Origin of the sequence: Pseudofrankia sp. EUN1h (genome assembly GCF_001854645.1) — a bacterium.
GTDB classification, from domain to species: Bacteria; Actinomycetota; Actinomycetes; order Frankiales; family Frankiaceae; genus Pseudofrankia; species Pseudofrankia saprophytica.
This window is the reverse complement of sequence record NZ_MBLN01000054.1, coordinates 115,343-230,685: the sequence shown is the minus strand read 5'-3', so window position 1 is coordinate 230,685 and position 115,343 is coordinate 115,343. Positions and strand designations below refer to the sequence as shown.

At 72.5% G+C, this 115,343-nt stretch carries 101 protein-coding genes and 2 pseudogenes (1 of these 103 cut by a window edge); 41 read left to right on the top strand and 62 right to left on the bottom strand.

What is annotated here, in order from left to right; all coding sequences use genetic code 11:
• The 11 genes from BCD49_RS19015 to BCD49_RS18965 all read right to left on the bottom strand — a co-directional run.
• Positions 1-1,046 carry the 5' portion of an LLM class flavin-dependent oxidoreductase gene (locus BCD49_RS19015; RefSeq protein WP_071041737.1) on the bottom strand. The gene continues 46 nt to the left of window position 1, outside the view, so 1,046 of the gene's 1,092 nt are visible here — the first part of the coding sequence; the start codon lies at positions 1,044-1,046; its stop codon lies off the left edge, out of view.
• A complete protein-coding gene (locus BCD49_RS19010; protein ID WP_007510631.1) occupies positions 1,043-2,926 on the bottom strand; it encodes an ABC transporter ATP-binding protein in 1,884 nt (627 codons plus the stop codon). The genes BCD49_RS19015 and BCD49_RS19010 overlap by 4 nt, the downstream gene beginning before the upstream one ends.
• Positions 2,904-4,736 carry an ABC transporter ATP-binding protein gene (locus BCD49_RS19005; RefSeq protein ID WP_007510629.1) on the bottom strand — a complete coding sequence of 611 codons (1,833 nt, stop codon included), beginning with the start codon at positions 4,734-4,736 and terminating at the stop codon, positions 2,904-2,906. Before BCD49_RS19005 ends, BCD49_RS19010 begins: the two co-directional genes overlap by 23 nt.
• Positions 4,726-6,501 carry a dipeptide ABC transporter ATP-binding protein gene (locus BCD49_RS19000; RefSeq protein WP_083401552.1) on the bottom strand — a complete coding sequence of 592 codons (1,776 nt, stop codon included), beginning with the start codon at positions 6,499-6,501 and terminating at the stop codon, positions 4,726-4,728. The genes BCD49_RS19005 and BCD49_RS19000 overlap by 11 nt, the downstream gene beginning before the upstream one ends.
• Entirely contained in the window at positions 6,498-7,475 is a 978-nt protein-coding gene (locus BCD49_RS18995; protein WP_083401551.1) for an ABC transporter permease, read from the bottom strand. Before BCD49_RS18995 ends, BCD49_RS19000 begins: the two co-directional genes overlap by 4 nt.
• Entirely contained in the window at positions 7,472-8,461 is a 990-nt protein-coding gene (locus tag BCD49_RS18990) for an ABC transporter permease (RefSeq protein ID WP_007510623.1), read from the bottom strand. Before BCD49_RS18990 ends, BCD49_RS18995 begins: the two co-directional genes overlap by 4 nt.
• A gap of 139 nt (positions 8,462-8,600) precedes the next feature.
• A complete protein-coding gene (locus tag BCD49_RS18985) occupies positions 8,601-10,286 on the bottom strand; it encodes an ABC transporter substrate-binding protein (RefSeq protein ID WP_071041736.1) in 1,686 nt (561 codons plus the stop codon).
• Between the two features lie 162 nt (positions 10,287-10,448).
• Complete coding sequence (locus BCD49_RS18980; protein ID WP_007510620.1) at positions 10,449-11,669, bottom strand: acyl-CoA dehydrogenase family protein; 1,221 nt, start codon at positions 11,667-11,669, stop codon at positions 10,449-10,451.
• Positions 11,666-12,874, bottom strand: a complete 1,209-nt coding sequence (locus BCD49_RS18975) for an LLM class flavin-dependent oxidoreductase (protein WP_007510618.1) — start codon at positions 12,872-12,874, stop codon at positions 11,666-11,668. Before BCD49_RS18975 ends, BCD49_RS18980 begins: the two co-directional genes overlap by 4 nt.
• Before the next feature lie 104 nt (positions 12,875-12,978).
• Positions 12,979-13,752 (bottom strand): alpha/beta hydrolase, encoded by a 774-nt coding sequence (locus tag BCD49_RS18970; RefSeq protein ID WP_007510617.1) that lies wholly within the window; start codon positions 13,750-13,752, stop codon positions 12,979-12,981.
• Positions 13,753-14,376: 624 nt separating this feature from the next.
• Positions 14,377-15,735, bottom strand: a complete 1,359-nt coding sequence (locus BCD49_RS18965; protein ID WP_071041735.1) for an FAD-binding oxidoreductase — start codon at positions 15,733-15,735, stop codon at positions 14,377-14,379.
• A gap of 92 nt (positions 15,736-15,827) precedes the next feature.
• Here BCD49_RS18965 and BCD49_RS18960 point away from each other — a divergent pair, with 92 nt between their 5' ends.
• Positions 15,828-16,673, top strand: a complete 846-nt coding sequence (locus BCD49_RS18960) for a LysR family transcriptional regulator (protein ID WP_007510613.1) — start codon at positions 15,828-15,830, stop codon at positions 16,671-16,673.
• Here BCD49_RS18960 and BCD49_RS18955 read toward each other — a convergent pair.
• Genes BCD49_RS18955 through BCD49_RS18945 form a run of 3 tightly spaced genes read right to left on the bottom strand, consistent with a single transcriptional unit; the run spans position 16,670 to position 18,250 of the window.
• On the bottom strand, positions 16,670-17,296 hold the full coding sequence (locus tag BCD49_RS18955; RefSeq protein WP_007510611.1) for a maleylpyruvate isomerase family mycothiol-dependent enzyme: 627 nt from the start codon (positions 17,294-17,296) through the stop codon (positions 16,670-16,672). The genes BCD49_RS18960 and BCD49_RS18955 overlap by 4 nt on opposite strands.
• Before the next feature lie 56 nt (positions 17,297-17,352).
• A complete protein-coding gene (locus tag BCD49_RS18950; RefSeq protein WP_071041734.1) occupies positions 17,353-17,784 on the bottom strand; it encodes a VOC family protein in 432 nt (143 codons plus the stop codon).
• Positions 17,785-17,833: 49 nt separating this feature from the next.
• A complete protein-coding gene (locus tag BCD49_RS18945) occupies positions 17,834-18,250 on the bottom strand; it encodes a helix-turn-helix transcriptional regulator (protein ID WP_027141300.1) in 417 nt (138 codons plus the stop codon).
• A 113-nt stretch (positions 18,251-18,363) separates the two neighbouring features.
• Between BCD49_RS18945 and BCD49_RS18940 the strand changes: the two genes are divergently transcribed.
• Entirely contained in the window at positions 18,364-19,296 is a 933-nt protein-coding gene (locus tag BCD49_RS18940; protein WP_007510605.1) for a carotenoid biosynthesis protein, read from the top strand.
• Here BCD49_RS18940 and BCD49_RS18935 read toward each other — a convergent pair.
• The 3 genes from BCD49_RS18935 to BCD49_RS18925 all read right to left on the bottom strand — a co-directional run bounded on the left by BCD49_RS18935 (position 19,283) and on the right by BCD49_RS18925 (position 22,948).
• Complete coding sequence (locus BCD49_RS18935) at positions 19,283-21,016, bottom strand: cytochrome c biogenesis protein CcdA (protein WP_027141302.1); 1,734 nt, start codon at positions 21,014-21,016, stop codon at positions 19,283-19,285. The genes BCD49_RS18940 and BCD49_RS18935 overlap by 14 nt on opposite strands.
• Positions 21,017-21,186: 170 nt before the next feature.
• Positions 21,187-21,813, bottom strand: a complete 627-nt coding sequence (locus BCD49_RS18930; RefSeq protein ID WP_071041733.1) for a nucleoside deaminase — start codon at positions 21,811-21,813, stop codon at positions 21,187-21,189.
• 52 nt (positions 21,814-21,865) lie between these two features.
• The gene (locus BCD49_RS18925) at positions 21,866-22,948 is read right to left on the bottom strand and encodes an aromatic ring-hydroxylating oxygenase subunit alpha (protein ID WP_007510600.1); all 1,083 of its coding nucleotides are present in this window, start codon (positions 22,946-22,948) and stop codon (positions 21,866-21,868) included.
• A 511-nt stretch (positions 22,949-23,459) separates the two neighbouring features.
• Here BCD49_RS18925 and BCD49_RS43620 point away from each other — a divergent pair.
• The 3 genes from BCD49_RS43620 (at position 23,460) to BCD49_RS18910 (ending at position 26,717) form a co-directional block, all read left to right on the top strand.
• Complete coding sequence (locus BCD49_RS43620) at positions 23,460-24,791, top strand: serine/threonine-protein kinase (protein ID WP_335341697.1); 1,332 nt, start codon at positions 23,460-23,462, stop codon at positions 24,789-24,791.
• A 163-nt stretch (positions 24,792-24,954) separates the two neighbouring features.
• The gene (locus tag BCD49_RS18915; protein ID WP_007510596.1) at positions 24,955-25,917 is read left to right on the top strand and encodes a daunorubicin resistance protein DrrA family ABC transporter ATP-binding protein; all 963 of its coding nucleotides are present in this window, start codon (positions 24,955-24,957) and stop codon (positions 25,915-25,917) included.
• Entirely contained in the window at positions 25,914-26,717 is an 804-nt protein-coding gene (locus BCD49_RS18910) for an ABC transporter permease (RefSeq protein WP_007510595.1), read from the top strand. Before BCD49_RS18915 ends, BCD49_RS18910 begins: the two co-directional genes overlap by 4 nt.
• Here the strand turns inward: BCD49_RS18910 and BCD49_RS18905 are convergent.
• Entirely contained in the window at positions 26,672-29,992 is a 3,321-nt protein-coding gene (locus BCD49_RS18905) for an ATP-binding protein (protein WP_007510593.1), read from the bottom strand. The genes BCD49_RS18910 and BCD49_RS18905 overlap by 46 nt on opposite strands.
• Positions 29,993-30,219: 227 nt before the next feature.
• Here BCD49_RS18905 and BCD49_RS18900 point away from each other — a divergent pair, with 227 nt between their 5' ends.
• The 8 genes and pseudogenes from BCD49_RS18900 (at position 30,220) to BCD49_RS46415 (ending at position 35,762) form a co-directional block, all read left to right on the top strand.
• Positions 30,220-30,762: a hypothetical protein gene (locus tag BCD49_RS18900; protein ID WP_007510591.1), complete on the top strand. Its 543-nt coding sequence runs from the start codon at positions 30,220-30,222 to the stop codon at positions 30,760-30,762.
• 123 nt (positions 30,763-30,885) lie between these two features.
• Positions 30,886-31,269: pseudogene (locus BCD49_RS18895) on the top strand (diaminopimelate decarboxylase family protein); the annotation flags it as partial.
• A gap of 156 nt (positions 31,270-31,425) precedes the next feature.
• A complete protein-coding gene (locus BCD49_RS18890) occupies positions 31,426-31,881 on the top strand; it encodes a nitroreductase/quinone reductase family protein (protein ID WP_007510588.1) in 456 nt (151 codons plus the stop codon).
• 160 nt (positions 31,882-32,041) lie between these two features.
• Complete coding sequence (locus BCD49_RS18885) at positions 32,042-32,245, top strand: hypothetical protein (protein ID WP_007510586.1); 204 nt, start codon at positions 32,042-32,044, stop codon at positions 32,243-32,245.
• Between the two features lie 321 nt (positions 32,246-32,566).
• A complete protein-coding gene (locus BCD49_RS43165; RefSeq protein WP_131803508.1) occupies positions 32,567-32,788 on the top strand; it encodes a hypothetical protein in 222 nt (73 codons plus the stop codon).
• Positions 32,789-32,909: 121 nt separating this feature from the next.
• A complete protein-coding gene (locus tag BCD49_RS18875) occupies positions 32,910-33,467 on the top strand; it encodes a SigE family RNA polymerase sigma factor (protein ID WP_007510582.1) in 558 nt (185 codons plus the stop codon).
• Positions 33,464-34,672 (top strand): hypothetical protein, encoded by a 1,209-nt coding sequence (locus BCD49_RS18870; protein WP_007510580.1) that lies wholly within the window; start codon positions 33,464-33,466, stop codon positions 34,670-34,672. Before BCD49_RS18875 ends, BCD49_RS18870 begins: the two co-directional genes overlap by 4 nt.
• A gap of 155 nt (positions 34,673-34,827) precedes the next feature.
• Positions 34,828-35,762, top strand: a pseudogene (locus BCD49_RS46415) (DUF72 domain-containing protein).
• A 51-nt stretch (positions 35,763-35,813) separates the two neighbouring features.
• On the opposite strand, the gene BCD49_RS18860 reads toward BCD49_RS46415, so the two are convergent.
• From BCD49_RS18860 to BCD49_RS18850, 3 genes are all read right to left on the bottom strand, one after another.
• Complete coding sequence (locus BCD49_RS18860) at positions 35,814-36,815, bottom strand: ABC transporter substrate-binding protein (RefSeq protein WP_083401549.1); 1,002 nt, start codon at positions 36,813-36,815, stop codon at positions 35,814-35,816.
• A 31-nt stretch (positions 36,816-36,846) separates the two neighbouring features.
• Positions 36,847-37,269: a PPOX class F420-dependent oxidoreductase gene (locus tag BCD49_RS18855; RefSeq protein WP_007510574.1), complete on the bottom strand. Its 423-nt coding sequence runs from the start codon at positions 37,267-37,269 to the stop codon at positions 36,847-36,849.
• 111 nt (positions 37,270-37,380) lie between these two features.
• Positions 37,381-38,322: an SDR family NAD(P)-dependent oxidoreductase gene (locus BCD49_RS18850; RefSeq protein WP_007510572.1), complete on the bottom strand. Its 942-nt coding sequence runs from the start codon at positions 38,320-38,322 to the stop codon at positions 37,381-37,383.
• 112 nt (positions 38,323-38,434) lie between these two features.
• On the opposite strand from BCD49_RS18850, the gene BCD49_RS18845 reads away from it, so the two are divergent.
• From BCD49_RS18845 to BCD49_RS18835, 3 genes are all read left to right on the top strand, one after another.
• Positions 38,435-39,001: a TetR/AcrR family transcriptional regulator gene (locus BCD49_RS18845; protein ID WP_007510571.1), complete on the top strand. Its 567-nt coding sequence runs from the start codon at positions 38,435-38,437 to the stop codon at positions 38,999-39,001.
• A gap of 102 nt (positions 39,002-39,103) precedes the next feature.
• On the top strand, positions 39,104-39,658 hold the full coding sequence (locus BCD49_RS18840) for an NUDIX hydrolase (protein ID WP_007510569.1): 555 nt from the start codon (positions 39,104-39,106) through the stop codon (positions 39,656-39,658).
• Positions 39,659-39,969: 311 nt separating this feature from the next.
• On the top strand, positions 39,970-40,965 hold the full coding sequence (locus BCD49_RS18835; protein ID WP_007510567.1) for a magnesium and cobalt transport protein CorA: 996 nt from the start codon (positions 39,970-39,972) through the stop codon (positions 40,963-40,965).
• Between the two features lie 67 nt (positions 40,966-41,032).
• Here BCD49_RS18835 and BCD49_RS18830 read toward each other — a convergent pair whose 3' ends face one another.
• The 4 genes from BCD49_RS18830 to BCD49_RS18815 all read right to left on the bottom strand — a co-directional run bounded on the left by BCD49_RS18830 (position 41,033) and on the right by BCD49_RS18815 (position 47,411).
• Entirely contained in the window at positions 41,033-42,463 is a 1,431-nt protein-coding gene (locus tag BCD49_RS18830; RefSeq protein ID WP_007510566.1) for an NAD-dependent epimerase/dehydratase family protein, read from the bottom strand.
• 37 nt (positions 42,464-42,500) lie between these two features.
• Entirely contained in the window at positions 42,501-44,126 is a 1,626-nt protein-coding gene (locus BCD49_RS45885) for a GGDEF domain-containing protein (RefSeq protein ID WP_269799876.1), read from the bottom strand.
• A gap of 206 nt (positions 44,127-44,332) precedes the next feature.
• A complete protein-coding gene (locus BCD49_RS18820) occupies positions 44,333-45,607 on the bottom strand; it encodes a cytochrome P450 (protein ID WP_007510563.1) in 1,275 nt (424 codons plus the stop codon).
• A gap of 37 nt (positions 45,608-45,644) precedes the next feature.
• Positions 45,645-47,411 (bottom strand): FAD-dependent oxidoreductase, encoded by a 1,767-nt coding sequence (locus BCD49_RS18815; protein WP_083401548.1) that lies wholly within the window; start codon positions 47,409-47,411, stop codon positions 45,645-45,647.
• A gap of 664 nt (positions 47,412-48,075) precedes the next feature.
• Here BCD49_RS18815 and BCD49_RS18810 point away from each other — a divergent pair.
• The 3 genes from BCD49_RS18810 to BCD49_RS18800 all read left to right on the top strand — a co-directional run bounded on the left by BCD49_RS18810 (position 48,076) and on the right by BCD49_RS18800 (position 54,407).
• A complete protein-coding gene (locus BCD49_RS18810; protein WP_232794385.1) occupies positions 48,076-52,092 on the top strand; it encodes a diguanylate cyclase domain-containing protein in 4,017 nt (1,338 codons plus the stop codon).
• A 203-nt stretch (positions 52,093-52,295) separates the two neighbouring features.
• Complete coding sequence (locus BCD49_RS18805; RefSeq protein WP_106410598.1) at positions 52,296-53,180, top strand: SAM-dependent methyltransferase; 885 nt, start codon at positions 52,296-52,298, stop codon at positions 53,178-53,180.
• Between the two features lie 123 nt (positions 53,181-53,303).
• The gene (locus BCD49_RS18800; protein WP_071041750.1) at positions 53,304-54,407 is read left to right on the top strand and encodes an NAD-dependent epimerase/dehydratase family protein; all 1,104 of its coding nucleotides are present in this window, start codon (positions 53,304-53,306) and stop codon (positions 54,405-54,407) included.
• Positions 54,408-54,537: 130 nt separating this feature from the next.
• Here BCD49_RS18800 and BCD49_RS18795 read toward each other — a convergent pair whose 3' ends face one another.
• Positions 54,538-56,157 (bottom strand): SulP family inorganic anion transporter, encoded by a 1,620-nt coding sequence (locus BCD49_RS18795; RefSeq protein WP_007510552.1) that lies wholly within the window; start codon positions 56,155-56,157, stop codon positions 54,538-54,540.
• Positions 56,158-56,344: 187 nt separating this feature from the next.
• Between BCD49_RS18795 and BCD49_RS18790 the strand changes: the two genes are divergently transcribed.
• Complete coding sequence (locus BCD49_RS18790; protein WP_007510550.1) at positions 56,345-57,460, top strand: sulfite oxidase; 1,116 nt, start codon at positions 56,345-56,347, stop codon at positions 57,458-57,460.
• 27 nt (positions 57,461-57,487) lie between these two features.
• Here the strand turns inward: BCD49_RS18790 and BCD49_RS18785 are convergent, their stop codons facing one another.
• On the bottom strand, positions 57,488-59,872 hold the full coding sequence (locus BCD49_RS18785) for a WD40 repeat domain-containing serine/threonine protein kinase (protein ID WP_083401547.1): 2,385 nt from the start codon (positions 59,870-59,872) through the stop codon (positions 57,488-57,490).
• A 205-nt stretch (positions 59,873-60,077) separates the two neighbouring features.
• Positions 60,078-62,504 carry a WD40 repeat domain-containing serine/threonine protein kinase gene (locus tag BCD49_RS18780; protein ID WP_071041732.1) on the bottom strand — a complete coding sequence of 809 codons (2,427 nt, stop codon included), beginning with the start codon at positions 62,502-62,504 and terminating at the stop codon, positions 60,078-60,080.
• 380 nt (positions 62,505-62,884) lie between these two features.
• Here BCD49_RS18780 and BCD49_RS18775 point away from each other — a divergent pair, with 380 nt between their 5' ends.
• The gene (locus tag BCD49_RS18775) at positions 62,885-63,442 is read left to right on the top strand and encodes a CAP domain-containing protein (RefSeq protein WP_232794386.1); all 558 of its coding nucleotides are present in this window, start codon (positions 62,885-62,887) and stop codon (positions 63,440-63,442) included.
• A 142-nt stretch (positions 63,443-63,584) separates the two neighbouring features.
• On the opposite strand, the gene sigJ is transcribed toward BCD49_RS18775, so the two are convergent.
• Positions 63,585-64,475: an RNA polymerase sigma factor SigJ gene (gene sigJ, locus BCD49_RS18770; protein ID WP_007510542.1), complete on the bottom strand. Its 891-nt coding sequence runs from the start codon at positions 64,473-64,475 to the stop codon at positions 63,585-63,587.
• A 71-nt stretch (positions 64,476-64,546) separates the two neighbouring features.
• Here sigJ and BCD49_RS18765 point away from each other — a divergent pair, with 71 nt between their 5' ends.
• Complete coding sequence (locus BCD49_RS18765; protein ID WP_007510541.1) at positions 64,547-65,215, top strand: NAD(P)-dependent oxidoreductase; 669 nt, start codon at positions 64,547-64,549, stop codon at positions 65,213-65,215.
• Positions 65,216-65,336: 121 nt separating this feature from the next.
• On the opposite strand, the gene BCD49_RS18760 is transcribed toward BCD49_RS18765, so the two are convergent.
• Both BCD49_RS18760 and BCD49_RS18755 read right to left on the bottom strand, forming a co-directional pair.
• Positions 65,337-66,758 carry a serine/threonine-protein kinase gene (locus tag BCD49_RS18760; RefSeq protein ID WP_241832355.1) on the bottom strand — a complete coding sequence of 474 codons (1,422 nt, stop codon included), beginning with the start codon at positions 66,756-66,758 and terminating at the stop codon, positions 65,337-65,339.
• 170 nt (positions 66,759-66,928) lie between these two features.
• A complete protein-coding gene (locus tag BCD49_RS18755; protein ID WP_007510537.1) occupies positions 66,929-67,903 on the bottom strand; it encodes an alpha/beta fold hydrolase in 975 nt (324 codons plus the stop codon).
• 123 nt (positions 67,904-68,026) lie between these two features.
• Here BCD49_RS18755 and BCD49_RS18750 point away from each other — a divergent pair, with 123 nt between their 5' ends.
• The gene (locus BCD49_RS18750) at positions 68,027-68,596 is read left to right on the top strand and encodes a TetR/AcrR family transcriptional regulator (RefSeq protein WP_007510535.1); all 570 of its coding nucleotides are present in this window, start codon (positions 68,027-68,029) and stop codon (positions 68,594-68,596) included.
• Positions 68,597-68,727: 131 nt separating this feature from the next.
• Here the strand turns inward: BCD49_RS18750 and BCD49_RS18745 are convergent, their stop codons facing one another.
• The 9 genes from BCD49_RS18745 to BCD49_RS18710 all read right to left on the bottom strand — a co-directional run bounded on the left by BCD49_RS18745 (position 68,728) and on the right by BCD49_RS18710 (position 75,914).
• A complete protein-coding gene (locus tag BCD49_RS18745; protein ID WP_007510533.1) occupies positions 68,728-69,579 on the bottom strand; it encodes a siderophore-interacting protein in 852 nt (283 codons plus the stop codon).
• A 191-nt stretch (positions 69,580-69,770) separates the two neighbouring features.
• Entirely contained in the window at positions 69,771-70,376 is a 606-nt protein-coding gene (locus BCD49_RS18740) for a DUF4232 domain-containing protein (RefSeq protein WP_241832354.1), read from the bottom strand.
• A gap of 108 nt (positions 70,377-70,484) precedes the next feature.
• Positions 70,485-70,961 carry a phosphoribosyltransferase gene (locus BCD49_RS18735; protein WP_007510529.1) on the bottom strand — a complete coding sequence of 159 codons (477 nt, stop codon included), beginning with the start codon at positions 70,959-70,961 and terminating at the stop codon, positions 70,485-70,487.
• 65 nt (positions 70,962-71,026) lie between these two features.
• Positions 71,027-72,091, bottom strand: coding sequence for an LLM class flavin-dependent oxidoreductase (locus tag BCD49_RS18730; RefSeq protein ID WP_051467447.1), 1,065 nt, complete (start codon positions 72,089-72,091; stop codon positions 71,027-71,029).
• A 69-nt stretch (positions 72,092-72,160) separates the two neighbouring features.
• Complete coding sequence (locus BCD49_RS45880; protein ID WP_007510527.1) at positions 72,161-72,292, bottom strand: hypothetical protein; 132 nt, start codon at positions 72,290-72,292, stop codon at positions 72,161-72,163.
• A 17-nt stretch (positions 72,293-72,309) separates the two neighbouring features.
• Positions 72,310-73,263: an ABC transporter ATP-binding protein gene (locus tag BCD49_RS18725; RefSeq protein ID WP_007510526.1), complete on the bottom strand. Its 954-nt coding sequence runs from the start codon at positions 73,261-73,263 to the stop codon at positions 72,310-72,312.
• A 40-nt stretch (positions 73,264-73,303) separates the two neighbouring features.
• Positions 73,304-74,125, bottom strand: coding sequence for an ABC transporter permease (locus BCD49_RS18720; protein ID WP_007510525.1), 822 nt, complete (start codon positions 74,123-74,125; stop codon positions 73,304-73,306).
• Positions 74,126-74,164: 39 nt separating this feature from the next.
• Positions 74,165-74,968, bottom strand: coding sequence for an ABC transporter permease (locus BCD49_RS18715; RefSeq protein WP_007510524.1), 804 nt, complete (start codon positions 74,966-74,968; stop codon positions 74,165-74,167).
• 82 nt (positions 74,969-75,050) lie between these two features.
• Positions 75,051-75,914, bottom strand: coding sequence for a helix-turn-helix domain-containing protein (locus BCD49_RS18710; RefSeq protein WP_007510523.1), 864 nt, complete (start codon positions 75,912-75,914; stop codon positions 75,051-75,053).
• A 467-nt stretch (positions 75,915-76,381) separates the two neighbouring features.
• On the opposite strand from BCD49_RS18710, the gene BCD49_RS18705 reads away from it, so the two are divergent.
• Positions 76,382-77,179, top strand: a complete 798-nt coding sequence (locus BCD49_RS18705) for an SAM-dependent methyltransferase (RefSeq protein WP_007510522.1) — start codon at positions 76,382-76,384, stop codon at positions 77,177-77,179.
• 44 nt (positions 77,180-77,223) lie between these two features.
• Here the strand turns inward: BCD49_RS18705 and BCD49_RS18700 are convergent, their stop codons facing one another.
• Complete coding sequence (locus BCD49_RS18700; protein WP_241832353.1) at positions 77,224-78,504, bottom strand: nucleotide disphospho-sugar-binding domain-containing protein; 1,281 nt, start codon at positions 78,502-78,504, stop codon at positions 77,224-77,226.
• Positions 78,505-78,767: 263 nt separating this feature from the next.
• On the opposite strand from BCD49_RS18700, the gene BCD49_RS18695 reads away from it, so the two are divergent.
• Positions 78,768-79,952, top strand: a complete 1,185-nt coding sequence (locus BCD49_RS18695; RefSeq protein WP_007510518.1) for a glycoside hydrolase family protein — start codon at positions 78,768-78,770, stop codon at positions 79,950-79,952.
• A 107-nt stretch (positions 79,953-80,059) separates the two neighbouring features.
• Entirely contained in the window at positions 80,060-80,590 is a 531-nt protein-coding gene (locus BCD49_RS18690) for a pyridoxamine 5'-phosphate oxidase family protein (protein WP_007510516.1), read from the top strand.
• A gap of 37 nt (positions 80,591-80,627) precedes the next feature.
• Here the strand turns inward: BCD49_RS18690 and BCD49_RS18685 are convergent, their stop codons facing one another.
• From BCD49_RS18685 to BCD49_RS18675, 3 genes are all read right to left on the bottom strand, one after another.
• Positions 80,628-80,927 (bottom strand): diguanylate cyclase domain-containing protein, encoded by a 300-nt coding sequence (locus tag BCD49_RS18685; RefSeq protein WP_131803505.1) that lies wholly within the window; start codon positions 80,925-80,927, stop codon positions 80,628-80,630.
• Between the two features lie 340 nt (positions 80,928-81,267).
• Positions 81,268-81,996, bottom strand: coding sequence for a TIGR03085 family metal-binding protein (locus BCD49_RS18680; protein ID WP_007510512.1), 729 nt, complete (start codon positions 81,994-81,996; stop codon positions 81,268-81,270).
• Positions 81,986-82,402 carry an organic hydroperoxide resistance protein gene (locus tag BCD49_RS18675; RefSeq protein ID WP_007510511.1) on the bottom strand — a complete coding sequence of 139 codons (417 nt, stop codon included), beginning with the start codon at positions 82,400-82,402 and terminating at the stop codon, positions 81,986-81,988. The genes BCD49_RS18680 and BCD49_RS18675 overlap by 11 nt, the downstream gene beginning before the upstream one ends.
• A gap of 86 nt (positions 82,403-82,488) precedes the next feature.
• Here BCD49_RS18675 and BCD49_RS18670 point away from each other — a divergent pair, with 86 nt between their 5' ends.
• Both BCD49_RS18670 and BCD49_RS18665 read left to right on the top strand, forming a co-directional pair.
• On the top strand, positions 82,489-82,935 hold the full coding sequence (locus BCD49_RS18670; protein WP_007510509.1) for a MarR family winged helix-turn-helix transcriptional regulator: 447 nt from the start codon (positions 82,489-82,491) through the stop codon (positions 82,933-82,935).
• A gap of 152 nt (positions 82,936-83,087) precedes the next feature.
• A complete protein-coding gene (locus BCD49_RS18665; RefSeq protein WP_007510508.1) occupies positions 83,088-83,309 on the top strand; it encodes a DUF4287 domain-containing protein in 222 nt (73 codons plus the stop codon).
• Between the two features lie 22 nt (positions 83,310-83,331).
• Here the strand turns inward: BCD49_RS18665 and BCD49_RS18660 are convergent, their stop codons facing one another.
• From BCD49_RS18660 to BCD49_RS18635, 6 genes are all read right to left on the bottom strand, one after another.
• The gene (locus BCD49_RS18660) at positions 83,332-84,582 is read right to left on the bottom strand and encodes an NAD(P)H-binding protein (RefSeq protein ID WP_007510506.1); all 1,251 of its coding nucleotides are present in this window, start codon (positions 84,580-84,582) and stop codon (positions 83,332-83,334) included.
• A 57-nt stretch (positions 84,583-84,639) separates the two neighbouring features.
• Positions 84,640-85,044, bottom strand: a complete 405-nt coding sequence (locus BCD49_RS18655; protein WP_007510504.1) for an SRPBCC family protein — start codon at positions 85,042-85,044, stop codon at positions 84,640-84,642.
• 75 nt (positions 85,045-85,119) lie between these two features.
• A complete protein-coding gene (locus BCD49_RS18650) occupies positions 85,120-85,977 on the bottom strand; it encodes a class I SAM-dependent methyltransferase (protein ID WP_007510502.1) in 858 nt (285 codons plus the stop codon).
• Between the two features lie 38 nt (positions 85,978-86,015).
• The gene (locus BCD49_RS18645) at positions 86,016-86,360 is read right to left on the bottom strand and encodes a hypothetical protein (protein ID WP_007510501.1); all 345 of its coding nucleotides are present in this window, start codon (positions 86,358-86,360) and stop codon (positions 86,016-86,018) included.
• A 1-nt stretch (position 86,361) separates the two neighbouring features.
• Complete coding sequence (locus BCD49_RS18640) at positions 86,362-86,541, bottom strand: ribbon-helix-helix protein, CopG family (RefSeq protein ID WP_007510499.1); 180 nt, start codon at positions 86,539-86,541, stop codon at positions 86,362-86,364.
• A 69-nt stretch (positions 86,542-86,610) separates the two neighbouring features.
• Positions 86,611-86,946, bottom strand: a complete 336-nt coding sequence (locus BCD49_RS18635) for an ArsR/SmtB family transcription factor (RefSeq protein ID WP_007510498.1) — start codon at positions 86,944-86,946, stop codon at positions 86,611-86,613.
• Positions 86,947-87,035: 89 nt separating this feature from the next.
• Between BCD49_RS18635 and BCD49_RS18630 the strand changes: the two genes are divergently transcribed.
• The 3 genes from BCD49_RS18630 to BCD49_RS18620 all read left to right on the top strand — a co-directional run bounded on the left by BCD49_RS18630 (position 87,036) and on the right by BCD49_RS18620 (position 90,270).
• Entirely contained in the window at positions 87,036-88,301 is a 1,266-nt protein-coding gene (locus tag BCD49_RS18630; protein ID WP_007510497.1) for an MFS transporter, read from the top strand.
• Between the two features lie 128 nt (positions 88,302-88,429).
• A complete protein-coding gene (locus tag BCD49_RS18625) occupies positions 88,430-89,455 on the top strand; it encodes an ATP-binding cassette domain-containing protein (RefSeq protein ID WP_071041731.1) in 1,026 nt (341 codons plus the stop codon).
• Positions 89,452-90,270 carry an ABC transporter permease gene (locus BCD49_RS18620; RefSeq protein WP_007510494.1) on the top strand — a complete coding sequence of 273 codons (819 nt, stop codon included), beginning with the start codon at positions 89,452-89,454 and terminating at the stop codon, positions 90,268-90,270. Before BCD49_RS18625 ends, BCD49_RS18620 begins: the two co-directional genes overlap by 4 nt.
• Before the next feature lie 84 nt (positions 90,271-90,354).
• Here BCD49_RS18620 and BCD49_RS18615 read toward each other — a convergent pair whose 3' ends face one another.
• The 5 genes from BCD49_RS18615 to BCD49_RS18595 all read right to left on the bottom strand — a co-directional run bounded on the left by BCD49_RS18615 (position 90,355) and on the right by BCD49_RS18595 (position 97,039).
• Positions 90,355-93,522 (bottom strand): AfsR/SARP family transcriptional regulator, encoded by a 3,168-nt coding sequence (locus BCD49_RS18615; RefSeq protein ID WP_071041730.1) that lies wholly within the window; start codon positions 93,520-93,522, stop codon positions 90,355-90,357.
• 350 nt (positions 93,523-93,872) lie between these two features.
• Positions 93,873-94,400: an NUDIX domain-containing protein gene (locus BCD49_RS18610; protein WP_035931166.1), complete on the bottom strand. Its 528-nt coding sequence runs from the start codon at positions 94,398-94,400 to the stop codon at positions 93,873-93,875.
• Between the two features lie 65 nt (positions 94,401-94,465).
• On the bottom strand, positions 94,466-95,791 hold the full coding sequence (locus BCD49_RS18605; RefSeq protein WP_007510491.1) for a glycosyltransferase: 1,326 nt from the start codon (positions 95,789-95,791) through the stop codon (positions 94,466-94,468).
• Positions 95,792-95,800: 9 nt separating this feature from the next.
• Complete coding sequence (locus tag BCD49_RS18600; RefSeq protein ID WP_007510490.1) at positions 95,801-96,601, bottom strand: alpha/beta fold hydrolase; 801 nt, start codon at positions 96,599-96,601, stop codon at positions 95,801-95,803.
• A 54-nt stretch (positions 96,602-96,655) separates the two neighbouring features.
• Positions 96,656-97,039 (bottom strand): VOC family protein, encoded by a 384-nt coding sequence (locus BCD49_RS18595; protein WP_007510488.1) that lies wholly within the window; start codon positions 97,037-97,039, stop codon positions 96,656-96,658.
• 91 nt (positions 97,040-97,130) lie between these two features.
• Here BCD49_RS18595 and BCD49_RS18590 point away from each other — a divergent pair, with 91 nt between their 5' ends.
• A complete protein-coding gene (locus BCD49_RS18590; RefSeq protein ID WP_035931168.1) occupies positions 97,131-97,760 on the top strand; it encodes a TetR/AcrR family transcriptional regulator in 630 nt (209 codons plus the stop codon).
• A gap of 46 nt (positions 97,761-97,806) precedes the next feature.
• On the opposite strand, the gene BCD49_RS18585 is transcribed toward BCD49_RS18590, so the two are convergent.
• Entirely contained in the window at positions 97,807-99,093 is a 1,287-nt protein-coding gene (locus BCD49_RS18585; protein WP_007510484.1) for a nucleotide disphospho-sugar-binding domain-containing protein, read from the bottom strand.
• On the bottom strand, positions 99,090-99,665 hold the full coding sequence (locus BCD49_RS18580; protein ID WP_007510482.1) for a TetR/AcrR family transcriptional regulator: 576 nt from the start codon (positions 99,663-99,665) through the stop codon (positions 99,090-99,092). Before BCD49_RS18580 ends, BCD49_RS18585 begins: the two co-directional genes overlap by 4 nt.
• A gap of 227 nt (positions 99,666-99,892) precedes the next feature.
• Here BCD49_RS18580 and BCD49_RS18575 point away from each other — a divergent pair, with 227 nt between their 5' ends.
• The 4 genes from BCD49_RS18575 to BCD49_RS18560 all read left to right on the top strand — a co-directional run bounded on the left by BCD49_RS18575 (position 99,893) and on the right by BCD49_RS18560 (position 103,747).
• Entirely contained in the window at positions 99,893-100,657 is a 765-nt protein-coding gene (locus BCD49_RS18575; protein ID WP_198939448.1) for an SDR family NAD(P)-dependent oxidoreductase, read from the top strand.
• Positions 100,658-100,801: 144 nt separating this feature from the next.
• Positions 100,802-102,331 (top strand): phytoene desaturase family protein, encoded by a 1,530-nt coding sequence (locus BCD49_RS18570; protein ID WP_027141307.1) that lies wholly within the window; start codon positions 100,802-100,804, stop codon positions 102,329-102,331.
• Positions 102,328-103,149 (top strand): fatty acid desaturase family protein, encoded by an 822-nt coding sequence (locus BCD49_RS40775; RefSeq protein ID WP_007510477.1) that lies wholly within the window; start codon positions 102,328-102,330, stop codon positions 103,147-103,149. Before BCD49_RS18570 ends, BCD49_RS40775 begins: the two co-directional genes overlap by 4 nt.
• Positions 103,142-103,747, top strand: coding sequence for a TetR/AcrR family transcriptional regulator (locus tag BCD49_RS18560; protein WP_007510476.1), 606 nt, complete (start codon positions 103,142-103,144; stop codon positions 103,745-103,747). Before BCD49_RS40775 ends, BCD49_RS18560 begins: the two co-directional genes overlap by 8 nt.
• A gap of 57 nt (positions 103,748-103,804) precedes the next feature.
• Here the strand turns inward: BCD49_RS18560 and BCD49_RS18555 are convergent, their stop codons facing one another.
• On the bottom strand, positions 103,805-106,030 hold the full coding sequence (locus tag BCD49_RS18555; RefSeq protein WP_007510474.1) for a tetratricopeptide repeat protein: 2,226 nt from the start codon (positions 106,028-106,030) through the stop codon (positions 103,805-103,807).
• Between the two features lie 240 nt (positions 106,031-106,270).
• Positions 106,271-106,885, bottom strand: coding sequence for a TetR/AcrR family transcriptional regulator (locus BCD49_RS18550; protein ID WP_071041728.1), 615 nt, complete (start codon positions 106,883-106,885; stop codon positions 106,271-106,273).
• Positions 106,886-106,974: 89 nt separating this feature from the next.
• Between BCD49_RS18550 and BCD49_RS18545 the strand changes: the two genes are divergently transcribed.
• The 5 genes from BCD49_RS18545 (at position 106,975) to BCD49_RS18525 (ending at position 111,993) form a co-directional block, all read left to right on the top strand.
• Positions 106,975-108,468 carry a DHA2 family efflux MFS transporter permease subunit gene (locus BCD49_RS18545; protein WP_007510471.1) on the top strand — a complete coding sequence of 498 codons (1,494 nt, stop codon included), beginning with the start codon at positions 106,975-106,977 and terminating at the stop codon, positions 108,466-108,468.
• Between the two features lie 232 nt (positions 108,469-108,700).
• Entirely contained in the window at positions 108,701-109,360 is a 660-nt protein-coding gene (locus BCD49_RS18540; protein ID WP_035931171.1) for a class I SAM-dependent methyltransferase, read from the top strand.
• 171 nt (positions 109,361-109,531) lie between these two features.
• Positions 109,532-110,167, top strand: coding sequence for a TetR/AcrR family transcriptional regulator (locus BCD49_RS18535; RefSeq protein ID WP_007510467.1), 636 nt, complete (start codon positions 109,532-109,534; stop codon positions 110,165-110,167).
• A gap of 143 nt (positions 110,168-110,310) precedes the next feature.
• Positions 110,311-111,096 (top strand): SDR family NAD(P)-dependent oxidoreductase, encoded by a 786-nt coding sequence (locus BCD49_RS18530; protein ID WP_007510465.1) that lies wholly within the window; start codon positions 110,311-110,313, stop codon positions 111,094-111,096.
• A gap of 72 nt (positions 111,097-111,168) precedes the next feature.
• A complete protein-coding gene (locus tag BCD49_RS18525) occupies positions 111,169-111,993 on the top strand; it encodes an isocitrate lyase/PEP mutase family protein (RefSeq protein WP_007510464.1) in 825 nt (274 codons plus the stop codon).
• Between the two features lie 151 nt (positions 111,994-112,144).
• Here BCD49_RS18525 and BCD49_RS18520 read toward each other — a convergent pair whose 3' ends face one another.
• The 3 genes from BCD49_RS18520 to BCD49_RS18510 are packed head-to-tail and all read right to left on the bottom strand — an operon-like array spanning position 112,145 to position 115,066.
• On the bottom strand, positions 112,145-113,323 hold the full coding sequence (locus tag BCD49_RS18520) for a thiolase C-terminal domain-containing protein (RefSeq protein WP_007510462.1): 1,179 nt from the start codon (positions 113,321-113,323) through the stop codon (positions 112,145-112,147).
• The gene (locus BCD49_RS18515) at positions 113,320-113,811 is read right to left on the bottom strand and encodes a Zn-ribbon domain-containing OB-fold protein (RefSeq protein ID WP_007510460.1); all 492 of its coding nucleotides are present in this window, start codon (positions 113,809-113,811) and stop codon (positions 113,320-113,322) included. Before BCD49_RS18515 ends, BCD49_RS18520 begins: the two co-directional genes overlap by 4 nt.
• 40 nt (positions 113,812-113,851) lie before the next feature.
• Entirely contained in the window at positions 113,852-115,066 is a 1,215-nt protein-coding gene (locus BCD49_RS18510) for an amidohydrolase family protein (protein WP_007510458.1), read from the bottom strand.
• Positions 115,067-115,343 lie beyond the last annotated feature (277 nt).

Below are 115,343 nucleotides of genomic sequence, written 5' to 3'. Positions count from 1 at the left end.
AGGTCGGTCAGCAGCCGGACGTTCTGCGCGAGGCCGAAGGCCGGCGGCGGGAAGAGCACCAGCTCGTCGGCGGCCGAGAGCCCCGGATCTGCCAGGACGGCCTCGGCGACGGCCTCCGGGTCACCGTGGTAGACCGGGCTCATCAGGAAGCCCGCGGGCAGCTCGGCCGACAGGGCCGGGCGCAGGGCCCCCTTCGGCCGGGACGCGGCCGGTCCCTCGGTGCGCCGCTGCAGGTCGTAGGACGCGTAGGTCTCGCGCAGCGCGGGCGTCGTCCCGGGCAGGATCGAGGCCGCGACCGCGACCGGCGGCGGYGGTGTGCCGTGCGCGGCCGTCCAGGCGGCGCGGTACTCCCCGATCAGCCTGGCCTGGTAGACGGGGAACGACTCGTCGGTCACCTCGTGCAGGATCGTGCCGGTGATGAGGCGCAGCCCCTGGCGGGCGGCCTGGATGGCCGAGGCGACGTGGCCCGACCCGTACCAGATCCGGTCACGAAGGCCGGGGCTGTGCGGGGTCACCCTCAGCTCGGTGCCGGGCGCCGGCCCGGCGGGGCCGCGCGGCTCGGTGACGGTGTGCAGGGTCTCGCCGGCGACGCCGGCGAGGAACCGGGCGAGGCGCCGCTGCCCCTCGGTGCGGGCGTCGGTCGCGACATCCCCGAAGACGTCGTCCCAGGCGTCGGTGCCGCTGGAGAAGGCCAGCTGCAGCCGCCCGCCGGTGAGCAGGTCGGCGGTGCCGGCGGCCTCGGCCAGCAGGATCGGGTCCTGGTAGCGCATCGGGATGACCGCGCTGCCCAGGGTGATGCGCGTGGTGTGCTGGCCGGCGGCCGCGAAGAACGGCAGCGGCGACGAGAGGTAGTTGTCGAAGTGCCGCTGGTAGGCCCACCCGGACTGGTACCCGAGCGCCTCGGCGACCTTGAACAGCTCGATGCYCTCGCGCAGGCCGCGGGCCGCCTCGCCGGTGAGGAAGGAGACGCGGGTGTTGAACCCGAGCCGCCGCGTCGGGCGGCGGTCCCGCGTCGCGGCCGGCTCGGGGCTGATGAGCGTGGTCATCCGATCCTCCGGTCGTACAGGTCGGGGCTGGGGCGATCGGGGCTGGGGCGTTGGTTCCAGGCGGCGACGAGGCCGAGGTACGGGCCCTCCTGGCCGATCAGCTCGCGGTGCGCGCCGGACTGGACGATCCGGCCGCCGGCGAAGACGAGCACCCGGTCGGCCGACGCGGCGGTGGTCATCCGGTGGGCGATCGAGACGGTGGTGCGGTCGCGGGTGAGCACGCCCAGCGCCCGCTGGACGGCCACGTCGGTCGCCGGGTCGACGCCGGACGTCGCCTCGTCGAGGACGACCAGGTCGGGGCCGGCCAGCGCGGTGCGGGCCAGGGCGACGAGCTGGCGCTCCCCGACCGACAGGCGGTCGCCGCGCAGCCCCACCGGGGTGTCCAGGCCGTCCGGCAGCGCGGCGAACCACTCCGTCAGCCCCAGCTCGTCGAGCACGCCCAGCACGTCGGTGTCGGTCGCGCCCGGGTGGCCGAGCGCGATGTTCGCCCGCAGCGTGCCGTCGAACAGGAACGGGTCCTGCGGGACGATGACGACCCGGCCCGGCAGCGAGGCGTCGGCGATCTCGTCGAGCGGGACGCCGGACAGCGTGATCGTCCCGGCGGCCGGCTCGATCCGGCGGGTGAGCAGCTTGGCGAACGTCGACTTGCCGGAGCCGGTGCGCCCGACGACGGCGACGTGCTCGCCGGGCGCGATCCGGACGTTCAGGTCGCGCAGCACCAGCGCGCCGTCGCCGTAGCGCGCCGAGACGCGCTCCAGGCCGACGCCGACGGGCCCCGGTGGCAGCGCGACGCCGTCACGCACCTCGGCGCTCGGGGTGGTGACGAGCTCCAGCGCGCGCCGCCAGCCGGTGAGGGCGTTCTGCGCCTCCCCCAGGCTCTGGACGAGGAACTGCAGCGGGCGGACGAAGAACGTCACCAGGAACACCATCGCGACCAGCTCGCCGGCCGTCAGCCGCGGCGTCGCCGGGCCGCCGGCGCGCGCCCACCAGACCCCGCCGAGGATGACCGCCACCGTCATGGTCGAGATGGCCAGCTCGCCGATCGAGGTGTTGGCGTGCAGCGGCACCAGGGTCCGCACCAGGCTGTCCCTGGCCCGGTCGACGGCGTCGTCGAGCCTGGCCCTGGTCCGCTGGCCGGTCCCGGTGGAGCGGATCACCGGCGCGCCGATGACCGACTCGGCCACGGCGCTCTGCATCGTCGACAGGTCGCGGCGCGCCCGGTCGAACCGGCCCGCGATCACCCGCTGGACGCGAACCATGGTGACGACGAGCAGCACGGCCAGGACCAGCACCGGCAGCGACAGCTCCCAGCTGTAGACGAGCATGATGACCATCGCGATCAGCAGCTGGGCGGCGTTGGTGACGGACTGGATCCCGCCGCCCTGCAGGAACGTCGTCACCTGGTCGAGGTCGCTGGTCAGCCGGGCGACCAGGTCGGCGCTGGGCACGCCCTCGGCCGTCGTCGCCGCCATGTCGTGGACGCGGCGCAGCCCGGCCCGGCGCAGGCCGGCGAGCGCCCGCTCGATCCGGGTCTGCAGCCGCCGGTTGAGCAGTACCGACGAGACGCCGGCGACGACCAGCGCCCCCGCCCCGACCGCGGCCGCGGGGGCGGCCGTGTCCGGGGTGAGGCCCGCGTCGATCGCCCGCTGCACCGTGAGCGGCGCGACGATCCGCCCGGCGCCGGCGAGCAGCGCCAGCAGGCCCGTACCGGCCAGCCCCTCGCGCAGCGCCGGCGAGGCGCGCAGGGCGAGGGCGACGAGGCGCCGCGGGCCGACGCCGGAGAGATCCGCGAGGCCGTACCGGCCCGGTGCGGGCGCCGGGCCGGCGGACACGGACACGGGGTCAGCGAACACAGGGTCAGCGGACGTGGGCAGGCTCATCGTCGTCCACCTCCCCGGCGCGGTCGTACGCGGTCACGATGCGGCGGTACTCCTCGACCGCCAGCAGCTGCTCGTGGCTGCCGGTCGCGGCCACCCGCCCGGCGCGCAGCAGCACCACCTGGTCGGCGAGCGCCACGGTCGCCGGCCGGTTCGCGACGACGACCACGGTCGGGCCGCCGGCGGCGACCAGCTCGGCCAGCCCGGTGAGCACCTGCCGCTCCACCCGCGGGTCCAGCGCCGAGGTGGCGTCGTCGAGCACGAGCAGGCGTGGCTCGCGCACGACCGCCCTGGCCAGGCAGATCCGCTGCCGCTGGCCGCCCGACAGCGTCGCGCCGCGCTCGCCGACGACGGTGTCGAGGCCGTCCGGCAGCTCCCGGACGAACTCGTCGGCGGCCGCGAACCGCAGGGCGCGCCACAGCTCGTCGTCGGTGTAGTCGCGCCGCGCGCGAGGATGGCCGGACAGCGCCAGGTTGTCCCGGATCGACTCGGCGAACAGGAACGGGCTCTGCGAGACGACGGCGACGTCAGCCGGCACGACGCCCCTGGCCAGCTCCCGCCCGTCCACCCCGTCGAGGCACACCGTGCCGCGCGACGGGTGGCTCTGGCCGGCGACGAGGTCGACCAGCGTGGTCTTGCCGGCGCCGACCGCGCCGACCACGGCAGTGATCGTGCCCGGCTCGCAGACCAGGTCGACGCCGTCGAGCAGCCAGTGGCCCGTTGCTGGCCCGAGCTGACCGGGCCCCGCCCGGACGACGCCGACGCCGCGCAGCTCGACCAGTGCCGGGCGCCGCGCCGTCAGGCGCCGCTGGCCGAACCGGGCCACGTCCGGATCACTCAGCACCGAGCGGACCCGGTCGCGGCCCGCGCTCGACATCGGCAGCATCGAGAGGAACCGGCTGATCACCGCGAGCGGKATGGAGATGGTCAGCAGCAGGTAGACGACGCCGACGAGGTCGCCGACGGTCAGCTCGCCGCGCGCCACCCGCGGGGCACCCACCACGAGCACGGCGAGCACCGCGGCCGTCGGCAGCAGCTCCAGCAGCGGGTCGAACAGGCTGCTGACCGTCGCCATCCGGGTGTCGGCCACCCGCAGCCGCTCCACGCCGGGGGCGAACCGGGCGTCCTCGACGTCGGCGAGCCCCAGGGCGCGCACCACCGGCCCGCCCTCGATCGACTCGTGCGCGACCCCGGCGACACCGCCGCGCGCGGACTGCGCGTCACGGGCGCGCGGCGCGAGCAGGCGCTGGTAGAGCACGTTGAGACCCAGCACGCCGACGACGAGCGCGAGACCGACGAGCCCGAGGGCCGCGTCGCGCCAGAACAGCTCTGTCAGCGCCAGCAGCAGCATGAAGACCATGCCGAACGCGAAGTAGGCCCACTGCATCGGCGACCACAGCGCGTCCACGTCGGAGACCGCGCGGGCGAGCAGCTGGCCGGGCGGATGCCGGCGGTGCCAGTGCGTGTCGAGCTCGAGGTAGCGGCGCACCACGGCGCGCCGGGTCTCGGCCTGCGCCCGGTACTGCACCCGGCCGGTCGCGACGCCGCGGACGAAGATCGTGCTCCATCGGACGGTGGAGATGCCGACGATGAGCAGCGCGCTGACCCACCACGCGCTCGCCGGCACGTGCCCCCCGGACAGCGCCGGCACGACGAGGTGGTCGGTGGACCACCCGACGGCGGCCGCGCCGGCGACCATGGTGGCGCCGTTGAGCAGCCCGCTGGCGGTGGCGACCAGCGCCGGCCCCGGGTTCGCCCGCGCGCCGGCGAGCTGCGCGGCGAGCCCCGAGGCGCGGCGGCCGTCAGGAGCCATCGGCTGCCAGGAGCGTGTCCTTCCCCAGCCGCTGGTGGGCGGCCCGCGCGCCGTCGACCGGCTCGGCCACGGGCTCGGCCACGGCCCGCGCGAGCGCGAGCGCCGCGGTGCGCTGGCCGGGGATCGCGTCGATGAGCTCGCGGGTGTGCGGACTTCGCGGACTGGTGAACACCTCGGCGACCGGGCCCTGCTCGACGACGCGGCCCTGGCTCATCACCGAGACGGTGTGCGAGATCTCCGCGACGACCGCCAGGTCGTGGGAGACGAACAGGTAGGACAGGCCGAGCTCGGCCTGCAGCTCGGTGAGCAGCCGCAGGATCTGCTCCTGGACCGAGACGTCGAGGGCCGAGACAGGCTCGTCGAGCATGAGCAGGTCGGGGCGCGGCGCCAGCGCCCTGGCGATGGCGACCCGCTGGCGCTGGCCGCCGGACAGCTCGGTCGGCAGCCGGTCGAGGTAGGACCCGGGCAGCGCCACCTGGTCGAGCAGCTCCAGGGCCCGCAGGTGCCGGCTGCGYCGGTCGCCGATCCGGAACGCCACCAGCGGCTCGATGATCGACTGTTTGATCGTGAACTTCGGGTCGAGCGCCGCGAACGGGTTCTGGTGCACGATCTGGGCCTTGCGCCGCAGCGGCCGCAGCCGGCCCCACGACAACCMGGCCAGCTCCGTGCCGTCGAGGAGGACCGAGCCGCTGGTCGGCGTCTCGAGGCCGAGGGCGATCCGCAGCGTGGTCGTCTTCCCGCAGCCGGACTCGCCGACCAGGGCGTGGGTCTGCCCGCGCGGCACGGCGAGCGAGACGCCGTCGAGCGCGTTGAAGCCGCGCTGGCCGCGGCGGGCGTCGCCGGCCGCGAACGTCTTGCGGACGTCGGTGAGGGTCAGGACGGGCTCGGGTGCCGGCTCGCCCCGGACGTCGAAGCGCGGGACGACCCGGCCACCGTGCGCGAGCCCCGGGGCGGCGGCGATGAGCGCCCGGGTGTACGCCTGCTGGGGCGAGACCAGGATCGTGCGCGGGTCGCCCTGTTCGACGACGCGGCCGTCGCGCATGACGAGGACCCGGTCGGCCCGGTCGGCGGCCACGGCCAGGTCGTGCGTGATGAGCAGCAGCGAGATGCCCTGCTCGCGGACCAGGCCGGTCAGGTGGTCGAGGATCCTGCGCTCGACGGTGACGTCGAGGGCGCTGGTCGGCTCGTCGGCGATGATCAGCCTCGGCCTGCCGGCGAGCGCGATCGCGATGAGCACCCGCTGGCGCAGGCCGCCGGACAGTTCGTGCGGGTACTGGCGGGCCCGCAGCTCCGGGTCGGGCACGCCCGCCTGGCCGAGCAGCTCGAGGACCTCGGCGTCGAGAGCGGGGCCGGTGACGCCGCGCAGTCTCACCGCCTCGGCGATCTGGGCGCCGACCCGCCGGGTCGGGTTGAGGCCGACCATCGGGTCCTGCGGGACCAGGCCGACGACCCGGCCGCGCAGCGGGCGCAGCGTCCCCTCCTTCGCCCCCGCCGTCTCGATCCCGTTGACGAGGACCGAGCCGGCGGTGATCCGGCCGCTGTCGGGCAGCAGGCCGATGACGGCGCTGGCGGTCGTCGTCTTGCCCGAGCCGGACTCGCCGACGATCGCGACGATCTCCCCGCGGCCGATGGTCAGGTCGAGTCCGACTACGGCCGGTGTCACCCGGCGGTGGCGGACGTAGCCGACGTCGAGGCCGCTGATCTCGACGATCGGGCCTTCCTCGGTGGACGGGGTGGTGGCCGGGGCGAGGGTGGTGGCCGTCATCGGTCCAGTTCCTGGAGCGTCTTGGAGATGTGGTTGAGGGCGAGCACCAGCAGCGCGACGAACAGGCCCGGCAGGAGGCTCAGCCAGGACGCGGTGACCAGGTAGCTGCGCCCGTCGGAGATCAGGGTTCCCCACTCCGCGGCCGGCGGCTTGGCCCCGAAGCCGAGGAAGCTCAGCGACGCGATCGCGATGATCGCGACCCCGGCGTCCAGCACCACGAGGACCGCGACCGGGCCCCACGAGTTGGGCAGGATGTGACGGACCAGCACCCGTCCCCAGGAGGCGCCGCCGGCGCGCGCGGCCTCCACGTACGGCAGCGTCCTGACCCGCAGCACCTCGGCCCGGGTCGTACGGGCGAACCCGGGGATGATGCCGACCCCGACCGCGACCGCGACCGGCACGGTGCCGTAGCCGAGCGCCGTGACGATGGACAGCGCGAGCAGCAGGCCGGGGATCGCCAGCTGCACGTCGACGATCCGCATGAGCAGCGCGTCGACGAACCCGCCCACGAAACCGGCGACGACGCCGAGCGCGAGGCCGGCGACGACCGCGATGCCCAGCGCGATCAGGGTCGCCTTGATGGTCAGCGCCGAGCCGTGCAGCATCCGGCTCCACAGGTCGCGGCCGTAGACGTCGGTGCCGAACAGGTGGTGGCGGCTTGGCGGGGCGACCGCCAGCTCGGGATGGGTGTCGAAGGGGCTCTGATGGGCGAACAGGCCGGGTGCGAAGGCCGAGACGACCACGAAGAGCACGTAGAGCAGCGCCACCAGGAACACCGGCTTGCGGGCGAGCTGCGCGAGGTTCGCGCGCACGCCGGCCCAGCGCCCGCCGCCCCGCTCGGCGCGGTCCACGCCGCYGCGGACCGCGTCGGCTCCGGTCGTGGCGGTGGCCTCGGTCGTGGCGGTGGCACCGGGCTTGGCGGTGGGCACGAGGGCCGGGTTCCGCTCGAAGATCAGTTGGATGTCCGCGGTCACAGGGAACCGACCTCCACCGGGGCGTCGGGGGCACGCACCTTGCCGCCGCGGGCGTGCGAGATCCGCGGGTCGAGCAGCGGGTAGAGCAGGTCGACGACGAGGTTGACGAGGACGAACAGGGCGGCCGCGACGGTGACGATGCCGAGGACCACGGGCACGTCCTGGGAGAGCACGGCCTGCTGGGCGAGCCGGCCGATGCCCTCGCGGGTGAAGACCGTCTCGACGACGATCGACTGGGTGACCGTGAGGCCGACGAGGACGCCGAGGATCGTCATCGCGGGCAGCGCGGCGTTGCGGAACGCGTGCCGCAGGTGGACCGCCGAGCGGGACAGCCCCTTGGCGCGCGCGGTGACGATGTAGGGCTGGCGCAGCGTCTCCTCGAAGCTCTTGATGAGCACCTGCGCGAGCAGCGCCGAGGTGAGCAGCGAGATCGTCACGACCGGCATCACCAGCGAGCCGAAGCCCTGCGTGCCGGTGGCCGGGAAGAGACCCAGGTTGAACGAGAAGAACTGGATGAGCAGCAGCGCGATGAAGAACTGCGGGAACGACGCGCCCAGCGCCGGCAGCCGGGACAGCAAGGCCCGCAGCGGGTTGAACCGCACGAACGTCGCGACGTAGGCCAGCAGGGCGCCGGCGACGAGCGAGACGACCGCGGCGCCCGCGGACAGCAGCAGGGTCTGGCCGACCCGTTGGCTGATCAGCTCGGTGACCGGGACGTGCTGGGTCAGCGAGGTGCCGAAGTCACCGTGCAGCGCGCCCGCGAGGTGGTGCCAGTACTGCGCCCAGATGGACTCGTCGAGGCCGAACTGGTGCTTGAGCGCGGCCACCTGTTCGGCGCTGAGGCTGTCCTCGTCGATGCCGGCGGCGCCGAGCTGCAGCTTCACCGGGTCGCTCGGCAGCAGATAGAGGATCATGAACGTGACCGTGAACGCGGCCCACAGCACGGCGATCGCCTGCAGGACGCGTCCGACGATGTATCTGGTCATATTTACTCCGGGAATGAGGCCGCCGGGCGCGCGGCTGCGCCATGATCGCGCACCCCTTGGCCCGTGCTTGGGCTCCCTCACGAGGGTCCGCGGCGTACCGCCGCCCGCCCGGGGAAGGCCGGGCGGGCGGCGGCGGGAACTAGCTGTTGTCCTTCCACACGTCGTTGAGCCGCAGGAAGCTCTCCGAGGTGAACGCGAAGCCGTGGAGGTGGCTGGAGACGCCGGCGGTCTGCACCCGCTCGAACAGCGGGAAGGAGATGCCCTCGTCGATCAGGTAGTCCTGCAGGTCGGCGTAGGCCTTGGCGGTCTTGGTCTCGTCAGTGGTCTGCAGGGCCTGCCTGAACAGCTCCTGGAGGTGGGCGATGGCCACGGGCGACGCCGACTGGTTCGCCAACGCCTTGGAGTTGGCCACGTCCGGGTTCAGGATGAACTGCAGCGCGCCGGGGTTCGCCCGGGTGAAGTAGGTGCTCGTCAGGTCGTAGTCGCCGTTCGCGACATACGTCGACTGCTGCGCCGGCGTGAGCTGGCGCAGGGCCAGGTTGATGCCGACCTTCTTCAGCTGCGCCTGCAGCAGCTCGCCGCCGACGCTGCCCTGGGCGAGCGGGTAGTCGACCGTCAGCTCCTTGCCGTCCTTGAACCGGAACCCGTCCTTGCCGACCGCCCAGCCGGCCGCGTCGAGGATCTTCTGCGCGCCCGCCGGGTCGTAGGCCAGCTTCGCCGCCTCGGACCTGAAGTACGGCGTCGTCGAGTCGAAGACGCCCTGCACCACCGGGTGGTCCGGGCCGAAGACCGTCGAGGCGAAGGTCTTCAGGTCGATCGCCTTGACGAACGCCCTGCGGACCTGCGGGTCGGACAGCGGGTGCCCGGCCGCGGTGTTCGGGAACAGGGTGGCCGCGACGCCCGGCAGCGGGCGCTTCTCGACGACGTCACCCGACTTCTCGATCAGCTTGGTGTCCTGGACCGTGAACGGGTTGCGCGGCCAGGCGATGTCGATCGCCCCGCTGACCAGGTTCCCGGTACGGACGCTGTCCTCGGCGACGTAGGTGAAGACGACCTTGTCCAGGTAGGCGCCGCCCTTGTTCTGGACGAGCTCTGACGGCCAGCTGTACGGCGTCGGCCGCTTGGTCAGGACCGTCTCGACCTTCGGGGTGTAGTGGTCGAGGACGAACTGGCCCGACCCGACGACCCCCTTGCCGGTGCAGCGGTCMTTGGGCGCGAGCTGATACTCGGCCGGGTCAGTGATCGCCAGGTTCGTCGTCGACGTGGCCTGCAGGAACGCCGAGTTCGGCTGGCTCAGGCGCAGCTGCACGGTCAGCGGGTCGACGACGGTCGCGCCGGTCAGGCCCTGGATGTAGGAGGCGCCGTAAGCCGCGCCCTTGGTCGCCGCCACGGTGGCGATCCAGCCCGCCGTGTCGTCGGCGACGAGCTGGGCGTCGACCTTCTTGCCGTTGCTGAGGGTGACGCCGTCGCGCAGGTGGAAGGTGTAGGTCAGGCCGTCCGAGCTGATCTCCCAGCTCTTGGCGAGCCAGGGCACGATCTTCCCTGTCTTCGGGTCCTGGTCGGTCAGGGAGTCCGCGAAGTTGCGGATGATCGTGCGGTGCTCGATCCAGTAGACCTGGAACGGGTCGATGCAGGACAGGACCGGGTTGTCAGGGAAGAACGAGACCTTCAGGGTCCCGCCGGTCCTGGGCTCGCTCCCGGCCGGTGTCGCCGCCTGGTTGTTCCCACCGCCGCAGGCGGCCAGGGCGAGGAGCCCAGCGGTGGCGGCGGCGGCGAGGGGAAGGCGGCGCCCGGCCCTTGGGGCCAGACGTCTCAGGATGGTCATGCGGGTGCCCTTTCGGAACCAGGTGCGCGGCACGTCGGATGAGGTGCGCGGCAGGGACGGACGCGGTGCGCTGAGGGTGGGTGGTGCGGGGGTCGAGCACGCGCGGGGCCAGGGACGCGGGGGGCTTGGGGACGCGGACCGTCGAGGGCGCGCAGGTCGCGCTCAGGCGCCGAGGACGCGGCGGCCGCTCGCGAGCAGGGCGGCGTCCTCCTGCGGCGGGTGCACCCGGATACAGAGCGCGTCGCGCAGGTGGCGCTCCAGCGGGTGGTGCCGGGACAGCCCCGGGTTACCGAGGGCCGCGACCGCGGTCTGGGTCGCGGCGATCACCGAGCGGGCGATCGCGGCCTTCAGGACGGACAGCTCGGGCACGAGTGCGGCGTCGCCGGCCTCGAGCCGCAGCAGCGCGCCGTGCAGCAGCGTCTCCGCCTGGACGACCTGCAGGTCGATCTCGCCGGCGACCGACTGGATCCGCTCGGTCGTCGCGATCGGCCGGCCGAGCGCGGACGGCACCCGCGAGCGGGCGAACTCGGCGAACGCCGCGCGGGCCGCCCTGGCGACGCCGACGTAGAGCGCCGGGTGGCCGAAGCCGCCCGGCCCGGCCATCGCCGCCGGGTCCCGGTACACCCCGTCGGCCCCGCGGGGGATCTCGACGAACGCGTCGGCGGGAAGCTCCACGTTCTCGTAGATCACGTCGTCGGTGTGGGTGGCGCGCAGGCCCAGGTGGTCCCAGGTCCCGACCCAGCGGATGCCGGGAAGGCCGCCCGGGACGATCACGTGGCCGACGCGGGGCCGCGCGGGGTCGCCGCCCGACTCGTCGGCGACCGCCCAGACGACGTGGTAGGCCAGCGCCTCGCCGCCGCTGCCGTAGGCCTTGTGCCCGCGCAGCACCCAGCCGTCGGCCGTGCGGGTCGCGGTGGTCTTCGGGATGCCGCCGCGGGCCGGGGCACCCAGCTCCGGCTCGGCGCGGATCGCGTTGACCAGCGCCGGGCCGTCCAGGGAACGGCGCAGCAGGTCGTCGTAGTACGCCACCGGCCAGTGCGGGTGGATGGCCTGGCCAGCGTGGCTCATCAGCAGGTTGGACGCGAGCAGGCCAACCGAGGCGTCGCCCTCGCCGATGGCCGTGAGGATCCGGACCAGGTCGCGCTGGCCGACCTCCGGGCCGCCGTACCGCCGGCCGACGGTGGCGGTGAGCAGGCCCGCGCGGTACGCGACGTCGAGCCCCTTCCACGGCGTCTCGCCCGTGCGGTCGTACTCCGCGGCCGTCTCGGCGATCTCGGCGGTCACCGCGGCGAGCGCCTCCGCCGACAGGTCGGGGACCGGGAGGTCATACACCGCCGGCTCGGCCGAGCTCTCGACCCGCACGCCGCTGGTGGCCGTGGTCATGCCTGGCCCGCCGTCGCGTACTGGGAGTACTCCGCGCCGTAGTTGCCGAGATGCTCGGCCTGCAGGGCGCCGCGGCGGCCGGTCGCCTTGCGGTGGGCGATCTCCTCGCGGACCAGCGGCAGCACGTACCGGCCGTAGTCCACCGCGTCGGCGAGGGTGTCGTACCCCCGGATCGAGACGAGCGACGCGCCGCGGTCGACATAGTCGACGATCGCGGCGGCGACGGTCTCGGGCGACCCGACCAGCGCGGTCGAGGCGCCGGCGGCGCCCGTGACGGCGGCGGTCTTGGTCCACAGCGCGCGGTCGTAGAGCTCGGAGCGGTCCGCGAACGCGAGCGCGCGCTTCGAGCCGACGTTCTGCGGCGCCCCCTTGCCGATCATCCGCCCGGCGTACTTCTGGAAGCTGTCGGCGACCTTGGCGACGTAGTCGTGCGCCTTCTCCCAGGCCAGCTGGTCGGTCCTCGCGATGATCGGGCGGAAGGTCACCCAGATCCGCGGCAGGGTCGTCCGCCCGGAGGCGCGGGCGATCGCGTTCACCCGCTCGATCTCGGCGCGCAGGTCGTCGAGCGGCTCACCCCAGAAGCTGAAGATGTCCGCCTTCTCGCCGCCCACCTGGAACGCCTCGTCGGACTGGCCGCCGATCGAGATCGGGATCGGCGACTCGTAGGGCGCGAAGCCCGGCCCGAAGTCGTCGAACCGGTAGAACTCGCCGTCGTGGCTGAAGGGCGCGGGCTCGGTCCACGACCGGCGCAGGACGTCGATGTACTCCGAGGTGCGGGCGTAGCGCCGTTCCTTCGGCAGGTAGTCGCCCTGGCGGGCCTGCTCCGCGTCGTTGCCGCCGGAGATGAGGTGCACGACGGCGCGCCCCTCGGTCAGCTGGTCGAGGGTGGCGAGCTTCTGCGCGCCGACGGTCGGGAACGTGGTGTTCGGCCGCAGCGCGACGATGGGGCGGATCCGCTCGGTGAGCTGGCCGACCGCGCTGGCGACGACGAACGAGTCGGCGCTGCTCGAGCCGTAGGGCAGCAGCGTGTAGTCGTAGCCACCGTCCTCCAGGGCGGCGACGTAGCGGCGGAAGTACGCCAGGTCGACGCCGCGGGTCGGGATCGGGTTCAGCTCCGTCGACGGGTTCAGGTGCGAGAGGCTGATGAACTCCACCTCGGGCGCGGCGGTGACGGGGATGGCCGAGTCGAAGTCGGGCACGGTCATGGAAGGTCCTCTCGACGTTCGGAGTCTCAGCGAGGTCACGACGGCGCGGGTCAGGGCGGGCGAGCGTTGGCCAGGTTCGAAGGCGTCGGGCGGCGCCGGGCCGGTCAGGCGCCGGTCTCGCCGCGCGTGACCAGCTCGTCCAGCGGCTCGGCCACCGCGATCGGGGCCAGTCCGGCACCCCCGCGCAGCCGCTCGAGGAACTGCACGACGACGGCGGCGACGGTCCGGTGCGTCTGGTCGTTGAGCGCGTCGTGCAGGCCGCCGACGATGGTCACCAGCTCGGCCGACGGCGCGGACGCGTACCAGCGACGCGCCTCCACGACCGGGCTGAGCAGGTCGTTGCGGCCATGCAGGCCCAGCACGGGCAGGTGGAGCTTGCCGGGGGTGGCCGGGTCGAACCAGTCGGCGGGCAGGTCGGCGAACAGCGCCGCCCGGCGCACCCCGGCCTCGCTGATCCGTCCCCGGTGGGTTCCGCAGGCGGTGCGGACCGCCAGCTCCTCGTCCCAGTCGCGGGCCGGCTGCGCGGCGGACCCCGTCGGCAGGCCGGCGAGCACCAGCGCGGCCACCCCGTCGAGCTGTCCGCTCGCCGCCAGGTGGGCGGCGTAGGCCGCGCCGGCGTCCGAGCCGACGACGACCCGGGGYGCGTCGGCGTCCGCGGCCTCGAGCACGCCGAGCAGCTCGTCGCGTGCCCTGTCCGGGTCGTCGCCCGGGGCCGTCACCGCGTGCACGCGGTAGCTGTCGGTGGCCAGGCGGAGGCCGAACCGGTCGTACACCCGCGGGGACTCGCCCCGTCCCGGCAGCACGACCAGCGTGCCGCGCAGCGCCGGCCCGCTGGGCTCGTGCCAGCTGAGAACCGTGGCCTCCTGGGCGAGGGTCATGACGAACCTTTCGTCGAGAGTGGCGGCGGCATGCGACACCGCGCCGCGGAACGGCGTCGGGCATGGCAGTGGGCATCGGCCACGGCGATGGGCATGGCAGTGGCATGGCATGGCAGTGGCATCGGGCAAGGCCGGGGAAGCGGCCGCCGCGAGAACGGCGGGCGCGGGGCAGCGCACCGACCGCCTGGCTCGGTGGCGAGGCGGTCTAGGGGCGGTAGCGGAACTGGCCGCGCGCCGGCGCGGCAGACGTCCGACCTCCCAGATCGGCTCCGCCGATCCGGCAGGAACCCGGGGCGTCAGCTGTCAGTGACAGCACATGGTGCCGCAGCGCATGAAGTCGATCACGCGCCGGCGGGTGAGGCGTCCCTGGGACGCGCAGACAGACATGGCCGGGCCCACAGCGGCAGGCCGCGGCACCGCGCGGCGCTCGCTGCCAATCTCGACCATGCCGGTAAACATAATTGGTATTTGCCCGTCTGGCCAGCGACGATTCGCGATCGCACCGATCGCACCCGCTTATCACCGGCGCCGGCGGCGTCGCGGCGGCCGACCGACGGCCACGAACGAGTCCCTCGACGCGCGGTCCGCCGACGCGCGGTCCGCCGACGCCCGGGCGGGCCGAGGTCAGATGGCCTTGCCCGGGTTGAGGATGCCCTTCGGGTCGAAGACGCTCTTGATCTGGCGCTGTATCGCGTCGACGTCCTCGCCCAGCTCGGCGTRCATCCAGCGGCGCTTGAGCACTCCCACGCCGTGCTCGCCACTCACCGTCCCGCCCAGGTCGAGCGCGGCGCGGAAGATGCTGTCCGCGGCCTCCTGGACGGCCGGGTCGAACGGTTCCTGGCCCTCGGCCAGGACGATGATCGGGTGCAGGTTGCCGTCCGCGGCGTGCGCGAACGTGTGGATCGACGTCCCGGTCGCCGCCGCGGCGGCGCGCACCGCCTCCACCGCCGCGGGCAGCCGGGAGCGAGGGACGCTGATGTCCTCGATCAGCACCCGCCCGACGCGCTCCAGCGCGGGCAGCGCCGCGCGGCGCACCGCGGTCATCCGCGCGCCCTCGACCGGGTCGTTGCTGATCTCGAGGTCGGTCGCGTACCCGCGCAGCTCCCGCGCGGCCCGCTCGGCCTCCACCTCGGCCGCCGCGCCGTCGGTCTGCATCAGCAGGAACGCGGCGCCCCTGGCTCGCAGGCTGGTGCCCAGATGCTCGTCGATACGCTCGAGCGTCGCCGCGTCGATGAACTCGGCGACCGCCGGCACCACCCCGGCCGCACGGACCGCGCGGACGGCCGCGAAGGCGCTGGCCGCGTCGGGCAGGTAGGCGCAGATCGTGGCGGTGGCGGCCGGGATGGGCCGCAGCCGCAGGGTGGCACCGACGATCACCCCGAGCGTCCCCTCCGAGCCCACGAACAGGCTGGTCAGGTCGTAGCCGGTGACACCCTTGATCGCGCGGCGCCCGGTGTGGATGAGGCGCCCGTCGGCGAGGACCACGTCGAGGCCGAGGACGGCGTCGCGGGTGACGCCGTACTTCGCGCACCGCAGACCGCCGGCGTTGGTGGCGATGTTGCCGCCGATGGTCGAGATCTCGACGCTGGCGGGGTCCGGCGCGTAGCGCAGCCCGTGGCGCTGCGCCTCCCGGTCGAGGTCGGCGGTCAGCACGCCCGGTTCGACGATCGCGAGCTCGTCCTGCTCGATGACGTCCACGACGCGGTTCAGGCGGGTCAGGTCGAGCACGATCCCGCCGTCGGCGGCCGTCGCCGCCCCGGCGAGCCCGGTCCCCGCGCCGCGGGCCACCACCGGCGTCGCGGTCCGGTGCGCGAGGCGCAGGACGTGCTGAACGCCGGCGACGCCGCGCACGGACGCCACCACGGCCGGGCGGACCTCGGGCGTCCAGCCCGACCGGTCGAAGCGGTGCGCGTCGAGCACCGCCGGGTCCGTCCGCCAGTCGACGTCGTCATGCGGGGGCAGGCCGTCCAGCCAGGCCGTCATCGCGCCCCCGCGGACCCGGCAGTCGCCGGACGGGCACGATCAACATCCACATCACACTGATTACAAAACAGAATCACAGCTACCCTATCGGCATGGTCGGGATACTGGACATAATCGCACTGCGCAGCCTCACGTCCATTGCCGACTCGGGCGGCTTCCGCCGCGCCGCCGACAGCCTGCACCTGTCCCAGTCGGCGGTCAGCCAGCACGTCCGGCGCCTCGAGCAGGTGTGCGGACGCCCGCTGGTGCGCCGCGACGGCAACAGCGCCCGCTTCACCTCCGACGGCGAGCTGCTCCTCGCGGAGGCCCGCAAGATCCTCGCCGCGCACGACGACGCCCTCGAGCGCCTGCGCAGGGCCGACGACGCCGAGCGCACCCTCGTCATCGGCTCGACGGAGCACGCCGCCGACCTGCTGCTCCCCTCGATCACCGCCCGGCTGCGGTCAGGCTTCCCCGACCACGCGGTGCGCTTCCGCATCGACCGCGGCAGGCAGCTCAACGACCGGCTCGACGAGGGTGCCATCGACGCCTCGCTGTTCATCGGCGACGTCCGGGGGCGCGACGGCCACCCGGCCGGCGCGCTGCCGCTGGCCTGGTACGCGGCGCCGGAGTGGCAGCCGCCGCGCGGCGCCGTACCGCTCGTCGTCATCGACGAGCCGTGCACCATCCGCCGCCGGGCCCTCCAGATCCTGCGCGACAACCGGATGGAGGCCTCGGTCGTCTGCGAGGCCGGCCACCTGGCCGGTGTCCTGCACGCCGCCCGGGCGGGGCTCGGCGTCGCCCTGCTCGCCCACGTCGGCACCCCGCCCGAGGGCCTGCGCCAGCGCGACGACCTCCCCACGGTCGAGCCCGAGCCCCTGCACGTCCGGGGCCGGCGCGGCGCCCCGGCCACGCTGGTGACGGCCGTCGCCGAGGCGGCGAACGCCCTGCTGTCCTAGAGGGGCTGGCCGGCCAGGCGAGAGTGCGGGAGGCGCCGGCCGCTGAGCACGAGGGCGAGGTCCTCGGCCGGGCCGCGCAGCGGCGGGCCGGCGCCGGATGACCAGTCGAGATCGGTGGCGCTCAGCGAGCGGCCGGCGGCGTCGACGCCGAAATGGCGGGAGCCGCCGTCCTTGGCGAGGGCGTCGAGCACGACGGCCATGGCCTCGTCCGGGAACCGCCGCGGCACGTCCAGCGGCACCGTCACGTCAAGCCCGTGGATGACCACATGGGTCAACGCGCCGAGACTGCCGCCGCCCGGTGGCGTCCAGTGGCGCATGACGTCGGAACGCAAATTCGCGACGAGTTCGGCGGTGGGCAGCGCGGCGTCACGGCCGGCGAGCTCGTCGGACAGGCGCGGGAAGTCGAAGTCACGGACCCGTAGCTCGGCCAGGAACGCGTCCGGGGAGTACCGGGCCGCCATGGTCAGGTGCGCCACGACCTCTCGGACACGCCAGCCCGCGCACAGTGACGGCGTCTCCCACGCCTCCTCGGGTACCGAGCCGAGCAGATCGGCCAGTGTCAGGTAACCATCAGCCACGAGTAGTTGCAGATTGCCATCGTCCGTCATCACGGGGCCCTTCATTCGAGTCTCCTTCGCTGCGCCCGTTCCTTCATGCGGCGCCCCCTTCGTGGGGCGTCTCAGTGGCGGTCCGGGGAGAACTCGAGGACCTGGGTGAGTCGGACGTTGTTGCCCGACGGGTCACGGAACGACGTGTCGATGCCGTACGGCTGCGGCGTCGGCGGGTCGTTGAAGGCGACGCCCCGGGCGGACAGCTCGTCGTAGGCGGCCTGGCAGTCGTCGGTCTCCAGGAACAGGGTGCCGCCGGCGCCCTTGGCGACCAGGTCCGCGAGTGCCTCGCTGCTGGYCGCGTCGATCATCGGCGGCCCGGGGACGGGCATCAGGACGAGCCCGACCTCTGGCTGGTCGCGTGGCCCGACGAGGAGCCAGCGGAATGACCACTCCGCCATGGTGACGTCCGCCCGCACCTCCCAGCCGAGCTTCTTCGTGTAGAAGGCGAGCGCCTCGTCCTGGTCATGCACCCAGAACTGCGCGTTGGCTATCTTGATCATCGGAACTCCCTGGTCGCACGTCGGCTGGGCGCGACGCTATGTGCGGGAGTCAGGTCTCGACTTCTCCAAACGTGCGGTGTCCGGGCCGTCCGTAGGCCCGGGCGACGCAGTCCGGAATCCGGATGTGGCGGCGCGCGGGCGGGAAGCTGGCGCGGTATGCCGACGGCGCCGCGCCGTACACCCGCCGGAAACTGGTGATGAACGAGCCGACGCTGGTGAGCCCGACGTCGAAGCAGATGTCCGTCACGGGACGGTCCGTGTTGCGCAGCAGCGCCGCCGCGCGTTCCAGGCGGCGGGTCAGCAGGTACTGGTGCGGCGACTCGCCGAACACCCGCCGAAACTCACGGCTGAAGTAGGCGGGTGACAGTCCGGCGGCCCGCGCCAGGTCCGCCACGGTGAGCTCCTCGAAGTACCGGCCGTCGGCAAGATCCCTGGCCCGCAGCAGATGACGGGAACGCGGCACCACACCCGAAGTATCACCCGGCGGGCCATCGACCCTCGACCACCGGCCGTCGCCACACCGACCTCGGAACGTATAAAATATGTATATCTATCGAGGTTCAGGAGAGGCGACTACGGATGACTGACGCGGGCATCGACGCGGCCTCGGGAGCGGGCGGCGGTAGCCCCGCGGGACGTGTGCGCGCCCTGATCCTCTGGGTCGTCGCGCTGATCGCGCTGGTGATCGCCGTCGGTGGGGCGGTGGGGGCGGGTGGAGCGGTCGGCGACGCGGCCATGGACGCGCTGCCCGGCGTCGCGTTGCTGTTCAGCGTGGTGCACGGTTCGCTGTGGGTGGGCTGGCGTGGTGTCGGCACGTACTTTCTGATCAGCTATGTCGTGGCGTTCGCCTTGGAGGCGAGCAGCGTCGCGTCCGGGTTCCCCTTCGGGCACTACGAGCACTTCACCGGCGGGCCGCGCCTTCTCGATATTCCACTCGTGGTGCCGTCGGCCTATTTCGCCTATGGCTGGATCGCGTGGGTGCTGGCCTGCGTCATCGTGCGCGGCGACCCACATCGGCCGGCGGGCGCCGAGCGCCTCACCACGCCGCTCGTCGCGACGGTGATCCTCACCGGCTGGGACTTCACGTTCGACGCGGTGTTCGCCACGGTGAGGTCCCAGTACCGGTACGACGATCCCGGTGGCTACTTCGGAGTGCCCGTCTCGAACTTCCTCGGGTGGCTCCTCACCGGCTGGATCATCTCCCAGGTCTTCGCGCTCGTCGAACCGAGGGTTTCCGCGGCGGCACCGCCGGCCGGCCGAGCCTGCCGGGTGCTCCCGAGCGTGGTGTGGGCGCTGCCCGTCCTTCCGCTGCTCGGGTTGTGCCTGTCCCGGCCTCCCGGCGAGGTGACGGTGGGTGGCCGGACCTTCGTGATCGCCGACATCTACGGGTCCGCGTTCGTGACGGGCCTGATGACATTGGGATTCACCGCCACCCTGGCCCTGGTCAGAGCGACCGCCACCGCCAGAGCGACCGCCACCGTCAGAGCGACCGCCGCGATCAGCCGAAGGTGAAGGAGTAGGCGGTCAGGCCCGGCGACAGGGTGACCGTCACGGTGTCATTCCGCGGCGACGGGTTCTCGACCAGCGTGTAGATGTTGGGTGCGCCCGAGACCTGGTGGGTGGTTGTCCTCCCGTCCACGGAGGTGGTGATCGTGCCGGTGCCGCCGACGTCGAGGTAGACGGCGCTGGCGAAGAAGCTCAGCTTGATGCCGGCGTCCTTCTCGGCGGTGATGGATTCCTCGTCGACGGTCCAGGTGCCCGTGAGCGCGAACATGTCGTCGGGGACGGCCCCCGGGTAGGTGAAGGTTCTGGAACCTGAGCCCAGTGGATCCTGGACGCCGTTGTTCGCCCGTGCCGTACCGAGGTAGGTCTCGGGCGTCTGGTGCGGATTGTCGGGTGTGGTGTCGGCGACCTCGGTGCCGGTTGGCAGGGCGACTCCGGGGTGGGCGGCGGTGAGGAGCTGGCGGATCAGCGACTCGGTGGTGGAGTAATCCCCCTCCCCGATCGCGACGTGCCGCACCTGACCGGTCGCGTCGATGAGGTACTCGGCGGGCCAGGCATTGTTGCCGAAGTTGTTCCAGGTCGTGTAGTCGTTGTCCAACGCGACCGGATAGGTGATGTGCAGTCTCCTCGCACCGGCGGCCACATTCGCCCCGACCTGCTCGAAGGCGTACTCCGGGGTGTGTACGCCGATCACCACCAGGCCGTCCTTCTGGTAGTCGGAATACCAGGACTGGACGTGGGAGATCGCACGCTGGCAGTTGATGCAGGAGTATGCCCAGAAGTCGACCAGAACCACCTTGCCGGCCAGATCGCTCGCGTTCACCGGCGCACCGGCCGGGGTGTTCAGCCATTGCTGGATTCCGGCGATCTCCGGTGCCTTGCCGCAGTCCTGCAGGGTCGGCTCCGGACTGCGCGCACAGACCGCCAGCCCCTCGGACTGGCCGGACCCGAGCAGCCCCGAGGCGCCGGAGCCGCCGAGATCATCGTTCAGGCTGGCCGTGTAGTCGGGGACCGTTCGCTGCAACGCGTCGGTGACGTTGAACGTCAGCGCCACCGCCAGCGCGATCATCACCGCGCCGGCGGCGATCCGGATGCCGCGTTCGCGGTCCCGGAAGGCACGGACGCGCTCGGCGACCCCGCGGCCGGCCAGCGCGAACCCGAGCAGCGGCAACGCGGTCCCGCAGGCGAAGGCCACGGTGAGCGCCACCGTGCGCACCCCGATCATGCCGGTGGCGCCGGCGACGGTGATCGCCGCGAGCACCGGGCCGGCGCACGGCACGTAGACGGCCCCGAGCGCCAGGCCGAGGGCGAACCCGCCGCGCTCGCCGGTGACCTGGCGTTGACCGATCCGGGAGAACGGCCGTTCGAGCAGGTGCTGCACGGTCGGGAACATCATGGCGACGCCGAGCAGGATGAGGGCGACGAGCCCGGCCCAGCGCACGATGTCCTTCGGAAGGGGCAGGGCGCTGAGCACCAGCGTTCCCAGGAGCGTGAAGGCGCTGAAACTGAGAGCGAGCCCGGCGACCACGAAGTAGGGCCGTCGGCTCGCGCGCCGCGCGGCCCTGTCCGGCTCTTCCGCCGTGGTCTCTTCCGCCGCGGTAACGGGTTGCCCGGGTCGTGTGCCCTGGACGCCGCCGGCGAGGAAGACCACCGGCAGGACGGGCAGGACGCAGGGCGAGATGCCGGTGATGATCCCGCCGACGACCCCGATCAGAACGAGCGTGATCAGCGCAGACCTCCCACCCGGCAGCCTGCCCGCGAGACCCCGCGGCGACGTCCTCGCCGCGTCGCGATGCTAGATCCCGACTCTGAGCACGACGTTAAGCCCGCCGCGTCAGGTCCTGGTCTGGGGTGGGCCATCGCCAGGCGGGCCCGCCTGGTGTTCCACGCCTGGCTCGATCAGCTCGACGCGGCGCCACCGCGGGCGTTGTAGACGATGACGTCGTCGCGGTTGCCATAGTCCGCGAAGACCTCCAGGGCCTCGTCGCGCAGGATGCCGGAACGCACGGTGATGCCGCGGTCGGCGAACTGCTGGGCCCAGTCGTCGCGCATGGGTCCCTCGTCGAAGCCGGTGAGCTGCTCGATCTCGTCGCCCTCGCCGGCGATGGTGAGGAGCTGGACGCCGGACCACATGGTGGCGCCGTAGCACATGACGCAGGGACGCCAGTTGACGACGAGCTCGACCGKGGAGCCGACGGCGCTGAGGTCCCAGAGCCCGAGCCTGGTCTGCGCGAAGGAGAGGGCGACGACCTCGGCGTGCATCGTGGACAGGCCGGTGGCCAGGACGAGGTTCACCCCGGCGGCGTAGATCTCGCCGGTGCCGGGGTTGGCGACGACGGCCGCGAACGGGCCGCCGTGGCCTTCCTGGTGGTTGCGGGCCGCGAGACGGTGCACGAGGTGCATCCGCTCCTCGACGTCGGGGAGCACGCCACCGGTCGCCCGGACCTCCTCGTCGACCCAGGCGGGCAGGGCGACATCGAGCGCGGTGGCGGCGCGGCTGGTGGGCGACGCGGGGGTGGGGTTCATCCGGGGGGCTTCCTATTCAGGCGGTTTAAGCATTTCAGGCGGTTCAGGCGGTTCAGGCGGTGAAGAAGTGGCTCAGGCCAAGTGCGCGCAGGCCGCGCCTATAGGCGACCGAGCTGCGGTCGGCGGCGATGTTGACCTCGATGCGGGGGTCGAGCGGGAGGTTCTCGGGCCGCTGCGCCTCGACGATGGCCCGGTCCTCCTCGAAGATCCGCAGATTGAAGTCGTAGATCTCCTGGTCGGGCTGGTGGATGTTGAAGTTCTTCGCGATCGGGGCGAACATCCTGGTCTGCCGGGCGGAGACGGGCGACGCGGCGTTCATGATCACGAGGCGGCCCTCGCCCGGAAAATGCACGACGAGCGTGCCGGTGAACGGCAGGTGCGCCTCGAAGTGACGCAGCCAGCGGAAATCGGGATCGCCCTGCGGGCCGCCGCGCGGGTAGTTCCCGACAGTGCTCCAGTAGTCGGCGGTGAAGCCGCTCTCGGTCGGGGTGAGCGAGTAGTCGGGCACCTCGCTGTTGTTCGGGTCCGCGAAAGTCGCGGTGTGCACGAACGCGAAGTGCGCGACGTCCAGGAAGCCCTCCAGCTGGCGGCCGGCGAACGCGGCGACCTCGAAGGCGGGGCAGGTCACCTGCTGGAAGCCGGGCTCGTCCCAGTGCGGCATCCGCGGGATGGCCGCCGCCGAACCGTCGGGAGCCGAACCGCCGGGAGCGAGCTCCTGGCCCGGGCGTAGGCAGGTCCAGACCAGCCCGTACCGCTCGACGGCGGGGTAGGTCAGCAGGGTCATCCGAGCGGGAATCTTCGCGGCCGGTTGCGCCGGGATGGCGACGCAACGTCCCGACTCGCCGAACCGCAGCCCGTGGTAGGCGCAGGCGATGGTCTCGCCGTTGCCGGTGCCCAGAGTCAGCGGGACGCCGCGGTGGGGACAGATGTCGCGGGCGACGACGACCGCGTCGCCGGCGCGGTAGACGACGAGCCGCTCATCGAGCAGCCGGGCGGCGACCGGCTGGTCGCGGACCTCGCGGGACAGCGCGACCGGGTACCAGTGCCGGGCGAGGATCGCCCAGTCGTCCGGGTCGAAGGAGCAGTCGGTAGGAAGCGCCGCCGGAGCGGCGAGCGCGGCGGGTGTGTCAGCCATCGGAATCCTCGGAAGGGTTCGGAAGGGTCGGGATCGCGCGCAACGGAGGCACGCGACAAAGGACTGGCGGGCTTTCTTCGGATGCGGCCCGACGAGGCGCCGGCCGTGGGGGTCCGCCCGCAGGGCAGGGGTCCAGCCGCAGGGCTCAGCCGTCCAAAGGGCCTGGGGACGGATGTCTTGGGCGCGGACGCCGCGGGCGTCAGGCGCCGTGCGCGATCCGGCCGCGGGTCCAGGCATGCCGGTGGACCTGGCGGCGCACGTCGACACGACGGTCCTGCCTCATCCGGCACACCTCCTTCCGCCCGTGTGGCCTCCCGACTATCCGCTGCCGCCGTTACGGGCCGATGGCGCCCGTCGAACAACGACGTGACTCCGGCGACCACCGGCGGCGGCCGGCCGTCCTGGTGGGGCAGGCTCGGGACCGCATCGCCCGGGCCGTCGGGCCGACGGGATATGCCGGCGAAGGACAGATTCCCGACCCGGCGCCGTCGATCCGCCGTCTCCGTCTACTGTGTCCACTGCGTGGTCAAGCAGGGCGCCGAGGGGGGTGGGCGTGTCGTCTTCCGTGTTGGCCATCACGCTCATCGTGGTGCTTATCGTCGGCGCTGTCGTCTTCGTCGTGCTGTCGTCCCGCTCTGGCCGCGCAGCCAAAGAATTCCGCGTGCCCCGCGGTCCCCGAGCCGGCCAGTGGTCTAGGGAACTGACCGATGACGCGGAGACCGGACTGGCGCCGGGTTTCCGTCCGCGTTTCACGCCCAGGTATCCGACAAACGAAGATCAGTGGGCCGATAACTTTCCCAGCGGATTTGACGCCGGTGTCACCGGTCCCGATGTGAACCGTGAGACAGAGGAGATAGCACCCCCGACGTCCCTCGCGGAGCATCCGCTTCGCCCGAATACTCCAGGGCAGGTCGTCCGCCCAGGCCGGTCGGAGCCGGCCGGAGATCCGGATCTCGCGCCGTCCGGACCTCCAATTCCTGGCTCATCCGGGTTGATCGCCGCGAGCCACGGGCGGGCCGGGCCGGCGTCGCTCCCGCCGCTCGAATCGTACGAACCCCGACAGCTGGGCGTATACCGAATTCTTGGACGCCTCGGCCAGGGCGGGTATGGAAACGTCTATCTTGGCGTGGATCCCGCCGGGCGAAAGGTGGCAATCAAAACCATCAGGGCCGAGTTCGCCGCGGCGGGTGACTACCGGGAGAGGTTCCGGAGGGAAGCTCTCGCGGCGAGCCGTGTCGCACGGCACTCGACCGCCGAGATCCTCGACTTCGACGGCCAAGGGCCGCTGCCATATCTGGTGACGGAGTACATCGAGGGCCCGACGCTGTCGGCGTGGGTGCGCGGCAACGGCCCCCTGCACGGTTCGACGCTGGAGCAGCTCGCCGTGGCGGTGGCCTCGGCTCTTGCCGCGATCCACCAGGCGGGCATCATCCACCGCGACCTCAAGCCCCAGAATGTCCTGATGTCGCATACCGGGCCCAGGGTGGTCGATTTCGGCATCGCCCGGGCGACGGACGCCAGCGAGGTGTTCAGCCGCGGCACGACGACGGTGGGCACTCCGGGTTTCATGGCACCCGAGCAGTTCCGGGGCCAGCCACCCGCGAGCCCGAAGACCGACATCTTCGCCTGGGGCGCGCTCGTCGCCTTCGCCGGCACGGGTGCTCCGCCGTTCGGTGGCGGCGACATCGCGACCATCATGTACCGGACGCTCGACGCCGAACCGGTGCTGGAGGGACTGGACGCAGCGCTGAGCCACCTCGTCCGGCGGGCGCTCGCCAAGGACCCGGCCGCTCGTCCCGACGTTTCCATGGTGCTGGAGCACCTGAACAAACGACGCGGCTGACCGGCGATCTTCCAGCGGCATATGGCGCCGGGAAGATCTTCCACCACTCACCCTCGATCAGTACTGAGGGCCGAGGCGCCGGATCAGGAGATGCCCACGGCGCACTCGCGCGTGAAACCGCGCTGATACCGCCGTAATCCGGCCAGGCCGCACGCTTCGCCGCATGTCACCTCACAGCTTCGCGCCGGCCATCTCGGCGACCGGGCTGCGCAAGGCGTTCGGCGAACAGGTCGTGCTGGCCGGCATCGACCTGGACGTGCAAGCCGGAACGATCTTCGCGCTGCTGGGACCGAACGGCGCCGGCAAGACGACCGCCGTACGGATCCTGTCGACCCTGATCCGCCCGGACGCCGGGCGGGTGTCCGTCGCCGGGCACGATCTGGCGACGGAACCGGACGCCATCCGCGCCGCCATCGGCGTCACCGGCCAGTTCTCCGCGGTGGACGGCCTCCTCACCGGTGAGGAGAACCTGATCCTGATGGCGGACCTGCACCATCTGGGCCGCCGCGAGGGCCGGCGCCGGGCGGCCGAGCTGCTCGGCCGGTTCGACCTCACCGGCGCGGCTCGCAAGACGGCGGCCACCTACTCGGGCGGGATGCGCCGTCGGCTCGACCTCGCGATGAGCCTGGTCGGCGACCCGTCGGTGCTCTTCCTGGACGAGCCGACCACCGGCCTCGACCCCAGCGGCCGGCGCACCGTCTGGGAGATCGTTCGAGACCTCTCGTCGACCGGGGTCACGGTCTTCCTCACCACCCAGTACCTGGAGGAGGCCGACCAGCTCGCCGACCGGATCGCCCTGCTCGACCACGGCCGGCTCGTCGCCGACGGGACCGCGGCCGAGCTCAAGCGACTCGTTCCCGGCGGGCATGTCCTCCTGCGGTTCGCGGACGGCGCCAGCCTGGGCGAGGCGGCCGAGCTGCTCGGCGCCGCGGAGCGGCGAGACGATCGCGAGCTCACGTTGCAGGTCCCGAGCGACGGCGGCGTCCGCTCCCTGAAGGCGCTGCTGGACCAGCTCGACGGCGCCCGCGTCGACGTCACCGAACTGTCCGTCCACACCCCCGACCTCGACGACGTGTTCCTCGCCCTCACCGGCCGCACCGACTCCGCGAAGGTGGCGTCAGAATGACCAGCCCGGCCCTCGCCCTGACCGACTCGGCGACGATGCTGCGCCGCAACCTGCGACACCTGCTGCGCTACCCGAGCCTGCCGCTGTTCATGGCCGGGATTCCGATCATCTTCCTGTTGCTGTTCGTCTACGTCTTCGGCGGCACGCTGGGAGACGGACTCGCCGGTGCCACGCCGTCCGGCGGCGGCGGACGCACGGCGTACGTCAACTTCGTCGCGCCGGGGATTCTCCTGATGACCATCGCGACCGCCCCCCAGGGCACGGCGATCGCGGTCGCGATGGACATGACCGAGGGCATCGTCGCCCGCTTCCGCACGATGGCGATCTCCCGCGCCTCGGTGCTCACCGGCCACGTCGTCGGCAGCCTGATCCAGACGATGATCAGCCTGGTGATCGTGCTCGCCGCCGCGCTGCTGGTGGGCTTCCGGCCCGATGCCAGCGCGCTCGAGTGGCTCGCCGCGGCGGGCGTCCTGGCCATGATCGCCTTTGCGGTCACCTGGCTGTCGGTCGCTCTCGGCATGGTGCCGAAGACCGTCGAGGCCGCGAGCAACCTACCCATGCCGCTGACGCTGCTGCCGTTCCTGGGCAGCGGCTTCGTGCCGACCGACTCGCTGCCCGCCGGGCTGCGGGCCTTCGCCGAGTACCAGCCCTTCACCCCGTTCATCGACACGATCCGGGGACTGCTGACCGGCACGCCGATCGGCGACGCCGCGATCATCACGTCGGCCTGGTGCGCCGGCATCGCACTGGTCGGCTACCTGTGGGCGAGGAGGTTGTTCGACCGGGACCCCTCGAGCTGAGGCGACGCCCGCGGCCGGTCGAACGCATGCGCGGCGAGCACGGCGGCCAGAGCGGCCACGCGCAGCTCGGCGGGGCCCAGGTCGGCGTACGAGGTGACCGCGTCCTCGTACGCCGACCGGTCGGCCGCCAGCACCACGTCCCGGGCGGCGGCCAAGGACATGGTCGGCTGGAACTGCCGGAGATACCCGAAGCGCTCGGCCAACGCCACCAGCCGCGCTCCCGACCCGGCGGCCTCGGCGTCACCGTCGCGCCGGCCCCGGTCCAGCGTCACCATCGCCAGCGCCAACGCCAACGCCCCGCACAGCGGCGCGCCGGTGAGGTAGGACGGCTCGAAGCTTTCGGGGTGGGTCAGCAGGTCCGGCAGCAGCTGGACCACCTCGTCGGTGGCCTCCGGGAGAAGGCCAAGCTGGCCGTGGCGCGCGTGCGCGACCACGGCCACCGCCTTGATCTCCAATGCCCACGGGGACAGGCCCGGGTCGGCATGGACGCCGGGCAGGCTGGTGCTGTTCGCGGCGTCGACGGCGAGCCGCCAGGCCGCGAGCGCCGCGTCGATCTCACCGCGGGCGAACAGGAACTCGCCTCGCACCGCGTGGTCGAACGAGCGGTAGGCCGCCGTGTCGGCGTCGGGGGCCGCTCGTGCCCGCGCGGGCAGCAGGCAGCGCTCCGCGTCGTCGACGGCCCCGGCCTGCAGGTGGGCGAGCGCCATCGCCCGTCCGACCCCGAAGGCGTCCGCGAGGTCCTCGATGCCGTCGGGGATCCCCGACGCCGCCCGAAGATGGGACAGGGCCTCGTCGCCCCGGCCGGAGTTCATCGCCAGCTCGGCCAGCCGCCCGTGGGCCATCATGCGGGCCCAGGGCAGCTCACCGACCCGGACCAGCTGGAGCGCTCCCCGGCCGGCGTCCTCCGCGCCGGCCAGGTCACCGTCACGCTCCAGGACATAACTGAGGACGATCCGGGCGATCCCCGCGACGAGCGGCTCCGCGCTGGCGCACAGCGCGGCCAGCCCCGCGGCGTCCAGCCGTGGCGCTGCCCGCAGCACCGCCGCGGCGGCGCGGCCGACCGTGTCCGCCGGCGCGGCGGGCAGCCGGCGCAGCACGACGAGGGAGCGGACCGCGCACGGGCCGTGGAACGAGAACAGATAGGCGGTGGCCAACGCCGCCGCCGCCCGGGTGACCTCCACGAGCGCGGGCTCGGGCCGGTAGTGCGACAGCAGCCAGGAGGTGTCGTCGATCAGCGCGGCGAGCGGCGTGTAGTTCGACTCGATCGTCCACAGCGCCGCGAGCACGCCCGCCGTCGCGGCGACCGTGGCCCCGTCGCCTGCCGCCAGCCCCAGGCGCAGCGCCCGCAGCAGGTTGTCCTGCTCGTCCCGGATCCGTCCGACGGCCGGCGCCGGCTCCGCGCCGAACGGGTCGGCATGGTGCGCGACCCCGAAGGCGCGGGCCCAGGCCAGGAACTCCGCGACCACCCGCTCGGTCTCCCCCGCGGCGTTCCGCCTGGCCTCGCCGAACTCCCGCACCGTCTCCAGCATGCGGAACCGGGTGCCCGACGGCGCGTCGTCGACCTTCAGCAGGGACTGGTCGACGAGGTGCTCCACCACGGCCGGGACCGCGTCGCCGCCCTCGCTCTCGCCGAGCAGGCGGGCCGCCGTCTCGGCCGTGAACCCGCCGGGGAAGACCGACAGCGTGCGCATCGCCGCCCGGGCGGGCGGTTCGAGCAGGTTCCAGCTCCACTCGACCACCGCCGAGAGGGTGTGGTGGCGCTCGGGCGCGTCCCGGGCCGTCCCGCGCAGCAACGCGAACCGGTCGTCGAGCCGGCGGCTGATCTCGGCGACGGACATGACGCGGACCCGGGCGGCGGCCAGCTCGACGGCGAGCGGCAGCCCGTCCAGGCGGCGGCACAGCTCCTCGACCGCCGCGGTCGACAGGTCGAGCCCGGGACGGGCGGCCCGGGCGCGCTGGCCGAACAGCTCGGCCGAGGTCGCCGGGTCCAGCTCGGGCAGCGGGTAGACCGACTCCGAGGACAGGCCCAGCGGCGCCCGGCTCGTGGTGAGCACCCGCAGGTTGGGGCTCGCGGAGACCAGCGCCCGCGCCAGGTCGGCGACTCCGGCGACGACGTGCTCGCAGTTGTCCAGGACGAGCAGCACGGTGCCGGAGCCGAGGGCGCGTGCGATCGCCGCCGCGGTGCCCGCCGGACCGACGGCGGCGGCGGTGGCGGTGGAGCTGCCGGCGGTGGCGGTGGAGCTGCCGGCGGTACCAGCGGTGCCGGAGCGGCCCGGCGACGTCCTGGGGTTCTCCGCGATGCCGAGAACGGAGGCGACCGCGGCGGCGACCTCGTCGTCGCCGCTGATCGCGGCCAGTTCGACGACGTGCACGACCCGCTGCTCGGCGAGGCGGCTCACGGCGTGCGCCAGGCGCGTCTTGCCCAGGCCGCCGGGGCCGACGATCGACGTCACCCGCGAGGTCGCGAGCAGGCGCGTCACCGCCCGCACGTCCGCGTCCCGGCCGAGCAGGGGGTTCGGCTCGTTGCGGACACCGCGCCGGACGGGGGGCGCGGCCTGCCCGAGCAGCTGGTCGTAGGCCGCGCGCAGCGCCGCGCCCGGGTCGACGCCGAGCTCCGCGCGCAGCGCGCGCCGGTGCTCCTCGTAGCGGGCCAGCGCCGCCGCCGGGCCCAGCACCGCCACCTCGCAGCGCAGCAGCTCCAGCAGCACCTCCTCGTCGCGCGGCCGGCGGCCGTACAGCTGCGCCAGCGGCCGGGCGGCGTCCGACAGACGGTCGAGCCGGGACAACGCCAGGGCGCGGGCGCGCGTGAGCGACCAGTACTCCGGTGCCCGCAGCGCCCGCAGCGCCGCCAACGGGTCATCCAGCCCGGCGTCGTCCTCCTCCGGAACCCCGTCCCACAGCGCGAGCCCCGCCTCCGCGTCGGCCAGCGCGGCGGCATGGTCGCCGGCGCGGGTATGACGTTCGCAGGCGGCGACGCGCAGCGGCACCACGGCCGCGTCCACCTGGTCGCTGCGTAACGTCAGGCAGTAGCCGGTGGGAGTGCGGACGACGGCCTCCGCGCCCAGTTGCCGCCGGGCCCGCGAGACCAGGATCTGCAACGCCTTGGCGGGGTTCTCCGGCGGTTCGTCCGGCCAGATCCCGTCCACGAGCCGGGCGAGGCCGCAGCCCGCCGCCAGGTCGCCGGCCAGCAACGCGAGCAGGCTGCGCAGCCGGCGGCCGCTGACCTCCCGATCACGGTAGGCAACCCGTGACAGCAGTGTCAGCTCGATGCTCACCCAGGCAGACTAACCCGGCCGCGGGAGCCCGACGATCACGATCCGGGCACCGGGAGAGCTGCCCGCAAAGCCGGCCTGTGACGAACCGAACAGATACGATTCCACCCTTCGGGTGATCGTCAGACGCGGCGGACAGAGCGCATGGGAGCGGGCGGGAGGTCACCTCGGACTCGGCGGAGCTGCTGGCCCCGGCCGACGACACGCGATTCCGAGACAGGAGCATGCTGATGTTAGGGCGCTCTCCCCAGCCCCAGCCGCGGGCAACCACCGGGGCAACCATCACCAGTCGGGAGAGGGTGCTGGCTCTCGCCCTCGTCACCGGCCTGACCGAGACGGGTGCGGGCGTCGGCGGCCAGCCGGAGATCAGAGTCAGCCTGCACGTCAGGGGATCGGACTTCTCGTTCGACACGGCGGCCCGGCTGCTTGCCGGCGAGGGCCGCAGAGCGAGTCTGGACGCCGGGAAGATCGTGGTGCTCGTCGATCCGGCCACGCACGCCGTTCAGATCGACTGGTCCCGCAGCGCGCTGGTGAACGGGCTCGTCCCCGCACGGTTCACCCTGGCCGAGGACGAGACGAGCTACGACCTCAGCGGGCAGACCGGGCCGCTGATGGAGATCCTCCAGCTTCTCTGGGCGGGCGGCGTCTCGCTGAACCGGGCGGTGGACGCCCACTGCGACCCGACCCTGCGCGAACGGCTCCAGGAGATAGTCCGCCGCACGGCCGCCGGGCAGCCGGGACCAGACCAGGCCGAGCCGACACCCGACGCCTGAGCGGGGCGCTCCCGCGAGGGTTGATGACGACGTGGACATTCACCGCGGAGGATCTCAAGGCGGCCCTCGACTACTCCGTCGGCCGGGTGGTGGTCGACTCGCATGACGAGCTGCGGCGGCTGGGCCGTCAAGCACCTCCCCGGCGTGCGCACCTTCGTCGCCGTCGACGGTGGCATGAGCGACAACCCGCGCCCGGCGCTCTACGGCGCCCGCTACACCATCGCGCTCATCGGCCGGCCGCACGCCGCGCCGGCCCGGCCGGTCACGGTGGTGGGACGCCACTGCGAGGCCGGCGACATCCTCGCCCGGGACGTGCCGCTGCCGGGCGACGTCCAGGCCGGCGACCTGCTCGCCGTCGCCTGCACCGGCGCCTACCACCACAGCCTCGCCTCGACCTACAACCTGGTCGGCCGGCCACCGCTGGTCGCCGTCGCCGACGGCGACGCCCGCCTCCTCGTCCGGCGGGAGACCGACGAGGACCTCCTGGCCAGGGAAGCCGGCCTCTGAGGCCCGCCCCCACTCTTCACCTGGCCGCCTGGCCGCCTGGCTGCCTGGCCGCCTGGCCGCCTGGCCGGGCGGCGTGGCCGATGAGCGCGGTGAGCGACGGGGTGAAGATGGGCACAGGTCTTGTCAGGACGACACAGGCCCTGTGGAGGTAGTCAGATGAGCTTCGACACGCAGAACGGCACCCGCGGCGCCCGGCAGCCTGGCAAGTGGGTCAATCTGCCGAACAAACTGATGGCGAAGAGGATCCGCAAGGGCGGCCAGGCGATGAACGCCGACGCCCTGGTCCTGACCACCGTCGGCCGCAGGACCGGCACCGCGCGCGAGACCCCGGTCGCGTGTTTCCCCGGCGGCGAGTTCAGCTGGTTCATCGTGGCGTCGGCCGCCGGCGCGGCCCGCAACCCGGCCTGGTACTACAACCTCGCCGCGCACCCAGACGAGGTCCAGGTCGAGACGGCCGGCCGCAAGGTGGCCGTGACCGCCGAGCAGCTCCACGGCAGGGCGCGCGACTCCGCGTGGCAGCAGATCACCGCCGCCTCCCCCCGCTTCGCCCAGTACCAGCAGAAGACCGACCGCGAGCTCCCGGTCATCCGCCTAATCCCCCGCGCGACCTGACCGCATCCGCCCTTCACCGGGCGCTCTGAGCCGTCTGTCGGATTGCTTACCTGGGGGGTTCTTTACCGTTCCCTTCTCGGCTTCCCTGCCTACACTCCAGCCACATTGCCGCGGCTGGGATCGCGCCCGTCCCGGCAGCCAGTCGGAGGGACCGGAGATCATGGCAGGAATGGGGCAGCCTGGGAGCCGTCGCGCCGAGACGGTGTGCTCTCTCGTCATCTTCGTCGGGTTGCAGACCATCGCGATCCTGTTCGTCGAGGACGGCGACAGCCTGTGGCAGGACGTCGTGGCCGCCCTCGTCGTCGCCGTGATCGCGCGTTCCGTGACGTGGCTGGCCTTCAGCCGTCGCCGGGCACGCCCGTAAGCGATCAGGGCTGACCTCGACCATCTATGTCGGACCGTGGCACCTCACCCAGCCAATAGGCCCACTCATCTGACACACACCGACAGCAGTGCCGCGAAGCGTGTCAGTTCAGGCTGTCCATGGGCTTGCCGAAATGCCACGATCCCATTTCGGAACCAGGGCTAGGTCGAGGGACACTCCAGACTGCCCGTGGCGCGACCCAGGCAGTCACACCAGCCGGCCGCGATGGGCCGTCAGCGGCCACCTCAGCCGTATCCTCTCGATTACTCCCCGTATACCATCGCTCTCGACGGCTCATGGCAGGACGAGGCGGATGGGTATGTGCCTGCCGCACTGGGCGCCACGCTGGGCGCCGCACTGGCGCTCGCCGGTGCCCTGACGCTGTGGTCGACGTCGCCGAGCGGTGGTCCGCCTGGCACGCCGTCGACAGCCTCCAGGTCGAGCGGACCCGTCGACGGCTCAGGCTTCTCGCCCTGCGGCGTCGCCGTCGGCAGCGGATTCGTCGGCAGCAGCAGGTCCAATGGCGACCGCCAGTCGGTCTGACGGCTGAACTCGGCCAGGGGACAGCCGGCCCCGGGCGCGTGACTGCGCCCGTGCGACATTTGTCGTCCGTCCACGCAACCATGCGCGACCGCTGTGGCCTCTTGTGGGGCGAGGAGGTCGGATGGATACCGAGGACGACGAATTCCGGGACTACTTCGTCCCGCGCCTACCTGGGCTTCTGCGCTTCGCCTACCTGTTGACCGGCGACTTCGGCGAGGCCGAGGACCTGACCCAGACCGCGCTCGCGCGCACGTTCCGGGTCTGGAAACGCGTGCGGTCGCATGACCGGCCCGACGCCTATGTGCGGCGGGTGATGGTGAACGCGAACGCCCGGCGGTTCCGTCGGCGGCGGCCACCACAGGTCCTCGTCGCCCAGCCGCCGGACCGCCCGGACCGCTCATCGGAGCTGGGGGCGGTGGAGGACCGCGCCGGCCTCGCCCAGGCGCTGGCCAGCCTGCCGCCGCGGCAACGCGCCGTGGTGGTCCTGCGCTACTGCGAGGACCTGGCCGACACCGAGGTCGCGAGTCTGTTGCGCTGCTCGGTCGGCACCGTGAAGAGCCAGGCATCGAGGGGCCTGGCGAAGCTGCGGGCCCACCCGGCCCTGATCGGCATTCGCCAACCATCACCGGGCGCGTTCGCCCCGCGACGGGTCACCACCACCAGGAAGGAGGCACAGTGAACAGCAGCTCGCGGCCGCGGCCGGAACGACAGGCTCTCGAAGACTGGTCTCGCGAGGAGGTCGCGGCCTGGGTCCGGACGACGGCCACCCAGGTCAGCGTCCGGCCACGCACCGCCACCTGGGCGGAGACCCGGGCGCGGATCGTCCGGGAACGGCGACGCCACGCGGTCCGACGCGCCGGGCTGATCGGCGCGGCGACGGTGGCGGTGATCGCCGTCGTCGCCGCCGTCCTGAGCGTCGGACCGCTGGATCAGCGAAACAAACCGGCCGCGGTGGTGCCCGCGGGCGGAGGGGGAACGACGCCGACACCGACGCCAGGACAGCAGCCAGCGGTACCCACCGAGGTACCCGGGGCGGCCGGGCAGCCACCGATCAAGATCCGGCTGGTGGACACTCCCCGAGCCGTGCCGCTGACCGAGGGCGACAAGGCGACCCTCAGCCAACGGTGCGGATTTCCGGGAGACACACCAGGCGACACTCGCCGGGTCCTCGGCGCGATTCAGGACAAGCAGGGAGCCGCTGCCCTGGTCGTGGCCGAGACCTTCATGACGCTGTGCACGATCCCCACCGGGGCGGACGGCCGCCTCGCTTTCGACCAGGCCACCGCCGAACTAGGGCAAGGCGCGAAACTCTACGAACAGTATCTACTCCCGCCCGATGGTCCGCTCACGTCGTTCAACTTCCAGGGCGGGGGCTGGTTGTACGACCGGTACGGTGCTGGGCGGGTGTCCCCGGACGTGGCGTTGCTGCTTGCCGTGTTCCCGACCGGTGAGAGCATCGTCGTCCCGATCCTCGACGACGGTGCCTTCCTCGCTCGGTTCAAGGTCGAGGGCGAGAACTTCCCCGCCTGGGACCAGCCCCTCGCGTTCTACGCCTTCGACGCCGCCGGGACGCTCGTCGACCAGCTGGCTGCGTGGAAGGATCCGACCGACATTCCTGAATATCCCTCCCCGGAACGCTCCAACGAGTTGCGTGAGGCGTGCCTCCAGGCGGCGAGCCGGGCTCCGAACCGGCCCGCGGATCTGTCGGACAAGGGTTATCCCACGGGTGCGCTGCTCCCCGCGGCTCCCGGCCACGACGGTTTCATTTTGGCCAACCTTGACAGAATTTCGATCAACTGTACCGGCCCCGTTGACGCGTCGGGATTCCCGATCCCCGAGAGACTGACATACCGCGCCTCCTCGACCGCCAGGCCGCCGGGATAGGGGTTCGGCTCCGCCGAGCCGGCCTTCCCGTCCCGCCGCCGGCTCGGGCAACTGCCCGAGCCGGCGGCGTGGTCTCCGCCCACCTCGCCAGTTCGTCCCCAGCCGGAATGGTCACGGCTCCAACCGGCACGACGCGGTGAACGGGAGCCGTGCCTATGGGAACAGCGGCGGACGGGAGGCCGGGCATGGGGGGCAGGATCCTGGTCGGGACCGCATCCTGGACGGACCCGACCCTGCTGGCGTCGGGATGGTGCCCGCCGGAGGTCACGACACCGGAGCAGCGGCTGCGCTACCACGCACGGCGGTTCCCGCTGGTCGAGGTGGACGCGACCTACTACGCGCCGCCGAGCGAGAGCACCGTACGCGCGTGGGCCGAGCGCAGCCCGCGGGAGTTCACCTTCGACATCAAGGCCTTCTCTCTGCTCACGCAGCATCCGACTCGGCCGGCGGCGCTCTACCCGGACCTGCGCGCCGCGGTTCCGGACGGCCGTAAGACCGTCTACGCCCGCGGCCTGCCCCCGGTGGCCGTGGACGAGGTGTGGGACCGTTTCCTCGCGGCGCTCGAGCCGTTGGCGAGCGCTGGCAAGCTGGGCTCGATCCTGTTCCAGTTCCGCGGTGGTTTCCCGTCGGCGCCGCGAACAAGAAATACATCCTGGAATGCCAGCGACGCTGCGCCCCACTGCCGATCTGCGTGGAGTTCCGGAACCGGACCTGGATGGAGGAGCGCAACCAACGCGAGACGCTCGACTTCCTGGCCTCCCACGCGCTGCCCTATGTCTGCGTCGACATGCCGCAGGGCTATCCCAGCTCGATACCGCCGGTCGCGGCCGCCACTGCCGACCTCTCGGTCGTGCGCTTCCACGGCCGGCGCGACACCTGGACCAGCAAGGACGTTCACGAGCGCTTCGGATATCTGTACGACGACCAGGAGCTGCGTGAGTGGGCGCCCAGGCTGCGCCACCTCGCCGAGGAGGCATCCACCACCCACGTCCTGATGAACAACTGCTACGCCGACTACGCACAGGTCAACGCGCGGCAGCTGGTCGACATGCTCAGCGCTGATACCGTCGCCGTGCCCGCCGAGGTGTAGAAGTCGGCAACGGGGACCGCCGCCGGATTCCGGTCCGAGTCCGAGTCAGCGTCAGCGTGGTGCGGCGTTCGCCCGCTCCGGTGGCCAGACGACCACCCGCCGCCCGTCCTGCCACTGCACCGTCAGTACCTGGTGCCCGAGCTGCCTTCCGGACTCGTCGACGCGAAACGGACCGAACAGCGTCGTGCACGTCAGCCGCCGTGCCTCGGCCCGCAGGGCGACGTCATCGGCCGAACCCGCCGAGCGCAGGCAGCGCAGGGCGACGAGTCCCGCGGCGAACGCCTGCGCGGCCGGGTACGGCGGTTCCACGCCGGCGCGCGCGCGATAGGCGGCGACGAACGACGCCGCGGTGGGCCCCTCGTCCGGTTCGGGCGCGGCTTCGGGCAGCCACTGCGCCGGGCCCACGAGGCCCTCCCGCGCGTCGCCCAGCTCGGCGAGCACCTCCCGCACCCCGGCCGCGACGAAACCGAGCACCCACAGCCCCGCGCGGTCCACCGTGCGCGCGAGCGCGAGCTCCTCGTCGAAGCGAGCCGCCACCAACAACGCGTCGGCTCGCGGCGGCGCGGCGGGCAGCACCGCCTCGCGGACTTCGAGGCCGTGCCGTTGCGCCCGTTCCGTCGCGCCGGCGGCGACGCCGCGGGCGAATCCGGTGGGGCCGTGCAGCACGCCGACCGTCCGGACACCGGGGAACCCACGGCGGATCATCTCCACCGTGCCGGCGAAGTACGTATCCGCGGCGKCGAGGATGCTCACCACGTTGGTCCGTGGCGGAACCTGGGCGCCCCCGTGGTTCCAGACCAGGCGGCGGGTGGTCGCGGTGACGTCGGCGGCCGGGCGGCTCCCGTACGGACCGAGGAACAGCTCCGGGCGAAGGTCCTCGGCGCGGCGGGCCGCCCGACGCACGTCCGGATGGGCGTCCACCACCTCGAGGGACACCCGGTCGGGCGCGACGAACTCCTGTGCCCACAGGGTGAGGGCGGTCGCGCCGGACCGGCCGTATTCCGCCAGGGGCCCGGACAGCGGCGTCACCAGTACCGCTCGCACCGTCGCCACCGGTCGAAGCCCTGTCGTCAGTGGTCGGTGGTCAGTGCTCGGCGGTCTGCATCCTTCGTCCGGACACCCAGCCGTGCCAGCTCGTCACCTCGATCCACGCGCTCACCCTCCCCCGGTCCCGGGCGGCGTACCGCTGGCCGGTGTAGTGCGTGGCGATCCGGTCGATGTCGACCAGGTCCGGATCGTCCTTCAGCTCCACCACCCGGCCCTGCAGGCTGACGTGCGTGTACCAGTCGTCTGCCTTGAGCACGGTGAGCGACACCCGGGGATCGGATCTCAGGTACTCGAGCCGCTTGCGACCTTCGTCCATGTTGACCAGTACCCGGCCGTTCTCCCACACGTACCAGGTGGCCACGGAGACTGGCTGGCCATCCGGCCGGATGGTCGTGATCACACACGGATTCGGTTCTGCCAACAGTTCGCTTACCTTCTCGGGCAACGGGGGCTTCGTCACGGCCAGATCCTCCCTCCGCGTCACCGACGCGCTCACGTCGCGGTGCGGCTTGGTTCTGCCCAGGGCCCGCCCATCGACACCGGGACTGGCGGGCCCGGCCTGGGCTGGCCGCTACCGGCCGGCCAGCGTCGTGACGGAGACGTCCCACAGCCGCGCGGCGGCCTCGGGGTCGAGGGCGTGGGGCGCGACGCCGTTGCGGGCGCTGAGCGCGCCGACCTCGGCCTCGTTGCAGTCCTCGAAGTAGCGTCCGCCGACGCCGTCGAGCAGGGGTGACGTCGCGACGAGGATCGACGTGGCGGCGCCCTGCTCGGGGGTCTTCCACTTCAGGTCGGCCCCGCCCGCGGCGGCACGCAGCCGCTCCAGGTCCTCCTCGGACACGTAGCGCTGCAGGTTGGTCCGGATGCCGCCAGGCATCAGCGCGTTGACGGTGATCCCGTCGCCGGCCCACCGCTTGCTGGCCTCGACGGCGAACAGCACGTTGGCGGTCTTGGACTGCCCGTAGGCGGACCACGGCTCGTACGCCCGGCTCTCGAAGTGGATGTCGTCGAAGACGACCGGCGAGCGGTGGTGCGCGCTCGAGCTGACCGACACGACCCGGGCGCCGCCCGGGGCCGTGAGCGCGCCGTGCAGCCCGGTGGCGAGGGCGAAGTGGCCCAGGTGGTTGGTGGCGAACTGCAGCTCCCAGCCTTCCGGTGTCCGCAGGAGCGGCGAGGCCATGATGCCGGCGTTGTTCACCAGGATGTCCAGCGGGCCGTCCCACTGGGCGACGAACGCGGCGACCGACGCCTGGTCGGCGAGGTCGAGGCGAGCCACGAGGACCTGCTTGTTGCCGGTGCTGGCGATGAGGTCGGCGGCGGTGCGGTCGCCCGCGTCGACGTCGCGAACGGCCAGGGTCACCTCCGCGCCGGCGCCGGCCAGCGCACGCGCCGTCTCGATGCCGATGCCCGAGGCGCCACCCGTGACGACGGCGCGACGGCCGGAGAGGTCGATGCCGTCGATCACCTCGGCGGCCGTCGACTCGGCGGTGAACGGGGTGATGATCCGATCGGTCATGACGCGCTCCCTCTCGATACTCGGTACGACTCGGTACGCTCAACCGGAGGAACCTCCGGCTCGTCGAACACTAACCGGAGGAGCCTCCGAATCTTTCCGCGAGGGAGGTGTGATGGCCACCACACGACCGCTGCGCGCCGACGCACGGCGCAATCGGGACCGGCTGCTGGAGGTCGCCGTCCGAGCCTTCTCGCAGGACGGGCCGGACATCGCACTCGAGGCGATCGCGAAGGAGGCAGGCGTGGGCATCGGCACGCTCTACCGCCACTTCCCTACCCGCGAGGCACTTGTCGACGCGGCGTACCGCAACGAGCTCGACCGGCTCTGCGACTCCGTCGACGGCCTGCTGGCCACAATGCCGCCCGACCAGGCGCTGCGAGCCTGGATGGAGCACTTCATCGACTACATGAGCACGAAACGCGGCATGGGCGACGCCCTGCGCGCGCTCATCGCCTCCGGCGGCGATCCCTTCTCCCACAGCCGCGACCGGCTGACCGGCGCCGTGACGGCGTTGCTGCGAGCCGGTTCGTCGGCCGGGACGCTGCGCTCGGACGTGCCACCCGACGACGTCCTGATCAGCCTCAGCGGCCTGTCTCTGGCGGCCGCGGACCTGCGGGACCGCGACCAGGCCGGCCGCCTGCTCGACCTGCTCATGGACGCGCTGCGCGCCCGGCCCTGAGCGCCGCTCACCAGGCCCTGAGCGCCGCTCGCCAGGGCCCGAGCGCGCCCAAAGGCTGGGCGAACGGACGGATGGGACGGGACGTCTCCTAGGGTCCTCAATATGCTCTCCCCTTCCCAGGGTGCCGCCGCCCTGCTCGCCGGCTACCAACCCGTCGGCGAGGTCGAGACGACGGACGTCACCAGGATCCGGGCGATGGTCGGTGACACCCCCGACCCGTGGTCGCGCGCCGTTCCGCTGCATCTCACGGCGTCGGCGCTGATCGTGCACCCCGAGTCCGGCCGGGTCCTGCTGCGCTGGCACGACAAGATGGGGAGCTGGCTGCAGGTCGGCGGCCACGGCGACCCAGGGGAGATCGACCCGCTGAGCGTCGCCCTGCGCGAGGGCCAGGAGGAGACCGGCCTGGCCGATCTGCGCCCCTGGCCGACCGGGGAGCTGCGGCACGCGGTCGTGGTCTCGGTACCCGGGACGCCCCGCGAACCCGCGCACGAGCACGCGGACCTTCGCTTCGTCCTCGCGACGGCCACCCCCGACGCGGCCACCCCGGAGAAACCGACCGCTCCCCTGCGCTGGCTCACCGTGCCCGACGCGCTGGAGCTCGCCGCCGAGGACAACCTGCGCGAGACCCTGGCGCGCACGCGGCGCCTGTTCGGCTGACCAACCCAACCCAACCCGACCCGACCCGGCCGGTTCGGATTCCGGCCCGCGCGCGCCTGGTGACGTCACGGCCCGCTGGCGGTGCCGATGGGCCAGGCCTGTGGTTTCCGCCCCGGCCGTAGGCTTTTCTTGTGAACTGGGAGCAGGAGCGTGCGCCGAGACCACGCCGTCCGGTATCCAGCCCGGCTTCCGCGGTCAGGGACGGTGCCACGCGGCTGGGTGACGCGCTGCGCCGGCCGGTTTCGCTGATCCATCCGCGACGCCGCACGTCCGGCCTGGAAGGACCGYCGCTGGGCTCGCGGAGCTCGGTCGTGGCCTGCGGGGTGTACCGCCAGGGTGAGCGCGACCCGCATCCGCACGGGTTCGACGCGGCGTTGCGCACCGTGCGCGCCGGGCGGGACAGCTTCCTGTGGCTCGGCCTGTACGAGCCGTCGGAGGATGACCTGGCCGCGGTGGCGGCCACGTTCGGGCTGCACCCGCTCGCGGTGGAGGACGCCTCCCAGGACCACGAGCGGCCCAAGCTTGAACGCTACGACGACACCCTGTTCGCCGTGCTGAAGACCATCCGTTATGTCGAGCACGACGACGTCTCCACGACCGCGGAGATCGTCGAGACCGGGCAGATCATGGTCTTCCTGGGCCGCGATTTCGTGGTCACCGTCCGTCGTGGCGCGCACGGCGAGCTCCAGACGCTCCGCGCCCGGCTGGAAGCCCGCCCCCAGCTGCTCGCCCGCGGTCCGGCCACCGTGCTGCATGCCATCGCTGACCACATCGTCGATGACTATCTGAAGGTCGCGGACCTGGTGGAAACCGACATCGACGCCCTCGAGAGCGCCGTGTTCGACCACCGGGCCCGGTTTCCCGACGCCGGAGCGGTCTACCTGCTCAAACGGGAAGTGATCGAGTTCAAGCACGCCGTCCTGCCGCTGGCCCCGGCGCTGCGGGTGCTCGCCGACCCGGACGGCGCCGCCGGCCTGGTGCCGCCCGAGGTGCGCAGCTACTTCCGCGACGTCGAGGGCCATCTGAACCGCGTCACCGAACGGATCGCCGGCTTCGACGACCTGCTCGGCTCCCTCCTGCAGGCCACCCTGGCCCAGGTCTCCGTCGCCCAGAACCAGGACATGCGCAAGATCAGCGCGTGGGTGGCGATCGCCGCCGTCCCCACCGCGACCGCGGGCATCTACGGCATGAACTTCGAGCACATGCCCGAGCTGCACCAGGTCTGGGGTTATCCCGCCGCGCTGGCGCTCATGGTCGCGGTCAGCGTTCTGCTCTACAGCGTGTTCAAACGCAACGGCTGGCTGTGAGCCGGGGCTGGTTCTAGGCCGGGGCTGGGACCTGGGCCCTCGGTGAGCTAGGACGAGCTAGGACGAGCTAGGACGTGGACTCGATCTGCGCGAGGAAACGGTTGGCGCCGGCCTGCTTGGCGTAGCCGGCCGTGTCCCTGACGCATTCCGGGCACCAGTGGCCGGCGGTGAGGATGAGCCGGGGACTGCCGGTGAACTCGTGGCCTTCGGCGCAGCGCCAGCGCAGTGGCGCGGCGACGTCGCCCGTCGGCACCGTTTCGGACAGCAACCGGCCGCCGCGGAAGTCGGCGGCCGCGGCGAGGTCGGCGCCGTTCCATTCTGCCGGGTCCTTCGACTCGTCGTAGCCGTGGTCCAGCAGGCGCGGGGTCCTGTCGGGGGCCGGCGGCTGGAAGGTGGACCAGTCCCCGATGGCCTCCCAGTCCGCGCGGGAACCGAAGTAGGCCTGGATCCGTGCCTCGTCGCCCGCGCGGATCCAGGCCATGGTGCCCCTCGGCTGCCGGGTGAGCGGGCCGATCACGAGATTCTTCACGACCGCCGCCGGGACCTTCCCCGCCAGCCGAACGGCGCGCGGGGCGGCCCGAACGGCGCGGGCCAGCGCGCCGTCGAAGGTGTCGCGCCGGAAGGGCACGAGGTCTTCCAGGGTGTCCGAGTCGGTGAACCAATGGCCGTGGAAGTTGCGAGTGGCGAACCAGCCGCGCTCGTACCAGCGGCGCATGTCCTTCACGCCGAGCGCCCTCGCCAGGCCGACCTGGAACTCCCAGTTGGTCAGCCGCCAGGACTCGCCGCCGCCGATGTTGTACACCCGGCCCCAGAACCGATCGGGCACACCGTCCTCGCAGATGTTGGCGACCAGGCGGGCGGAGTCCTCGGCCGACGCCCATTCCATCACCCCCGCGAACGGCACGTGGGTCACGATCGCATCGCGGATCTCCAGGACGCCGGGATGAAAGATCCCCGTCTGGCGCAGCCACACCCAGCGCGGCAGCCGGGACTCCACCAGCACCCGCTCGGCCATGATCTTGCTCTGGCCGTACTCGTCGAACTGGGAGACCCGCAGCGGGTCGCCGACCCGGCCCCAGTGGTGCGGAGGGTTGCGGTCGCCGGTCTCGGCGACCGACCCGACCATGACCACGCCGATCGCCGCGGGGTCCTCCTGGGCCAGCACCGCCCTGACGATGTTCTGGACGCCGCCGACGTTCACCCGGCGGGTGAGCTCGGGATGGTCGTCGGCCAGCGGCGAGACGACGGCACCCAGGTGCAGGACGTGGTCACTGCCGCGCACGCACCGCTCGACGGCGCCGTAGTCCGTCAGATCGCCCCAGACGACCCGCAGGTTGGGCAGGCCGGCGAACTCGCCGATGATCTCTCGTTCACGCCGGGTCGACGGCACCAGGGCGACGACGTCGAAACGGTCGGCGCGGTCGGCGAGCTCACGCAGGACGCAGCGGCCCCAGTTTCCGGTCGCCCCGGTGAGGAACACCTGCCGTCTACCGCTCACGCCCACCAACTCCTCGGCCCGAAGATGTCCGAGGATGTCACAGGGCGTCTGGAATCGGCCGGGCTTCCGGGGCCGACAGCCCGGGTCGGTAGACAGCGACCGTCCCACCGACCCGCTTCGCCTCGTACATGGCCAGGTCCGCCTGGTGCAGCACCGTCTCCGGCTCGGTGAGCGTGCCGGACTCCACGATGGCCAGGCCCACGCTCCCCCGGACCGAGTATGGCGTTCCGACGAGCAGACATGGCGCCGCGACGGCGTCGACGACCCGACGGCCGAGCCGGGCCGGGTCGTCATCGCGGCCCTCGAGCAGGATCGCGAACTCGTCGCCGCCGAGCCGGGCGACCGTGTCCACGGCCCGGACGGCCCCGACGAGCCGCGCGGCCGTGACCCGTAGCAGTTCGTCGCCCGCGGCATGCCCGAGCGCGTCGTTGACGATTTTGAAGTCGTCGAGATCGCAGAACAGCACGGCCAACGACCGCGGGTCGCCGCCTCGGACGCGTCTCTCGAGCGCGTCGCCCAGACGTTCGCCGAACAGTGTTCGGTTCGCGAGCCCGGTCAGCGGGTCGTGGAACGCCTGGTACCGCAACTGGCGCTGGCTCGCCCGATAGCGGGCCAGCAGGCTCGCGTTGTCCCAGAGCGTGCCCACCTGCCGCAATAACGCCATGGTCAGCAGGAAGAGGAGCGCGAACATCTCGCCTCGCTGCACGGGCGCCCAGCTGACCAGCTGCACCAGCGCGAGCACGCCGACCGCGCACAGCGGGAGGTAGGGAAGCATCAGGTGCGCGACCTGCAGGCGGCTCGGCCGGGCGCCTTCCCCACTCTCGCCAGAGTCGCACGCGGACGGGGGCGGCGGCGCCCGGGCCGGGACGACCGCCGCCAGCCCGATGAGCAGCAACGAGGCGACGAAGGCCGTCGAGATCGGCGACGGCACCAGGACCCAGCGGCGCACCGCGGCGGCGGCATAGGTGACCGCCACCAACGCCAGGAGGATCAGTCCCGCGGCGAGCAGGCCGAACGCGGGCCAGTGACGCGGTCGTCGGAACGTGCCGACCAGGAAGACCGCCACCGTGAGCACCAGCGCGCCCAGGGCGAGCGCCCACGCCATCAGGACGGCTACCAGGCTGAATCCGCCGTGCAGGACGACATCCCCCAGCACCAGCTCCCAGTAGAGCAGCGCCAGCGAACCGACCACGATCAGGCTGTCGAGCACGGTCGGGACCAGCCACCTACGGCTGGGTGCCTCAAGGTGCCGATCACCATGTCCACCACCCACGCGTCCGCCCGGCCCTCGATCGAGAGAGTCGGTCGGCATGGTCAGCAGCCCCGCCAGAGCCAACGCGTAGCAGGCCATATAGCCAAGATCGGACAGCTGTAACCGCGGCACGTTCGTCCCGGACACGGCGGTCGACCAGACGCTGAAGCTCACACCGACCATCGTCAGGAGCGCGGCACCGCAGGTCAGCCAACGCCATCGGCGCTCGGCGCCCCGACAGCGCCAGCCCGCGAACCCGCAGCAGGCCGCCGCCGCTCCGGCCGCGACCGCCCCCGCCGACGCCTCCACCTCGACCCCCAGGTGGGGCTCCAGCGCCAGGGCGGTCACCAGCACCACGACCAGGAACACACCCGCGCACGCCACCATCCACCCGAAAGCGCGCGCGCTCACCACCGAACCGCCCACCGGGCGCGGCCGCTCCCCCGCGGGCCTGGCCGATCTGGGAGCCGCCGGMACCACAGCACCGGCTCCCGCGTCGAGCATCGGCCGTCACCCCCTGACCACCAGGCGGTCACGGCTCGGGACCATGCGCCCAGGGAACACCACCATCGTACGACCTGTCTAACGAAGAGCATTTGATCGATCACACAAGGTACCTACGGCTTTGGTCGGCTCCGGGACCCGACGAGGTGGCGCGACGCGGTGGCCGGGGTGACGCCGTCCACCGCCACCAGGAGCTGACGGGGGCCGCGCAGGAGCGGGCTCGGCCGGTAGGGCGGCGGGTCGACGACCAGCCGCGGAGCCACCAGTCGCCGCACGAGCTCCGTCAGGGAGATCTGCGCCTCGAGCCGGGCTAGCGGGGCGCCGAAGCAGTAGTGGACGCCCCCGCCGAAGCCGAGGTGTTCGAGGTTGCGCCGGTCCGGGTCGAACCGGTCGGGGTCGGCGACGTGGTCGGGGTCGCGGTTGCCGGCGGCGAGGACCAGGGTGATGGGCGCGCCACGGGGGACGGTGGTGCCGGCGACCTCGAGATCGTCGAGGGCGCCGCGGTTCCCGAGGAACTGCACCGGTGGTTCGTAGCGCAGCACCTCCTCCACCACCCGGCCGGCCAGGTCGGGCTCCCGGGCCAGCCGGTACGCGACGTCGGGATGGCGCAGCAGGGTGAGCATGCCGTTCGCGATCAGGTTGACGGTGGTCTCGTGGCCGGCGATGAGCAGGAGCACGGCGTTGGCCATCAGTTCGCCGCGCGACAGCCGGCCCTGCGCCTCGGTGTCGGTGGCGAGCCCGGACAGGATGTCGTCGCCGGGGTCGCGCCGGTGGGCGTCGGCCAGGTCGCCGAGGTACTGCCCGAGCTCGGCCGCGGCCCGGACGCGCCGGCCGCGCCGGGTGGCCAGGTCACCGGTGGCCGGGTCGGTGGCCTCGACCACGGCGTCGGCCCACACCCGGAAGCGCGGTTCGTCCTCGCGGGGCACTCCGAGCAGCCGGCAGATGACCGTGACGGGCAGCGGGTAGGCGAAGTCCTCGACGAGGTCCACCTGGTCGCGCTCGGCCAGGTCGTCCACCAGGCCGGCGGCGATCTCGCTGATCTCCGGGACCAGCCGGATGATCCGACCGGGGTTGTGCGGCGGTCCGAAGTGACGGGTCAGCAGCCGCCGGACCCTGTCGTGCTCGGGCGGGTCGAGGGAGATGAACGCCTGCGGCAGCGTCCCGGCCGTGCCGTCCTCGGCGATGGCGGCGTAGTCGTCGCGGCTACGCGGATCCGAGCTGATCCGAGGATCGTGCAGCAACGCGACGATCTCGGCGTAGGTGCTCACGACGTAACCGCCGTCGTCCGCCCGRCTGACCGGTGTCCGGCGCAGCTGGGCGTACAACGGATAGGGGTCGGCGCGGTTGCCGTAGTCGAGAATCTGGTCGAAGACGCTGACCGGTGCCATGAGACGGCCCTCCGGGTGTCGGCGGGGTGCGGCCGGGTCAGCGGCCGGAGTGGACGAACCGGGCGCGCCGCTCGGACGGGTCATGCCCGGTCACCATGACCGTGGCCTCGCGGAGCAGCACTCGCCGGTCGGGGACCTCCATCGGCACGGGACGCCCGGTGGCCTGGTCGACGCACCGGAACTCCGGCGGGAACGGCGCCGCCCGCTCGATCAGGTCCTGGTAGAAGCCCAGCCATTTCCCCTGGTCGAAGGCGACCGCGGCGGTCACCCGGCCTCGGCGGCCGTAGACGGCGACGAACCGGCGGTCCGCGGTGGAGCCCTGCGTGATGATGACCTCGTCGGCGAAGGWGGGTACGCCGACGGACTTGATCTCGATGCCGAACTGGGTCGACCAGAAGCTGGGCACGGCCAGGTGCGGCCAGCGCTCCGTCTGCGGACTGATCATGTTGTGCGCCGCGATCTCGCCCTGCGCGACCGCGTTGCCCCAGTGCTCGAGCGCGAGGAACTGGTAGTCGTAGAGCGGGTGCGGGAACCGCGCCACGTCGCCGGCGACGAAGACGTCGTCGCAGACCATGCCGTCGACGGTGAAGGCCCGCGCCCCGGTGTCGCAGCCGACGCCCCACGGCCCGGCCGCGAGCCCCGAGTCCTGGAGCCATTCGACGTTGCGGACGCTGCCGAGCGCGGCGACCGCCACGTCGACGTCGAGCGACGTGCCGTCGGACAGGTGGGCGCGGCGAAGGCGGTCGGCCTCGTCCCCCTCGAGGGCCGTGACCGTGACGTCGCAGCGCAGGTCGACGCCGTGGTCGCGGTGCAGGTCCGCGGCGACCGCGCCGACCACTCGACCGAGCGCCCCGACCAGCGGCGCGGGGCCGCGCTCGGCGACCGTCACCGGCAGCCCCAGCCCACGGCACGAGGAGGCGACCTCCGACCCGGTGAAACCCGCGCCGATGACCAGCACCCTGCGGGGCCCGGCGGCGAGCCGTTGCCGCAGCCCGGCGGCGTCGTCCCGGCCGCGCAGGACGAACATGCCGTCCAGCGCGGCCTCGGCTGGCTTGGGCCACGGTCGCGCCCGCGCGCCGGTGGCGATCAGCAGCCGGTCGAACTCGACCTCGGCGCCGTCCGCGAGCAGGACCCGCTTGCGGGCCAGATCGAGCCCGGTCGCGCGCACGCCGAGCCGCCACTCGGCGTCGAGGTCATCCGGCCGGGGCAGCGCCGTCCGCCTGCCCGGCACCCATCCGTCGAGGACCTGCTTGGACAGCGGCGGACGGTCGTAGGGCTCGCACGGCTCGTCTCCGATCAGCGTCAGCGAACCGGAGAAGCCCTCCCGCCGCAACGCCGTCGCGGCTCGCAGGCCGGCGACCGAGACGCCCACGATGACGATCCGCGCGAAACGCCTCATTCCGTCGCCGTCGCCGGCGCTGCCATTCGTGCTGGCCCTGCCATAGACGCCGAAGCCGCCATTGACGCTGAAGCCGCCATTGACGCTGAAGCCGCCATTGGCACTGGCGCCGCCATTGGCACTGGCGCCGCCATTGGCGCTCGCGCTGGAGCCGCCATGGACGCTGGCGCCGTCGCTGGCCGATGTACGCGCGTCGACGCCGGGGCGCCGCGCCTGGATCGGCTCGACCCGCAGGGCCTGGACGGGGCAGGCCGCCGCCGCCCGGAGAACCTGCTCCCGCTGGGTGTCGTCGGGCTCCGGGTCGTACCAGAGCGCCTCGTCTCCCTGCATTCGGAATACATCCGGCGCGAGGAAGGCGCACTGCGCATATCCCTGGCAACGCGTGAGGTCGACGACGAGTCTCACGAGACATCCCCCCGGGTCACATCGGATCGGGGGCGACCGTGACCCCGACGCAGCCTGTCCCTTCCCCGGCGCCGCCCGTAAAAACCCTGGCCAGCAGCGCTTCCAAGGCCTCCTTGTTCCCACAGCACCTGCTCGTCGGCCGAGACGGAAAGCGACCTTGGTGACCGGCGATATTTTATCGTGGTATAGCGCGCCGTAACGGCGATGATCCCACCTGACTCATGTGAAAACCCCGGGGATCGGCCCGCCAATTTATAGCTCAGACCTTGCCCGAGGGTATGCATTTCACGTAACGTGGCGTAGTTCATGGAATACAGGCGGCGATCTCCATGGAAACCTGGACGTCGGCGCCTCCGGAGTCGGAGGGGGCACGGCCTCGACCAGGATGGTCTCGGCTAGCCCGTCGGCGAAGCCCGCCGGCGCGAAGTTCTCCGCCTCTTCCTGGACACGCATCGCGACGGCGCTGGCGCGCAGGCGGCAGACCGACGGCGGCCCCGGCGCGTGTGCAGTCGCCGGGCACGATGGCGATCAGGGCGACGATCATGGTGGTGGCCGCCACCACGGCGGCGATGACTGCTCAGACCAACGGCGACGGAGCCGTCCGTGGCGCGCGGGCCGGCTGGGTCGGGCCGCGCCACTCGTCACCGGCGCCGTCCTTGCCCTGTTGCTCGCGCTCGCCGCCCTGCTGGTCGGGCGCTGGCAGCTTGGCCACGCCGAGCATGGCCGTCTCGCCAACCGGGTCGACCTCGTCGAGAGCATCGCGAACTACCGGTCGCAGACCGACGACCCGCAGATTCTCCAGACGATGGTCGACGGCGCCGGTTTCACCCTGACCGACCCGGCCCACGACGCCGCTCTGCTCTCGGCCTTCGACCTCACGCCGACGGGCAACCCGACGGCGGCCGTCGCCCTCCTGGATCCGGCCGGGCGGGTGATCGCGGCGCGTCCGGATGGCGCGGTCATCTCCACCGCCGAGCTGGGCAACGCCTGGACAGAGGCCCTGCGCGGCCAGCCCGGCTGGTCCTCGGCGTTCGACCTGGATGGCAGGGAGGTCCGGGCCGCGCTCGCCCCGGTCCACGCCGGTGGCGTCCCCACCGGGGGCGCCGCGTCCGGCAGGGACGAGCCACGGGCCGTCCTGGTCTCGCTGTCCATCGACACCGCCGGTGAGCGGTTCCAGGAGCGGCTCGGCGTGCTCGCCAACGGACCCGATACCGGCGGGCTGTCCCAGGTGGACCGCAACGGGGTCGCGATCTCCTCGTGGTCATCGACCGAGGTGGGCAGGCGCATCGTCGACCCGGCCCGGGTGGCGGCCCTGCGACCGGGCCATGCCGAGGTCTGGCAGACACATGGCGCCGACGGCCACGAGCAAACCGTCATCGCCGCCGTGCAGCGGACCACCGGCTATGTGACCACGTTCGAGGCCTCGAACGCACAGCTCTACGGGGACCTGCGCAACCAGCAGGCCAGCCGCAACCACACGCTCATCGGCGTGCTCGGCGGTTCGGTGTTCGGGCTGGTTCTCTTCGGCGCGGTCCGTGAGCTGGGAGCACGCCGGGCCCACGCCCGGCTGCACCACCTGCTCGGCAACACCCATGACGTGATCATGTTGGTCCGCGACGACTCGACCGTGGTGTTCATGAGCCCATCGGCACGATGGTTGCTCGGCCAGGCCGACGCCGAGTGGGTGAAACGTCCGCTGCTCGACCTCGTTCATCCCGGCGACCGCGATCGGGTGGCGGCGTCGCTCGCCCGCCTTCCGCCCGGCGAGACGACACTCGTCAACGTCCGATTACGCGCTGGGACCGGCGCCGAGCGCGCGCCGACCCGGATCAGCGACACCGACCCGGAGACGACAGGCGACGCCGAGGCCACCGGGGGCACCGAGGTAACCCGGGACGCCGAGGCAACGGGGGACGCCGAGCCAACCGGGGATGCCGAGCACTTCCGTTGGTTCGACCTCACCGCCGTCGACGAACGCGGCCCTCACGATCTGGGCGGCGTGGTCATCACCTGTCACGAGGTGGGCGAGCGCAAGGCCCTCCAGGACCGCCTCGCCCACCAGGCCCGGCACGACCCTCTGACCGGGCTGCCCAACCGCGCGACCTTCCTCACCCACCTCGCCGGCGCGCTCACGACGTCGGCCGCCGACGGCACCCGGGACGCGCTGCTGTTCATCGACCTCGACGACTTCAAGCCGATCAACGACAGGCACGGCCACGCCGCCGGTGACCACGTGCTGCGCGTCGTCGCCCAACGCATCGTCGCCGCCCTGCGCCCGAACGACCTCGCCAGCCGGTTCGGCGGCGACGAGTTCGGCGCGCTGCTGCGCGCGGTCGACCCGGCGACCGCGCGACTCATCGCCGACCGTCTCGCCACGGCCATCGCCCGGCCGATCAGCATGCCCGCGCCGGACCCTCCAGACGCGGCGACCGCGCCGGACGCCGCCGTGTCCGCGTACCGGGCCGTCCGCGTACAGGTGAGCGCCAGTATCGGTATCGCGCTGAGCACGCCGTCTCCCGACGGCCGCGCGACCCCCGCCGATGCCGGTGCCCTGCTGCGCGCCGCGGATCAGGCCATGTACGAGGCAAAGCGATCCGGCGACGGGCCTTGCACGGTGTCCGCGCCGGACACCGTGCTGGTCACCGGCCCAGCCTCGGCCGTCTCCGCGGCCCGCATGGCAGGCACGGGGAGTGCGGCGACCATCCCGCCGTCACCGCGGGCCGGGTCCGCGCCGGCATCGGGGCCGGCGGCGCCGACGTCCCGGCGGACCTGGCCCGCCTGGTTACGGTCCCTCGCCCCGATCCTCGCGGTCGCGGCGCTGCTGCTCGGAATCCTCGGGATCGGCCTGCGCCAGGAGGCCGACGCCCGGAGCATCGCGCGCGCCGTCGCCCTGACCCAGAACCGTGCCGTCGCGGCGGCGTTCAACGACTCCGCCTCGATGATCCTGGAGCCTGCGCGGCTGGTGCCGTTCGTCTCGGCCGCGCCGTGGACCTTCACGAATCCCGCGGTCGACCGCGGGATCCTGCGCGGGTTCGCCGCCTCCGCCATCGGCGGGCCGGACACGGATCTGCTGCTGACGTCGCCTGACGGGCAGGTTCTCTCGGCGCTGCCGGCGAAGGCGACGCTGCCGGTCGACACCCGAAGCGCCCTGTGGCGTTCGGTGGTGGCGGGCCGGGCCCAGTGGACGCCGGTGGTCGCCGACTCCGCCGGGGTCGAGCGGGTGTACGGGCTGGAGCCGGTGATGCGCGGGGACAGGACCGTCGCGGTGCTGGCCATCGGCCGCTCGGCGCGCCATGGGTTACCGACGGTGATCTTCCAGTCCCTCGCTCCGCTGGGCTCCCTGGAACTCGTCGACCAGAACGGACGCGTCGGCTTCGGCTCGGACGTCACGTTCATCGGTCGTCGCGTCGTCGACCCCGCAACGCTGCACAGGCTCCCCCCGCAGGGCGAGGCGGCCTCCGTCCGCTCGGCCGACCCGGGCCTGATCTCGTTCGCGATGCCGACGGGCACGATTCCCGGCTACTACACGCTCCTGCAACGAAGTCGGACCGTGGTCTTCGACGACCTCGGCAGCTCGCTGCCCGGGCTCGGGCTCCTGCTCGGCATCGTCGCGTTCACGCTGATCGCCGTGGCCGCCGCCGACGACCGCCGCCGGCGCGCCCTGCGCCGTGACGTCGACCGGTTCGAGGCACTGCTGCGCGGCGCCCACGACATCGTCGCCGTCGCCGCCCCAGACGGCCGGATCAGCGTGGTCGGCCCGTCCGTGACCCGCCTCCTCGACCAGCGGACCACCGACTGGGCCGGCCACGACGTCGGCGACCTGGCCCATCCGGACGACGCCGCCCGGCTGCGCGCCTTCGTCCAGACCACCGCCGGCCGGCGGGCGCCGTCGCGACCCGTCACGGCGCCGTCGCCCCCCACCTCGGGGAGACCACCGCCGGTTCCGGCGGCGGAGCCACCCGGTCCGCGGACGCTGCAGGACGTCCGGCTCCGTACCGCCGACGGCCAACACAGATGGTTCGACGTCACCGCGTCAGCGCTGACGACCTCGGCCGGCTCGGCCGTGTCCGGCGTCCTGCTGACCTGCCACGACATCGGCGAGCGCAAGGTGCTCCAGGACGAGCTGACCGCCGCCGCGTATCACGACCCGCTCACGGGTCTGCCCAACCGGGCCTCCTTCGCCCAGTGCCTCGACGCGGCCACCTCCCGGGGCACCCATGGGGCGGGCATCGCGCCGTTCGGCGTCCTGTTCGTCGACCTGGACAACTTCAAACCCGTCAACGACACCTACGGCCACCCCGCCGGTGACGAGGTTCTCGAGATCGTCGCCCTGCGGCTGGAGGCCACCGTCCGCGCGGGCGACCCCGTGGCGCGGCTCGGCGGCGACGAGTTCGCCATCCTCGTCGAGAACACGGACGAGGGCGAGCTTGTCGAGCTCGCCGAGCGGATCCTCGCCGCGCTGCGTCAGCCACTGCGGACCCACGGGGCGGTCCTGACCGTCGCGGCGACGATCGGTGCCGCGCTCTCCACCGCCTACCCCGACCCGGTGCGGGTCGTCCGCGCCGCCGACCTCGCCATGTACGACGCGAAACGTCGCGGTCGCGGGAGCGTCGTGCTCGCCAAAGCCGACGGGTGCCTCCCGCGCCGACCGGCCGGCGACCAACGACCTGGGGATGCGTAACCGGGCCAGATGGCCAGGTCATCGCGCACCCAGACGGGCGTTACGATCCGGCGTAGTTCGCGTCGTATACGTCGCAATCGGGGATAGGTTACGAGTCAGGGCGGGGCTCGCCGATGATCGGATCGGCGGCGTCGGTGCGGTGCGCGGCGCGCGGGGCGGCGCGCGGAAGAGTCCGACGGGCGCAGGAGAGGAACGGGGAGTCAGTGACCGACAGCGACGGTGCTGGAGACGGATCGTGGAACTTCGAGTCGGTGGTCCCAGCGGGCGGGTCGGTGCTCGGGTCGGACGGTGAGCCGATCGACCTGCGCACCGAGGTTCCGCACATCGCTCGGGTCTACGACTACTGGCTCGGTGGCAAGACCAACTACCCGGCCGACCGGAAGGTCGCCGAGGCGGTCATGGCGGCCATGCCCGCCGTCACCGAGAGCGTCCAGGCCAACCGCGCCTTCCTGCGCCGCGCCGTGCACCTGCTCGCCGCCGAGCACGGCGTCCGCCAGTTCCTCGACATCGGCACCGGCCTGCCCGCTTCGGACAACACCCACGAGGTCGCCCAGCGCGCCGCCCCGGACGCCCGGATCGTCTACGCGGACAACGACCCGATCGTGCTGGCACACGCGCACGCGCTGCTCACCAGCACACCCGAGGGCAGCACGACCTATGTGCATGGCGATGTCCGCCGGCCGGACGAAATCCTCGCCAAGGCCGCCGAGGTCCTCGACTTCAGCCAGCCGATCGCGCTGATGCTGATCGCGATCATGCACTGCGTACCGGAGGATCAGGACCCGTACTCGATCGTGCGCACCCTCGCCGACGCGATGCCCCCCGGCAGCTTCCTCGTCCTCACGCATCCGGCCGTCGCGACCGACGCCCCCTCGGGAAACGTCCCGGCGGAGGACCTGGCGGCGGCGTACGCCCTGATGCAGGAGGCGTCCACCGGCAGCTTCCACGCGCGGACGCAGGAACAGATCGGCCGGTTCTTCGACGGCTGGGACCTGCTCGAGCCCGGCGTCGTGCTGGCGACGAAGTGGCGCGCCGACGAGCCCGAGTCCACCGTGATCTGGGTCGGGATCGGGCACAAGCCCGCCTGACCCGACCGCCAAGGCGCCTGCCAGCCGGCGTTTCGTCGGCGCGCGGCCGGTCGAGCGTGGTAAGTAAGCGCCCGCTCAGCAGAAGTGGCCCCGTCGCCGGGTGCGCTGGTAGCGTCCGCGGCCATGCGCGTGCTGGTCGTCGGTGGTACCGGCCCGTCCGGCCCGCACGTGGTGCGCGGGCTCGCCGAGCGCGGCCATGAGGTCACGATCTTCCATCGCGGCACGCACGAGCCGCCCGAGGCACGCGACCACGAGCACCTGCACGGCGACCCGCACTTCCGCGAGTCCATCGACGAGGCGCTGGGCACCCGGACGTTCGACGCCGTGCTCGCCATGTACGGCCGCGTCCAGCACCTCGCGCCCGCGCTGCGCGGACGCTGCGACCAGTTCGTCAGCGTCGGGGGCGTCCCCGTCTACCGCGGCTACTTCCCCCGACCGGGCTCGAGGCTGGCCATCCCGGTCGAGGAGGACGACCCGCTCGTCGACCCGGCAAGCGACGATCCGGCGCTCCGGTTCTCCGGACGGCTGGCGGAAGCCGAGCGGGCGGTCTTCGCCGAGCACCCGCGCGGCACCGTCCTGCGCTACCCGATGCTGTACGGGCCCAACAACGCCCGGCCGCACGAGTGGTCCGTCGTCCGCCGGATCCGGGACCGGCGCCCGTTCATGATCCTCCCCGACGGCGGCATCCAGGTGCACACCCGCTGCGCCGTCCGCAACGCCGCGGCGTTCGTCCTGGCGGCGGTGGACCGCCCGGCCGCCGCGGCCGGCCAGGYCTTCAACTGCGGCGACCCGGTCAGCTGGTCGTTCCGCGACTGGGCGCAGCTGGTCGCGCGGCTGATGGGCGCGGAGCTCGACATCGTCGCGCTGCCACGCGACGTCGCCATCGAGGCGACCACCTCGATCCTGCCGCTCGCCGGCACCACCGCTGAGCACTGCGTCCTCAGCACGGAGAAGGCCCGCCACGTCCTCGGCTACCAGCCCGCGGTCGACCCGGTGGCGGCCATGGCGGAACTGCTCGCCTGGTACGACGAGCGGCCGGACTTCGAACCCGGCGCCAACCCGTCGTTCACCGACCGCTTCGACTACGCCACCGAGGATGCTCTCGTCGCCCACTACCGGGCGGCGCTGCGCCGCCTGGGCGACGCCGTCGAGCAGCGCCCCGCGGCCCCGGCCCACTCCATGCCCCACCCACAGCGACCCGGGCTGGTCGACGACCGCGGCCGGTGACGCACCCGTTTCGGCCGCGCGGCGCCAGGCCGTGTCTGACGGCCTCCGGCCACGCGAGGCTCCGCCATCATCGCCGCGGGGGTCCCCGGGAGGTCGGCGCCAGCCGATCTTCCGGGGGAGCGACTTTGGCCTAGCCCTCCGCGAACGGGGCTGAACAGGCCGCGCAGGTCGCGGCGGGGCTGGCGGTGGCCGAGGCCGCTCGAAGCCGCCGTGACGGCGGGCGGCCCGCGCGGATCTGGCTGAGGACGGGCGTGCCGATCTCGTTGATGACGACACGCGCGCCGTCGTGGCGGCGGGCCCGGGTCCAGCTGTCGAGCAGTTCGTAGGCGGCGTGGTCGAGGTAGTCGACCGCGAGGTCGAGCTGGACCGGCGCGGCGGCGGGCAGCCGGGCGAGCTGGCGGGCCAGCCGGGGCAGCGACGGGAAGGCCAGCGTTCCCTCGATGACCACCCGCCACGGCGAGCCCGCGCCAGCCGGCGGGTGCACGTGGACGGGCGCGACGAGCGCGCGCCGCAGCGTCTGCAGCACCGCGACGCCCACGCCGAGCGCCACTCCTTCCAGGAGGTTGAGGACCACGACGCCGCCCGCCGTGACGAGGTAGGTGGCGAGGTCCCCGTGCCGGGACAGGACCCGGACTCCGGCCAGGTCTACGAGCTTCACGCCGATCACGACGAGCAGCCCGGCAAGGACCGCGAGCGGGATCTGACGCAGCAACGGCGCGAGCAGCAGGGCGAACGCGGCCATCCACAGCCCGTGCAGGATGGCCGACGCGCGGGTCCGGGCGCCGGCCCGGACGTTGGTGGCGCTGCGGACGATCACGCCGGTGACCGGCAGCCCGCCCGCGAGCCCCGACACGGTGTTCGCGGCGCCCTGCGCGACCAGCTCCCGGTCCAGGTTCCCGCGAGGACCGCCGTGCATGTTGTCCACGGCGACGGCGGACAGCAGGGACTCGATGCTCGCGATCAGCGTGACGGTGAGGACGGCGGTCGCGATTCCCGTCATCGACCCGCCAGGCAGCTCCGGCAGCGCGAGCGAGCCGAGAATGTCATGGGGCAGCCCGACCCGGGGCACGTCGGAGGCGAGCGACGCCACGGTCGTGAGGGTCACCGCCGCGAGCGGCGCCGGAATGCTCGCGAGCGGGCGCGGCAGCCGCGGCCACACCAGCATCAGGACGACGGTCGCCAGCCCGAGCACGGCCGCCACCGGGATGTGGACGGTCCCGAACTGGCGGCCGAGCTCGACGATGTTGTCGAGCGCCGAGGACCGCGCGGCACCACCGAGCACGACGTGGACCTGGCCGACGACGATCGTGATCCCGATACCCGCGAGCATCCCCTGCACGACGGCCGGGGAGATCGCGAGCACGCCGCGGGCGACCCGGCTGGCACCGAGCAGCACCTGCAGGACGCCCGCGGCGGCGGTCACGAAACAGGCGGCCCGCCAGCCATAGGTGGCCACGACCGTCGCGACGACGGAGATGAGGCCCGCCGCCGGGCCCGAGACCTGCAGGGGCACGCCGCCCAGCGCGCCCGCCACGACACCCCCGACGACGGCGGCGATGACGCCGGAGGCGACCGGCGCCCCGGAGGCGACGGCGATGCCCAGTGAAAGCGGCAGCGCGACGAGGAAGACGACCAGCGACGCCTCGACGTCGACGCGCCAGCGGGAACGCGCGTCGCGACGGCCGGGGCTGGCCAGTGATCGGGACTCGCGCGGGTCGCGCGTGTCGGGCGCAAAGATCTCGTCAGGCACGTGCGGACTCCAGTCGTAGGCCGGCTGCAGACACCCACGACAACGCGTAGCCATAAAGCTACGTTCCGAGGTTGATTGGGTTGGTGGTGTCGAAGATGTGGGCGCACAGTGGCCGAGTGTCGACCGTTTGTCGATCACACATCCGGGCACACCGGCCCGCGTGGCGGCATGGGACAAGCGAGCTGACATGATCGTTTACGAGGAGGAGCCGTTCAACGCGGAGCCTCCCGCGGCGGCGCTCGCCGACAGACCGGTCACGCCTCTGGACACCTTCTACAGCCGCAACCACGGCCCGATCCTTCAGATCGACCCGGACTCGTGGCGCCTGCGGGTCGACGGAGTCGTCCGCCGTCCCCTGGTGCTCTCCCTGGCGCAGCTTCGTGCCCGTTTCCCCGAGCGGACGGTGGTGGCGACGCTGCTGTGCGCCGGCAACCGCCGGGCCGAACTGGCCGCCGTCCGCCCCATCCCCGACGAGGTCCCGTGGGGACCGGGCGTGGTCTCCACGGCACGGTGGACCGGCGTCAGCCTCGCCGACGTGCTGGCCTCGGCGGAGCCGTGGCCCGACGCGGCGCATGTCGCCTTCGGCGCGGCGGACGTCTCCGAGCTCGCCGATCCTCCGCAGCCGTTCGGCGGGTCGGTGCCGATGTCGAAGGCGATGGCCGGCGAGGTCCTGCTCGCGTGGGAGATGGACGGCGCACCGCTGCCGCCGGCGCACGGCGCCCCGGTCCGGGTGGTGGTGCCCGGCTACATCGGCGCGCGCAGCGTCAAGTGGGTCGAGCACATCCACGTGCAGGAACGGCCGTCGGACAACTACTTCCAGGCCACCGCCTACCGGCTGCTACCGGCGGACGCGGACCCGGCGGACGCGCCCGGCACCGGGTTGTCCCTCGGGCCGCTCGCCGTCAACGCCGCGATCCTCACCCCCGGGCAGGGCCAGACGCTGCCGCCCGGGCCGAACCGGATCAGCGGGTACGCCATCGCCGGGGACGGCCGCGGCGTGGCACGCGTCGACGTCCGGGTGGAGACGCCGGGACCGGGCCGGGACACCGGCACCGGCACCGGCCCGGACGCGAACGGTGCCAGCCCTTGGCGGCAGGCCGACCTCGGCCCGGCGCCGAGCCCCTGGGCCTGGCGGCTGTGGGAGACGACCGTGCGGATCCCGCCCGGGCCGGTGGACATCGTCGCGCGCGCCTGGGACACCAGCGCCACCGTGCAGCCGGAACAGCCCGCGACCCTGTGGAACCCGAAGGGCTACGGCAACAACGCCTGGACCCGGGTACGGGTCACCGGCCGAGCCGCCTGACCGAAGCGGAAGGGCGCGTCGGCGGCCTCAGGCGCAGGTGGCCCGGTAGGGCAGGTTCGGGAGGTAGCGGGTCCACTCCGCTTCGGTGAGGCGGTCGGTCGGGATGGCGCAGGCACGCTGGGCGAGCTCTGCGGGGTCGACGGTCCACAGCCGGACGGTCCGGTCGGCGCTGGTGGTGGCGAGGTGCCTGCCGTCGGGGCTGAACGCCACCCCGTAGACGTGGTCGTCGTGACCGGCGAGGGTCGCCAGCGGCCGGGGCTGGCGGGGGTTGGCTACGTCCCACAACCGGGCGGTCTGGTCGCGGCTGGTCGTCGCCAACGTCTTGCCGTCCGGGCTGTATGCCACCCCGTAGAGCGCGTTGGTGTGGCCGGTGAGGGTGGACAGCGGCGCCGGCTTCCGGAGGTTGGTGAGATCCCACAGCCGGATGGTCCGATCACCGCTGGTGGTGACGAGGACCTTGCCATCCGGGCTGAACGCCAGGTCCAGGACGAAGTCGGTGTGGCCGGTGATGGTAGCGAGCAGCACCGGATTGGCAGGGTCGGCGATGTCCCACAGCCGGGCTTTCTGGTCGGTGGCGGCCGTGGCGAGGGTCCTACCGTCCGGGCTGAACGCGACACCCCAGACGGCGCCGGTGTGGCCCGTCAGGGTCGACACCGGCGTCGGCTGGCTCGGGTTGGTCACATCCCACAGGCGGGCCGTGCGATCGAGGCCCCCCGTGCTCGCCAGCAGCCGGCCGTCCGGGCTGAACCTGACGCCGTACACGTTCGCGGTGTGGCCGGTGATGGTCGCGAGCGACACCGGCTGGCTCGGGTTGGTCACATCCCACAGGCGGGCCGTGTGGTCGGTGCTGCCGGTGGCCATCGTCTTCCCGTCGGGGCTGAACGCCACCCCGTTGACCTCGTCGGTGTGCCCGGTGAGGGTGGCGATCGTGGTCGGCTTCTCCGAGTCGGTCACGTCCCACAGGCGGACCGTGTGGTCGTCGCTGGTGGTGGCGAGCACCTTGCCGTCGGGGCTGAACGCCGTGTAGATGACGTTGTCGGTGTGGCCGGTGAGGACCGACAGGGTGGCGAGCGGGGTGTCGGCGGCGGCCAGGAGCGCCGCGCGGGCCTCCTGGGTCGGGGCCAGCCGGTAGGCGGCCGTCGCCAGCCGGAGCGACAGCCCGCGGTCGGTCGGTTCGGCCGCCGTGGCCTGCGCGGCGAGTGCCCGGGAGCCGGCGGCCAGGTTCTCGGTCGACGGGCTGTTTCCGTCGCCCGAACGGTTGAGCAGGGCGACGGTCGTGACCGCCGCGGCCACGGCAAGGGCGAGGCCCGCCGCGACCAGCATCCGGCCGCGGCGTCGCCGGCGGCCCCACGGGACGATGCCGTGCCGATCGGTACCCGCGGGTGCCTGCGCGCCCTCGGGCCGGCCGGCCGGAGGGACCGAGCCACCCGGCGGGACCGAGCCACCCGGCGGGACCGACATGGTGAGTGGCGGGATGGTCGGCGGCGGTGTCCGCGGTACGGCCGAGATGAGGGTGGCCTCGGGTTCGGCGTCCCCTGGAAGTCGCGGCGCGGCGCGCTCCGGCACGACGGGCACCGACGAGCCCAACAGCATGCCGTAGAGCTCGGCGGCCGTCGGCCGGACCGCCGGGTCCTTGCGCATCGCCATCTCGACGATGTCCCGCAGCGGCGTGGGCAGGCCGGACAGGTCGGGCGGCTTCGTCTCGATACGGTAGAAGATCACATCCGTGGGACCGTCCCCGAAGGGCAGGCGGCCGGTGCCGGCATGCACGACGATGCCGCCCCAGGCGAAGATGTCGGCGGCCGGCGTCAGGTCCGTGCCCGCGACCTGTTCCGGCGCCATGAACGCGGGGGTGCCGACGCGCCTGATCTCCCGGGACAGGGCGGTGGCCGCGTCGAGCGCACGGGCGATCCCGAAGTCGATGACCCGCGCGCCGGTCGACGAGAGCAGGACGTTCTCCGGCTTGAGATCCCGGTGGACCACACCGGCGCTGTGGATGACCGTCAGCGCCGTAGCCACGCTGATCGCCAGCTGCTCCAGGTCTGCACGGGCGAGCGGCCCGCGCTCCCTGATCGCCTGGGCGAGCGTCGGGCCCTGGACGTAGTCGGTGACCAGGTAGGCCAGCTCGCCGTCCGGGTCGGCGTCGAGAACCTCGGCTGTGCAGAATCCCCGGACTCGGCGGGCGTTCGCCACCTCGTGGCGGAACCGGGCTCGGAACTCGCGGTCGGCGGCGACCTCGGGACGGATCACCTTCACCGCGACCGGGCGTCCCTGCKGGCTGAGGCCGTAGTAGACCACTCCCATCCCGCCGCGGCCCAGCCGGCGAAGCAGGGTGTAGGAGCCGACCTGGCGCGGGTCGGTCTCGGTCAGGGGCGCGCCAGCCGTGCCGCTCCCCGGCGTGTCCAGGGTCACCGCGACCGCCGCCGCGCCGCGCCGTCCGCGTCCGGACTCGTGCCCACCTTGTCTCCCTGCGTAGCTCGCTACGCGGACATGCTGGCAGGAATCGGCGGACTCCCGGCGAGGGTGGAAACTTACTGACATCCCAGTGCTGGCCGGCCATCCCAGTACTGACCGGCGACAGGTCGATCGCGACGAGGAGTGCCTGTCGGCGGCGGTCTCAGGAGCAGGTGGCGCGGTAGGGCAGGTTCGGGAGGTAGCGGGTCCATTCCGCCTCGGTGAGGCGGTCGGTCGGGTCGGCGCAGGCACGCTGGGCAAGCTCGGCCGGGTCGACCGTCCACAGGCGCGCGGTCCGGTCCGCGCTGGTGGTGGCCAGATGCCTGCCGTCCGGGCTGAACGCCACCCCATAGACGTGATCGTCATGGCCGGCGAGGACGGCCAGCGGCCGCGGCTGCCGAGGGTTGGCGACGTCCCACAGCCGGGCGGTCTGGTCACGGCTGGTGGTCGCGAGCGTCCTACCGTCCGGGCTGAAGGCCACCCCGTAGAGCGCGTTGGTATGACCGGTAAGGGTCGCCACCGACACCGGCTTCCGGAGGTTCGTGACGTCCCACAGGCGGATGGTCCGATCGCCGCTGGTGGTCGCGAGCGTCCTACCGTCCGGACTGAACGCCAGGTCCAGGACGAAGTCGGTGTGGCCGGTGAGCGTCGCGAGCAGYGCTGGGCTGCGCGGGTCGGTCAGGTCCCACAGCCGGGCCTTCTGGTCGGTGGCCGCCGTGGCAAGGGTCCTGCCGTCCGGGCTGAACGCGACGCCCCAGACGGCACCGTCGTGACCGCTGATCGTCGCCAGCGGCGTCGGCTGACGCGGATTGGTCACATCCCACAGCCGGGCCGTGTGGTCGAGGCTGCCGCTACTCGCCAGCAGCCGGCCGTCCGGGCTGAACTTGATACCGAACACGGCCTCGGTGTGGCCGGTGAGGGTGGCCAGCGACACCGGCTGGCGCGGGGTGGTGACGTCCCACAGCCGGATCGTGTGGTCGCCGCTGGCGGTGGCGAGCACCTTGCCGTCCGGGCTGAAGGCCACTCCGTTGACCTCGCCGGTGTGCGCGGTCAGCGTGGCGATCGTCGTCGGTTGGCCGGGACCGGTGAGATCCCACAACCGGGCGGTTCCGTCGTCACTGGTGGTCGCGAGAATCTTCCCGTCCGGGCTGAACGCCGTGTAGATGACGTTGTTGGTGTGACCGGTGAGGACCGCCAGCGTGGTCAGTCTGCCGTCCACGGCGGCCAGCAGCGCCGCGTGGGCCTCGGACGTCGGCGCCAGCCGGTAGGCCGCCGTCGCCAGCCGGAGCGACAGCCCACGGTCGGTCGGTTCGGCCGCCGTGGCCTGCGCGGCGAGCGTCCGAGAGCCCGTCGACAGGTCCTCGGTCGGCGCCCCGCCCGCGCCTCCCCCGCGGCTCAACAGCACGACGGTCGTGAGCGCCGCGGCCACGGCGAGGGCGACGCCCGCCGCGACCAGCGTCCGGCCGCGCCGGCGCCGCGGTGGCGTGCCGGCGCCAGGAGGTCCGGTAGGCGGAGGATGACTCACAGCGCCGGGTCGGCTGTCCCTGGCCGGAGAGACCCAACCGGCTGGGCGGATCGGACCGCCTGGAGAGATCGGACCAGCTGTCGGAGCAGCTGGAGGCACCGAGACGCCAGAAGGCACCGGCGGGGCCCAGGGCGGGATGGTCCACGGTGGTAGGCCGGGAAGGGCCGAGATGACCGTGGTCTTGGGCTCGTCGTCCGCGGACGACTCAGGCGGCTCCGGCGCGGCGGGCACCGAGGCCCCGAGCAGCATGCCGTAGAGCTCGCCGGCCGTCGGCCGGACCGCCGGATCCTTGCGCATGGCCACGGCCACGATGTCCCGCAGCGGCATGGGCAGGCCGGACAGGTCGGGCGGCTTCGTCTCGATGCGGTAGAAGATCACATCCGTGGGGCCGTCCCCGAACGGAAGGCGACCCGTACCGGCATGCAYGACGACACCGCCCCAGGCGAAGATGTCGGCGGCCGGCGTCAGATCGGTGCCCGCGACCTGCTCCGGCGCCATGAACGCCGGCGTGCCGATACGCCGGATCTCCCGGGACAGCGCCGTCGCCGCGTCGAGCGCGCGGGCAATTCCGAAGTCGATGACCCGCGCACCCGTCGGAGAGAGCAGGACGTTCTCCGGCTTGAGATCCCGATGGATCACACCGGCGCTGTGGATGACCGTCAGCGCCGTCGCCATGTTGATCGCCAGCTGTTCGAGGTCGGCACGGGCGAGCGGCCCGCGCTCCCTGATCGCCTGGGCGAGCGTCGGGCCCTGGACGTAGTCGGTGACCAGGTAGGCCAGCTCGCCATCCGTATCGGCATCAAGGACCTCCGCCGTGCAGAATCCCCGCACCCTGCGCGCGTTGGCGACCTCATGGCGGAACCGCGCCCGGAACTCCCGGTCGGCGGCGACCTCCGGGCGGATCACCTTCACGGCGACCAGGCGTCCTTCGTGGCTTCGGCCGTAATAGACCACACCCATACCGCCGCGGCCMAGCCGCCGCAGCAGCGTGTACGAGCCGACCTGACGTGGGTCAGTGGCCAGCAGGGGCACGCCAGCGGTGCCCCCCGGCGTGTCCAGGGTCATCGCGACCGCCGCCGCGCCGCCCCGCCCGCCTCCGGATTCGTGACCAACGTGTCCCCCCGTGTCACCGCGTTAGGAACATCGTCGCAGGACACCGACCAGACGTCGACGGAGTTGGAAACTCGCCACCGCCACCTCGGGTGTGCCAGAGGGGCCTAATGTCCCCGCCACCCGGTTTGCTACTGTTACTCCTGTTCCTGGGGAGGGGTGCCCGAGGGAGTGTTCTCATGGCCTCTGTCTCCAGAACCTTTACCGGCCTTGCGGCCGCCGTCGGCTTGGCCGCGGTTCTTGCCTCCTGCAAGCCGGGTTCGTTCCCGCCCCCATCCGGCGGTGGAAACCCCCGCCCGACGGCCACCGCGAGCCCGGCGACCTCATCACCGGCCGTGAGCCTGTCCCCCACGAGCTCACCCTCGTCCGCCCCGACGCCGCCGGCCACGTCGCCCGCCGCCCCGCCGGCACCGACGACGACCCCGCCGAGGACGGTCCCCACCACCCGGCCGCCGACGACCCGACCGGCGACGACGTCACCCGCCGCCCCGCCACCCCCGCCCGCCACTGGCACGAAGGCCGACGAGGTCGTCCGGCTCACCAACGTCGAACGGGCCAAGGCCGGGTGCAAGCCGCTCGCCGTCGACGCCCGCCTCACCAGCGCGGCACAGGCGCACACGGCGGACATGGCCCAGAAGAACTACTTCAGCCACACGAGCCTCGACGGCCGCTCGTTCGCCGACCGGATCCGCGCGACCGGCTTCCCGGGCACCTCCATCGCGGAGAACATCGCGGCCGGCGGGACCACGCCGGCGCAGACCGTCGAGATGTGGATGAACAGCGAGGGGCACCGCGCGAACATCCTCAACTGCTCGTACACCCACATCGGCGTTGGCTACGCCGAGGGCGGCTCCTACCGCTTCTACTGGACGCAGGACTTCGGCCGCCTCTGACGCCGGACTTCGTCGGCGACCGCTGACGTCACCCACGCCGTTCCTCGACGGCCGCCCGTGTTCGCGACCGGGGCGGTCGCCGAGGAACGGCGCCAGCGGGTGACGCCGGCCGAGTCACCCGGGCCGGGTCACGCCAGCCGGGTCAGCGGAGAAGCGCTGTCAGGTCCAGCCTCCGCAGCCGGTCGGGGTCGGCGAACACGTCGATCTCGGTGATCCTGCCAGCACGCACCACGAAACCGAGGATCGCGGACGGCGTCATGCCGGTCGGGACGACCACGATTCCCGGGGCTCCGTTGACCAGCGCCGGGCGCCCGAACGGAGCCATCGGCGCGAACGTCGACACCTGGGCGGCGACCGCCCGAGCGCCGCGAACCTCGCCCGACGCACCCAGCCGGTTACCGCCGTCGGCGCGCAGCACGACCTCCGGGTCCAGCACGGCGAGCAGGCGGTCGAGGTCGCCGTCGCGCGCCGCGGCCTGGAACGCGTCGACGAGCTCCCGCTGCCGGGCGCGGTCGACGTCCGAGGCCGCGCCGGCGCCCCGCACCCGGCGCCGGGCGCGGCTGGCGAGCTGCGTCGCGGCGGCAGGTGAGCGCTGGACCACCCGGCCGACCTCGTCGAACGGCACCCCGAACAGGTCGTGCAGCACGAACGCGATGCGCTCGGCGGGGGTCAGCGTGTCGAGCACCACCAGCAGCGCGAGCCCGACGGCGTCGGCGAGCAGCACCTCCTGCTCGGGGTCGGTGGTGTCCTCGCGGCTCACCAGGGGCTCGGGCAGGTGGACCCCGAACTGGTCCTCCCGCCGGGCCCGGCGCGCCCGGAGCATGTCCAGGCAGATCCGCGCCACCACCGTCGTCAGCCAGCCGGGCAGGTTCGCCACGTCCGCGCGGTCGGCGCGGGTGAGCCGTAGCCACGCGTCCTGCACCGCGTCGTCCGCCTCGCTGAGGGAACCCAGCATGCGGTAGGCAACCGCCCGCAGGCGTGGCCGATGGGTCTCGAACTGTTCGGTGAGCGGGTCGCCGCCGCCGTCGGTCATGGTTCCCCCTCTGGATCCGTCATACCGATGACGAACCGCGATGGGCGGAGCTGACACGTCTGGGAGTGACGATGAAACTAGCGATCTTCGCAGCGACCGGTGGCATCGGACGGCATCTCCTCGCGCAGGCGGCGGCCGCCGGCCACGAGGTGACCGCCGTCGTGCGCCGCCCGGACGCGCTGCCGCCGGTCCCGGCGCGGGTCGTCGCCGCCGATCTCGCGACGGCCGATCCCGCGACGCTGGCGGACGCGCTCGCCGGCGCGGACGCGATCCTGTCCGGTCTCGGCGCCCGGGGGAAGAAGGACGCCGGGGTCGCCTGGCGGGGCACGACGGCGATCGCCTCGGCGATGCGCGCGAGCGGCGTCCGGCGCGTCGTCGTCGTCAGCGCGGCGCCGATCGGCCAGGTCCCGTCGCCGGGCCGGCCGCGCCCGCCCCGGCACGACCCCGGCGACGGTTTCTTCACCCGTTTCCTGCTCTCCCCCGGCATCAGGACCGTCCTGCGCGCGCACTACGCCGACCTCGCCCGGATGGAGGAAGTACTGCGCGACAGCGACCTGGACTGGACCGTCGTCCGGCCGCCGCGGCTGACCGACGGCCCGTCGACCACCGCCTATCGCACCGCCCTCGACCAGAACCTGCGCGGCGGCGTCTCCATCTCTCGGGCCGACGTGGCGCACTGCATGCTGGGCGCCCTCGACGAGCCGCACACGATCAGGCACACCATCGGCGTCGCCGACTGAGCCCGCCGGTCACAGGTAGCCGCCGCAGGTCGGGACGCCGGGGATCGCCTGGTTCCGGCCGCCCTGGGCGGCGGCGGTGGCTGGCAGGTACCCCCAGGCGCGCGTGTAGCCGAAGGCGTTGTCACGGGCGACGTCGCCCTTGGTGTAAAGCCACCAGGTGTTGGTGTCGCCCTGGATCGTCGGGTTGGCGCGGCCCTGGTACTGGCAGATCACCCACGCCTGGCTGGCGGCATTCATATAGCCGGAGTCGTCGAGCGGCCCGTCGCTGGTGCTGACGTTCGCGTAGACCGCCGAGCCGGCAATGCTCTGGCAGACCGTAGCGGCTGGTCCAGCTCCGGCCCAGGTAGTCGATGGTCGTCACCGCCGACCGCGCGCAGGCCTCGCCGGCGGACGCCGTCGCGGGTGGTGACGCGGACGGCGACGTGGGCGGCGACGCGGTTGCCGCCGATGGCCCGTTCCCGCCGTTCTTGGCCGCCGCCTCGGCCGGGCTGTCGGTCACGCCCCCGCCGGCCGGTACGTCGCCGCCGTCCGTCCATGGCCGCATCACCAGGACGGCGACCAACGCCGCGAGCGCCGCGACGGCGACGGCTGGCAGGACGAGGGAAAGCGCGCGCCGGCGGGTGGCTCCGCCCGTCCAGCCCGCGGCCGACGGATCCACTCCCGACGGATCCACCTCCGGTCGAGTCGGCCTCGGGCCGGACGGATCGGCCAGTGGCACCCGGCCCGCGACCGCCGCGCCGCCGGATCCGTCGATCCCGGTCAGCGGGACCAGCCGAGCGGAGACCTCCTCCCAGCTCGGGCGCTGGCGAGGATCGGCGGCCAGCAGCGAGCGCACGAGCGCCGCGCCGTCCGGCGGCAGATCCGGACTGTCGAGGGGTGCCATGTCGCCGGCGAGGATGCGCGGCAGGACCTGGAAGACCAGCTTTCCCGGAAAGGGCGGGCCGGCCGTGAGCAGGGCGAACAGGGTGGCGCCGAAGGCGAACAGGTCGACGGCCGGACCGAGCTGGTCGCCGGACAACACCTCGGGCGCCGCGTAGCCAGGGGTGTAGGCCGTCGACATCGTGGCGGCGCTCTCCGCGTCGAACACGCCCGCGATGCCGAAATCAGACAGGACCGGGTCGGCGGGGCCGCGCAGCAGGATGTTGGCCGGCTTCAGGTCTCGGTGCAGGATGCCTGCCTGGTGGGCGGTCGCGAGCGCGTCGGCGATCGGGAGCATCAGGCTGGCCGCGGTCGCGACCGGCAGCGGTCCCCGCGCCCGCAGGGAGTCGCCGAGCGAGCCGCCGGGAAAGTACTCCATCGCGAGATACGGCCGGTTCTCCCTGGTGGTGCCGGCGTCGAACACGGTGACGATATGGGGATGCCCGGTCAGCCGGCCCGTCGCGCGGCACTCGCGCAGGAACCGGYGCCGCGCGTCGTCGTCGTGCAGGTCGGCATGCAGGACCTTGACCGCGACCTGCCGGTCGAAGACCTCCTGGTAGGCGCGGTAGACGGTACTGAACCCACCGCCCCCGACCCGCTCGAACGAACTGTAGCCATCAATCACGGAGTAACTCCACGCGGTGACCGGTTCTCGCCGATCACGCTATACCGGCCCAGGTAGGTCTATACCGGGCGCGCCGCGCGCCCTCTTCGCTCGACCGGATGACGGACGCCTCGGCGCTGGCGGCGCGGCGGTCCGGTCGATCGGCGCGCCGATGGCCGCACCCCGGGAGATCAGGTGGCGAGGACACCTGTCAGCGCGTCCAGGAACGCGGCCGGCCGGGTGCAGGCGCAGAAGTGGCCGGCGCCGTCGATGAGGATCAGCTTCTTCGCCGGCGCCCGCACCTGCTCGAAGTAGGCGACGGCTGGCGCCGTCAGGGTGACCACGTCCTGGGCACCCTGGATGAGAAAGAAGGGCACCTCGAACGACGTGCCGACCAGGCGCGCGTCGAACCGCATGAACTCCGTGAACATCGCGTCGCGTATCTCGCGGAATCCACGCAGCCAGTTCCAGGCGTCGACGAGCGAGTAGTCCGGGTTGCGCAGCAACAACGGGAAGATCAGCTTGAAGATCACGTTGGGGCTGGCCGGGTCGGTCGCCATCGACCACTGCATCCGGGTACCCCACTGCTTCACCGTCCAGCGGGCCGGGTCGTCGCCGATCCGCTCCAGCGCGGCGACGCCGCGGCGGTTGCCCGCCGCCTGCAGCCGCTCATGGGTGTCCCGCCACCCGAGGCGCTCGTTGGCGACCATGTCCACGTAGAGATCGGTGCCGACGTACGCCGAGAACAGGTCGGGGCGCCGCAGCGCCATCGGCAGGCCGAGGATGGTCCCCATCGAGCCGGCCATCAGGACGATCTGCTCCTTGTCGAGACGCCGGCGCAGATGCTCGGCGACCTCGATCCCGTCCGCCACCTGCTGCTCGAACGTCAGTTCCGTGAGCTCCGCCCGTTTCGGCGCGCCGCCGCGGCGCCTGGTCCGCCCGCAGCCGCGACGGTCCCAGTGGACCACCGTGAACGTCCGCTCCCAGTCCCGCAGCACCGGAGTGAACACGGAGTAGGGCGAGCCCGGGCCGCCATGGACCACCAGCAGCACCGGATTGGACCGGTCCTCGCCGCGGATCTGCAGCCACTGCTCGACACCGTTGATCGTGGCGTAGTGGTCGTCCCGCACCGCCACCACCTGAGAACCGGTCACCTGGCTCCGCATCGTTTCCTCCTCCGGTCGCCGATGTCCCCGCGCCACCAACTGTACGACCGTCTTGCACAGATGTACAAGACATTCGTGCAATACATATGTGCCAGACGTTCGTCTCAGACGTAGGGTGAGTGCGTGGGCAACCGGGAGAAGCTGCTGGACGGAGCGCTCGCCTGCCTCTTCGAGAAGGGCTACGCCCGGACGACGGCACGGGACATCGCCTCGGCCGCGGGGGTGAGCCTCGCCGCCATCGGCTACCACTTCGGCTCGACCGAGGCGCTGCTGAGCACCGCCCTGCTCCAGGCGGTCCAGCGGTGGAGTGAGGAGTTCGAACACGCGCTGGTCGACGGCGACGACGCCGCGCTGCCGCCCGAGGCGCGGCGCGCGGCGATCTGGGGCCGCGTCATCGCGTCAGCGCACGCCAACCCGGCGCTGTGGGCCGTGCAGTTCGAGCTCGTCACCGAGATACGCCGCAGGCCCGACCTGGCGGAGCACTTCGCCGGCGCGCAGGTCGCCGCGCGCGAAGGACTGGCGGCGCTGTTCGACGGGATAGACCCGGTGGCGGAGCCGGAGCGGGCGCGACGCGTGGGTGCGTTCTACCAGGCGYTGCTCACCGGCGTGGTCGCCCAGCACCTCATGGACCCTGCGCACGCCCCACGCGCCGAGGATCTCGCCGCCCAGTCCGACGATCTCCACCCGCGGTGACCGGCCGCCTTACCGAAGAACACAGGCCCCAAGGCCGGTCGCCCCGCCGCGGGCCATCCGTCCGCCCGCGGCGGCCGCAGCCGGTCCCGTCAGCCCGTCAGCCCGCCGGCCGTCAGCCGCCGGCCCGTCCGTCAGCCGTCGTCCCCGTAGTCGTGGTCGGGATGGTTCGTGGTTCCGAGCCGCCAGTAGCCGCGGGTCGTCAGGGCGCTGGCTGGGACGCCCTTCTCGGTCAGTAGGTGCCGGCGGATGGTGCGGACGGCTCCCGTCTCGCAGGCGGCCCAGGCATGGGTGCCCGCGGTGAAGGCGGAGCTGGCCGCGGCCTCGACCAGTTCGGCGCCGTATGCCGTCGCGTCCCGCCGCTGGTGCCAGGTGACGGACGTCCGCGCCGGGCCTGGCAACGGGATCACGTCGGCGTCGGCCGCTATCTCGAGATGCACCTCGACCTGGGCCGTGGGCGCAAGCGCCTCCAGCAGGGTCGCGACCGCCGGAACCGCGCTCTCGTCGCCGGCGATCCACCAGCGCTCCGCTCCCGGGTCGAGCTGGAACCGCCCGCCTGGGCCGGCGACGGCCACCCGGTCGCCCGCCTTGGCCCCCTCGGCCCAGGACGCGGCGGGCCCGGGGCCGTGCAGGGCGAACTGCACCTCGAGCGTGCCGGTGGCCGGGTCGAACCGGCGCGGAGTGTAGGTGCGCAGCACCGGTCGCGGAGCGTCCGCCGGCCAGACGAGCCCGTCCGACCCGGGAGTGGGCAGCACCAGGGCCTCACCAGGCGGCGGGATGAGCACCTTGATGTGCGCGGTGGGCGCCTCGACCGCGAACCCCGCCAGGGCGTCGCCACCGAGCGACACCGACAGGAGCCACGGCGCCAGGCGCTCGACGCCCACCACCTCGACAGGTCGCGGCGGCGGGCGCCGCCGCCCCGGGCCAGGCGGCCCCGCGCGCCTGGTCTCGCCGCTTCCGCTTGGCCCGCTTCCTTGCGTCACCATGGACGACCTCCATCGCTCAGCCGCCAGTCCTCAACAGACGACATGCTCACGATATATCGCGAATGCGGTCACGGGAGAGGCCGAGCGATGTCCTGTGAGGAGCGGCTCAGCGGCGCCGGGGGCGGTGCGGTCGGCGCGCGTCCGGAGGTGTGCGCGGCGGGCCGTTCGCCGTTACCGGTCCAGGCGCGCGATCAGGCGCCGGGTTCCAGCGCCGAGACGTAGGTGCCGGGATGGGTCGCGCCGTCCTGCCGCACGAGCGGCCCGCCCTTCCACGGGACCACGAGCTGGGTCCGCTCGTCGGGCGGCGTCAACGCGACGGTGGCGGGGGTGAAGGCAGGATTGCCGGTGCCGTCGGAGGGGCTCGTCGGCAGATAGGTAAGCGTCGCGTGCGCCCGGTCACCGGGAGCCAGGACGATCAGTGTGCGGGCGACCAGCGGCGACCGCACGAGATCCCAGACGTCGCCGCCCGCCTCCCTGAGCTCAACGCCGGGATATCCGTACAGGCTGCACCGGGCCGAGGAACGGTTCCGAAACGTCACGTGCACGGTGCTCTGCGACGTCCCCGCGGGCGGGGGCGCGGAGAGGGCGGCGGCGAGATCCGCCGTCCCGCACCGGCCGACGGCGGACGTCGGGCTCGGGCTGGGCGCCGTGGACGCCGCCGCCGTCCCGGTCTGYCCGCCGGCCGGCGGGGCGTTGCCGCCGGTGTTGCCGCCGGCGGAGCTGGCGGGGCTGTCACACRCCGACAGCCCGGCGACGGTCGCGAGCGCCAGGCCCGCCACCCATCGGTGACGCGGCACGAACGGCACCTGGCGCACAGGGCCTCCATCCGGAACGACGGCCGGCGACCGAGGCGGTTGCCGACCGCGCCATCCTCACGACCGCCGGCGCGACCGCGCAACCTGGGCTCAGGGACCCACGATCGGGGGTTGGGTGCTCCACGGGAAGTTGATCCACCGGTCGGTGCGCCGCCATACGTACTCGCACTTGACCAGCGAACGGGGCTTCTCGTAGACCACCGCCGACCGCACCTCCGCCACCTGGTGCTGAATGAAGTCCCGCACCAGCACGAGCGTCTTGCCGCTGTCCGCCACGTCGTCGGCGATCAGCACCTTCTTGGCGGAGAAGTCGACCGTGCTCGGCACCGGCGGCAGCATCACCGGCATGTTCAGGGTGGCGCCGACGCCGTTGTAGAACTCGACGTTCATCACGTGCAGGTTCTTCACCGACAGCGCGTAGCCGAGCGCCCCCGCGACGAACAGGCCGCCGCGCGCGATCGACAGGATCAGATCCGGCCGGAACCCGTCGTCGGCGACCAGCTGGGCCAGTTCCCTGGAGGCGACACCGAAGGTCTGCCAGTCCAGAACCTCACGCTCGTCCGTCATGCGATTGAACGGTACAGATCTGTCCGCCCAGACCGAGCGGACGGCGGCGACGCCTCCGGGGATGCTCAGGTCCGGGCGGCGGCGGCGAACGCCTCGATCTCGGCAGGGACGTCGGGGCCGGACGGCGTGTAGACCACCTCGGTGACACCCGCGGCGCCCGCCTCGCGCGCCCGGGCTCGGATCGAGGCGGCGTCGCCGGTCCAGCCGGTGCCCAGGATGGCCGGGCCGGCGGCGGCTATGCCGGCACGATCGGCCTCGGTGAGGGTGACGACGTGCCCCTCGTGCACCGCGAGGTGGCGCTGGTCAGCCGGCCGGCTGGCCTCCATCGCGGCCCGCCACTCCGGACCGCCGGGGAGGCTGTCGAGGACGTCCGGGTAGAGCTCCCAGACGCCGTGGAAGCTGGTCGCGAACCACGGCCCGACGGCCTCGACGAGCCGAGGGCTGGTGTGGTCCTCGCCGGGGCGCAGGACGGTTCCGTGCGCGAGCAGCGCCCGCGACTTCCAGTCGGTGAGCGGTACGTCGGGAACGCCGGGGAAGATGACGCCGTCGACGCCGAGGTCCCGCGCGGTCGCGAACCCCTTGGGGCCCATCGGCGCGGCCCACAGCGGTGTGGCCAGCGGGCGGGGCGGCCCCCAGCCGGGAGGGTGCAGCATCTGCGCCGGCGCTCCGTCGATCTCGGTGACCTCGCCGGCGAGCAGCGCACGCACCTGGCGGACGTAACGAGCGAGGTCCGCCCACCTCATCGCGGGGCGGCCCAGCGCCACCCGGGCGGTGAAGCCGGTCCCGAACGCGCAGGTGAGACGCCCGGGCGCGAGCTCCTCCACCGTGGCGATGGCGGCCGCGGTGACCATCGGATGGCGCAGGCTGGGCACCGCCACCCCGGTTCCGAGCCCGATGCGTTCGGTCGCCTCGGCGACCCGGCCGAGCGCGATCCACAGATCGCCATACAGCGCGGGCGAGTCGAACAGCCACAGCCGGTGGTAACCGAGCCGCTCGGCCAGCCGGGCGTACTCGACGACCCGGACGCTCGGCGGAAGCCCGAGCGACAGAACCGGCTCGGCCTGCGCCACCTGCGCCACCTGCGCCACCTGCGCCGTCGACTCCTCGCCGTGCATCGGTGTCTGGGACATGGACGTCGTCACCTTCCGGCGTGCCAGCGGGTCGGCTCCGAAGTCTGACACAACGGACCTGACGGCGCGTCAGATCGGCTGCCCGGCGCCGCTCCGCCGATGGCTGCCCGTCAGCCCGCGACCGTAGATCACCAACTCCGGGTCGGCACGGTTGTGAATCCGGTCAAGTCGCAACCGTGACAACAGGTCCGTGGCGATCATGAATGATCGGACCTCCGTCAGCGGCGGGCGGCGTAGATCCGGCGGACGACGTCCTCGATGTCGGGCTCCTCGACGGTGAAGTCGAGGACCTCGACCCGCTCGGCGATGGCCGCGAACACGCGGGCGGCGGTGGTCACCTCCGCGTCGAAGGCGAGCCGCTGGCGCAGGCCGTGCGCCTCGCTCGACACGTGCCGGGCCGCGGGGATCCCGGTCAGGTCCGGGGACGGCCCGCTGAGGTCGACGACGAGCACCCGCTCGGCGCCGGTCGTCCGCCCGAGCCCGGCCAGGTCGCCGTCGTAGGCGAGCCGGCCATGGTCGATGACGAGCACCCGGTCGCACAGGCGCGCGACGTCGCCCATGTCGTGCGTGGTCAGCAGCAACGTCGTGCCGTGGGTACGGCGCTCGGCGACAAGGAACTCCCGCAGGCGCTGCTTGGACAGAACGTCGAGGCCGATGGTGGGCTCGTCGAGGATCACCAGGCGCGGGGCGTGCAGCAGCGCGGCGGCGACCTCGGCGCGCATCCGTTGGCCCAGCGACAGCTGCCGGACCGGGGTGGTGAGGAAGTCGGCCAGCTCGAGCCGCTCCACCAGTTCGTCGGTGCGGGCACGCTCGGTGGCGGCGGGCAACGCGTGAATGGCCGCGAGGATCCGGAAGGACTCACGGACGGGCAGGTCCCACCACAGCTGGGAGCGCTGCCCGAACACGACGCCGACCTGGCGGGCGAGCCGGCGCCGGTCCTTGACCGGACGCAGGCCGCAGGTGGTCACCGTGCCGCTCGTGGGCACGAGGATGCCGGTCAGCATCTTGATCGTGGTGGACTTGCCGGCCCCGTTGGCGCCGATGTAGCCGACGGCCTCGCCGGGTTCGATGCGCACGGTCAGGTCGTCGACGGCGGTCAGCCGCCGTCGGCGCCGCCCGTCACGGACGAAGAACTCCCTGGTCAGCCCCCTGGTCTCGACGATCGCGCTCATCCGCTCATCCGCCCGCCGGCCATGCCCTCGTCCGCCTCCCTCATCCGCCGCCACCGCGGTAGTGCCGGACGCCCCAGCGCCAGCACAGCAGCGCCATGGCCCACGCCCAGAGCGCGGCGAGGGGCCCGCACCACCCCAGCCAGCTTGGCAGCCACGCGGGCGCCGGCAGATCGAGCAGCCGCAGCGTCGGCAGGAAGCCGGTGAAGGCCATCGGGAAGACGAACCCGAACACCACCTTGAGGGGGCGCGACCACACCGACGCCGGCTGGGTGGCGGCATAACGGCCGCCGTAGACGAACGCGTTGGTCATCTCCGCGCCGTCGATGAGGAAGAACTGCAGGGCGCCCGCCCAGACGAACATCGCCGCGAACGTCGCGCAGCCGCTGACGAACGCGACTGTCAACAGGGCGACGGCGCCGACGTCCCAGGCGATGTCGTTGACGGCGAGACCGGCGATGACCGCGACCAGGCCGACGGCCGCGCGGGCCAGCCGCCGCAGGGTGATGTCGCTGGTGACCAGCTGCAGCAGCAGCGGCTGCGGCCGCAGGTAGAACACGTCGAGGGTGCCGGCGCGCACGTAGGCGGGCAGGTTGTCGCAGTGCCCGACGGCGAGGTCGGCGAGCGAGAAGGCCAGGTCGGCAAGACCAAACACCAGCAGGATCTGGTGGAACTCCAGCCCACCGAGCCGGGTGACGGCGTGGAACAGCACCCAGACCTCGGCCAGCTCGACGAGGGCGGCCAGGAACGAGCTGATCAGGTCGAGGGCGAAGTTCGCCCGGTAGGAGGTCTGGGACCTGGCCCGGGAGGCGAGCACCGCCCGGTAGGGCCGCAGCCGGGCCCGCGGCGCAAGCCCCTCAGCCATGCTGTACCTCAGGAGGCCGCGCCTGCGCCACCCTGCGCCTCATCCGCCCTGCACCTCCAGATGGCGCCGGCCGGCGCGGGTCAGCATCTGGCCGAGGCCGCCGATGGCGGCCAGCCACGCGGCCTGCGCCGCGAGCAGGGTCAGCGCGCCCGTCGGGCCGACCCGACCCGCGAGGATGTCGATCGGGTACATCATCATCGACGGGAACGGCGTCGACTGAGCGGCGAGCTCCAGCCAGCGCGGAAACAGCCGGATAGGGACGAACAGCCCAGCCAGGAATCCCGAGACCACCATGTAGCAGATCTGCAAGCCACGGGTCTCCACCAGCCAGAAACCTGCGACTCCGACAAGGTAGGCGGTCGCGATGGAGATCACGATTCCGAGCAGCAGGCTTACCGCGCCGAGCGGGTACGCCGTGGCCGAGGCGGGCAGCGCCATCCCGACGAACGTGCCGATCACGAGCATCGGGATCCCGCGCGGGACCAGCGCGAACAGTGCTCGCCCGAGCTCGGTCGTGACCTCGGCGGCCTGCACGTCCAGCGGGCGCAGGAAGTCGACCGAGACCTGGCCATTCTTGATCCGTTCGGCGATGTCCGTCCGACCGGAGAGGTTGATCGAGCCGAGCAGCGCCTGGGAAAGCCAGATGTAGGTGCTCATCCGACCGATGTCGTACCCCGCGACGTCACCGCCCGCCGCACGCACCGTCGCGAACAGGACCGCCACTTTGAGAAGCCCGAACGTCGCGTTCGCGACGAGCCCGCCCAACGCCGCCAGACGGTAGGTGGACTGGCGACGAAACCCCGCCACCAACAGACGCCAGTACACCCGGGCCATCGCACGCATCGGAGAGCGGACGGTACGACCGGTCGCGACCATCCCACGACCCGGCGCAGCCTGGCCGGTTGTCAGTCTGATGGCCCGCCGCCTACAGGGCGGCGGCGATCCTCCGGAGGACCTCGATCGTCCGTTCCGGAGTGCAGCTGTCGAGGCTCAGCTGGTTCATGGCGATCGTGTACCGGTCCACGTCCTCGCGCTTGTCCAGGTAGGCGGCGCCGGACAGCCGTTCGAGGTAGACGACATCCGTCATGTCGACGTCGGGGAAGCGCAGGATGCTGAACGCCCCGCCGTCGGCGGCGTGGCTGCCGACGTCGAACGGCATCACCTGCAGGGTCAGCTGCGGCTGGTCCGTCAGTTCGAGAAGATGCTCGATCTGCGTCCGCGCGACCTTCGCGCCGCCGATGGGTCGACGCAGCGCGGCCTCGTCGATCACGGCCCACAGGCGCGGGGCGTCCGGCCGGGTCAGCAGCTTCTGCCGGTTCATCCGGACGTCGACGCGCCCGTCGATGACCTCCCGGGGCATCCCCCGGTTGCCGCCGGCGATGACCGCGCGCGCATAGCCCTCGGTCTGGAGCAGGCCGGGAACGAACTGGAGCTCGTAGGTCCGGATGAGCGAGGCCGACTCCTCCAGGCCGATATAGGGCTGGAACCAGCTGGGAAGGACGTCGGAGTAGGGCTGCCACCAGCCCTGCTCGTTGGCCGCGCGAACCAGCGCCAGCACCTGCTCGCGCTCGGTCTCGCCGGTCACGCCGTAGAGCGTCAACAGGTCCTCGACGTCGCGTTTCTTGAAACTGACGCGGCCCAGCTCCAGCCGGCTCATCTTCGACTCGGAGGCACGGATGTGGTACCCCGCCTCCTCGCGGCCGATCCCCCTGCTCTCCCGGAGCCGCCGCAACTGGGAACCGAGCAGGATGCGACGCACGGTCGGCCCGCCACCCCCAGGAACAGACACGGCCGCTTCCCTCGATCCCGATCGCCCAGAAGTTCAGGTGTCAGCATATCGGAATGCCGTGGTTCCCCGTTGTCACCGGTACACCGGAAGTGGTGGAAACGGCGCCGTGTTCACAGCATGACGGGCCGGGGGTCGGCGAGAGCCGCGCCCGATCGCGGGAACGCACCGGTCCGGCCGCGGGAAGAAATGAGCCGCGCGGTTTCGTTCCGCAACTTCGCAGCACACGACACAAATACTGTGCGTGCAATCACAACGCGCGACGCGTGTTCACGCGCAGGGCCGCTCACGCAAGTGCCGGAGGTCCCGCCACACCGTCTCCGCTGGCCACGCAGCGTCGACCGGCCAAGCGCTGTCAGCCATGGACGCGACGCGCTGGGCGTCGGTACAGTCGCTTTCCGGGCACCTGGTGACGCAAGCGGGCGCGCCAGGCCTGTCGGCACGTCCCGTCCCCAGCACTGGAGCGGTCCATGAGCACCGACGAGCGGACGGCCGTCGAGGCCGACCCGAGCTACGACCCGCACATTCCGCACGGCGCCAGGATCTGGAACTACTGGGTGGGCGGGAAGGACAACTTCCCGGCGGACCGGGAGGTCGCCGAGGCGGCCATCGCCGCGTACCCCGGAATCGTGGCGATCGCCCGCGAGTCCCGCAACGCGCTGGCCCGGGTCGTGCGCTTCCTCGTCGAGGAGGCGGGTATCCGCCAGTTCCTCGACGTCGGGACCGGGCTACCGACCGAGAACAACACGCATGAGGTCGCCCAGCGGATCGCCCCGGAATGCCGGATCGTCTATGTCGACAACGACCCGCTGGTACTGAGGCAGGCCCGCGCGTTGTTGACCAGCACACCCGAGGGTACGACGACCTATCTCGAGGCCGACGTGCGCGAACCCGAGACGATCCTTGAGCAGGCCGCCGCGACGCTCGACTTCGAGAAGCCGGTCGGCCTGATTCTGTTCGGCGTTCTCGGGGCGGCCGTCAAGGATACCGACGAGGCCTACGGCATTGTCCGTCGCATCCTCGCGAGCCTGGTCCCGGGAAGCTACGTCGCCATCAACGACAGCGTGCACGGCGACGCGGACAAGGCGGCCGACGCCGTCGCCGAGGGCGGATATGAATACACCGTCCGCGACTACCAGGAAATAATGCGTTTCTTCGACGGCACGGAGCTCGTCGAGCCGGGCCTGGTTCCGAACCCCCAGTGGCGACCGGACGTTCCGGGCGCCGAGCCGCTGCCGTCCCACTGCGGGGTGGGACGCAAGCTCTAGGCGGCCGCCGGGGGCGGACCCGGCGGTTCTCGTCCGCGAGCAGGTCAGGCGGAGACGAGCTCGAAAAGCCGGGCCGCGACGTCGACCGGCGTCGGCATGGCGCGCATCTCCGCCCGGACCTCCTGGGCACGCCCGCGCAGCTGCTCGTCACCCACGAGCGCGTCGAGGACGCTGGCCGGCAGGTCGGGGTCGACCGCCAGGTCGAGCGCCATGCCCACGCCGCGCTTCACCACCAGGTCGGCCGTGTGCTGGTGGTCGAACAGGTGCGGGATGACCAGCTGCGGTATGCCGGCGTCGAGCGCGCCCATGCAGGTGCCGGCACCGCCGTGGTGGACGACCGCCGCGCAGGTGGGCAGCAGCTGGGTCAGCGGCGTGTACCCGATGACCCGCACGTTGTCGGGGAGCTTGCCGAGAACCCCCGGGTCGAGCGCGCCCAGTGCCAGCACGAACTCGGCGTCGACGCTGTCCGCCCGATCGATGATCCGCCCGACCACGCCATGCTCGCCGGACCGCACCAGCTCCGGAATCAGGTTGCCGAGCGTCACGGCCACCCGGGGGCGCGACGGCGGCTCGCTGAGCCAGTCGGGCACCCGGGCGCCGCCGTTGTAGGGGATGTAACGCATCGGCCAGCCCTGTGGCTCCTCGAGAAGCATGCTGGGCGGCGCGACGTCGATCGCGTACCGGCTCGCGGGCAGGTCCACCCCGTGCCGGTCGAACACCTCGCTGCCGAGGGTCCGCAGCAGCGGGTCGATGCCCGCGGTGCGCAGGAATCCGAAGCCATGCTCGACGGCGGGGACGTCCAGTTTCGCGGCCGCGGCCAGCGCACCGACGGTCATCGGCCCGTAGACGATCACATCGGGCCGCCACTGCTCGGCGAGCGCGACGAAGCGATGCATCATCTCGAAGAGCTCGGCGATGTCCGCCTCGGGCAACAGCTCGCTGACGCGCGGCAGGAAGCCGGCGTACGAGGGAGCCTCGGCGAGCGGGTCCGGCGTGGGCGTGGGCGTGGGTGCCGGCGACGGCGCGGCGGGCCCGGTCCGGGCCGACGGCGTCTCGGCGGGCCTCGGCTGGGCGGCCTGCCCCTGCTGAGCGGGCGGGTCCGCGTCCGGACCGCCGTCTGGAGCGGCGAGCGCGGACAGGTCGAAGGCCCTCAGGAAGTCCGCGATGCCACGGCCAGGCAGGAGATCGGCCATCGGTAGGCCGGCTTCGGTCACCTTCACCACGTCGCCGCCGCTCGCCACCAGAACGTCGGCGCCGGCAGCCCGCAGTGCCCAGCACAGCGGCACCGTCGGAAGGGCATGGCTCAGCTCGGGAAGTGTCGCCACCAGCACTCGCATCTTTACCTGCCGTCTGTCCCGGTTCGCATCGCTACCACCACCGACCCTATGAGCAGCGCCGCGCCGGCTCACACGGGCCTCCGGACACCGGCGCGGGCCGCAGCGAGGGCCGGATGCGCACCGCTCTGTCGACCATGGAAAGATTGGCACGCTTGACCGTTTTGTGAGTGTTCGCGCCGAAGGGGCATCGCCCCCGGGGCCTGGGGTCGGCCGGATGCACAGCCAGTTCGTCACCAAGGTGAGGAGAGGCTATGCAGGAAAGCGATGAGTCTGGCACCCGCCCGGAGCGCGCCGCGGACGGCGCACAGGAGCTGCCGGCAGAGGGCCGCGTCGTGCCCGCGACGGCGCACGGGACGCGCGCCCGGCCTCGCCGGCGCTGGTCGGGGCAGGCCGGCGGGGCTCGGCTGGGGCTGAGCGCCGCCGTCGCCGCCGTCGCCATCGCCGTCGCGGGGTGCCTGCCCAGCGCCGGGACGCCCGGTGGGTCAGGCCCGGGCACGACGACCACTCCCGGCGGTACGGGGTCGGCGCCGGCGGCATCCGGCACCGCGCCGGTCCCGGCAACCTCGTCGGCGGGAGCCACGCCGCCCGGCTCGGCTCCGTCCTCGGCATCCCCGACGGCGTCGGTGAAACCGACCGCCCCGGCCCCGAGCCCCTCCACCGCCGCCCCTTCGCCGGCGCCCCCCGCCGCGGGCTCGGCCAGGAAGGGCACCAGCATCTGGAACTTCGGTGGCCTGCAGAAGGCGCTGGGCGATGTGGGAGTGTCCTGGTACTACAACTGGGCCGCGGCTCCGGGAAATGTCACGGCTCCGGCGGGAGTCCAGTTCGTGCCCATGATCTGGGGCGCGGGGTCGGTGACCACCACGACGCTGCGGCAGGCGTCCGCCCAGGGCGACACCCTGTTGGGCTTCAACGAGCCGGACCTCGGCGGCCAGGCGAACATGACGGTCGAAGCGGCGTTGGACCTCTGGCCGCAGCTCCAGGCGACCGGCAAGCGGCTGGGCAGCCCGGCCGTGGCCTATGGCGGGGCGGACCAGGGCGGCTGGCTGGACCGCTTCATGACCGGGGTAAAGCAGCGCGGCTATCGGGTCGACTTCATCACGCTGCACTGGTACGGCGGTGACTTCAACACGTCCCGCGCGACGGATCAACTCCGGACATATCTGCAGGCCGTCTACAACCGTTACCACCTGCCGATCTGGCTGACCGAGTACGCATTGATGGACTTCTCCAGTGGAACCGCCAAGGCACCCTCGACGCAGCAGCAGGCGGAATTCGTGACCGCCTCGACGACGATGCTGGAAAGCCTGCCGTTCCTGAGCCGGTATGCCTGGTTCGCCCTTCCCGCGACCTCGGGCAGCCTTACCGGCCTGTACGACGAGCAGGGCAACCCGAACGCCGCCGGACTCGCCTACCGCCGGGCCGGTTCCACCGGGTAGCCGGCCGGGAGCAGGCGGGCGGCGATCCCGTCCCGGGATCGGGAGGCTGGCGCCGGAGCCGGAGCCGGGCGCGATGAGTTCGGGCGTCCGACGGAGTCGAAGGAGTCATGGAAGCCACCAACCTTGCCGACCTGTACGAACTGCCCACGCTCGACTGGTCCGGGATCGAGGCCCGGCTCGAGGCGGGACTGAGTCAGGCCCCGGGAAGCGGGGGCCCGGACCGTCACACCTGTTGGCTGGCCACGATCAACCCGGATGGCAGTCCGCACGTCACCGGCCTGGGCGCGCTCTGGGTCGACGGCTGTTTCTGGTTCGAGACCGGCAAAGGCACTCGCAAGGGCCGCAACCTCGCCCGTGACCCGCGCTGCGTGCTCAGCGTGGCCGCCCGGGAGTTCGATCTCACCGTGACGGGTGAGGCCGATCTGGTCACCGATCCGGGGACCGTCGCCGATCTGGCGGCGCACTGGGTGGCGCAGGGCTGGCCAGCCCGGGTCGACGACACGGGTCTGGCCCTCACCGCCGAGTTCAGCGCGCCCTCGGCCGGGCCACCCCCCTGGCACGTCTACCGCCTGGCGCCACGCGCGGCGACGGCGCTGGCCACCGTCGACCCAGGCGGCGCGACCCGGTGGCGGTTCTAACCAAGGTCTCGCCGCTCTGGCCAAAGTCGTCGCCCACTCAGTCGGCGCTGGCGCCGACTGAGTGGGCGACGACCAGCCGGCCCTTGCCTTTGCGCTTGGCCGCGTACATCGCCGCGTCCGCACGGCGCAGCAGATCCTCGGCGTCGACCGGCCCGGGACCATCCGCGACGGCCAGCCCGACACTGACCTGAACCCGGCAACGCCGGCCACCGATCTCGAACGGCCGGCCCATCGCCGCCACGACCCGCCGCGCCACCCGCGCGGGCAGGTCACCCTGGACCTCAGCACCCGCCACCACACCGCCCACGGCACCTACGGCGTCCGCGGCGACCGCCATGTCGCGATCGGCCAGGACCGTCGCCCCGTCGCCGACGATCGGCGCCTCCCCGCGCTGACCACGCCGGCGACGCCCGGCCCAGGTCTGGCCCGCCGGCGCCACCTCGGCGGGCCCGGCTCACGCACCCGCCGTCCCGTAACCGCCATGTCCCCACGCTTGGCGCTTTCGGGCCGCTGGGCAAGCCGACCCTGGACGGACGCGGATCAACGCGGCGGACCGGCCTCGGCCAGCCACCGAGGTCCGCCCGGTTCGGTATCGACATCCCGCATATCCCCGCCTGGCCGGGCCGGCCACCATCACGACCAGTCGTACGGCCCCCGGCCACCGTACGACTGGCCCGCTACAAGGAGGCGATGGCCGCCGGATCACCCCGGAGCTCGACCCTCGCCGCCGAGCGGCGGCCGAAGGCGTGCAGCAACAGCTCTTCCGGCAGTCCGGCGACGACGACGGTCGAGGCCCCGCGCCGAAGCACCCGCCGGGCGCCGGTGTCGGTGCGTTGCGCGACCACTTCCGCGTCGGTCCGCCGATATCCAGTCCGGCCGAGCAGCCGAAGCGCCGACCAGATGCGTTCCCGGACGACCGGGTCGACCTCCCGTGGCGTGAATCCCGGAACGACCCGGTCCACGTCGGCGTAGTGGACGTAGAACTCGTTGACGTTCGTGGCGTCGTCGAACCGGCGAAGCCGGGCCGGACTCCATCGTGGTGGTCCGGCGCGGAACGTCTCGACCAGCTCCGAGAAGGAGTGCGCCCGGCCCGTCGACCGCTCGGCTCGCTCGGTGAGGCCGTGCAGCGCCGGGATCACGAGCCCGGGCCCGGCGTAGGGGACGCGCTCCCGGGTGACGAGGTGGGCGACGAGGTCGTGCGTGGTCCACCCGGCGCACAGCGTCGGCCGGTCCGGACCAACGTCGGCCAGCAGGTCCGCCAGCAGCGCGCGCTCGGCGCGGGCGTACCCGGCGCCACCCGCGCCACGGGCGCCAGCGGTGCCAGCGTCGCGCGCGGGCCCGGCACTCTCCTTGGCGGTGACCGCGGCGTCCTTGGCGGTCACGGCGACGTCGTCGTCAGACGACATCGAGCGTGACCTCCACGTTGCCCCTGGTCGCGTTCGAGTAGGGGCATACCTCGTGTGCCTTGCGGACGAGCGCCGTGGTGGTCTCGAGGTCGAGTTTGGGCGCGTGCACGACGATCCCGACGGCCAGGCCGAATCCACCCTGCGGCAGCGCGCCGATGGACACGCTGGTGGAGACCTGCGAGTCGGTCAGGTCGGCCGACTCGGCCTGGCCGACGAGCTTGAGGGCCGAGTGGAAGCAGGCCGCGTAGCCCGCGGCGAACAGCTGCTCGGGGTTGGTCGCGCCGCCGGGGCCGCCCATCTCCTTCGGGATCCGGACGTCGAGCGCGAGCACGCCGTCGTCGCTCTCGGTGCGGCCGTTGCGGCCGTCGCCCGAGGCGGTGGCGGTGGCGGTGTAGAGGGCGTCCATCAGGTCCAGCTCCTTCCCAGATATATCGTGCGCAATACTATTGCGTGCTATCTGACGGCGCAAGAGGAGCCTGCTACCGTCTGACCATGGCGGATCGCCTGCCCCAGCTGGAACTCACGAACCAACTCTGCTTCGCGCTGTACAGCGCCAGCCGGGCCTCGATCCGCGCCTACGGCCCGCTCCTCGCCGAACTCGGGCTCACCTACCCCCAGTACCTGACCATGCTCGTGCTCTGGGAAGCGCCCGAACCACTCACGGTCGGTGACATAGGGACGCGRCTGCACCTCGACAGCGGCACCCTCACCCCGCTGCTCAAACGGCTGGAAGATCTCGGCTTGGCCGACCGGGCCCGCGACCCGGCCGACGAACGCCGGGTCCTCATCTCCCTGACCGAGCCGGGACGGGCGATGCGCGCGAAGGCCGCCGGCATACCCGAGCGCGTCTTCCCGCTGTACGGCATCGACGTGGCCACCGCGCAGCGGCTCATCCGGGAGCTGACGGAGATCGCGAACTCGCTGAAGCACCCTCGGTAGAGCTCGACGCCGCGGTGCCGATGCGCCACAGTGCCGATGCGCCAATGCGCCGGCCGATGAGACCGATGAGTCTGGATGGGTCACCCGGTCTGAGTAGGTGAGCTTGCCGGCGTAGCGCCGGCGGGCACCTAGACAAGAGCGGGAGCCGCACGATGGCCAGCGAAACCACCGCCAGCAAGGTCAAGGGACCGGCGTCCTACTTCCCGTCGATCGAGAAGAAGTACGGCCGGCCCATCGCCGAGTGGAAGACGATCATTCGAGCCAGCGACCGCACCCGGCACATGGAGCTGGTCAACTGGCTCAAGGCGGAGTACGGCCTCGGCCACGGACACGCCAACGCCCTCGTCGCCGACACCCTCGCGGAACGGGCCTGACACCCGTCCGGGCGTCACCCGGTCACGCAACCGTCTCCGCCCCAGCGCCACCCCCGGCCGGCGGGTCGAAGTAGAACACCTCTTCCCGGGTGATCCCGCCGTCGGCGACGGTGTAGAGGCACATCTTCATCGCGGTGCTCCGGCGTCCGGTCGGTGTGTGGGTCTCGTCGAAGGAGAAGCGGACGGCGAACCTGTCGCCGTCGAGGAACGGCCCGTCGACCTCGACGCCATGGATTCGCAGGTTCTGGTTGAGCCGCTCGCTGTTCGCCATGATCTCGGTGAGCCCGCGCAATTCCCGGCGCTCACCACCGGTCTCCATCGGCGCCACCCGCACCACGCCGGGGGACATCAGTCCCAGGGCCACATCCATCCGTCCCTGCCGGAACGCCGACACGTAGCGCTCGGCGATATCGGGCACGGAGGTCGGCCGCAGGTCGCCGGCGTGGTCGCCGGCCCACTGTTCGAAGGTGCGGGCCGGCGCCCCGGTGAGCTCCTCGACCGTCCTGGTCACCGGTTCCGGGGTGTCGACCAGCGAGGCCCAGTAGCTCAGCGCGGTGTCCGCGAAGTCCGCGTCGGCCCAGGTCAGCATCGAGGCACGCGCCTCGGCGGGCGCGATCTCCTCGACCCGCGCCGGCTGGCCGGCGACCACGCCGAGAACGCGCACCTGCTCGGCCTGAGTGATGGCGGCGGGGCCGGTGAGCAGATACACGGCCCTCGCGTGCCCTTCCTCCGTCAGCGCCCGCAGCGCCACCTCGGCGATGTCCTTCTCGTGGATCAGTGACCTCGCCGCGCGCGGGTACGGGACGCGGACGGGCTCGCCGCCCCTGACGGCCCCGGCCCAGGCGAGGGTGTTGGTGGCCAGCCCGCTGGCCCGCAGGAACGTCCAGTCGAGGTCGGTGCGCCGGATGGCGGCCTCGATCTGGCCCCAGACCCCGTTCGCCGCCGGTGCGCGGTCGTCGCGCACGTTGATCGCCGAGACGTAGACGACGCGGCGGGCGTGGCGGGCGATGGCCTCGACGACCGCGGGCGCACCGTCGGCTGTCAGGAACGGCCACGGCAGAAACACCGCGTCCACACCGGCGAGCGCGTGTTCGAAGGTGTCCGGAGCCGTCAGGTCACCGACGACGGTCTCGACGCCGGCCGGAAAACGGCCCGCGGCCGGAGAGCGGGACATCGCCGCGACGGCGGCACCGCGGGCATGGAGTCCGGCCACGACGTGGTGGCCGATGTTTCCCGTGGCGCCGACGACGAGGATCTTGTTGGAGTCCGTCATGCCACCAGGCTCGAACCTCAACCAAACTTCAAGTCAAGCGCCGACGGTGGCGCGAGGTCACGGCCGGCGGCCGGCCGGCCCCGTGCTCGCGTCGACGACGGCCGCCAGGCGCGACAGCAGCCCACGCCAGCCGAGCGCGGTCTGCTCCGCCTGCTCGGGTGCGACGCCATCGTCCAGGAGCCTTACCCGGCTGCCACCGGCCGTCGCGCTGACGGTGAAGTCGTGAGCCCGGCCCTCCTGGCCCGGCGCCGCGCCGAAGCGGAACCGCGACGGCGGCGACCACTCCACGATCGGCATCGTGCCGGCGGCACCCGGGGCGAACGTAAGAGTCACCGATCCCGCCGCTCCGGGCTCGACGGTCGCCGACACGAACCAGGCCGACAGCCCGGGGCCGGTCGCGATCCATTCCCATGCCTCGTCCGGGGAGGCGGACACCTCGACTGACTCCTCGATGCTGGCCACGGTGTTCAGATCCCTCCCCTGCGTGATGTGCCAACATCATCCCACCGGCGCCGCCCGCGCGGCCCGCGGCCGGGGTCAGGTGCTGGCCACCAGCAGGTCCTCGCCGCTCGATGGGCGCAGGCCGTCGGCCCGGTCGGCGAAGTAACGCGTGCCGAGCAGCGTTCCCGCCACGTGCCGCACGTCCCTGAAACCGGCCTTGCGCCCCAGCGCCAGCATCTCGGCTGGGGCGTAGAAGCTCACGAACGGTGTTCCTGACCCTTGCGCGCCCTTCTTCGAGGCCTCCAGCCCGGCGCGATCGGCCTCGTCGACCAGGTCGATCGGCAGCAGGAACGTCATCGCGAACGTCGATCCGGGGGCGAGCGTGGCGATCTGGCGCAGGGTCGCCGCGGTGGCCTGCCTGGTGAGGTACATGGTGACGCCGGTGGAGACGACGACCGCCGGCTGGCCGGGATCGAAGCCGGCGACCGACAACTGCCTCAACCAGTCCCCGTCCACCTCGAAGTCGACCGGCACCAGCCGCAGCCAGTCGGGGATGCCGTAGCCGAGCTCGATCAGGCGCCGGCGTTTCCAGGCCTGAGGACCGGGCCGGTCCACCTCGAACACCGTCAGCCGATCGGCGGCCGTGGGCTCGCGCTGGGCGAAGGTGTCCAGTCCGGCCCCCAGGATGACGTACTGGGAGACACCGTGGCGGGCCCGCTCGGCGAGCAGGTCCTCGATGAACCGGGCACGAGCCACCATGGACGCCCGGAAGCCGCTGGTGGCCCGCTGGTCCATGTCCGGGCGGGCACGCCAGTCGTCACCGGGAGCCACCAGTCGCAGGCCGACCTCGTCTGCGAGCACATGCGGCGGCGCGTCGACCTGGACGTGCATCGCCCGCCAGAGCGCCGTCCGCACCGCGGTGCTGTCCGGCTCCTCGGCCTGAGTGTCCGCCATGACGACGTCCCTCCTCTCTTCCGACGTCTCCTCGCGGGTCAGTTCCTGACAGGGGCCTGAAGGCTCCAGAGCCGCCCGTCGGGATCCCGGACGGTCATCATGGTGGTCCCGAAATGGGTCTCCTCGAACGGAGTGACCACCTCGACGACGGGGTCGGGCCGGAATGTCTCCGCGTCGGGCACCTTCAGCACGACCTGCATCTGGGGCTCCCGGTTCTCGGGGATCTCCGCGATGAACACAGAGGGGCCGTCGCCGTTACGGAGCTGGCCGGAGTTGTGGTCGGTCGAGAACTCGAGCTCGAATCCCAGGGCTTGGAAGAATTTCGCCGCCTTGCCCCAGTTATGGGTCTCCAGGAACACGGCCTCAATACCTTCGGTCGTCATGTCAGGTCTCCGTTCCAGACGATTGCTGTCGTGACCTCTGGGCGTCGTCGAGGTAGGCACGCAACGCTTCGGCGACCAGTGCCGACAGGGACAGGCCCGATTCGATGGCATGGTGCTTGACCTGCTTGATCAGCCCGATCGGCAGGTACACGTTGAACTGCTTGACGTCCTCATCGCCCACAGGTCGATACTAGCATGCTAGCAACCTAGGTAGTCGACGTCGCGGCGAGGCAACGGCCGGTCGGCGGCCTCAGACGCGAGCGGGCTGGTCGTCCAGCTCCGGGGCCAGGACGGCGGCGAGCAGGCCCGGGAAACGCGCCTCGAGATCCTGATGGCGGATCGTGACGACCCGGCGGCGCCCCTCCACGGTGGTCGTGGTGAGGCCCGCCTCGCGCAGCACCCGGTAGTGGTGGGAGATCGTCGGCGCGCCGACCTCGATCCCGTCGGCGACGGCGGCACAGTCGTCCGCGCCCGGTCGCGCGTACATCGCCCGCATCAGCGTGAGCCGGACCGGGTCGGCCAGCGCCGCCAGGATCGTGATCAGGTCGAGCGAGTCACGGCTTGGCTGCGGAAGCTGTCGAGGCACGGTGGGCCGCCCCGGTCAGCCGCTCGGTCGGCCGATGCGCCGACCCAAACACTTTGACATCCATCGAACGTTACCCCTAGCCTCACACTGTGACGATTCGACAAGCATCGAATGAACGTGCCGCCGCCCCCGCCGACGGCGGGCTGCGCGGCTGGCAGCTCGGCGTGCTGGCGGCCGGCACCTTCGTCCTGGGCGTCGACGGGTTCGTGCTCAGCGGCCTGCTCCCCGGGATCGCCACCGACCTGTCCGTGAGCGTGTCCACGGCCGGCCAGCTCACCACGATCTTCTCGATCACCTACGCGCTCGGGTCGCCGGTCATCGCGACCCTCACCGGCCGCTGGGACCGGCGTGTCCTGCTCGGAGGCGGGCTGGCGCTGTTCCTGCTCGGCATGGCCGGCCAGGCGCTGGCCACCTCGTTCGCCGTCATGGCCGCTGGTCGGGTCGTCGCGGCCGTCGGCGCCGCCGCGTTCCAGTCCAACGCCTACGTCATGGCCGGCCTGCTGGTCAGTGCGCAGCGGCGTGGCCGCGCGCTGGCCGCCGTCACCGCGGGCACCTCGCTGTCGACGGTGCTGGGAGTCCCGTTCGGCGTACTGATCGGGCAATGGTGGGGATGGCGGGTGGTGCTCTGGACCATCGCGGCACTCGCGGCACTCACCGCGGTCGCCGTGCCGAGGCTGCCCAGGGCGCACGTCCCGCCGACGTCGATGCGCACGCGACTGGGCGTGCTGACCCGGCCGGCGGTGCTCGCGGTCCTGGCCGCGACGGTCGCCGTCGTCGCGCCGGCGTTCGTGCTGCTCTCCTATCTTCCCGCGGTGCTCGGCGGGTCCGGCACGGGCGGCCGGCTGGTGGCGGTCCTGCTGGCGTCCGGGCTGGGGGCCGTGCTCGGCAACCGGCTGGTGGGAGGCCTGGTCGACGGTCGCGGCGCGCTGCCGGTGCTGCTGGTCGGCGTCGGTGGGGTCGCCGTGCTGGACGGTGCGCTGACGCCGGCGCATTCCTGGTACGTGCCGGCACTGGTTCTCATCTTCGCCATCGGGGCCTTCGGCGGGCTGACCATCACGCCGCAGCAGCACCGGCTGTTCGTCGTCGCCCCGGACGTCGCCACCGTCGCCCTCGGGCTCAACGGGTCCGCGATCTACCTCGGAGCCGCGCTCGGCGCGGCCATCGGTGGCGTGACCCTCGACCTGGCGGGCGCCTCGGCGCTACCGGCCGCGGCCGCGCTCCTCGCCGCGGCGGCATTCCTGCTCATAGCCGTCACGGCCCCGGAGCGGCGGGTGCGGGCTGTCCAAAACCCCGGAAACCCCGGCGCGGAGCTGGCCGGACCGGCCGTAACCGCGCCGCCGGCGAAGCTTCCATGAACCGACCAGGCTTCCGTGAAGCCGGGCCGGCGGCCGTGAAACCGTGCTGAGGTCACGGTGAAACCGGTCGCCCACAGAGTCGTTCCCAAGGGCCGGCCATCAGAGCACGGTCCGGAAGGAGCATCTCCATGACAGCCGCGGTCACCGCGCATGGCCTGGTCAAGGCATTCGGCGACGTCCGAGCCGTCGACGGCATCGACCTCGATATTGGTGAAGGTGAGATCTTCGGGGTGCTCGGCCCCAACGGCGCAGGCAAGACGACCATGCTGAAGATGCTGGCCACGCTACTCAAGATCGACGAKGGCGACGCGGCCATCTTCGGCGTCGACGTCCGCCGCGAGCCGCACCGGGTCCGGCAGCTGATCGGTGTCACCGGCCAGTACGCCTCCGTCGACGAGAACCTCACCGCCACCGAGAACCTCTGGATGTTCGGGCGCCTCCAGGGCCTGAGCTCCCGGAGGTCTCGCGACACCGCGGCCCAGCTGCTCGAGCAGTTCGGCCTCACGGACGCCGCGGACAAGCGGATCGCCCAGTTCTCCGGCGGGATGCGGCGCCGGCTCGACCTGGCCGCGAGCCTGATCACCCGCCCCCCGCTGATCTTCCTCGACGAGCCGACCACCGGACTCGACCCCAGGACGCGCGGGCAGATGTGGGAGACCATCCGCGACCTGGTCGCCGGCGGGTGCACCGTCCTGCTGACCACGCAGTACCTCGACGAGGCCGACCAGCTCGCCGGCCGGATCGCGGTGATCGACCGCGGCCGCAAGGTGGCCGAGGGCACGCCCGACGAGCTGAAGACCTCCGTGGGCAACCTGACGCTGCAGCTGCGGCTGGCCCCCGGCGCGGACTTCTCCCTGGCCGCGGACGTGGTGCGCCGCCAGCTCGGCGAGGAGCCGGTGCTCACCCCGGAGTCCGGCCAGCTCAACGTCGCGCTCGAGACGGCCGACCGGGTGGCCGACGTGCTGATCGGGCTGCGCCAGGCCGGCGTCCACATCGCCTCGGTCGGCGTCGACAAGCCGACGCTCGACGAGGTGTTCCTCGCTCTCACCGGCCACGACACCGGCGAGGACGACAACAAGAGCGAGCAGACGCAGGCGGACGCGACCGTGCCCGGCCCCATACACAAGGAGACCCCCCAGGAGGTGGCCCGATGACCACGATCACCATCGACTCCCGCGCGGCGGTCGCCCGCGCCCAGAGCCGGCCCAGCCCGGCGGACACGCTCCGCCAGATCATGACCATGGCCTGGCGCGCCACCAAGAAGATGCGGCGCAACCCGGAGCAGTTCTTCGACGTGACCCTGCAGCCAATCCTGTTCACGGCGATGTTCGCCTACATCTTCGGCGGGGCGATCTCCGGCAGCGTGAAGAGCTACCTGCCGCTGATGATCCCCGGCATCCTCGCGCAGACGGTCCTGACGACCAGCATGGCCACCGGCACCCAGCTGCGCGAGGACATCGACAAAGGCGTCTTCGACCGGTTCCGGTCGCTGCCGATGGCCCGGATCGCGCCGCTGGCGGGGCCGATGGTCGCCGACCTGCTCCGCTACACGATCGCGGCGACGATCACCTTCGGCATGGGCCTCGCGCTCGGCTACCGGCCCGGCGGCGGCGTGCTCGGCGTGATCGGGGCGATCCTGCTCGCGGTCTTCACCGGCTGGTCGCTGGCCTGGGTGTTCACCTGCCTCGGCACCGTCGCGCGCAGCGCCCAGAGCGTCCAGGGCATCTCCATGATGATCATGTTCCCGCTGACGTTCCTGTCGAACGCGTTCGTGCCCGTCGACACGCTGCCCGGCTGGCTGGCCGCGTTCGTCAAGGTCAACCCGGTCTCCCACCTGGTCTCCGCCGACCGGGACCTGGCCAACCACGCGCACGTGTCCGTCGAGGCGGGCTGGACGCTGGTCGCCTGTGTGATCGTCATCGCGGTGTTCGCGCCGCTGTCCGTCAAGCTCTACAAGCGGCACCTCTAAGGGCCAAGGGTGCGCGAAGATGCTCTGCCTTCGCGAACCCGGCGGCCGCCTCCGCCCGAGTCACGGGAGGCGATGGTGCCGGGCTCAGCCGACCTGACCGACGAGGCGACGTGCCTCGTCGGTCAGGTCTGGCCCGCGCCGGGCGCCGTACTCGGCCCGCAGCTCGGCGATCCGGCCCGGCGCGCGCTCCTCGGCGCAGGACGCGATCTTCTCCCAGGACATCGTCGGAATGGTCCGGCTGTAGGCGAACCGCTCGGCCAGCACCAGCAGCCGGACCGCCTCGGCCGGTGGCGTCGCCGACCGCAGCAGACCCCACACCCCCAGGGCGAACAGCGCCATGCCGCACACCGGGTAGTCGAGGTAGGGGTCGACCAGGCCCAGGACGCGTTCCGTCCGGGCCAGGCACGCGCGGAACACCTCCGCCCCCTCGGCGACCTCCTCGCCGGTGCCGTGATACGCGAGCGCGGTCAGCAGGCTGGCGTCGGCGAACATCAGCCAGGGCTCCACGCCGGTCCGCTCCTGACCCGGAAAGACGAAGGCGCGCATGCGCGCGGAGGCCCGCCGGAACGCCGCCAGCCCGGCGACCACGTCGCCCCGCGCGAGCGCGATCTCCCCCGCGACCGTCCCGAGGGCCAGCAGGCCACCGAGGACGTTGTCCGACTCCAGCAGTCGGTCCACCACGTGGACCTGCTCATCAGCCTCGTCAAGGCGGCCGGCGGCGACCGCGCACAGCCCGAGCACCGAGCGCAGCTGGATCAGGTCGTCGAGGGCGCCGAGCCGTTCGAGCACAGGCAGCGCGGCCCGCGCGTGCGGGCGGGCGACGGCCGGACGCCCCAACTGCATGTGCAGGCCGGCGAGGTGCGCGTGCAGCATCGCGACGGCCCACGGGCCCTCAGMCGTCCCCTGCACCAGTGCGAGCGCCCGCTCGGCCGCGTCGATCGCGGCGGCCGGGTCGCCGGCGTTCTCCAGCAGGTAGCTGCGCCACTGCAGGGCGGCGACCGCGACGCCCGGATCCGCCGAGGCGACCAGCTCGTCCAGCCGCTCATCCAGGCAGGGCTCCGCGTCGGGCTGGTCCGGGTCGAACGCGAGCAGCACCGTCATCATGGCGTTGATCCGCGGGTCACCGCGGTCGTCCGTCCCGAGTTGGACGAGCAGGTCGCGGACCGGTCTGGCCCGGTCCCCCGGCGTTCCGATCATCGCGTTCTGCAACACGATCACCATGGCCGCCCGGGTCGTGTCGGCCAGCTCGTCCGGCGGCTGCCAGCCGGCCATCGTCTCCGCGACCGTGCCGGCCAGCGTGGCCACTCTGGTGTGGTCGCCGCGCAGCGACCACAGCCCGCCMAGACCGCGCAGCACCTCGACGACGACCTCCCGGTCGGCGTGCGCGAGCGCGTGGCGCAGGACGTCCGCGAGGTTCGCCTCCTCCTCGGCGAGCGCGTCGATGCCGGCGAACTGGTCCGGCCCGAACAGCAGCCCCGCCGCGGCGTCGGCGTGACGGATCGCCCAGGCCCGCCGGGCCGCCAGCGCCCGTTCCTCCTCGCCGGCCTGCGCGAGCCGCATCCGGCCGAACTCGCGCACCGTCTCCAGCATCCGGTACCGCACGCCGGCGCTCGTCTCGGCGACGGTCAGCAGCGAATGGTCGACCAGCACCTGCACCGCGCCGAAGGCGTCCGCGCCGAGCACGTCCTCGGCCGTGGCCAGCGTCACCCCGTCCTGGAAGACCGACAGCCAGCGCAGAGCGCGGCGCTCCCGCTCGGCCAGCAGGTTCCATGACCAGTCGATGACGGCGAGCAGGGTCTGGTGCCGGTCCGGGGCGTTTCTGACCCCGCCGCGCAACAGCGCGAACCGGTCCGCCAGCCGTCGGCGGATCTCGTCGACGGACATCATCCGCGTCTTCGCGGCGGCGAGCTCGATCGCCAGCGGGAGGCCGTCCAGCCGGGTCACGATGTCGGTCACGGCGTCGGCGGGAAGCTGCGCGTCGGGGCGGGCCGCGACGGCCCGTGCCCGGAACAGCTCGACCGACGCCGTCGGGCCGAGCGCGCCGAGCGGGTAGACCCGTTCCGCGCTGATCGCCAGCGGCGACCGCGACGTCGTCACCACCCGCAGGTCGCCGGTCGTGGCGATGAGGAACGCGACCAGGTCGGCGACGGCGTCGACGACATGCTCGCAGTTGTCGAGGATCAGCAGGCTCGGCGCCGAGCCGAGATGCTGGGCGATCCGCCCGCGCACGTCGGCGAGCTGCTGCGGGGTCAGCGTCCGCCGGCCGTGCACCGAGTCGCGCACCCCCAGCGCCGACCCGACCTCGCCGACGACGTCCTGCGGCGACGTGACGCCGACCAGTCCGACGAAATGCACGATCGGCCAGTCGACGGACCGGCCGAGGACGTGCGCGAGCCGGGTCTTGCCCAGTCCGCCCGGGCCGACGATCGAGACGACCCGGGACGTGTTGACCAGCTCGGTCAGCGCACGGATGTCGTCCATGCGCCCGAGCAGGGGGCTCGCGTCGAACTGCAGTCCGGCGCGTACCGGTGGCTCGTCGAGGCGCAGCAGCTCCTGGTGCACCCGTTCGAGGTCGGTGCCGGGGCTGACGCCGAGCCGGTCGCGCAGGTCGGCCCGGTACCGCTCGTACCGGTCGAGGGCCGCGGCCGTGCCCCGGACCGCCGCCTCGCTGCGCAGCAGGCAGATCAGTATCGCCTCGTCCGAGCCATCCCGGTCGAACGCCTCCACCAGCCGCGGCAGCGCGGCGGTGTGGTCGCCGGTCACGCACAGCGCGCGGCCCAGCAGCCCGGCGAGCTCGGCGCGATGCACGGCGGCCCCGCGGCGCAGCTCGGCCAGCGGATGGTCGTCGTCCTGCGGCGCCGCCAGCGCCTCGGCGAGCGCCAGCGCCTCCGTCGCCACGGCGCGGACCTCGAGCACGTCCCCGGCCGCGAGCAGGCGACGCGCACGCAGGGCGAGGTCCCGCAGCTGTAACGCGTCCACCTCGTCGATGGCGACGCCGAGCCGGTAGCCCTCACCGTCGCGGACGACGGCGTCCGGGCCACACTGGGCCCGCGTCCTGGAGATCAGGACCTGCAACGCCTTGCCCGCGTTCCCCGGGCCGTTCTCGCCCCAGACCGCCTCCGCGAGCCGGTCACTCGGTACCGTCTGCCCACCGCCGACGACCAGGGCGGCCAGTAACGCCTGCGGCCGCTCACCGACCACCGGCCGGCCGCGCCAACGCACCCGGTCGAGAACGGTCAGGACGATCGGCACCCACTCAGTCTAGGGACGGCGGACCGGCCCGGAGCCGGCCATGTGGCGGCCCGACGGGCGCCGAGGGCCACGCCCGCAGAGGCAAACACGGAGAGCGAGCATTCGGATGCGGCTGAGCCAGCCGCTGGCGGTCGAAACCTAGGCGCCCGGTGCGATCCCCTAGGGCCGACTTAGGTCAGCGCGCAGGCTGCGTCGCGGCAAACTCCGAACCGTGTCGCGCCATTGAGTCTATGGACTCACTGAGCCGACGCACATCACCAAGCCTGGGCCGAGGTGTGTCACGCCAGCGAGCCCATAGACGGGCTCTTCTGACTCGATTCGAGGATAGGACCGCGGCGGACCACAGCCGGTCAGAGACCCGGGGCCGGCACCGGCTCCACGAGACGGGCGAAGTAGGCGGCCATCGCGTCGGTGTGCGTCGGGAACACCAGCGGCCGCGGCTCGGTGAGCACCAGCCACTCCGTCGTCTCGTCCGTGGCCACCACCGGCGGCAGCTCGGCCCACGGCCGCTCGGGCAGCAGGCCGAACACCAGCAGAACCCCGCCGTCCCGGCCGCTGTGCACGTCGAACAGGCGGACGTCGGCCGGGTCCGCGAGGATGCCCGTCTCCTCGCGCAGCTCCCGGACCGTCGCCTCCCGCCAGACCTCGCCGACGTCCATGAAGCCGCCGGGCAGCCCCAGCTCACCGCGGCCGGGGTCGATGTCGCGGCGTACCACCACCAGGCCGCGCTCGCCCGCGGGCATGACGACGGGCAGCAGCGCCACCGCGACCGGAGTCGGATTGCGGTACGTCGTCTCACCGCAGGCGGCGCACACCCGTGGCCACGTCGCGTCGGGCCCATACCTCGTACCGCAGTACGAACAGAACGAGTTCTGCATGAGCCTGGACCATAATCGGTCAGCGCCCAGCGCGGCGACCGACCTCATGGTCGGAACACCTAGAGCTAGAGCCGGGCCAGGGGCGCGGTGGAAGCCCGTCGGGGCTCCGGCACGCCATGGGCGGCCAGGTACTCCAGGAGCTCGGCCGCGCGCTGCTCCCGGCCGCAGGCCTCGATCTCAGCCCGCAGCCGGCGGGCGGTGGTGGTGAAGGCGGGATCCCCGAGCACCTGCCGGACGGCGGCGCGAACCCGCTCGGCACCAGGTGTCTGGGTGCGCAGGTCCACGCCGACTCCGGAGTAGGCGACCCGGGCGTTGACCTCGATCTTGTCCTCGGTCTTGCCGGCGCCGACGATCGGGACGCCGTGGGCGAGGGCGAGCTGGACCCCGCCGTACCCGCCGTTGGTCACGAACACGTCGACGTGCGGCATCAGGTTGTCGAAGGGGATGAACCGCTCGACCCTGGTGTTCGCCGGCAGCGGCCCCAGCACTGCCGGGTCGGGACCACCGGTGACGGCGACGACGAGCAGGTCCTCCTCCCCCGCGAGGGCGGAGATCGCCGGGCGGATCAGCTGGTCGAGGTCGGTGGCGACCGTGCCCTGGTTGACCAGCACCACCCGCCGGCCGCCCGCCAGGTCGTCCCACCAGGACGGTGGCCGCCAGGTGAGGTCTGGCCGCGGGCGCGGCGGGCCGACGAACCGCACCTGGCCCGGAATGTCCGGCACGGGATATTCGAAGCCGGGTGGACTGAACTGCAGGTACAGCCTGGTCGCGCGCGGGAAGTCGAACACGGAGTCCCGGGTCGGCCGCAGGCCGAAGATCTGCCGGGCCTTGTTGACCTCGGTGGTCATGGGGCGGAACAACAGGTTCCGCATGGCGGCGTCCATGGCCCGGTTACGGACCCGGCCGACGGGACCGCCCACGGGCCGCAGGCCGAATCCGAACGGCGCCAGATCCCGGCTCGGGAATGCCAGGACGCTGATTCCGAAGCCGGCGAGCGGTGGCCCGCCAAGGTCCTGGACGAGGGTGCCGCCGATGAAGGCGGTGTCCCCCACCAGGACGTCGGCCGGCTCCTCGTCCAGCAGCGCCATCAGGTCCCGCACCTGACCGGCCACCGGAGCCGCGAACACCTCGGTCAGGTCGAATCGCAGTTTGCGGATGCCGGACAGTTCCCGGCGCCGCGGGTAGTGGCCGTCGAGGCCCCGCTCGCTGTAGTCGTGCTCCGGGTTGGTGATCGGGTGAAAGGTCGCGCCCGTGGCGGCGATCCGGTCCGCGGACGCGACACCGGTGTACCAGCGCACCGAGTGGCCGCGCGCGACCAGCTCACGGGCGATCGGCAGGGCGGGCGCGGTATGGCCGACGGCGGGGACGGTGGCGAACAGAAAACGAGCCATCTGATGGCCTCACCTTTCGAGGAACAGCGGGGCAGGGGTGGCGAGAGCGGCGAGGGCGGCGGGGGCGGTGAGGGGGAGGAGGTGGTTGTGACCGGGGACGATGGTGGTGCGGGTGTCGGGGAGCATCGCGGCGAGGTACTCGACCAGGCGGTGGGTGAACAGTGGGCTCTCGCCGCCGGCGACGAGGTGGACCGGTTGTTCGATCCGGCGGGCCAGCTCCTCGTCGAAGTGCCACCCGACGAGCGAGGGCACCTCGCCGGCGAAGCAGTAGCCGCAGTCGCGTTCGGCGCGTTCGAGACCGGCCTGGCCGAGGGTGGACGCGATCACGGACCGGAAATCCGGTCCGCACAGCGCGGCCAGGAAGGTGTCGAAGGCGGTGCGCAGGTCACCCTGGGCGGCGGCGCCCATCGCCGCGCCGATGGCGGGGCCGATCGCGGCGGCGACCGGCACCCGATCCGCCGGCGGCAGGAGCGGGTCGATGAGCGGCGGCTCGACGAGGACGAGCTCGCCGACCAGCTCCGGGTGGTCGAGCGCCAGTTGCAGCGCGACCACGCAGCCGGAGGAGTGCGCGAGCACCCGGGCCCGCTCGATTCCGAGGCGGCGCAACAGGTCCGCGCACTCGGCGGCGTGGTCGGCCACCGACAGCGGCTCGGCGGGTGCGGGGTCCGAGTACCCGGTGCGGGTGACGCGGATCCGGCGCAGGCCGGCGGCGGCCGGCTCGCGCTCGAACGGGACGAACCAGTCGGCGAAGGCCGCCGCGTGGATCAGGACGATCGGCTGGCCGTCGCCGCCGGAGTCGGTGTATCGCATGGAGCTTCTCCTTCTCGGTCTGTGGTCGGTCTGGGTTCGGTCTGGGGGTCGGGGTCAGTCGGCGTAGAGACGGATTTCGATGCCGTCGGGGTCGTGGAGGCCGACGAGGACGGTGCCGCCGTGGTGGCCGGTGACGAGGCCGCCGTGCTTCTGGTCGATCGCGGCCAGGTGGTCGGCCCAGGCGTGGACGCCGTCCCGGGTCGGGACGCCGAGCGCGACGAGGTCGAAGCCGGCGAGGGCGGCGGCACGCTCGGGGTCGTGCCGCAGCGCGATCGAGGTGGCGCCGTTCGGGGACGCCAGCGCGACGCCGCGCAGCTCGCCGTCCTCGGTGAACTCGATCGCCACCTTCAGCCCGAGCACCCGCAGGTACCACTCGCTGCTGGCGCGGACGTCGCTGACCGGGATCTTCACGTGGTGGATCGGTGCGAGGTCGGGCATGGGCTCCTCCATTTGACTAGAGCTGACTCTAGCGACTCACTGGAGTACTCTCTAGCGAGTGAGTGACTCCGTCAAGGACAGCCCGAGTCGGGTGAAGGACAAGCCGAGCCGGGCCGAGAAGACGCGGCTGACCAGGCGGCGGATCGTCGCCGCGGCGGCGGACCTGTTCCTGGACCAGGGCTACGGCGCGACGACGCTCGACCAGGTCGCGGCGCGCGCGGGCGTCGCCGTGCAGACCGTCTACTTCCACTTCGGGAACAAGGCGACGCTGCTCAAGGAGGCGCTCGACGTGGCCGCCGTCGGCGACGACGAGCCGGTCGCGCTGCTGGACCGGCCGTGGCTCGAGGAGCTGACCGCCGAGCCCGACCCGGTCCGGGTGATCGAGATCTGGACGATCGGCGGCGCCGAGATCATGGGGCGGGTGGCGCCGTTGCTCGCCGTCGTCCGCGGCACGGTGGGCACCGATCCCGACCTCGCGGCGCAGTGGGACGTGAACGAGCGCCAGCGCCGCACCGCGTTCCGCGCGCTCGCCGACCTGCTCGCCGACCGCGCGGCCCTGCGCCCCGAGCTCACCGTCGAGGACGCCGCCGATCTCGCCTTCCTGATCACCAGCGCCGAGAACTACATCGTCGCCACCGGCACCCTCGGCTGGTCACCGGAACGCTGGCGAACCACCACGGCCACGCTGCTCGCCCAGGCCCTGCTCGGGGGGGCAGCCTAGCGACGGAGAGGGCGGGTGGGCCAAAGCGATATGGCCTCGGCGTGGACTACCTACGCGCCGCCGGGCGAAGGTCGGCGGTGTCGGGGCCGTCGATCTCGGCCAGCAGGAGGCCGCTGCCGGCGTCGCGACGCAGTGCCGTGCCGAGGCGCGTCGCGGCCAGGCGGTAGTCGGGGTCGGCGAGGACGCGGCGGACGGTGTCGGCGATCTTCGCCGGGGAGGCCGTGCGGGCGATCGACCTTCCGGCGCCGTGATGCGCCACCCGTGCGGCGTTGTCGGGCTGGTCTCGCCCGTGCGGCAGGATGACGACCGGCACCCCCGCCGCGAACGCCTTGACGAGGGTTCCGTGCCCGCCGTGCGTGACGACGAGCGCCGCCTGGCGCAGGACCGCCGCGTGCGGCGCGGCCGCGACGACCGTCACCGAGGGGGGTGCCGTGATCGAGGCCGGGTCGATGACGGGGCCGGTCGTCACCAGCCCGCGGACCGGCAGCGTCGCCAGCGCGTCGACGACCCGTTGCAGGCAGGCCGCCTGGTCCTGGAACGTCGTCGACATCGACACGAGCACGAGCGGCTCGTCGCCGGGTGGTGGCTGCCACGAGCCCGGTGCCCACGCCGGGTCGTCGAGAACCGGCCCGACGTAGCGCACGGACGGCGGCAGCTCCGCCGGGAAGTCGAACTCGGCGCTGGTGAGCACCAGCTGGCGGCGGGCGTGGTGCACCTGGTCCTGGTAGTGCGCCACCGGGCTCAGGCCGTACGCGCCGCGGACCTCGTTGAGCCCTGGCAGGGCCGCGCCGTCCCACAGTCGTTGGGACATGACGCCGAAGACCCGGTCCCGCAGACCGCCGAGCGGACCGCGGGCGAGYCGCAGACCCGGTCCGAACGGCGGCAGCCCGGGGGCCGGCAGCGGATAGATGTTCGGCATGAGCACGTCGAAGGGCGTCTGGGCGGCCTGGGCGGCCACCATCGCGCCGAACGCGAAGAACGACGTGAGCACGAGGTCCGGCCGGTCCGCGCGGATCGCGTCGGTGACGTCACGCGCGTAGCCTGCGGCCGGGCCGACGACGAGGTGGGCGATCATCTGCCGCACGAGCGTCGTCGGGCTGCGCAGCGCCCATTCCTGGTATGGCGCGTGCTCCGGCAGGTGGTCCGGCCGGTTGAGCCCGTGGCGCCATCGTTGGAAGGCCGCTCCGGTCGCGGCGACGGCGGGTGCCATCGAGTCCTCGGCGAGGACCGTGACCCGGTGGCCACGGTCCACGAGCCGGCGCGCGACGCCGAGCTCCGGCGCGACGGTGCCACCGCCGCCGTCGGTGAGGGCGAACAGGTAGGTCCTGCTCATCGGTCATCCTGCTTCCTGTCGAGCACGCCGCGCACCAGCGCGGTCATCGTGCGGATGGTCTCCGGCCGGCTGAGGGCGAGGTCGCGGCGCAGCAGCTTCCAGGTGTAGACGTCGGTGGCCGCGTGCAGGGCGTTGACCGTCTGCCGACGGGCCGCCGGCGTGGCAGGAAGGCTGGCGGCGAATGTTTCTTCGAGCCATCTCTGATGGGCGGCGCGGGCGTCGTCGAGCAGCCCGGCCAGGCGTCCCAGCCGCTCAGCGGACATGGCCCAGTGGACGTTGAGGTCACCGAACCGCTCGTACTGCTCGACGAGGACCTCTACCGCGTGCTTCGGGTCCCCCCTGCGGACTGAGATCCGCAGTTGCTCGGTCTCCGTCCGCAGCAGCTCGATCGCCGCGAGCGTCGCGCCTTCCTTCGACTCGTAGTGGTTGAGCACGGTCTGGTGCGACACCTCCGCGGCGCTCGCGATATCCGCCAGCCGCACGTCCTCGTAGGCCTTGTCGAGCAGCAGCCGCAGGACCGCTCGCGCGATCCGTTCCCTGGTGGCCGCCAACGCGTCCGCCCTGTTCCCCATCCGCGCCCCTCCAGCCAACTCGCTTGAGTGCCAGTCAAGCATTTCGATTGAGTGGCGCTCAAACTTTGTCGGCAGCGCGACGCCCGGGGCGGCGTGCTGGTCGCCAGCGTCAGTGGACTGGCTGGCCGAGGACGACGGTGGGCAGTCCCGTGCCGGCCGACGCGCGCACCCGACCCTCACCGAGCGCTACGTTGCACTGAGTCCAAAAAGTGCCTCGGGAGGCGATCGTGGCTGAGCAGATGTCCCAGTTCGAGGGACGCGTCGCCGTCATCACTGGTGGTGCGCGTGGCTTCGGCCGCGCGTTCGGCCGGGCGCTCGCCGAGCGCGGCGCGCACACGGTGCTGACCGACATCGACGAAGCCGAGGTCGACAGGGCCGCCGCCGAGATTCGCGAGGCCGGCGGCCAGGCGTCGGCCTACCGCCTCGACGTCGCCGACGACGCGGCCTGGGACGGCGTCCTCGCCGATGTGGTCGCCCGGCACGGCGGTGTCGACATCCTCATCAACAACGCCGGCCTGCACTCACTCGAGTACGGCGTCGACTGGGCGCGGCTCCCCGTGCCCAAGCTGCGGCGCCTGTTCGACGTGAACGTGATGGGCGTGATGATCGGCACGCTCACCGCGCGCCCGCACATGCAGGGCCGGACGGGTGCCAACATCGTCAACATCTCGTCGTCGGCCGCGTTCAACGGCATGGGCGCCTATGGGGCGACGAAGGCGGCCGTGCGCGCGCTCACGCTCGCCTGGGCACGCGAGCTGGGACCCGAGGGCATCCGCGTGAACGCACTGGCACCAGGCCTCCACGTCACCGACACCATCCGCGCGGAGTTCTCCCCGCAGATGATCGAGGGCCACCGCCACCATCAGTTCCTCGACCTCGAAGGCAGCGAGCAGGACATCGTCGACKCGATGCTCTATCTCTCCTCCGAAAGGGCTCGTTTCGTCACCGGAGAGACCATCCGCGTCACCGCCGGCTACGCAAGCTCCCTCTGACGAGAGACGAACCGCCTGAGAGCGCGCGGGCTCCGCAACACGTGCAGGGCCGCGTCGCCGGCGTTCGCCGCGATCGCCGCGATCGCCGGCCCCACCCGACGAAAGGGCATTGACGCGCCAGATCACGCGCGCCACTCTGAACGCATGTTCAGAACGGATGTTCAGAACGTGGAGGCGGCGACCGAGCCGTTCGACGTGGCCGTGATCGGCGGTGGTCCGGGGGGCATGGCGACGGCGCTGCGGCTGCAGGCCGCCGGCCTCTCGTCGGTGGTGCTCGAGGCGCACGGCCATGTGGGTGGATGCGCGGGCTACTACCGCAAGCGCGGCTTCTCCTTCGACGTCGGCGCCACCACGCTCGTCGACTTCACGCCTGGCGGCGTCGGCTCCGAGCTGCTCGAGAGCGTGGGCATGAGTCCGCTCGACGCCCGGGAGCTGCCGGGCTACGTCGCCCACCTCCCCGACCGCGAGATCGTGCTGCACCGGGATCCCGAGCTGTGGCACGCCGAGCGGCTGCGCAAGCTCGGCAGCACCGACCGGCATCGGGACTTCTGGTCGCTGCTCGACCGGTTGGCGCACACCTTCTGGCGGGCGAGCCGGTCGGGCGTCCGCCTCCCGGTACGCGGGCCGGCCGACGCGCTGCGCGACCTGCGAGCCGTCGGGGTGGCCGGCGTGCCGCTCGCCCGCTACGTGAACTGGACGCTCGGGGACGCGCTGCGCCGGTACCACCTGCGCGACGACGCCGCGCTCGTCGGACTCCTGGGGATGCTGGTCGAGGACACCGTGCACGCGGCCGTCGACGACGCGCCACTGATCAACGCGGCGCTCGGCGTGACGATCCGAGGCGCTGGCCTGAGCCGCCATGCCGGGGGCATGCATGGCTTCTGGGTTGCGCTCGTGAGGCACTACCGGGCGCTGGGGGGCCGGCTCCGCGTCGGAGCCGCGGTCTCGCGGGTGGAAGGCGAGGCAGGCGGCTACCGGGTGACGACCCGCCGGGGCACGGTCGACGCCCGCCGGATCGTGTGCGCGCTACCCGCCGCCGCCACGGCCGCGATCTGCGCGGGGCTCCCGGTCGCCGGCAGGCTGCGGGCCTACCTGGAACGCGACGCGGACGCGCTCGGCGGCGCGTGCGTGGTGTTCCTGGGCGTACCCGAGGACGAGGTGACCGGGCAGGAGCTCACGCACCATCAGTTCCTGCGGTCCTACGACCAGCCGCTGGGCGACGGAAACAACATGTTCCTCTCCGTATCCGAGCCCGGGGACACCCTCAGCGCGCCACCGGGGCACCGAGCGGTCATGATCTCCACACACACCGAGCTGGCCGGCTGGGCGGGGCTCGAGGAGACCGAGTACGAACAGCGCAAGAAATGGATCGGCGAGCTGCTCGTCACCGGTGCGCGGCGCGCCTACCCGTCGCTCGGTGAGCGGGCGGTGATCGCTCAGACGGGCACGCCTCGCAGCTACGAACGGTTCGGGTTCCGCCCGGCGGGCGCCGTCGGGGGCGTACGGCAGAACCTGCGCAACACCAATCAGCGCGCCATCCCGCACGACCTCGGCGGCCGCGGCCTCTGGCTGGTCGGCGACTCGACCTGGCCGGGCCTGGGCACGGTGGCCTGCGTGCTGGGCAGCCGCATCGTCGCGGAGGGAATGCTGCGGGAGCGGGGATTCGGCCGATGACCCCGACCGGTCCGCATCCGCTCCCCGCTCCCCCTGGACCGCCCGTCCTGGCGGACCTCGGGGCGGATCTGCTTGTCACCACCCGCCGGCAGCGGTGGATCGCGCTCGCCCGTCCGTTCGCCGGCGTGCTGTGCTTCGCGGCCGCGGCGTGGGCGGGCTGGTGGTGGCTCACCCCGATGATCGTCTTCGGGATCTTCGTCGCGGTCGTCACGGTCACCCACGACGCTGTGCACGAGACACTCGGCCTTTCTCGACGCGCCACCGACTGGGCGCTGTTCGCGATGGGCCTGGTGCTCCTCGAGAGCGGGCACGCCTACCGCGCCACGCACACCCGCCACCACCGCTTCTTCCCGCACCCCGACGACCCCGAGGGATACCCGGCCGAACTGTCGCTGGTCGGCGCGGCCTGCTACGGCCCGATCTTCCTGCCGCGGCTGTGGTGGTGGTCCTACCGCCAGGGGCGCGACCGCGGTTGGCTGCTGGTCGAGGCGGCGGCGCCGATCGCCGTGCTCACGGCGGGCGCACTGGCCTGGCCGTACGCCCAGGGCCTGCTGGTCTACGCGGTGATGGTGATCGCCGGAAGCTGGGTGTACCCGCTCCTGACGGTGTACCTGCCGCACCACGACTACGGCGACACTCCCCTGACCCAGACCCGCACGCTGCGAGGGAGGATCATCCCAGCCGTGTTCCTCGAGCTCACCTACCACCTCGAACACCATCTGTACCCGCAGGTACCCAGCCACCATCTCGCCGCGCTCGCCCGCCGGCTCGACGGCTACCTCGCGGCGAACGGCGTACGGCCGGTGCGCGTTGTCTGACACCCGAGGGCGCGTCCTCGACGCCACCCTGGCCTGCCTCGTGCGCCAGGGCTACGGGGGCACGACCGCGCGGGCGATCGCGCAGGTCGGCGGATTCGCCCCCGGCGTGATCTACTACCACTTCACCGACCTGGACGACGCCCTGGTCGCGGCCCTCACCCACACCTGCGACCTGCGCATCCAGCGGTACCGGGACGAGCTGTCCGGCATAGACCGGGCCGGCCGGGCCGTGGAGGTCCTCCGCCAGCTCTACCTCGAGGACACCGAGGTCGGCCACATCGCCGCCGTCCAGGAGATCTACGCCGGCGCGCGGCCGGGATCGCGGCTGGCCGCCCAGCTGACGCTGGAAACCCGGCGCTGGGAGGAGGTGGCCGTCGAGCTGCTCGCCACGCTCCTGGACGGCAAGCCGTTGGCCACCCTGGTGCGCCTGCCCGTGCTGGCGAACGCCGCCGTCGCCTTCTATCTCGGCGCGGAGACGCTCGCCCACCTCGACAACGACTCCTCACGGGTGATGGAGTTCTTCGACCAGGCCGCCAGGCTCGCCGGGTACTTCGACAGAATCCCCCGGCTGCGCAAGCGCGGCCACCAGCCCTTCTGACGCCGATCCCGGCACCGGGCGGCGAGGCCCACGGAGCCGCGAGCGGGTTTCCCTCCCCTACCGGCCGGAGGCGGCGCGGATGTGGGCGAGGTGTCCAGCGACCGTGGCCGTCAACGGATGGTCGGTGTCCAGCAGCCGTTGGCAGTCGGTCAGCGTTGCTTCCAGCAGGTTGATCGCCTCATCCGTGCGTCCCGCCGCCTCGTAGCCGAGGGCGAGGTTCCTCCGGGACGTCAGCGTCGCCGGATGGCCCGAGCCGAGCACCCGCTCCCGGTCGGCGAGGGTCCGCTCGTAAAGCGCCAACGCCTGCTCGACATGTCCGGTCACCAGCTGGGCGTTCGCGAGGTTGTTCCGTGAGGTCAACGTGTCAGGGTGGTCCGCGCCGAGAGTTCGCTCCCGGTCCGTGATGGTGCGCCGGTGAAGCTCGATCGCCTGGTCGAGCCGTCCGGCGGTTCGGTAGGCGACGGCCAGATGGCCCTGCGCGGCCAGCACGGACCGGTGGTCGGCACCAAGTACCCGCCGCAGGCTGGCGAGCGCGCGTTCGTGTAGCTCGACGGCCTCGTCCACCCGCCCGGCGGCGCGGTAGACGCCTGCCAGGTTGGTCAGGGAGATCAGCGTATCGGGGTGCTCGACGCCGAGTACCCGTTCTCTGCGGGCGAGCGTCCGCTCGTGCAGGTCGATCGCCTCGTCGACCCGGCCGACGATCTGAAACGCGGCCGCCAGGCTGTTCGTCGACGCGAGCGTGCTGGGATGATCCCGGCCGAGCAGCTGCTCGCGTTCCGCGAGGTTGCGTTCGTACAGCGGTATCGCGGTCGCCAGCTGCCCCTGCTCCTTGAGGTAGGCACCCGCGTGGTCCACGAGCCAGCACCGGTCGTCGAACGCCGGACCGGGGCCAGGCAGCGGGTGGCCGGCGGCGGCCAGGACATGCGGCAGGAGGACCTGCCAGACCGGCCACCCGCCCGGGTCGCCCGTGACCTCGTCGGGGGCCGCGTCGCGCAGCAACGCGGACAGCCGCGCCCGACGCGCCGCGGCCCGCTCTGGTGGCGTCGCCCGGCGGGTTTCGGCCGCGACCAGTCGGTGCACGACGAGCAGGTCCCGGTCCCGGCGGGCCAGGCTGTAGCCGACCAGCGCGCCGACCGCGTCGGCCCAGCCGTCGCCGCCATCCAGTTCCAGGACAGCCGCGTGGTCCGGCCCGAGGGTGGCGCTGTCGGGGCGGCCGGCGAAAAGGGCGAGGGGAACCGGGTCCGGGGCGCACCACGCGCACAGCTCCAACAGTTCGACCGCCGCCGGCCGCTCGGCCTCGAGCCGCCGCACGGACAGGTTCCACAGGCCGGCGATCCCGCTCTCGGGCCGCCCGGCCAGCAGCCTGACGTACTCGGCGACGGGCATGTCAGTCTCGTCGAGGTAGCCGGCCGCCTGGTCGAGCGCGAGCGGCAGGTCACCGACCAACTCGGCGACCAGGCCAGCCGCGGCCGCGTCGAGGTCCGGCACCCGGTCTCGCAGGAGCGCGACCGACGCGCCCCGGCGCAACGCCGGCACGGGAACCGCGGCCCCAAGCCTGCGGACAGCCCGGCGCCGCGAGGTCAACAACACCCGGCCCCCACGCGAAGGCTGAAACCGGGTGATCGTGTCGATGTCCTCGACGTTGTCGAACAGCACGAGCCAGGACGGCACGCCCTGCAGCGCCGCCCACACGGCTTCCGCGTCGGCCCCGGCAGCCAGGCCCAGGGAACCAGCGAGCCCGGACAGGTGCTGCCCGACGAGATCGGCCCGCTCCGCCGGCACCCAGTACACGACGTCGAACTCGGCCGCATGCCGGTACGCGTACTCGACGGCGAGCGACGTCTTGCCGACGCCACCCATTCCGTCCAGTGCCACCAGCGCGACCCGAGACTCCTCGGACAACCTGGACAGCCTGGCATGGACTTCTGCGAGCAGGTCGTCGCGGCCCACGAACCGTGGCAGCCGGCTCGGCAGGTTCCACACCACCGGCCCGCGCGACGCGGTGCCCTGGCGTAGCGGCTCTCGCACGCCACGCGGGGCGAACACCGAATTGTGCGGGTACAGCTCGCGCGCCGCGCCCAGGAGCCGGTCGCGACCGTCGCGCAGGGCGCCGTCGCCGAGGGCTCGGGACACCGACGACCAGAAAAGCAACGCCGTCGGCGCCGCGAACGGGACATGAGCGGCGGGGAAACCAGCGCGGTCCAGGACCATGCGGGCGGCATCGCGGTCACCGAACACCGCCGCGAACGCGTCCATCTCCGCGCCCGTCAAACTCTCGCCCACCGGCACCCCCGGGCCAGGACTCACCCGCCCCGCGCGGGCGACTCCTCGCACCGGACATCGTCGCATCCGCCCGCGGCGGTCGGATCCGCCGGGACGGTCCTGCTCGGACATCGGCCCGAGGCGCCGTTCACGGACTCCGCGACTCCGGGACGCGGCGACGCTGCGGAGACGCGGTGTGATGGCACTGCGGTGATGCGGCACCGCGGTGATGAACCCGCTGCCTGCTCGCACCGGCCGGTTCTAGCGCGCCCCAGCCGCGCCGGCGGCCAGATCGTCGATCGTCCGCTCGATCCGGCGCATCTCCTGGGACATCAGAGCCGGGTCGTGGAAGGCGTTGGTGAGGAGGGCCGCGCCCAGCACCCTGGCCAGCAGCGACGCCGCCTCGGCTGGCGCGTCAGGCACGCCGAGCTCGCGGAACTGCCGGGTGGCCCAGTCCAGGACGGCACGCGGCAGCAGGCCGGCGCATTCGTGCAGGCCACCGTCGAGCCTGGCGAGGTCCGCCGAGAGCCCACCGATCGGGCAGCCGCTCTCGGCCAGGAGGTCGGCCGCGTCGGCCCAGTTCCGCGCGAGCCCCGCCAGGCGGTCCCTGGGTGTCGTCCCCCTGCCGAGGATGGCGAGCAGCTCGTCGATGCGCTGCGCGTGCCCGTCGACGACGGCGCGGATGAGGTCGTCGCGGGTCTTGAAGTAGTAGTACACGTTGCCGAGCGGCACGTCGGCGGCCTTCGCCACCAGCGCCAGGGTCGTTGCCTGGAYGCCGTGGCGGTGCACGAGGTCGGTCGCGCTCGCGACCAGCCGTTCGCGCTTCCCGGCAACGGCCGCCCGTGGCCTGGCCGCTACCAGCTCTGAGTCAGTCATCTCACTTATGAGTCTATCCGCGCCCCGCCGACCCAGTTAGAGTCCTCTTAGTTAGTTAACTTACTAAGACCCCCTCCTGGAGATCATCGATGACAGTCCCCGTCCCGAAGCAGTCGGTGCTCGCGACGCGGCGCGGCAAGCGGATCCTGACCCTGCTCTGCGCGGTCGGATTCCTTGACTTCGTCGACGCGTCGATCGTCAACGTGGCCCTCCCGTCGATCCGCGACGACCTGGGCTTCACCGTCCAGAACCTGCAGTGGGTGCTCGGCGGCTACCTGCTCACGTACGGCGGGCTGATGCTGCTCGGCGGACGCGCGGCCGACCTGCTCGGGCGCCGCCGGATCCTGCTCGCCGGCACGGTGTTGTTCCTCGCGTCGTCGGCCGGCGCGGGCCTCGCGCGGGACGACACCGCGCTCGTGGTGTTCCGGCTCGCGCAGGGGATCGGCGCGGCGATGATGCTCCCGGCGGCGCTCTCGCTTCTGACGACCACGTTCAGCTCCCCCGAGGACCGGGCCAAGGCGCTCGGCGTATGGGGTGCCCTGGCCGGCCTGGCCTCCGCCGTCGGCGTGTTCCTCGGCGGAGTCATCTCGTCCGGGCCCGGCTGGCGCTGGGTCTTCTTCGTCAACCTGCCCGTCTGCCTGGCCGTGGTGGCCGCGACACTCCGTCTCATCCCGCGCGACGCCGACCGCGCGCGGCTGGCGAACTTCGACGTGCTCGGCGCCCTGATCGTCACCGCAGGCATGCTTCTCCTCGTCTACACGATCGTCGAAGCGCCCGGGCGCGGCTGGGGCGCGGGGCGCACGATCGCCGGGTTCGTCGGAGCGGCCGTCCTGATCCTCGCGTTCGCCGGGAACGAGCTGCGCCACCGCAACCCCCTCGTTCCCTTCTCGATCTTCCGTGTCCGGGGCCTCGGCGCGGCCGACATCACCCAGGTCCTGGCCATGGCCGGCTTCTACGCGATGTTCTTCTTCGTCACCCTCTACCTGCAGAACGTGCTCGGGTTCTCCGCGATCGAGGCGGGGGCGGCGTACCTCCCGACGACCATCGGCGTCGCCATCGCGGCCGGGGTGGGCGCGCAGCTGATCGCGCGGCTGGGCACCCGGCCGGTGATCGTGGCCGGCTCTCTCCTGGGCGCGGGCGGGATGTTCTGGCTGTCCCGGATCCCCGCCGACGGGTCCTTCCTCTCCGACGTCCTCGGACCGATGCTCGTCCTGGCCGTCGGGCTCGGCCTGGTCTTCGTCGGTGTCACGACCGCGGCGCAGACCGGCGTGCCGGCGGAGACCGCCGGGCTCGCGGCTGCGTTGATCAACGCCTCCACCTGGCTGGGCGGGGCGCTCGGCGTCGCGATCCTCAGTGCGGTCGCGGCGTCCCGCACCCAGGACATGACCGCGGCCGGCGCGACGGACGGGGTGGCCCTGACCGAGGGCTTCCAGAGCGCGCTGCTCGTGGCAGCGGCGTTCCTGCTCGCGGCCACCGTCGTCGCGCTGCGCGCCCCGAACCCGCGCCCAGCCGGTCCGGCCGCGGCGATGGCGGCTCCGGCTGAGACCGCCGCGGCCGCGCCGACGGCGGCCGTCGAGGGATGACGAGCGACGTCGATCGCCGGCGTGGCGCCGGCGTGGTCGGTACCGACCACGCCGGCGCCGCGTCCCGTGCGCGGGTGCTCAGCGGCCAGAGGCCGGCCCTGAGGGCAGTCCACCTTCAGCCCGCATCGGGCCGTCATCGCCGCGGCCGCCCCGGTGCTACGACGGACCGCCATTCGCCCGGGCGTTCGACCCAGATGCCCGGCCCGGGAAGGTGGACGGCTACGTTTCCGCCATGACGCAGCCGGCGTACCTCGACGCCACCCGAGCCGCCTACGACGCCGTCGCCAGCCAGTACGCCGCGCTGTTCGCCGACCCGCTGGCGGGCAGACCGCTCGACCGCGGACTGCTGACCGGCTTCGCCGAGCTCGTGCGCACCGCGCCGCCCGGCCCGGTGGCGGACCTCGGCTGCGGCCCCGGCCACCTGACGGCGATGCTGCACACGCTTGGCCTCGACGCGTTCGGCGCCGACCTGTCCCCCGCGATGATCGCCCTTGCCCGCCAGGCGTATCCGCGGTTGCGGTTCGACGTCGCCACGATGACCGGCCTCGACCTGGCCGACGGCGCGCTCAGCGGCATCGTCGCCTGGTACTCGATCATCCACATCCCGCCGGCCGAGCTACCCGGCACCATTGCCGAGTTCCACCGCCTCCTGACTCCTGGCGGACAGCTTCTCCTGGCCTTCCAGACCACCGACCAGCCCGACGGCCCGCCCCAGCCGTTCGACCACAAGGTCACCACCGCTTACCGGTGGCCCACCGACACCGCCGCGGCCCTGCTCCGCGGCACCGGCCTCGCCGAGACCGCCCGCCTCGTCCGCACGCCTGGCGACACCGACCGCTTCCAGCAGGCCTTCCTGCTCCTGCACAAGCCCACGTCAGGGGACGGGGCGTAGAGCCAACGGGCGTAGCTCACCGGTCCCCCGCCGCCCTCCGCGACGCGACGAAGAACCGCGCCGTCGGCGACCTCCACCGGCGAGCCGCGCGGTTGGCGGGACTTTCGAGGGCAGAGTTGACATACCGTCCGGTTGGTTTATTCTAGGTACATGCCAGGTGAGACAGCAGCGATGGTGCCCGCGACCGCGAAGGGGGAGGCCACCCGCGCCTTCCTGCTCACGACCGCGGCGCGGGTGTTCGCGGAGCGTGGCTACGTGGGCACGACGATGGCGGACCTGATCGGGGCATCCGGCCTGACCAAGGGCGCCTTCTACTTCTACTTCCGTTCCAAGGCGGACCTCGCGCTCGCCGTGCTGACGGATCAGAAGACCCGCTGGCTGGAGTGGGTCACCACCCGGCTGGCGGACCAGCCCCGCGCCGTCGACCAGCTGGGCGCCCTGTTGCCGGCGATGCTGGATCTGATCGCCAGCGAGCCCGGGGCGTGGAGCGTGACCAGGCTGACGAGGGAGCTGGCGACCGAGTCCGCCCTCGCTGACACCGTCGGCGAGCCGATGGCCGAGTGGGTGGAGATGGTCGCGGACATCGTGCGCCGCGGCCAGGCCGACGGCGACCTGCGAGCCGACCTCCGTCCCGACGACGTCGCCGTCGTGCTGGTCGCGGCGTTCGACGGCCTGAAGGCGATGTCGGACATCCTCGACGGCCCCCTGGCGACCTCCCGGTTTCCCGACCGCGCGCGCACCCTGAACAGACTCGTCGAGCTGGCACTGCGCGGCCCGGGCCAGGACGGCCCGGGTAACTCCGCCTGACGGCATCGACAGCCAGATTCCCGGACCAACCGGCAGGGCACCCACCCGCGGGGCGGGCCGGTCGGACCGACATGCCCGCGCGCGGACCACCCGGCACGGGCATGCCTCCAAAACAAACCGACTAGATGGTATGGAGCGACATCATGGATCTTCACGGACAGACTGCCCTGGTGACCGGCGGGTCGACCGGCATCGGCGTCGCCTTCGCGCACGAGCTCGCCTCCCGTGGCGCCGACATCGTGCTGGTAGCCCGCAGCGAGGACAAGCTCCGGGCGAACGCGGCTGAGATCACGCGACGCCACGGGGTGCACACCGAGGTGATCGCCATCGACCTCGAACAGCCCGGCGCCGTCGACGAGATCGCCAGGCGGCTGGATGCCGTCGACCGGCCGGTCCACGTCCTCGTCAACAACGCGGGCTTCGCCACCCACGGAGACGTCGCGACGGCCGACCCGGCCCGCCTGACCGCGCAGATACGGCTCAACTGCATCGCCGTGGTGGAGATGACGGCCCGGTTCCTGCCCGCGATGACCGCGCGCGGCGACGGCATCATCATCAACGTCGCGAGCACCGCCGCGTTCCAGCCGATGGCCCACATGGCCGTCTACGGTGCGTCCAAGGCGTTCGTCCTCTCCTTCACCGAAGCCCTGTGGGCGGAGGCCAGGCCGGCCGGCGTCCGCGTGCTGGCGGTGTCCCCCGGCGCCACCGACACCCCGTTCTTCGACGTGGTCGGCGCCGAGGAGGCGTCGGTCGGCCGGCGCCGTACTCCCGCGCAGGTCGTGGCCACCGCCCTGCGTGGTCTCGAGAGGGGCCGCCCGTCCGTCGTCGACGGCACCATGAACAAACTCGTCGCGGGGCTGCCCCGGACGCTGCCCCGGCCCGCCGTGGTCCGGATCGCCGAACGGTCGGTCCGCCCAGGCGACCACTGACGTACAGGCAAACTCACTCATGCTCGAGCTGATCTGATCTGACCGAGTTCCACATCCCGAAAGGCCGTTGCCATGCCCGGCTCCGAGATCTACGAGCGCTTCCTGGCCCTGCACACCCGCCCCGGCGGGCTCGTCATGCCCAACGCCTGGGACGGGCTGTCCGCCCTCCTGCTGGCCGACGCCGGTTTCGAGGCCATCGGGACGTCATCAGTCGCGCTCGCGGCCACCCTGGGCCGCCTCGACGGCCGGCACGCCGTCAGCCGCCAGGAGCACCTCGACCACGCGGCCCTGCTCGCCCGGCTCACCGGGCTGCCCATCAACGGCGACTTCGAGGACGGCTACGGCCAGACGCCGTCCGACGTCGCCGCGACCGTCGAGGCCGCGATCGACGCCGGGATCGCCGGAATCGGCATCGAGGACACCTCAGGCGACCCGGAACAGCCCATCCGTCCCTTCGACCAGGCCGTCGACCGAGTTCGCCACGCCGTCGCCGCGTCCAAGGGCCGCATCGTCATCACCGGCCGGACCGACAACTACCTCAAGGGCCGGCCCGACCTCGACGACACCATCCGCCGCCTCACCGCCTTCGCGGAGGCCGGCGCCGACGTCCTCTACGCGCCGTACCCGCCGGACCTCGCCGCCGTCACCGCCATCGTCACAGCCGTCGCGCCCAGGCCGGTCAACGTCGTCGTCTCCCCCGCGGACAGGACCCTGACCGTCGCCGAGCTCCAGCAGGCCGGCGTGCGGCGGATCAGTCTCGGCGGGGCCCTCTACGCCCATGCCATGGCCGCGCTCCAGCAGTCGGTCACCGCGCTCGCGGCCGGCGACCTCGCCTCGGCCACCACCGGCATGAGCTTCCGCCAGATGTCACGCCTACTCGCCCAGACCAGGGCCTGAGCGGAGGACGACCTGGTCGCGCGGTCCGCAGGCGAGCATGTTGTTCCTGCCCGAATTCGGGCAGGAACGTGGACCTGATGGGGGCGGGTACGCATCGTGGCTCGCATGCCCGTGTCGCTGCCTGGCCGGGTCGACGATCCKGGAAAGGCGGCTACCGGGACAGCAGCACTCCCCCACCCGGGGAGGCGCCCACGCCCGACGCGTAGAGCGCGATGCTGGCGTCGGCGATCTGGTTGACGGCCGTGCCGCGCAGCTGCCGGACGCCCTCGAGCAGATGGGTGATGCCCTGCAGGTAGACCTCGGCGAGGTTTCCCCCGTGGGTGTTGACCGGCAGGCGGCCCTCCCGGCGGATGCCGCCGTCGGCGACGAACGGGCCGCCCTCGCCGATGTCGCAGAAGCCCCAGTCTTCGAGGCTCATGATGACCGACGGGGTGAACCCGTCGTAGAACAGCGCGACGTCGACGTCGTCGGGTCCCAGGCCGGCGCGCGCATAGAGGTCGCGGGCGGCGCGGCGGTGGCCGGTGCTGACGTAGTCCTCGTCGATGGTGTTGAACGACGCGGTGGCCCACTTGTACTCGCCCGTCGTCGCGACGGCGCGAATGCTCACCGGCGGGTGGCGCAGGTCCCGGGCGCGTTCGGGGGTGGTGACGATGAGCGCGGCGGCGCCGTCGGACTCCATGCAGCAGTCCAACAGCCGGAGCGGGTCGCAGACCAGTCGGGAGGCGTGATGCTCCTCGACGGTGATCTCCTCGCGGAACCGCGCGTCGGGGTTGTGCACGGCGTTGCGCCGCGCGTTGATCGTGACCTCGGCGAACTGGTCGGTGGTGGTGCCGTAGAGCGCCATGTGCCGGCGCGCCTTCATCGCGTAGATGGCCGCCGGGAGCGCCATCCCGAACGGCGCGGTGTACGACGCCGCGAGCGGGATCGCCTGCCCCGGCTGCACGCCGGCGGCCACCGACCGGCCGAGGCGCGCCTGCTGGATGAGCGAACGCACCACCACGACGTAGTCGGCCAGGCCGGTCGCGACGGCGGCGTAGGCGTTGGCCACCGCGCCCGGCACGCCCGATCCACGCCCGCCCCAGACCAGCCCCGAGTACCGGAACTCCTTGGTACCGAGCGCGACGGCGAGGTCGGCCGGCAAGGTCGGATCGTCGCAGTAGCCCGCGAAGCCGTCGATGTCAGGGGCGTCGAGCCCGGCGTCGGCGCAGGCGTCGAGGACCGCGTCGAGCGCGATGCGGCCCAGGCCCAGCGGCGCGAGCGAGCCTCGGGTGCCGTAGGCCGAGTGCCCGATCCCCACGACGCACGCCGCGTCCCGGCGGAACTCGCTCATGACAGCCTCCGGAAACAGGGCAGGGCCAGCTCGTCCCCGCCTCCGTCTCGCGCCCCGTCCCCGCCTCCGCCTCCGCCCTTGTCGCCGAAGGCGACCGGCGCGAGCGCGACCCGGTCGCCGACGCGCAGGTCGTCCGGGCTCCAGGCGTCGATCACGTTGCTGAGGATGCGCACGGGGTCTCCCTCGGTGCCCTCGAGGGTGACGACGGCGACGTTGTAGACCGCCGGTTTCTCCGGGGTGCCAGGCCGGGTTCGGTCGGGCACCCAGATGTAGGAGTAGACGGTGCCGGTGCCAGGCAACGTCGACCAGCCCCACTCCACCGAGCCGCAGCGGTAGCAGCCGTCGGTGGGCGGATAGCGGTGCGCGCCGCAGGATGCGCACCGCTGCACGTCAAGGCGCCCGGCCGCGGCCGCGCGCCACATCCCCTCGTTGATCGGTGCCACGACGGGATCGGGCATGCCGGCTGGACGGTTGACGGCATCACTCACCTGTACGTCCGCTCCCAGTCTCTTTCTGATGCCTGTGACGTCAGTCCACGAGGCCGAGCAGGCGCGCCGCGTTGCCACGCATGATCATGCGCACCTCGCGGTCGTCGAGGCCGTCGAGCTTGTCCACCCACTCGATCGCGTGCGCGACGCCCTCCGGGTGCGGGTAGTCCGAGCCGAACAGCACCCGCTCCGGACCGATCGCCCGCACCAGCCCGACGACGTCCTCCTCGTAGAACGGCGAGACGTAGAGGTGCTCCATGAGAACCTCGCTCGGCCGCCCGATCACCTCGCCGCCGGGCCAGTAGCCCTTGCGGCCCATGTGCGCCGCATGGTCGACGTCGTGCAGGAGCGGGACGACCCAGTTGATGCCGCACTCGAGCGCGACGACGGTCAGCCCGGGGAACCGGCCGAACAGGTTGTTGAGGACGTAGGAGGCGAGTGTGTCGGCCACCGGCTTGCCTGCGGTGAGGTACCACTGGAACGGGGTCTGGCCCTGYAGCGGGGGTGTCGCCGCCTCACCGAACTGGACGCCGAGGGTGGCCAGGTAGCGCGGGTCGGTGCTGTGGAACACGAGCTTCACGTTCGCGTCCTGCAGCCGCGACCAGAAGCCGTCGTAGACGGGGTCGACCGGCGAGCGGCCCCAGAGCGGGCCGGGCTTCATGACGACGGCGCGCGCGCCGGCCGCGACGACCCGGTCGATCTCGGCGATGGCCAGCTCGGCGTCCGTCAGCGAGATCATCGGGGCGGTGATGATCCGGTTGTCCCGGTTGAAACCCCACTCCTCGTCGAGCCACCGGTTGTAGGACCGGATGTTCGCGTACAGGGCGGGAATGTCGTCGTGCAGCTCGTTCTCGGCCTGCAGCATCGCGGTGCCGAGCATCARCCCGGCCTGCACCCGCTCGGCGTCCATCTTCGCCAGCCGGGGGGCGCGCTGCATCATGTCCGGGTAGTCCCAGCCCCGGATGAGTTCGCGGTGGACGAAGCCGTCGGTGCTGTCCGGGTTGTCGAGCATCGTCCGCAGGGAACCGGGCGCGCCGATGTAGTCCGTCTGGATCACCCGCATGTACCGGAACTGCCGGTCGCCGAAGTAGAGCTTGCCGCGGCCCTTCTGGTCGACGCGCACGTTGATGACCCGGTCAGCGAACGACGGCTCGATGAAGCGGCTGAAGCAGTCGTACGGCTCGTAATAGTGATGGTCGGCGTCGATCAGCTGGTAGCCGAGGTCCGGACGGGCGACGACGGTTTCGGTACTCACAGGGATCCTCCCGACTCCGTGGGCCGATGAGCCGGGCTCACAGCGGCCGAACAGCGCGATGCTGGTGGTGATGCTCAGGGGCACGGTCGCCCCGGTAGATCATGATCAGCCTGCTCGCGACCACAACCACGGGACGCCGCGCCGGTCCATGAGAGTAAGCATGTACTCATCTCGCCTTCAAGGCCAAGCCAGGCCGGTTCGTCCCCGGAGCGCCAGAACTCGGCTTCGGGCCGTTGGCCTGTGGTTTCGCGATGACGACCTGCCGGACAAGCCCTCG

What these genes read in the sequence shown, in the direction of transcription:
- BCD49_RS19010 (WP_007510631.1), bottom strand. Translation starts at nt 2,926, where the DNA reads ATGAGCCTGCCCACGTCCGCTGACCCTGTGTTCGCTGACCCCGTGTCC.
- BCD49_RS18990 (WP_007510623.1), bottom strand. Translation starts at nt 8,461, where the DNA reads ATGACCAGATACATCGTCGGACGCGTCCTGCAGGCGATCGCCGTGCTG.
- BCD49_RS18980 (WP_007510620.1), bottom strand. Translation starts at nt 11,669, where the DNA reads ATGACCACGGCCACCAGCGGCGTGCGGGTCGAGAGCTCGGCCGAGCCG.
- BCD49_RS18975 (WP_007510618.1), bottom strand. Translation starts at nt 12,874, where the DNA reads ATGACCGTGCCCGACTTCGACTCGGCCATCCCCGTCACCGCCGCGCCC.
- BCD49_RS18960 (WP_007510613.1), top strand. Translation starts at nt 15,828, where the DNA reads ATGGTCGGGATACTGGACATAATCGCACTGCGCAGCCTCACGTCCATT.
- BCD49_RS18955 (WP_007510611.1), bottom strand. Translation starts at nt 17,296, where the DNA reads ATGAAGGGCCCCGTGATGACGGACGATGGCAATCTGCAACTACTCGTG.
- BCD49_RS18940 (WP_007510605.1), top strand. Translation starts at nt 18,364, where the DNA reads ATGACTGACGCGGGCATCGACGCGGCCTCGGGAGCGGGCGGCGGTAGC.
- BCD49_RS18925 (WP_007510600.1), bottom strand. Translation starts at nt 22,948, where the DNA reads ATGGCTGACACACCCGCCGCGCTCGCCGCTCCGGCGGCGCTTCCTACC.
- BCD49_RS18915 (WP_007510596.1), top strand. Translation starts at nt 24,955, where the DNA reads ATGTCACCTCACAGCTTCGCGCCGGCCATCTCGGCGACCGGGCTGCGC.
- BCD49_RS18910 (WP_007510595.1), top strand. Translation starts at nt 25,914, where the DNA reads ATGACCAGCCCGGCCCTCGCCCTGACCGACTCGGCGACGATGCTGCGC.
- BCD49_RS18900 (WP_007510591.1), top strand. Translation starts at nt 30,220, where the DNA reads ATGTTAGGGCGCTCTCCCCAGCCCCAGCCGCGGGCAACCACCGGGGCA.
- BCD49_RS18890 (WP_007510588.1), top strand. Translation starts at nt 31,426, where the DNA reads ATGAGCTTCGACACGCAGAACGGCACCCGCGGCGCCCGGCAGCCTGGC.
- BCD49_RS18885 (WP_007510586.1), top strand. Translation starts at nt 32,042, where the DNA reads ATGGCAGGAATGGGGCAGCCTGGGAGCCGTCGCGCCGAGACGGTGTGC.
- BCD49_RS18875 (WP_007510582.1), top strand. Translation starts at nt 32,910, where the DNA reads ATGGATACCGAGGACGACGAATTCCGGGACTACTTCGTCCCGCGCCTA.
- BCD49_RS18850 (WP_007510572.1), bottom strand. Translation starts at nt 38,322, where the DNA reads ATGACCGATCGGATCATCACCCCGTTCACCGCCGAGTCGACGGCCGCC.
- BCD49_RS18845 (WP_007510571.1), top strand. Translation starts at nt 38,435, where the DNA reads ATGGCCACCACACGACCGCTGCGCGCCGACGCACGGCGCAATCGGGAC.
- BCD49_RS18840 (WP_007510569.1), top strand. Translation starts at nt 39,104, where the DNA reads ATGCTCTCCCCTTCCCAGGGTGCCGCCGCCCTGCTCGCCGGCTACCAA.
- BCD49_RS18790 (WP_007510550.1), top strand. Translation starts at nt 56,345, where the DNA reads ATGATCGTTTACGAGGAGGAGCCGTTCAACGCGGAGCCTCCCGCGGCG.
- sigJ (WP_007510542.1), bottom strand. Translation starts at nt 64,475, where the DNA reads ATGACCGACGGCGGCGGCGACCCGCTCACCGAACAGTTCGAGACCCAT.
- BCD49_RS18765 (WP_007510541.1), top strand. Translation starts at nt 64,547, where the DNA reads ATGAAACTAGCGATCTTCGCAGCGACCGGTGGCATCGGACGGCATCTC.
- BCD49_RS18755 (WP_007510537.1), bottom strand. Translation starts at nt 67,903, where the DNA reads ATGCGGAGCCAGGTGACCGGTTCTCAGGTGGTGGCGGTGCGGGACGAC.
- BCD49_RS18745 (WP_007510533.1), bottom strand. Translation starts at nt 69,579, where the DNA reads ATGGTGACGCAAGGAAGCGGGCCAAGCGGAAGCGGCGAGACCAGGCGC.
- BCD49_RS18735 (WP_007510529.1), bottom strand. Translation starts at nt 70,961, where the DNA reads ATGACGGACGAGCGTGAGGTTCTGGACTGGCAGACCTTCGGTGTCGCC.
- BCD49_RS18730 (WP_051467447.1), bottom strand. Translation starts at nt 72,091, where the DNA reads ATGTCCCAGACACCGATGCACGGCGAGGAGTCGACGGCGCAGGTGGCG.
- BCD49_RS45880 (WP_007510527.1), bottom strand. Translation starts at nt 72,292, where the DNA reads ATGATCGCCACGGACCTGTTGTCACGGTTGCGACTTGACCGGATTCAC.
- BCD49_RS18725 (WP_007510526.1), bottom strand. Translation starts at nt 73,263, where the DNA reads ATGAGCGCGATCGTCGAGACCAGGGGGCTGACCAGGGAGTTCTTCGTC.
- BCD49_RS18720 (WP_007510525.1), bottom strand. Translation starts at nt 74,125, where the DNA reads ATGGCTGAGGGGCTTGCGCCGCGGGCCCGGCTGCGGCCCTACCGGGCG.
- BCD49_RS18715 (WP_007510524.1), bottom strand. Translation starts at nt 74,968, where the DNA reads ATGCGTGCGATGGCCCGGGTGTACTGGCGTCTGTTGGTGGCGGGGTTT.
- BCD49_RS18705 (WP_007510522.1), top strand. Translation starts at nt 76,382, where the DNA reads ATGAGCACCGACGAGCGGACGGCCGTCGAGGCCGACCCGAGCTACGAC.
- BCD49_RS18695 (WP_007510518.1), top strand. Translation starts at nt 78,768, where the DNA reads ATGCAGGAAAGCGATGAGTCTGGCACCCGCCCGGAGCGCGCCGCGGAC.
- BCD49_RS18690 (WP_007510516.1), top strand. Translation starts at nt 80,060, where the DNA reads ATGGAAGCCACCAACCTTGCCGACCTGTACGAACTGCCCACGCTCGAC.
- BCD49_RS18685 (WP_131803505.1), bottom strand. Translation starts at nt 80,927, where the DNA reads ATGGCGGTCGCCGCGGACGCCGTAGGTGCCGTGGGCGGTGTGGTGGCG.
- BCD49_RS18680 (WP_007510512.1), bottom strand. Translation starts at nt 81,996, where the DNA reads ATGTCGTCTGACGACGACGTCGCCGTGACCGCCAAGGACGCCGCGGTC.
- BCD49_RS18675 (WP_007510511.1), bottom strand. Translation starts at nt 82,402, where the DNA reads ATGGACGCCCTCTACACCGCCACCGCCACCGCCTCGGGCGACGGCCGC.
- BCD49_RS18665 (WP_007510508.1), top strand. Translation starts at nt 83,088, where the DNA reads ATGGCCAGCGAAACCACCGCCAGCAAGGTCAAGGGACCGGCGTCCTAC.
- BCD49_RS18660 (WP_007510506.1), bottom strand. Translation starts at nt 84,582, where the DNA reads ATGACGGACTCCAACAAGATCCTCGTCGTCGGCGCCACGGGAAACATC.
- BCD49_RS18650 (WP_007510502.1), bottom strand. Translation starts at nt 85,977, where the DNA reads ATGGCGGACACTCAGGCCGAGGAGCCGGACAGCACCGCGGTGCGGACG.
- BCD49_RS18645 (WP_007510501.1), bottom strand. Translation starts at nt 86,360, where the DNA reads ATGACGACCGAAGGTATTGAGGCCGTGTTCCTGGAGACCCATAACTGG.
- BCD49_RS18620 (WP_007510494.1), top strand. Translation starts at nt 89,452, where the DNA reads ATGACCACGATCACCATCGACTCCCGCGCGGCGGTCGCCCGCGCCCAG.
- BCD49_RS18610 (WP_035931166.1), bottom strand. Translation starts at nt 94,400, where the DNA reads ATGCAGAACTCGTTCTGTTCGTACTGCGGTACGAGGTATGGGCCCGAC.
- BCD49_RS18605 (WP_007510491.1), bottom strand. Translation starts at nt 95,791, where the DNA reads ATGGCTCGTTTTCTGTTCGCCACCGTCCCCGCCGTCGGCCATACCGCG.
- BCD49_RS18600 (WP_007510490.1), bottom strand. Translation starts at nt 96,601, where the DNA reads ATGCGATACACCGACTCCGGCGGCGACGGCCAGCCGATCGTCCTGATC.
- BCD49_RS18595 (WP_007510488.1), bottom strand. Translation starts at nt 97,039, where the DNA reads ATGCCCGACCTCGCACCGATCCACCACGTGAAGATCCCGGTCAGCGAC.
- BCD49_RS18580 (WP_007510482.1), bottom strand. Translation starts at nt 99,665, where the DNA reads ATGGGGAACAGGGCGGACGCGTTGGCGGCCACCAGGGAACGGATCGCG.
- BCD49_RS18570 (WP_027141307.1), top strand. Translation starts at nt 100,802, where the DNA reads ATGTTCAGAACGGATGTTCAGAACGTGGAGGCGGCGACCGAGCCGTTC.
- BCD49_RS40775 (WP_007510477.1), top strand. Translation starts at nt 102,328, where the DNA reads ATGACCCCGACCGGTCCGCATCCGCTCCCCGCTCCCCCTGGACCGCCC.
- BCD49_RS18545 (WP_007510471.1), top strand. Translation starts at nt 106,975, where the DNA reads ATGACAGTCCCCGTCCCGAAGCAGTCGGTGCTCGCGACGCGGCGCGGC.
- BCD49_RS18540 (WP_035931171.1), top strand. Translation starts at nt 108,701, where the DNA reads ATGACGCAGCCGGCGTACCTCGACGCCACCCGAGCCGCCTACGACGCC.
- BCD49_RS18535 (WP_007510467.1), top strand. Translation starts at nt 109,532, where the DNA reads ATGGTGCCCGCGACCGCGAAGGGGGAGGCCACCCGCGCCTTCCTGCTC.
- BCD49_RS18530 (WP_007510465.1), top strand. Translation starts at nt 110,311, where the DNA reads ATGGATCTTCACGGACAGACTGCCCTGGTGACCGGCGGGTCGACCGGC.
- BCD49_RS18525 (WP_007510464.1), top strand. Translation starts at nt 111,169, where the DNA reads ATGCCCGGCTCCGAGATCTACGAGCGCTTCCTGGCCCTGCACACCCGC.
- BCD49_RS18520 (WP_007510462.1), bottom strand. Translation starts at nt 113,323, where the DNA reads ATGAGCGAGTTCCGCCGGGACGCGGCGTGCGTCGTGGGGATCGGGCAC.